92 protein-coding genes, 1 other RNA gene and 1 pseudogene are annotated in these 90656 nt (G+C 69.3%); 47 read left to right on the top strand and 47 right to left on the bottom strand.

Features of this window, described 5'->3' with window-relative positions:
* Positions 1-103 precede the first annotated feature (103 nt).
* Positions 104-1063 (bottom strand): NAD(+) diphosphatase, encoded by a 960-nt coding sequence (gene nudC, locus ASD47_RS09000; RefSeq protein ID WP_056754684.1) that lies wholly within the window; start codon positions 1061-1063, stop codon positions 104-106.
* Positions 1064-1215: 152 nt separating this feature from the next.
* Here nudC and ffs point away from each other — a divergent pair.
* The 8 genes from ffs (at position 1216) to def (ending at position 7450) form a co-directional block, all read left to right on the top strand.
* An RNA gene (gene ffs, locus ASD47_RS26070) (signal recognition particle sRNA small type) lies at positions 1216-1308 on the top strand.
* Positions 1309-1392: 84 nt separating this feature from the next.
* Positions 1393-3243 carry a DNA polymerase III subunit gamma/tau gene (locus tag ASD47_RS08995; protein ID WP_056754713.1) on the top strand — a complete coding sequence of 617 codons (1851 nt, stop codon included), beginning with the start codon at positions 1393-1395 and terminating at the stop codon, positions 3241-3243.
* A 58-nt stretch (positions 3244-3301) separates the two neighbouring features.
* Positions 3302-3631, top strand: coding sequence for a YbaB/EbfC family nucleoid-associated protein (locus ASD47_RS08990; protein WP_056754682.1), 330 nt, complete (start codon positions 3302-3304; stop codon positions 3629-3631).
* Positions 3632-3806: 175 nt separating this feature from the next.
* Complete coding sequence (locus tag ASD47_RS08985; RefSeq protein WP_056754679.1) at positions 3807-4244, top strand: nuclear transport factor 2 family protein; 438 nt, start codon at positions 3807-3809, stop codon at positions 4242-4244.
* A 10-nt stretch (positions 4245-4254) separates the two neighbouring features.
* A complete protein-coding gene (locus ASD47_RS08980; protein ID WP_230983835.1) occupies positions 4255-4704 on the top strand; it encodes a membrane protease subunit in 450 nt (149 codons plus the stop codon).
* On the top strand, positions 4704-5306 hold the full coding sequence (gene recR, locus ASD47_RS08975) for a recombination mediator RecR (protein WP_028037346.1): 603 nt from the start codon (positions 4704-4706) through the stop codon (positions 5304-5306). Before ASD47_RS08980 ends, recR begins: the two co-directional genes overlap by 1 nt.
* A gap of 135 nt (positions 5307-5441) precedes the next feature.
* Positions 5442-6740, top strand: a complete 1299-nt coding sequence (locus ASD47_RS08970) for a DNA recombination protein RmuC (protein WP_056754676.1) — start codon at positions 5442-5444, stop codon at positions 6738-6740.
* A 188-nt stretch (positions 6741-6928) separates the two neighbouring features.
* Positions 6929-7450 carry a peptide deformylase gene (gene def, locus ASD47_RS08965; RefSeq protein ID WP_056754673.1) on the top strand — a complete coding sequence of 174 codons (522 nt, stop codon included), beginning with the start codon at positions 6929-6931 and terminating at the stop codon, positions 7448-7450.
* Positions 7451-7574: 124 nt separating this feature from the next.
* Here the strand turns inward: def and ASD47_RS08960 are convergent, their stop codons facing one another.
* Entirely contained in the window at positions 7575-7934 is a 360-nt protein-coding gene (locus ASD47_RS08960; RefSeq protein ID WP_056754670.1) for a hypothetical protein, read from the bottom strand.
* Between the two features lie 126 nt (positions 7935-8060).
* Between ASD47_RS08960 and fmt the strand changes: the two genes are divergently transcribed.
* The gene (fmt, locus tag ASD47_RS08955; RefSeq protein WP_056754668.1) at positions 8061-8987 is read left to right on the top strand and encodes a methionyl-tRNA formyltransferase; all 927 of its coding nucleotides are present in this window, start codon (positions 8061-8063) and stop codon (positions 8985-8987) included.
* Positions 8987-9733, top strand: coding sequence for a tRNA pseudouridine(38-40) synthase TruA (gene truA / locus ASD47_RS08950; RefSeq protein WP_056754666.1), 747 nt, complete (start codon positions 8987-8989; stop codon positions 9731-9733). The genes fmt and truA overlap by 1 nt, the downstream gene beginning before the upstream one ends.
* A gap of 122 nt (positions 9734-9855) precedes the next feature.
* Here truA and ASD47_RS08945 read toward each other — a convergent pair whose 3' ends face one another.
* From ASD47_RS08945 to dapE, 4 genes are all read right to left on the bottom strand, one after another.
* Positions 9856-10260 (bottom strand): DUF3597 domain-containing protein, encoded by a 405-nt coding sequence (locus tag ASD47_RS08945; protein WP_056754663.1) that lies wholly within the window; start codon positions 10258-10260, stop codon positions 9856-9858.
* A gap of 78 nt (positions 10261-10338) precedes the next feature.
* Complete coding sequence (locus ASD47_RS08940; protein WP_056754659.1) at positions 10339-11259, bottom strand: glutaminase; 921 nt, start codon at positions 11257-11259, stop codon at positions 10339-10341.
* 2 nt (positions 11260-11261) lie between these two features.
* The gene (locus ASD47_RS08935; RefSeq protein ID WP_056754656.1) at positions 11262-11702 is read right to left on the bottom strand and encodes an EamA family transporter; all 441 of its coding nucleotides are present in this window, start codon (positions 11700-11702) and stop codon (positions 11262-11264) included.
* The gene (gene dapE, locus ASD47_RS08930) at positions 11702-12856 is read right to left on the bottom strand and encodes a succinyl-diaminopimelate desuccinylase (RefSeq protein ID WP_056754653.1); all 1155 of its coding nucleotides are present in this window, start codon (positions 12854-12856) and stop codon (positions 11702-11704) included. The genes ASD47_RS08935 and dapE overlap by 1 nt, the downstream gene beginning before the upstream one ends.
* A 52-nt stretch (positions 12857-12908) precedes the next feature.
* Between dapE and ASD47_RS08925 the strand changes: the two genes are divergently transcribed.
* Positions 12909-13364, top strand: a complete 456-nt coding sequence (locus ASD47_RS08925) for a cupin domain-containing protein (protein WP_056754649.1) — start codon at positions 12909-12911, stop codon at positions 13362-13364.
* Positions 13365-13448: 84 nt separating this feature from the next.
* Here ASD47_RS08925 and ASD47_RS08920 read toward each other — a convergent pair whose 3' ends face one another.
* The 10 genes from ASD47_RS08920 to ASD47_RS08875 form a co-directional block, all read right to left on the bottom strand.
* A complete protein-coding gene (locus ASD47_RS08920) occupies positions 13449-14726 on the bottom strand; it encodes a leucine-rich repeat-containing protein kinase family protein (RefSeq protein WP_056754646.1) in 1278 nt (425 codons plus the stop codon).
* Positions 14727-14858: 132 nt separating this feature from the next.
* A complete protein-coding gene (gene dapD / locus ASD47_RS08915; RefSeq protein ID WP_056754643.1) occupies positions 14859-15704 on the bottom strand; it encodes a 2,3,4,5-tetrahydropyridine-2,6-dicarboxylate N-succinyltransferase in 846 nt (281 codons plus the stop codon).
* Positions 15701-16381: a pyrimidine 5'-nucleotidase gene (locus tag ASD47_RS08910; RefSeq protein WP_369800275.1), complete on the bottom strand. Its 681-nt coding sequence runs from the start codon at positions 16379-16381 to the stop codon at positions 15701-15703. Before ASD47_RS08910 ends, dapD begins: the two co-directional genes overlap by 4 nt.
* Positions 16378-17292, bottom strand: a complete 915-nt coding sequence (argB, locus tag ASD47_RS08905; RefSeq protein WP_056754641.1) for an acetylglutamate kinase — start codon at positions 17290-17292, stop codon at positions 16378-16380. The genes ASD47_RS08910 and argB overlap by 4 nt, the downstream gene beginning before the upstream one ends.
* 124 nt (positions 17293-17416) lie before the next feature.
* Entirely contained in the window at positions 17417-17692 is a 276-nt protein-coding gene (locus ASD47_RS08900; RefSeq protein ID WP_056754638.1) for a SemiSWEET family sugar transporter, read from the bottom strand.
* Between the two features lie 2 nt (positions 17693-17694).
* A complete protein-coding gene (locus tag ASD47_RS08895; RefSeq protein WP_056754704.1) occupies positions 17695-18159 on the bottom strand; it encodes a response regulator in 465 nt (154 codons plus the stop codon).
* Positions 18160-18176: 17 nt separating this feature from the next.
* The gene (locus ASD47_RS08890; RefSeq protein ID WP_056754636.1) at positions 18177-19298 is read right to left on the bottom strand and encodes a histidine kinase dimerization/phosphoacceptor domain -containing protein; all 1122 of its coding nucleotides are present in this window, start codon (positions 19296-19298) and stop codon (positions 18177-18179) included.
* Between the two features lie 147 nt (positions 19299-19445).
* A complete protein-coding gene (locus tag ASD47_RS08885) occupies positions 19446-20498 on the bottom strand; it encodes a sulfate ABC transporter substrate-binding protein (RefSeq protein WP_056754633.1) in 1053 nt (350 codons plus the stop codon).
* Positions 20499-20629: 131 nt separating this feature from the next.
* Positions 20630-22099 carry a porin gene (locus ASD47_RS08880; RefSeq protein ID WP_056754631.1) on the bottom strand — a complete coding sequence of 490 codons (1470 nt, stop codon included), beginning with the start codon at positions 22097-22099 and terminating at the stop codon, positions 20630-20632.
* A gap of 250 nt (positions 22100-22349) precedes the next feature.
* Positions 22350-25643: an autotransporter domain-containing protein gene (locus ASD47_RS08875; protein ID WP_056754628.1), complete on the bottom strand. Its 3294-nt coding sequence runs from the start codon at positions 25641-25643 to the stop codon at positions 22350-22352.
* Positions 25644-25818: 175 nt separating this feature from the next.
* Here ASD47_RS08875 and ASD47_RS08870 point away from each other — a divergent pair, with 175 nt between their 5' ends.
* From ASD47_RS08870 to ASD47_RS26060, 7 genes are all read left to right on the top strand, one after another.
* Entirely contained in the window at positions 25819-27249 is a 1431-nt protein-coding gene (locus tag ASD47_RS08870; protein WP_056754622.1) for a cell wall metabolism sensor histidine kinase WalK, read from the top strand.
* A 308-nt stretch (positions 27250-27557) separates the two neighbouring features.
* On the top strand, positions 27558-29000 hold the full coding sequence (gene pstC, locus ASD47_RS08865) for a phosphate ABC transporter permease subunit PstC (RefSeq protein WP_056754619.1): 1443 nt from the start codon (positions 27558-27560) through the stop codon (positions 28998-29000).
* Positions 28993-30294, top strand: a complete 1302-nt coding sequence (gene pstA, locus ASD47_RS08860; protein WP_056754614.1) for a phosphate ABC transporter permease PstA — start codon at positions 28993-28995, stop codon at positions 30292-30294. Before pstC ends, pstA begins: the two co-directional genes overlap by 8 nt.
* A 52-nt stretch (positions 30295-30346) precedes the next feature.
* A complete protein-coding gene (gene pstB / locus ASD47_RS08855; RefSeq protein WP_056754611.1) occupies positions 30347-31195 on the top strand; it encodes a phosphate ABC transporter ATP-binding protein PstB in 849 nt (282 codons plus the stop codon).
* A 16-nt stretch (positions 31196-31211) separates the two neighbouring features.
* Positions 31212-31901, top strand: a complete 690-nt coding sequence (phoU, locus tag ASD47_RS08850) for a phosphate signaling complex protein PhoU (protein ID WP_056754609.1) — start codon at positions 31212-31214, stop codon at positions 31899-31901.
* Between the two features lie 17 nt (positions 31902-31918).
* A complete protein-coding gene (gene phoB / locus ASD47_RS08845) occupies positions 31919-32611 on the top strand; it encodes a phosphate regulon transcriptional regulator PhoB (protein WP_012288542.1) in 693 nt (230 codons plus the stop codon).
* A 71-nt stretch (positions 32612-32682) separates the two neighbouring features.
* On the top strand, positions 32683-33213 hold the full coding sequence (locus tag ASD47_RS26060) for a tetratricopeptide repeat protein (protein ID WP_156402180.1): 531 nt from the start codon (positions 32683-32685) through the stop codon (positions 33211-33213).
* Positions 33214-33398: 185 nt separating this feature from the next.
* Here ASD47_RS26060 and ASD47_RS08840 read toward each other — a convergent pair whose 3' ends face one another.
* Positions 33399-34268, bottom strand: coding sequence for an NAD(P)H-binding protein (locus ASD47_RS08840; RefSeq protein ID WP_056754606.1), 870 nt, complete (start codon positions 34266-34268; stop codon positions 33399-33401).
* A gap of 78 nt (positions 34269-34346) precedes the next feature.
* Here ASD47_RS08840 and ASD47_RS08835 point away from each other — a divergent pair, with 78 nt between their 5' ends.
* Positions 34347-34742: a helix-turn-helix domain-containing protein gene (locus ASD47_RS08835; protein WP_156402179.1), complete on the top strand. Its 396-nt coding sequence runs from the start codon at positions 34347-34349 to the stop codon at positions 34740-34742.
* A gap of 241 nt (positions 34743-34983) precedes the next feature.
* On the opposite strand, the gene ASD47_RS08830 is transcribed toward ASD47_RS08835, so the two are convergent.
* The 5 genes from ASD47_RS08830 to ASD47_RS08810 all read right to left on the bottom strand — a co-directional run bounded on the left by ASD47_RS08830 (position 34984) and on the right by ASD47_RS08810 (position 40156).
* On the bottom strand, positions 34984-36849 hold the full coding sequence (locus tag ASD47_RS08830; protein ID WP_056754603.1) for a hypothetical protein: 1866 nt from the start codon (positions 36847-36849) through the stop codon (positions 34984-34986).
* A gap of 74 nt (positions 36850-36923) precedes the next feature.
* Positions 36924-38396: a hypothetical protein gene (locus ASD47_RS08825; protein ID WP_056754601.1), complete on the bottom strand. Its 1473-nt coding sequence runs from the start codon at positions 38394-38396 to the stop codon at positions 36924-36926.
* 90 nt (positions 38397-38486) lie between these two features.
* Positions 38487-38750 (bottom strand): hypothetical protein, encoded by a 264-nt coding sequence (locus ASD47_RS08820; RefSeq protein ID WP_156402178.1) that lies wholly within the window; start codon positions 38748-38750, stop codon positions 38487-38489.
* Positions 38751-38880: 130 nt separating this feature from the next.
* Positions 38881-39678 carry a nuclear transport factor 2 family protein gene (locus ASD47_RS08815; RefSeq protein WP_056754595.1) on the bottom strand — a complete coding sequence of 266 codons (798 nt, stop codon included), beginning with the start codon at positions 39676-39678 and terminating at the stop codon, positions 38881-38883.
* 109 nt (positions 39679-39787) lie between these two features.
* Positions 39788-40156 carry a hypothetical protein gene (locus ASD47_RS08810; protein WP_056754594.1) on the bottom strand — a complete coding sequence of 123 codons (369 nt, stop codon included), beginning with the start codon at positions 40154-40156 and terminating at the stop codon, positions 39788-39790.
* Positions 40157-40451: 295 nt separating this feature from the next.
* Between ASD47_RS08810 and purD the strand changes: the two genes are divergently transcribed.
* The gene (gene purD, locus ASD47_RS08805) at positions 40452-41735 is read left to right on the top strand and encodes a phosphoribosylamine--glycine ligase (RefSeq protein ID WP_056754591.1); all 1284 of its coding nucleotides are present in this window, start codon (positions 40452-40454) and stop codon (positions 41733-41735) included.
* Positions 41735-41962, top strand: coding sequence for a hypothetical protein (locus ASD47_RS08800; protein WP_056754588.1), 228 nt, complete (start codon positions 41735-41737; stop codon positions 41960-41962). Before purD ends, ASD47_RS08800 begins: the two co-directional genes overlap by 1 nt.
* A gap of 86 nt (positions 41963-42048) precedes the next feature.
* Here ASD47_RS08800 and ASD47_RS08795 read toward each other — a convergent pair whose 3' ends face one another.
* On the bottom strand, positions 42049-42408 hold the full coding sequence (locus ASD47_RS08795) for a VOC family protein (RefSeq protein ID WP_235525831.1): 360 nt from the start codon (positions 42406-42408) through the stop codon (positions 42049-42051).
* Between the two features lie 304 nt (positions 42409-42712).
* Between ASD47_RS08795 and ASD47_RS08790 the strand changes: the two genes are divergently transcribed.
* Positions 42713-43792 carry a phosphotransferase family protein gene (locus ASD47_RS08790; RefSeq protein ID WP_056754701.1) on the top strand — a complete coding sequence of 360 codons (1080 nt, stop codon included), beginning with the start codon at positions 42713-42715 and terminating at the stop codon, positions 43790-43792.
* Between the two features lie 114 nt (positions 43793-43906).
* On the opposite strand, the gene lpxK is transcribed toward ASD47_RS08790, so the two are convergent.
* The 5 genes from lpxK to ASD47_RS08765 form a co-directional block, all read right to left on the bottom strand.
* Positions 43907-44914: a tetraacyldisaccharide 4'-kinase gene (gene lpxK, locus ASD47_RS08785; protein WP_056754585.1), complete on the bottom strand. Its 1008-nt coding sequence runs from the start codon at positions 44912-44914 to the stop codon at positions 43907-43909.
* Positions 44911-46206, bottom strand: coding sequence for a 3-deoxy-D-manno-octulosonic acid transferase (locus ASD47_RS08780; RefSeq protein ID WP_235525830.1), 1296 nt, complete (start codon positions 46204-46206; stop codon positions 44911-44913). Before ASD47_RS08780 ends, lpxK begins: the two co-directional genes overlap by 4 nt.
* Entirely contained in the window at positions 46203-47186 is a 984-nt protein-coding gene (locus ASD47_RS08775; protein ID WP_056754582.1) for a cation diffusion facilitator family transporter, read from the bottom strand. Before ASD47_RS08775 ends, ASD47_RS08780 begins: the two co-directional genes overlap by 4 nt.
* Positions 47187-47307: 121 nt before the next feature.
* Positions 47308-48021, bottom strand: a complete 714-nt coding sequence (locus tag ASD47_RS08770; RefSeq protein WP_056754579.1) for a lysophospholipid acyltransferase family protein — start codon at positions 48019-48021, stop codon at positions 47308-47310.
* A complete protein-coding gene (locus tag ASD47_RS08765) occupies positions 48018-49808 on the bottom strand; it encodes an ABC transporter ATP-binding protein (protein ID WP_056754576.1) in 1791 nt (596 codons plus the stop codon). The genes ASD47_RS08770 and ASD47_RS08765 overlap by 4 nt, the downstream gene beginning before the upstream one ends.
* A 138-nt stretch (positions 49809-49946) precedes the next feature.
* Between ASD47_RS08765 and ASD47_RS08760 the strand changes: the two genes are divergently transcribed.
* Positions 49947-50612, top strand: a complete 666-nt coding sequence (locus tag ASD47_RS08760) for a tyrosine-protein phosphatase (protein ID WP_056754573.1) — start codon at positions 49947-49949, stop codon at positions 50610-50612.
* A gap of 145 nt (positions 50613-50757) precedes the next feature.
* Here the strand turns inward: ASD47_RS08760 and ASD47_RS08755 are convergent, their stop codons facing one another.
* The 6 genes from ASD47_RS08755 to folE all read right to left on the bottom strand — a co-directional run bounded on the left by ASD47_RS08755 (position 50758) and on the right by folE (position 56413).
* Positions 50758-50982: a DUF4170 domain-containing protein gene (locus ASD47_RS08755; RefSeq protein ID WP_056754571.1), complete on the bottom strand. Its 225-nt coding sequence runs from the start codon at positions 50980-50982 to the stop codon at positions 50758-50760.
* A 24-nt stretch (positions 50983-51006) separates the two neighbouring features.
* Positions 51007-51792: a 3'(2'),5'-bisphosphate nucleotidase CysQ gene (locus ASD47_RS08750; RefSeq protein WP_056754568.1), complete on the bottom strand. Its 786-nt coding sequence runs from the start codon at positions 51790-51792 to the stop codon at positions 51007-51009.
* Positions 51789-53120 carry a TldD/PmbA family protein gene (locus tag ASD47_RS08745; protein WP_056754565.1) on the bottom strand — a complete coding sequence of 444 codons (1332 nt, stop codon included), beginning with the start codon at positions 53118-53120 and terminating at the stop codon, positions 51789-51791. The genes ASD47_RS08750 and ASD47_RS08745 overlap by 4 nt, the downstream gene beginning before the upstream one ends.
* Before the next feature lie 60 nt (positions 53121-53180).
* Positions 53181-53582: an MAPEG family protein gene (locus ASD47_RS08740; RefSeq protein WP_056754562.1), complete on the bottom strand. Its 402-nt coding sequence runs from the start codon at positions 53580-53582 to the stop codon at positions 53181-53183.
* Positions 53583-53827: 245 nt separating this feature from the next.
* Complete coding sequence (locus ASD47_RS08735; RefSeq protein WP_056754558.1) at positions 53828-55660, bottom strand: M14 family metallopeptidase; 1833 nt, start codon at positions 55658-55660, stop codon at positions 53828-53830.
* A gap of 111 nt (positions 55661-55771) precedes the next feature.
* The gene (gene folE, locus ASD47_RS08730) at positions 55772-56413 is read right to left on the bottom strand and encodes a GTP cyclohydrolase I FolE (protein WP_056754555.1); all 642 of its coding nucleotides are present in this window, start codon (positions 56411-56413) and stop codon (positions 55772-55774) included.
* Between the two features lie 181 nt (positions 56414-56594).
* On the opposite strand from folE, the gene cysS reads away from it, so the two are divergent.
* From cysS to ASD47_RS08700, 6 genes are all read left to right on the top strand, one after another.
* On the top strand, positions 56595-57983 hold the full coding sequence (gene cysS, locus ASD47_RS08725; RefSeq protein WP_056754552.1) for a cysteine--tRNA ligase: 1389 nt from the start codon (positions 56595-56597) through the stop codon (positions 57981-57983).
* Between the two features lie 196 nt (positions 57984-58179).
* Complete coding sequence (locus ASD47_RS08720; protein WP_056754548.1) at positions 58180-58641, top strand: SRPBCC domain-containing protein; 462 nt, start codon at positions 58180-58182, stop codon at positions 58639-58641.
* Between the two features lie 5 nt (positions 58642-58646).
* Positions 58647-59108 carry an iron-sulfur cluster assembly scaffold protein gene (locus ASD47_RS08715; RefSeq protein ID WP_056754545.1) on the top strand — a complete coding sequence of 154 codons (462 nt, stop codon included), beginning with the start codon at positions 58647-58649 and terminating at the stop codon, positions 59106-59108.
* A gap of 54 nt (positions 59109-59162) precedes the next feature.
* The gene (gene yidD / locus ASD47_RS08710) at positions 59163-59417 is read left to right on the top strand and encodes a membrane protein insertion efficiency factor YidD (RefSeq protein ID WP_056754542.1); all 255 of its coding nucleotides are present in this window, start codon (positions 59163-59165) and stop codon (positions 59415-59417) included.
* Entirely contained in the window at positions 59414-61378 is a 1965-nt protein-coding gene (gene thrS / locus ASD47_RS08705) for a threonine--tRNA ligase (RefSeq protein WP_056754538.1), read from the top strand. Before yidD ends, thrS begins: the two co-directional genes overlap by 4 nt.
* Positions 61379-61389: 11 nt before the next feature.
* Entirely contained in the window at positions 61390-62316 is a 927-nt protein-coding gene (locus ASD47_RS08700; protein ID WP_056754535.1) for a glycosyltransferase family 2 protein, read from the top strand.
* A 37-nt stretch (positions 62317-62353) separates the two neighbouring features.
* Here the strand turns inward: ASD47_RS08700 and ASD47_RS26595 are convergent, their stop codons facing one another.
* From ASD47_RS26595 to ASD47_RS08690, 3 genes are read right to left on the bottom strand one after another with little or no spacing between them, the layout of a single operon-like run.
* Entirely contained in the window at positions 62354-62770 is a 417-nt protein-coding gene (locus ASD47_RS26595) for a hypothetical protein (RefSeq protein WP_156402177.1), read from the bottom strand.
* Between the two features lie 32 nt (positions 62771-62802).
* Positions 62803-63705, bottom strand: a complete 903-nt coding sequence (locus ASD47_RS08695; protein ID WP_056754534.1) for a hydroxymethylglutaryl-CoA lyase — start codon at positions 63703-63705, stop codon at positions 62803-62805.
* Positions 63702-65441: a glycosyltransferase family 39 protein gene (locus ASD47_RS08690; RefSeq protein WP_056754696.1), complete on the bottom strand. Its 1740-nt coding sequence runs from the start codon at positions 65439-65441 to the stop codon at positions 63702-63704. The genes ASD47_RS08695 and ASD47_RS08690 overlap by 4 nt, the downstream gene beginning before the upstream one ends.
* Before the next feature lie 55 nt (positions 65442-65496).
* Here ASD47_RS08690 and ASD47_RS08685 point away from each other — a divergent pair, with 55 nt between their 5' ends.
* From ASD47_RS08685 to ASD47_RS08670, 4 genes are all read left to right on the top strand, one after another.
* A complete protein-coding gene (locus tag ASD47_RS08685; RefSeq protein WP_056754531.1) occupies positions 65497-66246 on the top strand; it encodes a glycosyltransferase family 2 protein in 750 nt (249 codons plus the stop codon).
* Between the two features lie 210 nt (positions 66247-66456).
* Positions 66457-66885 carry a hypothetical protein gene (locus ASD47_RS08680; RefSeq protein WP_056754528.1) on the top strand — a complete coding sequence of 143 codons (429 nt, stop codon included), beginning with the start codon at positions 66457-66459 and terminating at the stop codon, positions 66883-66885.
* A gap of 163 nt (positions 66886-67048) precedes the next feature.
* Positions 67049-68320 carry an acetyl-CoA C-acyltransferase gene (locus ASD47_RS08675; protein ID WP_056754525.1) on the top strand — a complete coding sequence of 424 codons (1272 nt, stop codon included), beginning with the start codon at positions 67049-67051 and terminating at the stop codon, positions 68318-68320.
* A 237-nt stretch (positions 68321-68557) separates the two neighbouring features.
* On the top strand, positions 68558-68878 hold the full coding sequence (locus ASD47_RS08670) for a hypothetical protein (protein ID WP_056754521.1): 321 nt from the start codon (positions 68558-68560) through the stop codon (positions 68876-68878).
* Here ASD47_RS08670 and ASD47_RS08665 read toward each other — a convergent pair.
* Both ASD47_RS08665 and phaR read right to left on the bottom strand, forming a co-directional pair.
* Positions 68875-69204, bottom strand: a complete 330-nt coding sequence (locus ASD47_RS08665) for a hypothetical protein (RefSeq protein WP_056754518.1) — start codon at positions 69202-69204, stop codon at positions 68875-68877. The genes ASD47_RS08670 and ASD47_RS08665 overlap by 4 nt on opposite strands.
* Before the next feature lie 180 nt (positions 69205-69384).
* On the bottom strand, positions 69385-70062 hold the full coding sequence (gene phaR / locus ASD47_RS08660) for a polyhydroxyalkanoate synthesis repressor PhaR (RefSeq protein WP_056754514.1): 678 nt from the start codon (positions 70060-70062) through the stop codon (positions 69385-69387).
* A 220-nt stretch (positions 70063-70282) separates the two neighbouring features.
* Between phaR and ASD47_RS08655 the strand changes: the two genes are divergently transcribed.
* The 3 genes from ASD47_RS08655 (at position 70283) to ASD47_RS08645 (ending at position 73385) form a co-directional block, all read left to right on the top strand.
* Positions 70283-71458 carry an acetyl-CoA C-acetyltransferase gene (locus ASD47_RS08655; RefSeq protein ID WP_056754512.1) on the top strand — a complete coding sequence of 392 codons (1176 nt, stop codon included), beginning with the start codon at positions 70283-70285 and terminating at the stop codon, positions 71456-71458.
* A gap of 128 nt (positions 71459-71586) precedes the next feature.
* The gene (locus ASD47_RS08650) at positions 71587-72312 is read left to right on the top strand and encodes a beta-ketoacyl-ACP reductase (RefSeq protein ID WP_056754509.1); all 726 of its coding nucleotides are present in this window, start codon (positions 71587-71589) and stop codon (positions 72310-72312) included.
* Positions 72313-72662: 350 nt separating this feature from the next.
* Positions 72663-73385: a DUF4908 domain-containing protein gene (locus tag ASD47_RS08645; protein WP_230983839.1), complete on the top strand. Its 723-nt coding sequence runs from the start codon at positions 72663-72665 to the stop codon at positions 73383-73385.
* 10 nt (positions 73386-73395) lie between these two features.
* Here the strand turns inward: ASD47_RS08645 and ASD47_RS08640 are convergent, their stop codons facing one another.
* From ASD47_RS08640 to ASD47_RS08610, 7 genes are all read right to left on the bottom strand, one after another.
* Complete coding sequence (locus tag ASD47_RS08640; protein WP_056754690.1) at positions 73396-74037, bottom strand: dihydrofolate reductase family protein; 642 nt, start codon at positions 74035-74037, stop codon at positions 73396-73398.
* 105 nt (positions 74038-74142) lie between these two features.
* Positions 74143-76203: a TonB-dependent siderophore receptor gene (locus tag ASD47_RS08635; protein ID WP_056754507.1), complete on the bottom strand. Its 2061-nt coding sequence runs from the start codon at positions 76201-76203 to the stop codon at positions 74143-74145.
* A gap of 162 nt (positions 76204-76365) precedes the next feature.
* Positions 76366-76965, bottom strand: a complete 600-nt coding sequence (locus ASD47_RS08630; protein WP_056754504.1) for a cation transporter — start codon at positions 76963-76965, stop codon at positions 76366-76368.
* 27 nt (positions 76966-76992) lie between these two features.
* A complete protein-coding gene (gene tldD / locus ASD47_RS08625) occupies positions 76993-78423 on the bottom strand; it encodes a metalloprotease TldD (RefSeq protein ID WP_056754501.1) in 1431 nt (476 codons plus the stop codon).
* Positions 78424-78545: 122 nt separating this feature from the next.
* A complete protein-coding gene (locus tag ASD47_RS08620; RefSeq protein WP_056754498.1) occupies positions 78546-79349 on the bottom strand; it encodes a GIN domain-containing protein in 804 nt (267 codons plus the stop codon).
* A 10-nt stretch (positions 79350-79359) separates the two neighbouring features.
* Complete coding sequence (locus tag ASD47_RS08615) at positions 79360-79926, bottom strand: DUF1700 domain-containing protein (protein ID WP_056754495.1); 567 nt, start codon at positions 79924-79926, stop codon at positions 79360-79362.
* Positions 79923-80249 carry a PadR family transcriptional regulator gene (locus ASD47_RS08610; protein WP_056754492.1) on the bottom strand — a complete coding sequence of 109 codons (327 nt, stop codon included), beginning with the start codon at positions 80247-80249 and terminating at the stop codon, positions 79923-79925. Before ASD47_RS08610 ends, ASD47_RS08615 begins: the two co-directional genes overlap by 4 nt.
* Positions 80250-80633: 384 nt before the next feature.
* On the opposite strand from ASD47_RS08610, the gene coxB reads away from it, so the two are divergent.
* The 6 genes from coxB to ASD47_RS08585 all read left to right on the top strand — a co-directional run bounded on the left by coxB (position 80634) and on the right by ASD47_RS08585 (position 86232).
* Positions 80634-81593 carry a cytochrome c oxidase subunit II gene (gene coxB, locus ASD47_RS08605; protein ID WP_056754490.1) on the top strand — a complete coding sequence of 320 codons (960 nt, stop codon included), beginning with the start codon at positions 80634-80636 and terminating at the stop codon, positions 81591-81593.
* A 24-nt stretch (positions 81594-81617) separates the two neighbouring features.
* Positions 81618-83279: a cytochrome c oxidase subunit I gene (ctaD, locus tag ASD47_RS08600; protein ID WP_056754487.1), complete on the top strand. Its 1662-nt coding sequence runs from the start codon at positions 81618-81620 to the stop codon at positions 83277-83279.
* A gap of 94 nt (positions 83280-83373) precedes the next feature.
* A complete protein-coding gene (cyoE, locus tag ASD47_RS08595) occupies positions 83374-84408 on the top strand; it encodes a heme o synthase (protein ID WP_056754484.1) in 1035 nt (344 codons plus the stop codon).
* The gene (locus ASD47_RS27130) at positions 84405-84551 is read left to right on the top strand and encodes a hypothetical protein (protein ID WP_163233234.1); all 147 of its coding nucleotides are present in this window, start codon (positions 84405-84407) and stop codon (positions 84549-84551) included. The genes cyoE and ASD47_RS27130 overlap by 4 nt, the downstream gene beginning before the upstream one ends.
* Complete coding sequence (locus ASD47_RS08590) at positions 84532-85221, top strand: cytochrome c oxidase assembly protein (protein ID WP_082564531.1); 690 nt, start codon at positions 84532-84534, stop codon at positions 85219-85221. The genes ASD47_RS27130 and ASD47_RS08590 overlap by 20 nt, the downstream gene beginning before the upstream one ends.
* A gap of 135 nt (positions 85222-85356) precedes the next feature.
* The gene (locus ASD47_RS08585; RefSeq protein WP_056754483.1) at positions 85357-86232 is read left to right on the top strand and encodes a cytochrome c oxidase subunit 3; all 876 of its coding nucleotides are present in this window, start codon (positions 85357-85359) and stop codon (positions 86230-86232) included.
* 72 nt (positions 86233-86304) lie between these two features.
* On the opposite strand, the pseudogene ASD47_RS27505 reads toward ASD47_RS08585, so the two are convergent.
* Positions 86305-86403, bottom strand: a pseudogene (locus ASD47_RS27505) (hypothetical protein); the annotation flags it as partial.
* A gap of 40 nt (positions 86404-86443) precedes the next feature.
* Here ASD47_RS27505 and ASD47_RS08580 point away from each other — a divergent pair.
* Genes ASD47_RS08580 through ASD47_RS08560 form a run of 5 tightly spaced genes read left to right on the top strand, consistent with a single transcriptional unit; the run spans position 86444 to position 90562 of the window.
* Positions 86444-86806: a DUF983 domain-containing protein gene (locus ASD47_RS08580; RefSeq protein WP_056754481.1), complete on the top strand. Its 363-nt coding sequence runs from the start codon at positions 86444-86446 to the stop codon at positions 86804-86806.
* The gene (locus ASD47_RS08575) at positions 86799-87497 is read left to right on the top strand and encodes an SURF1 family protein (protein ID WP_056754473.1); all 699 of its coding nucleotides are present in this window, start codon (positions 86799-86801) and stop codon (positions 87495-87497) included. Before ASD47_RS08580 ends, ASD47_RS08575 begins: the two co-directional genes overlap by 8 nt.
* Positions 87497-88900 (top strand): threonine synthase, encoded by a 1404-nt coding sequence (gene thrC, locus ASD47_RS08570; protein ID WP_056754470.1) that lies wholly within the window; start codon positions 87497-87499, stop codon positions 88898-88900. The genes ASD47_RS08575 and thrC overlap by 1 nt, the downstream gene beginning before the upstream one ends.
* The gene (locus ASD47_RS27250; RefSeq protein ID WP_056754467.1) at positions 88901-89233 is read left to right on the top strand and encodes a hypothetical protein; all 333 of its coding nucleotides are present in this window, start codon (positions 88901-88903) and stop codon (positions 89231-89233) included.
* Positions 89234-89293: 60 nt separating this feature from the next.
* Positions 89294-90562: a pitrilysin family protein gene (locus ASD47_RS08560; RefSeq protein ID WP_056754464.1), complete on the top strand. Its 1269-nt coding sequence runs from the start codon at positions 89294-89296 to the stop codon at positions 90560-90562.
* Positions 90563-90656 lie beyond the last annotated feature (94 nt).

Genomic DNA, 90656 nt, shown 5'->3' with positions numbered 1-90656 from the left:
CGAACGTCTCCATCCGACCGTCTCCCTCTCACAAGGAGACACCCTCAGAATCCCGTTCGGACCAAAAATCCATATGCGATTCCCCTGCCCCACAGGGGAGGATCTAGTCCTCTTCCTCCGCCCAGGCCTTGATCAGCTGGTGGGCGATGGCCAGGGGCGGGGGGGCGAAGAAGCCGTCCAGCTCGCCCTTGATCAGGGCCCGCGCCTCGTCCTTGGTGAACCACTTGACCGCCTCCAGCTCGGTCTGGTCCGGGGCGGCCGTGTCGCTGTCGACGTCGGCCATCAGGCCCATCATCAGCGACGAGGGCCAGGGCCAGGGCTGGCTGGAATGGTAGCGGACGGCCGTGGCGGTCAGGCCGGCCTCTTCCTTCAGCTCGCGGGCGCAGCCTTCCTCGATGGTCTCGCCGGGCTCGATGAAGCCGGCCAGGGCCGAGTACATGCCGGGCGGCCACAGCGCCTGGCGGCCCAGCAGGCAGCGGCCGCCGTGCAGGGCCAGCATGATCGCCACCGGGTCGGTGCGCGGGAAGTGCTCGGCCTGGCAGGACGGGCACAGCCGCTTCCAGCCGCCGTCGCTGACCGCCGTCTCCTGGCCGCAGTTGCTGCACCACTTGTGCTTGCGCCGCCATTCGAACATCGACTTGGCGGTGGCCAGGATGCCGGCGTCGGGCGGCGGCAGGGTGGCGGCGATCCCGCGCAGCTCCTCGAACCGGCCCAGACCCTGCAGCGGCCCCTCGGCCGGGTCGGCCCCGCCCTCCAGGTCGACGGCGAACACCGCGATGTCCTTCCACAGCCCCAGGAACAGTAGGCGCTCGGGCGTGGCGGCCAGGTCCTTGGCCATGTCGGCGCGCAGATAGGCGATCTGGGCGCCCGTCACCTTGCCCTCTCCCTCTTCGCCGTCCGGGCCGACGACGTCCTCGACCAGCGCCTTGCCGTTCCAGATGGCCACGGCCAGCGACTGCGGGTCGGCGGCCTTCTCGGCCAGCCAGGCCTCGTCGCCCCGGCGCTCGCTGGCGCGGTCGAGCGGATTGCCGGCGAAGGTGTTGGTGATGATCGAAAGGGCCATGGGGGATCTCTAGAGCATTTTCGAGCGAAGTGGATTCCGGTTCGCGTGAAGAAAATGCGCCCCGGCGAAGAAAGCATCCGCGACGAAGAGTCGTCACGAGCCGGCGCTTCATGTCTTGCATCCGTCACGATGAGTCGCGATATAGGCCTCGGAGATCGGCGACGGGCGGAGTCCTCGCCAACCTGGTCAGGGCCGAGAGGCAGCAGCCACAACGAGTTTCGCTCCGGGTCGTCTGCCGGTCTCCACCTTTCCCCGAAATCTGTCAGCTTCTGGACCCCGCGCGCGCCGCGAGCCTTTTGCTGCGCCGTTCCGCGCACTACACTCACGCCATGGCCGACCACGACGACCTCACGACCGATTCCGCGCCGCCGTGGGACGAAGAGCCCGCTGAACGCGACGAGAACACCGCCGACATCTTCGGCGGGCCGCCGGCCGCCGCACCCGAGGCGCCGCCGCCGGCCGTGACCACGCCTGTCGCGGCTCCAGCCGCGTCCGCGCCTTCGGATCCGGACGCCGCCTACACGGTCCTGGCCCGCAAGTACCGGCCGCGCACCTTCGAGGACCTGATCGGCCAGGAGGCCATGGTCCGCACCCTGGCCAACGCCTTCTCGACGGGGCGGATCGCGCACGCCTTCATGCTGACCGGCGTGCGCGGGGTGGGTAAGACCACCACCGCCCGCCTGCTGGCCCGGGCCCTGAACTACGAGACCGACACCGTCCACCAGCCGTCGGTCGACCTGACCGTCGACGGCCGCCACTGCAAGGCCATCGTCGAGGGCCGGCACATGGACGTGCTGGAGCTGGACGCCGCCAGCCGCACCAAGGTCGACGAGATGCGCGAGCTGCTGGACGGGGTGCGCTACGCCCCGGTCGAGGCGCGCTACAAGGTCTACATCATCGACGAAGTGCACATGTTGTCGACGGCGGCGTTCAACGCCCTGCTGAAGACGCTGGAAGAGCCGCCGCCGCACGCCAAGTTCATCTTCGCCACCACCGAGATCCGCAAGGTGCCGGTGACGATCCTGTCGCGCACCCAGCGCTTCGACCTGCGCCGGGTCGAGCCGGACGTGCTGGTCAAGCACTTCGGCAAGATCGCCGCCAAGGAAGGGGCCAAGGTCGAGGAGGACGGGCTGGCGCTGATCGCCCGGGCCGCCGAGGGCTCGGTGCGCGACGGCCTGTCGCTGCTGGACCAGGCCATCGTCCAGGGCGAGCGAGGCTCGACCGTCACCGCCGCCGTGGTCCGCGACATGCTGGGCCTGGCCGACCGCGGCCAGACCATCGCCCTGTTCGAGAACGTGATGAGCGGCAAGCCGGGCGAGTCGCTGAAGGGCTTCCGCGCCCTGTGGGGGTTCGGCGCAGATCCGGCCGTGGTCATGCTGGACCTGCTGGACCACTGCCACGCCGCCTCGGTGGCCAAGGCCCTGGGGCCGGACGCCCTGTCCATGCCCAAGGAGCAGGCCGCGCGCCTGACCTCGATCGGCGCCCAGACCTCGGCCGGGACCCTGGCGCGCCTGTGGCAGATGCTGCTGAAGGCCCATGACGAGGTGCGCCGCGCGCCCGACGCCATGGCCGCGGCCGAGATGGCGATCATCCGCCTGTGCTACGCCGCCGACCTGCCCGGCCCGGAAGAGGCGCTGAAGGCCCTGCGCGACGGGCAGCCGGTCGGCGGCGGTCCAGGCGGCGGTGGTGGCGGTTCGATGGGCGGCGGCGGAGGCGGCGGCGCCGTCAACGCCCAGGCCCGGGTGATGGCCGCGCCGGCCGCCCAGGCCGCGCCGACCCTGGCCTCCTTCGAGGACGTCGTGAAGCTGATCGCCGAGAAGCGCGACATCGGCCTGCGCCTGGACGTCGAGCAATATGTTCGCCCGATCAGCTTCCGGCCCGGCGCGATCACCTTCGAACCGGCCCCCGGCGCGCCCGGCAACCTGGCCGGCCGGCTGGTGCGGGCGCTGAAGGAATGGACCGGCCAGCCCTGGCTGGTGGCGGCCGAGGGCGGCGGCGGGGCCGAGAGCCTGTTCGAGCGCCAGAAGCGTGAGGAGCGCGAAGAACTGGCGGCGATCAAGTCCGACCCGTTCGTCGCCTCGGTGCTCAGCGCCTTTCCCGGCGCCGAAATCGTCGAGGTCCGCACGATCCTGACGCCCCAGGCGCCGTCGATCGAGCCGGACGACGTCGAGGATTTATAGATCTCTCCCTTCCCCCTTCCATCAAGGGGAAGGGGAGCTTGAAAACGGAGCAGAACCCATGAAAGACCTCGGCGGCCTGATGAAGCAGGCCCAGGAGATGCAGCAGAAACTGGCCGACGCCCAGGCGCGGCTCGCCGAGCTGACCGTCGACGGCACGGCGGGGGGCGGCATGGTCACCGTCACCCTCAAGGGCTCCGGCGAGCTCGCCAAGGTGGTGCTGGACGAGAGCCTGGTCGAGCCGGGCGAGGGCGAGGTGATCGCCGACCTGATCGTCGCCGCCCACGCCGACGCCAAGAAGAAGCTCGACGCCAAGCAGGCCCAGTTGATGCAGGAAGCCGCCGGTCCGATGGCCGGCATGATGGGCGGTTTGCCGGGCATGAAGTTCTAGGAATGCGCCCGTCGGTTTGACTTCTCCGCTCATCCCGGCGAATGCCGGGACCCAGATCCCTTAGCGGTGTGATGGATTGGAAGGGCTCAGCGGTCATGGCGTCAGGCCCAAAGCCATTCCATCTGGGTCCCGGCATTCGCCGGGATGAGCGGAACTAAGGGGACCAGGAGATCAGATGCTCAACTTCAGCACCGTCGCGATCACTTTGGCCTTGGCCGTTCCAACCGTCGCCCTGGCGGACCCGCTGCCGGCCGACCTGGCCGCCGCCGCCCACGCTTATGACGCGGCCCAGGTGAACGGCGACCGCGCCGCGCTGGAGCGCCTGGTGGCCGACGACTACGTGCTGGTCAACGGCGCGGGCCAGGTCCAGGACAAGGCCAAGCTGATCGCCGACTACGTGGCGCCCGGCTTCAAGCTCGACCCTTTCACCATCGAGGCGCCGGTCGAGAAGGTCCTCGGCGACACCGCCCTGCTGGGCGGCCGGGTCAACATGACCGGCGCGGACGGCGGCCAGCGCTTCGCCCTGGTCGTGCGCTTCGTGGACACCTGGGCCAAGCGCGACGGCCAGTGGCGGGTGGTCTATTCGCAGGTCACCCGAGTAGCCAAGCCTTGAGGGGCCGGGCTTGATCGGGTCCGAAGACATGGGGGAAGACATGCGCGGTGCGGGTTTGCTGGGGATCGGCCTGATCCTCGTCATCATCATCGGCCTGCTGATCGGCTGGCCGCAGTACAGCGTCTTCGCGGCGCGCAAGCACGGCGAGGCCGAACTGGCGCGGGCCACCCAGAACCGGCAGGTGCGGGTGCAGGAGGCCCTGGCCAAGTTCGAGGCGGCCGACTACGACGCCAAGGCCGAAGTCCGTCGCGCCCAAGGCGTGGCCCAGGCCAACAAGATCATTGCCGAGAGCCTGGGCGGCCCCGAGGGCTACCTGCGCTGGCGCTATATCGAGATGCTGCAGGAGACTTCGGAGAAGGGCGGTCACCAGATCATCTACCTGCCGACCGAGGCGGGCCTGCCCCTGCTGGAGGCCGGTCGTCGGCCCCAGCCGCTGGCCGCGCCGCGCAAGGACGACTGATGGCCGCTTCCGCCGGACCCGAGATCGAGCGTCTGATCGCCCTGCTGTCCAAGCTGCCGGGCCTGGGTCCGCGCTCGGGCCGGCGGGCGGCGCTGGCCCTGCTGAAGAAGCGCGACACCCTGCTGGCGCCGCTGGCCGCGGCGATCGTCGACGCCCAGGCCAAGGTGCGCACCTGCTCGGTCTGCGGTTCGCTGGACACCTCCGATCCCTGCGCCGTCTGCTCCGACGCCACCCGCGACAATCGCCTGCTGTGCGTGGTCGAGGAGGTGGGTTCGCTGTGGGCCATGGAGCGCGGCGGCTCGTTCAAGGGCCGCTACCACGTGCTGGGCGGCCTGCTGTCGGCGCTGGACGGCGTGGGTCCCGAAGCGCTGCGGGTCGGCGAACTGCTGGGTCGGGCCAGCAACAGCGAGATCCAGGAGGTCATCCTGGCCCTGCCGGCCACGGTGGACGGCCAGACCACGGCCCATTACCTGGCCGACCGCCTGGCGCCGACCGGCGTCTCGGTGACCATGCTGGCGCGCGGCGTGCCGGTGGGCGGGGACCTCGACTGGCTGGACGACGGGACGATCGCCCAGGCGCTGCGGGCAAGGCGGCCGGCGTGACCCCCCTCCGGCCCTCCGGGCCACCTCCCCCAAAGGGGGAGGATCTAGCGCGACCAGATGCTCCCCCTCTGGGGGAGCTGTCGCGAAGCGACTGAGGGGGTTCTTCCGGAGCCCGACTCCGGCTAAGAACGGAGCATGAACTTTTCCGATCCGTTCCTGATCCTCGCCCTCGTCCTGCTGCTGGTGGCCGCCGCCGCCGCCGCGGTCGCCGTCTGGGCCATGGGCCGCGCCGGCCGGGCCGAGGCCCGGGCCTGGGAGCTGAACGCCAAGCTGGTCCAGGCCGACGAGCGGGCCCGGCTGCTGGAGGACCAGGCCGCCACCCAGGGCGAACTGATCCGCGCCCAGGCCGCCCAGCAGGCGACCATGACCGCCAACACCGTGGCCGAGGCGCTGATCAAGCGCACCGAGGAGAACTTCAAGAGCCGCGAGCTGCTGAGCCAGCAGCGGCTGGAGGCCCAGCTCAAGCCGGTGGCCGAGACCCTGGCCAAGTTCGAGGCCCAGGTCACCGCCGTCGAGAAGGCCCGCGCCGAGGAGACCGGCGGCCTCAAGGCCCAGATCGCCGCCCTGATGGAGGCCTCGACCGCCACCCAGTTCGAGGCCCGCAAGCTGTCGGCCGCCCTGCGGCGCGGGGCCGGCGTCCAGGGCCGCTGGGGCGAGCAGACTCTCCGTAACGTTCTCGAGGCCGCCGGCCTCAACACCCGCTTCGACTTCGAGGAGCAGTTCAGCGTCGACAGCGACGAGGGCCGCCGGCGGCCCGACGTCAAGGTCAAGATGCCGGGCGGCGGGGTCTTCGTGATCGACGCCAAGTGCTCGCTGAACGCCTTCCTCGAGGCCCAGGAGGCCACCGAGGATCACCTGAAGGAAAGCGCCCTGGCCCGCCACGCCGCCAGCGTCCGCGCTCACATGCAAGGCCTGTCGGCGAAAGCCTACTGGGACCAGTTCGCCAGCGAGGGCTCGCCCGACTTCGTGGCCATGTTCGTGCCCGGGGACGGCTTCCTGGCTGCTGCGCTGGACCGCCTGCCCGACCTGATGACCGAGGCCATGGACCGCCGGGTGCTGCTGGTCACCCCCACCACCCTGTTCGCGCTCTGCAAGGCTGTTGCGTATGGCTGGCGGGCCGAGGACCAGGCCAAGAACGCCGCCGCCATCGTCGCCGTGGGCCGCGAGCTCTACAAGCGCATCGCCGTGATGGGGGCCCATGCCGGGTCGGTGGGCAAGGCGCTGGAGGCGGCGGTGGGCCGCTACAACCAGTTCGTCGGCTCGCTGGAAAGCCAGGTCCTGACCCAGGCCCGCCGCTTCGAGGACCTGTCGGTCGACCACGAGGGCAAGGAGATCGGCGAACTGACGCCGGTGGAGAACGCCGTGCGGCCGCTGGTCAAGCTGGCGGAAACGCCGGCCGAAGCGCCGGTTGCCAGGCTGCAGGCCAAGCCTTAGCGCCGCGACCCCCTCCGGCCCTCCGGGCCACCTCCCCCAGAGGGGGAGGATCTAATCGCGCTAGATGCTCCCCCTTTGGGGGAGCTGTCGCGGAGCGACTGAGGGGGCCCTTGCACCCCCAGCGTCCTCCTGCCGCGTCCCTCCGTCGCCTTGACCCCGGACGGCGCTGCGCTTACCTGAGCGATATCATGGCCATCCGTCGCATCCTCACCGTCGATAACCCCGCCGACCTGGCGATCCTCAAGCAGGTCTCCAAGGACGTGCCCCCTGTCACGGACGAGCTGCGCGCCCTGATGGACGACATGCTGGAGACCATGTACGACGCCCCCGGCATCGGCCTGGCCGCCGTGCAGGTCGGCGAGCTGGTCAATGTCATCGTCATGGACCTGGCCCGCGAGGGCGAGGAGCCGGCCCCCCGCTACTTCGTCAATCCGAAGATCACCTGGGAATCCGAAGAGCTGTTCTCGTACGAGGAAGGCTGTCTGTCGGTGCCCGAGGTCTATGACGCCGTCGAGCGTCCGGCCCGCGTCAAGATCAGCTACCTGAACTACCAGGGCGAGGCGGTCGAGGAAGAGGCGCAAGACCTGTTCGCGGTCTGCATCCAGCACGAGATGGACCACTTGAAGGGCGTGCTGTTCATCGACCACCTGTCGCGCCTGAAGCGCGACCGGGCGATCAGCAAGGTCAAGAAGGCCCGTAGGGCGGCTTAAACCTCGGCGAAGCGAAAACCTCGTGCTTCGACAAGCTCAGGATGAGGTTTTTCGACTGCCTGAGTGGTAATGGTCCTCATCCTGAGCTTGTCGAAGGACGAGGACCACACGCGGCGCCCGCGTCCTACCGCGTCGCCTCGTGCACTTCCTTCTTGGCGTCCGAGCCGGCCTTCTTGGCGTCGGCGTTGATGTCGGCCGCGGCTTCCTTGGTTTCCTGGCCGGCCTTGGCGCCGACCTCCTGGGCCTTGTCGACGGCCTGGCCGGCCGCGACCTTGGCGTCGGCGGCGGCTTCCTCGGTGCTTTCCTTCAGGGCCGTGCCCGCCTCCTTGACGTCGGGGTCGTTCTTGATGTCGGTCGCCGCCCGCTTGATCTCGGAACCGGCCGCCTTGGCGCCTTCCTTGATCTGGGTGGCGTGCTCGTCGGAGCAGGCGGCCAGCGACAGGGCGGCCAAGCCGGCGACGGCGAACAGGGTGATGGAGCGCATGGCGTTTCCTCCTGGAAAGGGTCGCCCATAGAACGGCGCTCTACGGTCGAGGTTCCGACTCTGTGGCGCCCCACCTTCCTAAGACCCCACCTTCCTAAGACCGACTGCGCCGTCTAAACGTCCGCCATGCGCCTCGCCTTCCTTGGAACCCCCGAATTCTCCGTCGCCTGCCTGGCCGAGCTGGTCGCCGCCGGCCACGAGATCGCCTGCGTCTATTCCCAGCCGCCCGCCCCGCGCGGCCGGGGACACGACCTCAAGCCCTCTCCGGTCCACGCCTTCGCCGAAAGCCTGGGCCTGTCCGTGCGCACGCCGGCCTCGATGAAGACCGCCGAGGAGATCAAAGCCTTCCGCGCCCTGGACCTCGACGCCGCCGTGGTCGTGGCCTTCGGCCAGATCCTGGTGCGCGAGGTGCTGGAGGCGCCGCGCCTGGGCTGCTTCAATCTGCATGCCAGCCTGCTGCCACGCTGGCGCGGCGCCGCGCCGATCCAGCGGGCGATCATGGCCGGCGACGCGGTGACCGGCGTCCAGGTCATGCGGATGAGCGAGGGCCTGGACGAGGGCCCGGTGCTGATGGGCGAGCAGGTGCGGATCGACGCGCTGGAGACCGCCGGGACCCTGCACGACAAGCTGGCCGCCGTCGGCGCGCGCATGCTGCCCGTCGCCCTGGGGGCCATCGAGCGCGGCGCGGCCCGCGAGACGCCGCAGTCGGAGGACGGCGTCACCTACGCCAGGAAGATCAAGGCCGCCGAGGCCCGCATCGACTGGACCCGTCCCGCCGCCGAGGTCGACCGCCACATCCGCGGTCTGTCGCCGTTCCCCGGCGCGTGGTTCGAGGCGCCCAGCGACAAGGGGCCGGTGCGGGTGAAGGCGCTGCTGTCGCGCGTCGAGGACGGCGAGGGCGCGCCCGGCGTCGCTTTGGACGAGGCCTTGTTGATCGCCTGCGGGGACGGCGCCGTCCGCCTACTCAAGGCCCAGCGCGAGGGCAAGGGCGCCCAGGACGCCGAGGTCTTCGTGCGCGGCTTCCCGCTGGCGGCCGAGACGGTCCTGGCCTGATGCCCCGCTACCGCCTGACGATCGAATACGACGGCCGGCCTTATAACGGCTTCCAGGCCCAGGCCGCGCAGCCGTCTGTGCAGGGGGCGATCGAGGCGGCGGTCAAGGCCTTCACCGGCCAGCAGATCCGCATCGCGGCGGCGGGCCGCACCGACACCGGCGTCCACGCCACCGCCCAGGTGGTGCAGGTCGACCTCGAGCGCGACTGGCCGGCTCAGACGGTGATGAACGCCCTGAACGCCCACCTGATGCGCGAAGCGGTCAGCGTGCTGGACTGCGCCGTCGCGCCGGAGGGCTGGCACGCCCGGTTCTCGGCCAACGAGCGGCGCTACCTCTACCGCATCCTCAACCGCCCCGCCCCGCCGGCCCTCGACCAGGGCAAGGTCTGGCACATGAAGAAGGCCATGGACGCCGACGCCATGCACGCGGCCGCCCAGGCCCTGGTGGGCCTGCACGACTTCACAACCTTCCGCGACATGGCCTGCCAGTCGAAGTCGCCGGTCAAGACGCTGGACGTGGCGCGGGTGTCGCGGGTGGGCGACGAGGTCCACCTGGTGTTCGAGGCCCGTTCGTTCCTGCACCGCCAGGTGCGGTCGATGACCGGCACCCTGGCCGAGGTCGGGGTCGGGCGCTGGACCGCCGCCGAAGTCCGCGCGGCGCTGGAGGCCAGGGACCGCACGGCCTGCGGGCCCGTGGCCCCGGCCGACGGGCTGTACCTGACGGGCGTGGGGTACGAGGGGGAGTGAAGACCCCCTCAGTCGCTCCGCGATAGCTCCCCCAGAGGGGGAGCATCTCGAGAACGCGGCCCCCAGATCCTCCCCCATTGGGGGAGGTGGTCCGGAGGGCCGGAGGGGGTCTTCCGCGCTGACTAGTCCACCAACTCCGCCGGGACCTTGCCGCCGTTCTCCGACAGCTTCCGGATCACTTGCTTGTGCAGCCAGATGTTCATGGCCGCGCTGTCGCCCTTGTCGCCGGTGTAGCCCAGCTCGTCGGCGAGCTCCTTGCGTTCGGCGAGACTGCTCTCCAGGCCGACCAGCTTCATCAGGTCGACGATCGAATGGCGCCAGTCCAGCTTCTGGCCGGCGTTGGCGGCCAGGTCGTCGAGCACGGCGGCGACGTCGACGGGCTGGGGCGGCGGGGCCGGCGCGACCGGGGCGGCGGCGGGCGTCGGGGCCGGGGCGGGGGCCGGCGCGGGCTTGGTCGCCGTCGCGGTCGGGGCCGTTTTGGCCTTGTGGCCGAAGATCTTGCCCATGATGGTGCTGAAGATGCTCATGTCGCCGTGCTCCCGTGAGGACTGAGGAGCGACACCAACGCCCCGGGAGGCCTCTGGGGTCCAAGCGCGGTTAGCTCCCTACAGCACCGAGCAGTTGGTTAGCTGCGTGAACCGCTCCAGCGCCACCGTGCCGACCACCGAGGTGCCGAAGCGGTCCAGCGCCGGGGACCACACCGCGATCGCCGCCTTGCCCGGCACGATGGCGACGATTCCGCCGCCGACCCCGCTCTTGGCCGGCAGGCCGACGCGATAGGCGAAGCTGCCGACGCTGTCATAGATGCCGCACGTCAGCAGCAGGGCGTTCAGGCGCCGGGTCAGGCGCTCGGGGAAGATGGTCTCCTCGACGATCGGCGAGAAGCCGCCGGCCGCCAGGGGCAGCATGGCCCGCGCCAGCTGGCGGCAGCTCATGGTCAGGGCGCATTGGCGGCAATAGGCGGCGACCACGGCCTCGGGGTCGTGGTTGATCGTGCCCTTGCCGCGCATCAGGTTGGCGATGGCGCGGTTCTGCCAGGCGTTGGCCAGCTCGGACGCGGCCACCGTCTCGTCGATCTCGACCTTCTCGCCGGCCAGGAAGCCCGCGAAGCCGCGCACCAGGGCCGGCGGGTCCTTGAACACGTCCATCAGCTGGTCGCAGACGGCCATGGCCCCGGCGTTGATGAACGGGTTGCGCGGCACGCCCTCTTCCGCCTCCAGCTGGGACAGGTGGTTGAACGGCGTGCCCGACGGCTCCTTGCCGACCCGGGTCCAGACCTCGTCGCCGAAGCGGTTCAGGGCCAGGCCCAGGGAGAACACCTTGGTGATGCTCTGGACCGAGAAGCCCTCGTCGGCGTCGCCGATCACCGCTTCCTCGCCCGAGACCAGCCGCACGGCCATGCCGAACTTGCTCGGCGGCACGCTGGCCAGTTGCGGGATGTAGTCGGCGGGCCGGCCCTTGCCGAAGTGCGGCTTCACCAGCACGGCCACCTCGGCCAGGACGTCGGCGATCGAGAGCTCGTCCATGGCTAGACCCGCACCGCGACCAGCACCGCCCCGGCGGCGATCAGGGCCACGCCCAGCCAGTTCAGCGACGACAGCTTCTCGCCCAGGAACACGGCGGCGATGATCGCCACGAACACCACCGACAGCTTGTCGACCGGCGCGACCTTGGCCGCCTCGCCCAGCTTCAGGGCGCGGAAATAGCACAGCCACGAAGCCCCCGTGGCCAGGCCCGACAGCATCAGGAACAGCCACGAGCGCGGCGCGATCGAGCCCGGCGCGCGCCATTCGCCGGCCACGGTGAGGATCAGGCCCGCGAAGCCCAGGATCACCACGGTGCGGATGAACGTCGCCAGGTTGGAGCCGACGCCGTCGATCCCGACCTTGGCCAGGATGGCGGTCAGGGCCGCGAACACCGCCGAGGCCAGCGCCCAGAAGGGCCAGCTCGCCAGGGCCGCGCGGCCCATCAGGCGAAGGCCGCGAAATAGCGGCCGATCAGGGCCTGGTAGATGTTGGCCAGGTCCTCGACCTCCTGGATCGGAACTCGCTCGTCGACCTGGTGCATGGTCGAGCCGACCAGGCCGAACTCGACCACCGGGCACAGGCTGCGGATGAACCGGGCGTCGCTGGTGCCGCCGGTGGTGGACAGCTCCGGCGTGCGGCCGGTGGCGTCGCCGACGGCGCCGACGATCACGTCGGTGAAGGCGCCCGGCTCGGTCAGGAAGGCCTCGCCGCTGATCTTGCACAGCGCCTCGACCCGGCCCGAAAAGCCCTCGGCGGCCTCGCGGCACTCGTGCTCGATCCAGGCCTGCAGGTCCTTGCCCTTATGAGCCGGGTTGAAGCGGATGTTGATCCGGGCCTTGGCGCTGGCGGGGATGACGTTGGTGGCGGTGTTGCCGACGTCGACCGTGGTGACCTCCAGGTTCGACGGCTGGAAACCGGTGTAGCCCTCGTCCAGCATGCGCGACTGCAGGCGCGAGAGGATGTCGACCAGCACCGGGATCGGGTTGGCCGCCCGGTGAGGATAGGCCACGTGGCCCTGCTTGCCGTCCACCGCGATCCAGGCGTTGATGCTGCCGCGCCGGCCGATCTTGACCATGTCGCCCAGCAGGTTGGCGCTGGTCGGCTCGCCGACGATGCAGTGGTCGATGACCTCGCCCTCCGCCGCCAGGGCCTGGACGACGCGGACGGTGCCGTCCTCGGCCACGCCCTCCTCGTCGCCGGTGATCAGGAAGCTGAGCGAGCCGGGCAGATCCTGCGGCAGGCGGGAAACGGCGGCGACGAAGGCGGCGATGGCGCTCTTCATGTCGACAGCGCCGCGGCCGTAGAGCACGCCGTCGCGAATCTCGGCCTCGAAGGGACCGGCCGTCCAGGCCTCGCCGTCGCCGACCGGCACCACGTCGGTATGGCCGGCGAAGCAGAGGTTGGGCCGCGCCGTCCCGCGCCGGGCGTAGAGGTTCTCGATCTCGCCGAATTTCATGCGTCGGCAGGCGAAACCGAGGGTCTCCAGCTGGCGCTGCAGGATGTCCATCGCGCCCTCGTCGGCCGGGGTCACCGACGGACGGCGGATCAGAGCCTGGGCGAGGGCGACGGGGTCGAGGGAGAGGCTGGCGTCGGTCATCGTGCTGGCTTTAGGCTCCCCCGACGCCCGACGCAAACCCGAGAACGCCGCCATGCCCAAGATCGACATCCCCGCCGCGCCCACACGGGTCGGAACCGACTATCCGCCGCCTCACGACGCCAAGTGCCAGGGACGGCGGCGCTGGGCCCTGGGCGACCTCGCGGGGCTGGACCAGTTCGGCGTCAACCTGATGCGCCTGCCGCCCGGCCAATGGAGCAGCCAGCGCCACTGGCACTCGGCCGAGGACGAGTTCGTCTGGGTGGTCGGGGGCGAGGTGGTGCTGGTCGATGACGCCGGCGAGACCGTCTTGCGGGCCGGCGACTGCGCGGGCTTCAAGGCCGGCGTCGCGAACGGGCACCACCTGGAGAACCGCTCCGACCGCGAGGCGGTGTTGCTGGAGATGGGCTCGCGCCGACCGGGCCAGGACACCTGCACCTACAGCGACATCGACATGGTCGCGCGGGCGGGGGAGGATTTCTACCGGCGGAAGGACGGAACGCCGTACTAGAGCGGGGACGCGCCCTCGCGGCGTGTCCCCACGTCCAGGCGCGGCGCTCTTCATCGGGGGACACGCCGCAAGGGCGTGTCCCCGTCAGCCGAGGACGTTGGCGGCGTGCGCCAGGCTCGGCCGGGACGGCGCGTCGGCGCCGAGGCAGTCGGCCAGCAGGCCCTGGACGGCGGCGGGCGGCGCTCCGTCGACCCGCGCCAGCAACTCGGCCAGCAGCCGGCCGAAGGCCAGGACGTCCAGGCGGTCCAGCCGGTCGCCGGGACCGTTCGGCAGGAACGAGGCCCCGCCCAGGTCGCTGAGCACGGCCTGTCCGATTGCGCCGTCCCACAGGATGTTGTGGGCGTAAAGGTCGCCGTGCGACAGGCCCTTGGCATGCAGGTGGGCCGCGCCGGTCGCCACGTCGCGGGCGATGCGCAGGGCGACGTCGAGGTCCAGGCGCAGGGCCGGGTCGTAGACGTCGCGCGAGCAGCTCTCCAGGCTGGGCGGTCCGGCCAGCACCCGCCAGTCCGGCGGCAGCAGGGCCATCAGCAGGCCCTGGGCGCCGTCGGGATGGTCGACCAGCTGGCCCAGGGCGCCGGTCAGGTTCGGATGCTCGCCGGCGGCCAGGCAGGCGGCCATCTCGCGCTCGGGCAGGCCGTCGCTGGTCATCGCCCCCTTGAAAAGCTTCAGGGCGACGGGATGGGTTTGGGCGCCGTCGGTCCACTCGGCCGCCTGGACCAGGCCCGAGGCGCCCTCGCCCAGCGGACGGCCCGGCCGCAGGGCCGACCAGGCGACGGTCCGCCCGGACGGCGGCGCGCCATGGTCGAACGGATTGCCGGCCCAGGCCAGCCACGCCAGGTTCGGGGCCTCCGCCAGCCAGCCGGGCAGGGCCTCGAAGCGGTTGGCCGCCAGGCGCAGCAGTTCCAGCCGCGAATGGCCGGCCAGGCTGTCCGGCAGGGCCTCCAGCCGATTGCCCGACAGCATCAGCTTCTGAAGCAAGGGCCGCTCGCCCAGCGCGGCCGGCAGGGTTTCGATGGCGTTGTCGGTCAGGGTCAGCCAGCGCAGGGCGGGCGGCAGGGATTCGGCCGGGATCTCGCGCAGGCCGCAACCGCGAAAGCCGACCTGGCTCAGCGCCGGGCAGTCGCCCAGGGCTGGCGGCAGCCGCTCGAACCGGTTGCCCGAGCAGAACAGCACCCGCAGCTTGGTCAGCCGGTCCAGGTCGTCGGGCAGGCTGGTCAGGGCGCCGCCGCTGAGGTCCAGCACCTCCAGCGTCTCGGCCAGGGCGAAGATCTCGGACGGGAACGCGGTCAGCCGCTCGCGGAGCCGCAGTTCGCGAGCGCCGGCCAGGTCGCCGTTGCGCAGGGCGGTCAGGGTGGCGGTCATGGCGTTTTCCTCGGCGCGGCGATCCCCCTCCGGCCCTCCGGGCCACCTCCCCCAAAGGGGGAGGAGCTTGTCCGCGCCAGATGCTCCCCCTCTGGGGAGCTGTCGCGGAGCGACTGAGGGGGTACCTCGCGCCTAGTCCCGCAGCAGGTCGTTGATCGAGGTCTTGGATCGCGTCTTGGCGTCGACGGTCTTGACGATCACCGCGCAGGACAGGCTGGGGCCGCCGTTCTTGTCGGGCAGGCTGCCGGGCACCACGACGCTGTAGGGCGGCACCTTGCCGATGTGGATCTGGCCGGTGGCGCGGTCGACGATCTTGGTCGAGGCCGAGATGAACACCCCCATCGACAGGACGCTGCCCTCGCCGACCACCACGCCCTCGACCACTTCCGAGCGGGCGCCGATGAAGCAGTCGTCCTCGATGATGGTCGGGTTGGCCTGCAGGGGCTCCAGCACGCCGCCGATGCCGACGCCGCCCGACAGGTGGACGCGCTTGCCGATCTGGGCGCACGAGCCGACCGTCACCCAGGTGTCGACCATGGTGGAGTCGTCCACATAGGCGCCGATGTTCACGAACGACGGCATCAGGATGACGTTCTTGCCGACATAGGCGCCGCGGCGGACGATCGAGCCGGGCACGGCGCGGAAGCCGGCGGCCTCGAACTGCGGGGCGTCCCAGCCGTCGAACTTGTTGGGGACCTTGTCCCACCACGGACCCACCGCCCCGCCCAGGGTCCCGGCGTGCATGACCTTGTTGGGGTTCAGGCGGAACGACAGCAGCACCGCCTTCTTCAGCCACTGGTGGGTGGTCCACTCGCCGTCGATCTTTTCCGACACCCGCACCTTGCCGGCGTCGATCATCAGCAGGGTCTCCTCGACCGCCGTGCGCACCGGGCCGGTGGTGGCGGTGGAGACGCCGTCGCGGGCCTCCCAGGCAGCTTCGACTTCGGTCTGAAGATCGGCGAGGGTCAGGGCGGTCATCGTGAGGCTTCCTTCAGGCGCGCCGAGGTCAGGAACCTGGCGAGGTCGTGCGTGCGGTGATGGACGAAATCGGCGGTCGAGGCGGCCGCGTGGGCGCCGACCAGGACGGTGGTCATGCCCAGCAGCGCGGCGGGGGCGAGGTTCTTCTCGCTGTCCTCGAAGAAGGCGGTGGCCGGCGGGGCCAGGGCGTGGCGGGCGACCACCTTCTCGAACGTGGCCATGGCCGGCTTGGGCAGGTAGTCGGCCGTCTCGATGGCGAAGACGTCCTCCATCAGGTGCGCCAGGCCCAGGTGGTTCAGCACCCGGTCGGCGTGGCCCAGCGAGCCGTTGGTGAACACCAGCCGGCGTCCCGGCAGGGCCTCGATCGCCGCCCGCAGCGCCGGGTCGGGCGTCAGGCAGTCCATCGAGACGTCGTGCACCTCGTCGAGGAATTCCTTCGGCTCGATACCGTGATGGGCCATCAGCCCGGCCAGGGTGGTGCCGTGCTCGGTGTAGTAGCGCTTCTGGATGGCCCGGGCCTTTTCGCGAGGCAGGCCGGTGGCCCGCTCCATGAAGTCGGTCATCTTGCCCTCGATCAGGGCCATGAACTCGCATTCGGCCGGATAGAGGGTGTTGTCGAGATCGAACAGCCAAGTCTCAACGTGCCGGAGATCTGGGGTCAGGTCGAGCCCGCTCATTTCGAGATCAGCGTGCCCGCGCCGTGCTCGCTGAACAGTTCGACGAGCATGGCGTGGGGGCGGCGACCGTCCAGGATGACCACGGCCTCGACGCCGGACTCCACCGCGTGGATGGCGTTCTCCAGCTTGGGGATCATGCCGCCGCTGGCCACGCCGCTCTCGATCAGGCCGCGGGCCTCGGCGACGGTCATCTGGCGGATCAGCTGGCCCTCGCCGTCCAGCACCCCGGCGATGTCGGTCAGCATCAGCATCCGCTTGGCCTTCAAGGCGCCCGCGAGCGCGCCGGCCACGGTGTCGGCGTTGATGTTGAAGGTCTGGCCTTGTTCGGACACGCCGATCGGGGCGATCACCGGGATGTAGTCGGTCTCCGAGGTCAGCAGGGCCTGGATGATGTGCGGGTCGATCTTGGTCGGCTCGCCCACGAAGCCCAGGTCGACCGCCTGCTCGATGTTGCTGCCCGGATCCTTGCGGGTGCGGGTGACCTTCTCGGCGGTGATCATCCGGGCGTCCTTGCCCGACAGGCCCACGCCGCGCACGTCGGCTTCAGCGCCCGCGAGCGTGATCCAGTTGGCGATTTCCTTGTTGATGGCCCCCGACAGCACCATCTCGGCCACTTCCATCGTCGCCTCGTCGGTGACGCGCAGCCCGTCGACGAAGGTCGACTTGACGCCGGCCTTGTCGAGCATGCGGCTGATCTGCGGACCGCCGCCGTGCACCACGACCGGATGGACGCCCAGCAGCTTGAGCAGCACGGCGTCGGCCGCGAACAGCTTGGCCACCTGCTCCTGGCCCATGGCGTGGCCGCCGTATTTGATCACCACCGTCTCGCGGTCGTAGATCTGGATGTAGGGCAGGGCTTCGGCCAGGGTCTTGGCGGTGGCCCAGCCCGCTTCCTCGGCGACGTCGGTCAAGGCGGCGGTCCTGTAAGGCGAAAGGCGCGCCTCGATAGCGGACGTGGGGACCCCTGTCACGTCTTCAACCTCGATTGTCATCCGCGATCTCCGCGCCGCCGGCCCGGGATGACAGGCAGGGGGCTCAGTCACCCTCGCGGCTGAATCGCCACTTCAGCGCCAGAACCGCGCCGGACATCAGCAGGCAGGCGGTGTTCGAGGCGATCACCGGCCAGGCCTTGATCAGCACGCCATAGGCGATCCAGCAGGAAAAGCCGGTGACGGTGACGACATAGGTGCGCAGCGACACCGAGGAGGCGTCCTTCTCGCGCCAGATCTTGACGATCTGCGGGGCGAAACTGGTGATCGACAGCAGGGCGGCCGCCGTGCCGACAACGGAAGCCACAAGCGGAACGCCCATGCCTAGACGGCTTGGGGCAGGGCCGAGAGGCCCCAACGCTCGGCATAGGCCGGCGACAGCTCCAGCCCGATCGGCGGCGGGCCGGGCGCTTGGCCCTCGCGCAGGCAGACGGTCAGATAGGACAGGGCGGTCTTCACGCCGTGTTCGGAATAGGGCTTGCCGATCACCCCGCAGGCGCCGGCGAAGTCGTCGGGCAGGCGCTTGACATTGGCGGTCATGAACAGGGCCACGCCGCCGCAGTCGTTATGGATGGTGCGGGCGACCTCGACGCCCGTGGGGCCGTCGCGGAGGTGGACGTCGACCAGGGCAAGGTCCGGATGTAGGTCGCAGGCCAGGGCCACGGCCTCGTCCGAGCTCATGGCCAGGCCGACGGAATGGAACCCGACCTCCTCGACCAGGAACTCCAGCTCTGTGGCCAGCAGGACCTCGTCTTCCACGATCAGAACGTCGAGCGGGCGCTCGGTCATCACCACATCAACCTTCTTCAGTGATGAACGCCATTGACCGGCAAGTGCACCACGACGCGCGTCCCGGGGTCGGCGGGTGTGGTCTCGGTCCGCGCCTTAAGCTGCTGGCACAGCAGCTGGACGATGGTCAGACCGAATCCGCCCGACGATGCGGAACTCTCCTGTCCAACGCCGTCATCGGTGATTTCGATCCGGAAATCTCCATTCTGGCGTGCGATGCCGACGAAGATCTCGCCCTGGCGGCCGTTCATGGCCTCGGGCGGGAAGGCGTGGCGCAGGGCGTTGGAGAACAGTTCGCTGATCACCAGGGCCAGGGGGGCGGCCTTGGAGGCGGCGATGTCGACGCGCTCCAGGTCCAGGCGGACCTTGATGTCCTCGCGCCGCGCCGCGCCCATCATGTCGTTGACCAGGTCGCGCACGAAGGCCGAGACGTCGAAGCGCTCGACGTCGTCGCTCTGGAACAGGCGACGATGGACGGTGGCGATGGCGCTGACCCGCTCCAGCATGCCGCGCAGGCTGTTCTTGACCGCCGGGTCGGTGACGCGGCGGTTCTGCAGCAGCAGCAGGGACGAGATGAGCTGGAGGTTGTTCTTGACCCGGTGGTCCACCTCGTGGAGCAGGGCGGTCTTCTGTTGCAGAGCCTGGGTCAGGTCGGCGGTGCGGGCCTCGACGGCGGCCTCCAGCCGGCTGCGGGCGTCGCCCAGCTCGAACTCGACCTGCTTCTTGTCGCTGATGTTCAGCTGCGAGCCGAAGAAGTAGTCGATACCGCCGCTCGCGCCGCGCACGGGCGACAGGCTCAGGGCGTTCCAGAAGGTCGTGCCGTCCTTGCGGTAGTTGAGGATGTCGATCGTGAGGTCCTCGCCGTCGGCGACGGCGCGGCGCAGGCGCGTGACCATCGCCGGGTCGGTGCCGGGCCCCTGCAGGAAGCGGCAGTTGCGGCCGATGACCTCGTCGCGGCTATAGCCGGTCAAGTCCAGGAAGGCGTCGTTGGCGAAGATGATCGGATTGTCGGGCTGATGGGCGTCGGTGACGATCATCGCCATGCGAACGGCGCGGATCGCCGCCGCGAAAGGGTCGCCGACGCCATGCTCGGCGGCCAGGTCTTCCGCCGCGCGTTCCGACCGCAGGATATCCGTCATTCGTGAGAAGCCCGACCTTCTGACCCACCGCGTGAGTTCCCAGAACGCCAGCTGGCAAGTCGGGTTCCAGACGGTCGAGCAAAACCCGGAACGGCGGAAACGCCAAGCGTTTCCGCCGCCAAGGTCGGCAGGGGTGGGCGGCCGGACCTATTTCGGCTTGTAGATCCGGTCGAAGACGCCGCCGTCGGCGAAGTGGGTGGCCTGGGCCTTCTTCCAGCCGCCGAAGGTGTCGTCGATGGTCACCAGCGGGATGGACTTGAACCGCGAGGCGTACTTGGCAGCGGCCGCGGCGTTGCGCGGGCGGTAGTAGTTCTTGCCGATCAGGTCCTGGGCGATGGGGCTGTAGAGGAAGTTCAGATAGCCCTCGGCCGCCAGACGGGTCTTGTGGCGGTCGACGTTCTTGTCGACCAGGGCGACGGGGGGCTCGGCCAGGATCGACAGCGACGGATAGACGATGTCGAACTTGCCCGGCAGTTCCTCCTGCGCCAGGTAGGCCTCGTTCTCCCACGACAGCAGCACGTCGCCCAGGCCGCGCTGGGTGAAGCTGGTCGTCGCGCCGCGCGCCCCGGTGTCCAGCACCGGCACGTGCCGGAACAGCTCGCCGACGAAGGCCTCGGCCTTGGCGGGGCTGCCGCCCGGCTGCTTCAGCGCCCAGGCCCAGGCGGCCAGGTAGTTCCAGCGCGCCCCGCCCGAGGTCTTGGGGTTGGGCGTGATCACGTCGATGCCCGGCTTGATCAGGTCGCCCCAGTCCTTGATCTTCCAGGGATTGCCCTTGCGGACCAGGAACACGATCGTCGAGGTGTAGGGCGTGGAGTTCTGCGGCAGGCGCGACTGCCAGTTGGCCGGCAGCAGCTTGGCCTTGGCGGCGATCTCGTCGATGTCATAGGCCAGGGCCAGGGTGACGACGTCGGCTTGCAGGCCGTCGATCACCGAGCGGGCCTGCTTGCCCGAGCCGCCGTGGCTCTGGTTGATGGTCAGGGTCTGGCCGACCTTGTCCTTCCAGTACTTGGCGTAGGCGGCGTTGATGTCCTTGTAGAGCTCGCGGGTCGGGTCGTAGCTGACGTTCAGCAGGGTCAGCGGCTTGACGCCCTGGGCGTGGGCCGAGCCGGCCAGGGCGGCGGGAACGGCCAGGGCCGCGGCGCCGGCGGCGCCCGAGCCCAGGAGGCCGCGTCGCGTGGGGGTCTTGAGATCTTGGGTCATGGCGATGTCGCTCGCTAGAGAAGGTGGATCTTGAATACTCGCGACCAGCCTGGCCCTGGCTGGCGACGCCGCGCGGGCGTCGGTCCACGTCCCTCCCTCGCGAACGGAGAGGGACGTGGCTTCGCCCGATCTTAGAACGCGTACTGGCTGCGCAGGTTGACGGCCTTGTAGCTCTGGCCGATCTGGAGCCCGGCGGCGTCGCGACGGTCGACGTCGACGTCCAGATAGTCCAGCGAGAACTTGGTCACCGAGTTGGGGAACCAGTTCAGGCCGACGGTGGCGATCTCCTGCACGCCGCCGCGCACCCGGTCGGCCGCCACGGTCGCATATTCGTGGTGGTTCAGGTCCAGCACCGAATAGCGGGCCGCCAGTTCCCAGGCGCCCCACTTGCCGGCCTTGGGGTCGAACGGGTTGTCGATCGCCGGCGCGTCGAAGGCGAAGTTGGCGGCGTTGTACTTGCGCTGCTCGCCGGTCAGCACCCAGCCGCCCTCGAGGTACCAGCCCGAGAACTTCGGATCGGTGACATTGGCGGCGCGGTTGCGGCGGTCCAGCGCGATGTCGAAATACTCGCCCTGGATCAGGAAGTTCTTCTTCTGGGCGGCCAGTTCGAGGCCGTAGTGGCGAGCGCCCGACGAGTCGATGGCCCCGGTGCTGACCAGGCGGGTGCCGTCGGTGCGCAGCTCGGGACGGTCTTCCACGGTGATCGGGTAGGCGCCGGCCACGGCGGTCTGGGCGGGCTGGGCCACCCGGCTGGCGTTGACGCCGACATGGGTCAGCCAGTCATAGCCCTTGAACGGGATGAAGGCGACGCGGCCCACATAGCCCAGCTGCTCGTCGAAGGTGGCGCCGTCGCCGGCCTTGGCGCCGGTCACCGCGCCCGAGATCAGCCAGCGCTCGCCCACGGCCTGGGCCTGCAGCGAGATGCGGCGGTCGGCGCCGGCCAGGCCGCGGGTGGCTTCGGAACCCGAGGGACGCTCGGGGAACAGCGAACCGTTGGTCGAGGCCGCGTCCTCCAGGCCCAGGTTCGGAGCGAACGCCCCGACCTTCACCTTGAAGGGCGCATAGTTGTACTGCAGGTACAGCTCCTGCAGCTGGCCCGCGCCGTCGGTGCCCGCGCCGCCGAAGTCCAGCAGCACGCCGTAGTCGAAGTTCTTGAAGGCCTTGCCGTCGACGCCCAGGCGGGCGCGGCGGAAGTTCGTGCCGCTGTTGAGGTCGCGGCCGGTGGTCGTCGCCGGCAGGCCGCTGTCCTGGTTGTACCAGGTGGCGTCCAGCTGCATCACCGCGTGGATGTTGGCGCTGAAGGCGCCGTCGCCCGAGGCGATGGTCGGCTTGCCGCCGGCGATGCTGACAGTGGTCTGGGCCTGGGCGGTGCGCACGTCCTTGAGGCTGGCGGCGGTCGCGGCCTTCAGGTCGGCGATCTGGCCGGACAGGGCCTCCAGCTGGGCTTCCAGCGCCTCGATGCGGGCCTGCTGCTGCTCGGGGGTCTGGGTCGCCCCCGAGGCGCTTTGGGCGTGGGCCGCGCCGGTCATGGCGATCAGCGAGGCGCCGGCGATCAGCGCCGTGCGCAGGGCGGCCCCGGCGGTCGTGTGAATCTTGGTCATGGTTTTCCCCTCTCGACGCCTTGGCCGGCGTCGCCGTTAGCGAGACAAAAGACGATTATTCCTACGTGTTAAATAGAGATAAGAGCGGAAGGCTTTGAGTTTTCCTTCAGGTCCCTTTTCGGACCCTTGGGTCCGCACGCAGGCAGGCGGTTGGATTCAAAACGAAATAGGCCCGCGCCGAAGCGCGGGCCTATTGATCAGTGTGCGTACAATTGACCGAAAGTCGATGGGACCTGCGGTCGCGGGTCGATCAGAACATCGCCCGCCCGGTGAGCTTGAGGTTGTAGCGCTTCTGCTTCTTGGCCGCCTCGGCGTTGGCTTCCAGCGCCAGGTAGGACATGGGGGTTCCGGCCCGCAGGGCGAAGCCCAGGGTCACCGCGCCGTCCTTGTCGTCGGCCGCGGCCAAGGTGGTGACGGGGGCGCCGCTGTAGGCGAAGCTGTAGACCGTGTCGCCCAGCTTGCCCGCCAGGGTCTGGCGGTAGCCGACCCGCACTTCGGGACGCCACCACAGGTCTCGGCCGTAGTCCGCGCCGAAGACCACGCCGACGTCGCCGGTCAGGCTGTCGGACTTGCGCTTCTGGCGGTTCTGATCGAAGCCGTTTTCGGCGTTCGGGGTGGCTGTGGGGCCGCCGCCCTTCTCGTTTCGCGCGCCCTCGTCCAAGTAGAGATAGTTGAGATAGGCCTCGGGGCGAACGAAGTAGCGGCCGGCGAACTTGGCCTCATAGGCCGTGCCCGCGTAGGCGTTGAAGGTGTAGCCGTTCCACTTGGCGCTGTTCCTGCGCTGGACGTCGGCCGCGCCGTCGCCGTTCAGGTCGCCGGAATTGAACGTCCGGTCGCCGTCGTACCAGCCATAGCCGCCGCCGCCGCCGACGTTCATGCGCCAACCGCCGATCGATCGGCGCCAGTAGGCCCCCAACTGGACGAAGTTGCCGGTGGTCTGCTCGCCCACCTTGGCGGCGATGTCGTGCTCCTCGACGCTGACATAGGCCAGGGTCAGGCCCAGGGCGCCGCCGGCGTCGCCCATGGCCTCGTAGCCGCCGACGAAGCCGAAGGCCTGGGTGTCCGATCCCATGGTGTCGTCGGTGTCGCGCCGCACCAGGGTGTTGATCTCCTGGATCCACAGGCTGTCGGGCCCGTAGCGGTCGCCCGGATCGGGGCGGAAGGCGGTGGCGGTCGAGATCGCGTGGTTGACGTCCTGCAGGGCCGCGAAGAAGCCTTCGCCCTGGTCGGGCGTCATCTGGTCGTACAGACCCAGCAGGCCGTCCTTCGTCGACTGGCTGAGGAAGGCGTTGGCGATGGCCGTGTCCTTGCCCAGGGCCGCGAAGGTGGCGTCATAGGCCGAGGCCTGGGTCGCGTTCATGCCGATCTCGGCGGCCGTGCGGCGACGGACGTCCAGATAGACGTTGTTGGAGTCGGTGCGGCTGGAGGCGACGTACAGGTAGGGCGTGCCGCCCAGCAGGTCCTGGTTGATCGTCCCGGCGGTCAGCGAGCCGGCGGTGATCACCGTATAGCTGGTCGGGGCGCTCAGCAGGCTGGTCAGGCGCAGGCCGATCTGGGCGCCCGAGGCGATGTTGGCCGAGCCCGAGACCACCAGGTGGGTGTTGGCTCCCGCGCCGTTGTTGGCGCTGGGATCGGCGGTGAACACCATCTTGCTGTCGGCGCCCAGGGTCAGGCTGGTGGCGTTGATGGTCTCGGCGTTGGTCAGGCCCAGCGAGCCCTTGCCGACATTGATCGCCAGCTGGCCGTCCGAATCGCGCAGCGCGCCCAGCACCACCGCGCTTCCGCCGATGTTCAGGGTGTCCGCGCCGGCCCCAAACGACAGGTCGCCCACCACGTTCCCCGTCTGGACGTCGAAGGTGTCCGCGCCCGAACCGAAGCGGATCGCGCCGACGATCGTCGGGGTGACGGTGGTCGAGGTCGAGGTCGCCGTGGTGACTGTGTCGGTGCTGGGATAGGTGGTGGTGACGGTGGTCGAGACCGGCGCGGCCTGGGTCAGGGTCACGCCGCCGGTCGAGGCGCTGAGGTCCAGGGCGACCGCCGCGCCGGTGGCCTTGGCCGTCGTGGTGGTCGTGCCGTCCGCCTTGACGGTGGGGGCGGCGACCTGAGCGATGATGGCGCCGCTGTTGGTGATCGTCTTCAGCGTGCCGGACGTGTCGAGCACGGCGATGGCGTCGCCCGTCTCGCCGCTGCGGGTGGCCGTGATGTTGCCGCTGTTGGTGAGGTTGGCCAGGTTCGCGCCGGCGTTGACGACCAGGCCGCGGGCGTCGCCCGTCAGGCCCGAGCCGGCGTAGGACGAGCTGACCGCGCTGATCGCGCCACGGTTCCACAGCGACGGGACCGCCGCGCCGGCCGTCAGGTTGACCCCGGTGGCGTTGGCCTCGCGGGCGCTGGTCGAGACGCTGCTGTCGAAGCGCGCGCCGCCGACCAGGGTCGTGGTCTGGCCGGTCCGGCCGCCGATCTGCACGCCGGTGGCCGCCACCTTGTCATAGACGCCGTTGGCCGAGATGGCGCCCTTGGCCAGCAGGCCATAGGCGTTGTCGGCCGCGCCCACGGCGCCGATGGTGACGGCGCGGGTGTCCGAACCGATCAGCAGGGCGGGGGCGCCCCCAATGGCCGTGATCGATCCCGTGCCGGTCGTCGAGGACGAGATCGTGGTGGTGGTGGTCGTCGTGCCGTTGACGGCGGTGGAGCCCGTCGGTCCGTTCAGCAGCACGCCGCCGGTGACGTCGCCGGCGACCCGCACCGCCGGACCGCCTTGCAGCAGGTCGTCGGCGTCGAGCTTGACGACCGAGGTTTCGGCCGGCCGGGTGGTGTAGCGGTAGCCTGTCGCCGAGACCGCGCCCTGGATGGCGAAGGCGCCGGTCACGTTGTCGTCCAGGGCCACGCCGACCGCGTTCTGGCCCAGCACCGAAACCGATCCGCTCTGGGTGACCTTGCCGGTGACCGGGCCGGCGACATGGACGCCATAGGCGTTGTCGCCGGTGACGGTGATCGAGCCGGCGGTGGTCAGGTTGCCGACCAGGCCGCTCTCCAGCGAGACGCCGGCCGAATTGTTGCCCTCGATGGCGATCGAGCCGGTCGAACCTTGGACGATGTCGCCAGTGAACACGCCGGGGCCCACCAGGCGGACGCCGTAGCGGTTGGCGCCCTTGGCGAACACGCCGTCGACGTCGCCGTCGCCGTCGGTGTCGGTCGGGGTGTAGTCCTCGGTCAGGCCGATGGCGGCGTTGTTGGTCACTGAGCCCGTCGTGCCGCCCTGGATCAGGACGCCGGTGGAGTTGTCGACGCCCACCGTGGTCAGGCCGTTGCCGCCCAGGGTGACCTTGTTGTTGCTGTTCAAGGTGACCAGCGGGCCGGCCGTCGTCAGGGTGATGCCCCCGCCGGTGTCGACCTTCACGTCATCGGCGGCGCCCGCGGACGTCGCCGTCGCAGTGGCGATCGGCGTCGTGCGGGCCGTGTTGATGACCGTCTCAGCATAAGCGCCGAACGCCATGGCGAGGAGAGGAGCGGTTGCGACTGTCGCGACCAGGACCTTGCGCTGCATTCCGAACGACACCTTAGAGATAATCCCAGACCCCAGATTGCGGCACGTTGCGGCGAAATTGCGGTGCTTTCCGACAGCGTCGCGCGACGAGGCGTTTGACGGTCTATCGCAAGCGTTCCCAGGGCGCCATATCTGGTTCGCCGAATCCTCCCCTCGCTGAAATCGAGACTGCCGCATGCCGATGGCCTCGCCGTCTTCGTCTGCCCGTTCCGACGGGGCCATCCGCACGCCCCTGGCGGTCTGGGGCGCCGTCCTGGCCGGGCCCGCCGCCCTGCTGGCGCTGGCGGCGGCGGGCGGAGCCAACGCCACGGCGGCCATCCCCCTGGCCCTGGGCAGCGGCGTCGCCGGCTACGTCCTGACCCGCCGGACGCTGAACCGGCCGGCCGATCCCGCCGCGCCGACGCCCGTCCCGGCCGCCCAGGACCATCCGCCGCCCTTCGGCCTGATTCTCGAGACCTTGCCGGATCCTCTGATGGTGATCGCCGCCGAGGAGGCCGACGACCTGACCGGCCGGCGGTTCGTGTTCGCCAACGCCGCGGCGCGGGACCTGTTCAAGCTGCAGCCGCGCGGCGGGCTGCTGGTCTCGGCCCTGCGCAGCCCCCAGGTGCTGGAGGCGGTGGACGAAAGCCTGTTCGGCGGCGTGCGGCGCTCGGTCGACTATGTGGGCGGCGGGGCCCAGGGGCGCGAATGGGCGGCGCACTGCGCGCCGCTGGGCGTCGACGAGCGCGGGTCGCGCCTGGCGCTGCTGGTGCTCAGCGACGAGACCGACGCCCGCCGCAGCGAGCGGACCCGGGCCGACTTCCTGGCCAACGCCAGCCACGAGCTGCGCACGCCCCTGGCCTCGCTGTCGGGCTTCATCGAGACCCTGCGCGGCCACGCCAAGGACGATGTCGGCGCGCGCGACAAGTTCCTGGGCATCATGCAGGCCCAGGCCGAGCGGATGGCGCGGCTGATCGACGACCTGATGAGCCTGTCGCGGATCGAGCTCAACGAGCACATCGCCCCGCTGGGCCAGGTCGACCTGGCCATGGCCACGATCGACGTCCTGGACGCCCTGGCGCCCCAGGCCAAGGAGAAGGCCGTGGCCTTCGATCCGGTCCTGCCGCCGCGCGGCGCGGCGGTGGTCGAGGGCGACCGCGACCAGATCGTCCAGGTGATCCAGAACCTGGTCGACAACGCCATCAAGTACACGCCGCGCGACGGGGTGGTGCGGGTGGAGATCTTCTCGGGCCTGACCGCCGACATGGCCGCCGCCCCGCGCGACCCGGGGGCGGCGCGGATGTCGCTGCTGACCCCCGACCACGCGGTGGACGAGCGCTACGCCTCGCTGCGGGTCAGCGACCGGGGGCCGGGCCTGGCCCGCGAGCACCTGCCGCGCCTGACCGAGCGCTTCTACCGGGTCGAGGGCCAGAAGAGCGGCGAGCGCTCGGGCACGGGCCTGGGCCTGGCCATCGTCAAGCACATCATGAACCGCCACCGCGGCGGCATGACGGTCGAGAGCGTGCAGGGCGAGGGCGCGGCGTTCGGGGTCTATCTGCCGATGGCGCGGGGTGACGGCCGGGACCAATCGGCGGGCGCCACGTCTCCGTCGCCGCTTTCCACCTAGCCCGTCGTCCCCACCTAACCGTCATCCCGGGTCTCGTGCCCGGGATCCCCGGTTCAGCTGACGGTGAGACGCCATGGCGCGCTGGCGCGCCACACCCTCGCACCTGCGGCGGATGGAGGGGTCCCGGGCACGAGGCCCGGGATGACGGCGGGGGGCGGAAGCCCCGAACCCGCCCTTCCCGCACGCTGTCGCAAAACTGTCGCCAAAACGTCGCATAAGGTCGGCGCCCGCACGGCATAGATCGGCGCGGGCGGTACGGCGCGTTGGGCGTCGCCACCGCATCCTTCGCGCAAGACCCCGCCGCACGCATGCTGACCTGGCTCTCGCTCCTTTTCCTCGCCCTGTTCTCCGGCGCGGCGTTCATGGCCGGCCGAAGCCGCGCGTTGAAGTCGTCCGGCGGCTCCACGGCCAAGCTCCACTCGCTGCCGAACTATTACGGCCTGTACGCCGCCCTCTGGGCCGGCGCCCCCGCGGCGCTGCTGCTGCTGCTGGGCGCGGCCTTCGGCGGTCGGGTCGAGGACGCCATGCTGCAGGCCCAGCGCCCGGCGGTTGTCCAGGCCCTGACCCCTGATCGACAAGACGTGTTCTTCAGCGACGTCAGCGCCGTCGCCGTCGGCCAGGCGCCCAGCGAGGTGGCCTATGAGGGCCCGCTGAAGGCCGCCTTCGACGCCAAGGTGGTCGAGGCCAAGCGGATCGACGGCATCGTCAGCTATTCGGTCCTGGGCCTGGCCGGCCTGCTGGCCCTGGCCGGGTTCCTGCTGGCCACGCCGCGCATCAACACCGAATTCCGCGCCCGCAACCGGGTGGAGGGCTGGATCGCCGGCGTGCTGGTCGCCTGCTCGGTCGCCGCCGTGCTGACGACGCTCGGCATCGTCATGTCGCTGATCTACGAGAGCTGGCGCTTCTTCGAGAGCGTCTCGCCGCTCAGCTTCCTGTTCGGCACCGAATGGGCCCCGCAGATCGCCATGCGCGCCGACCAGGTGGCCTCGTCCGGCGCGTTCGGCGCGGTGCCGCTGTTCGCCGGCACCTTCCTGGTCATGATGATCGCCATGCTGGTGGCCGCCCCGATCGGCCTCTACTCGGCGATCTACCTGTCGGAATACGCCGGCCGCGGCCTGCGCTCGACGATCAAGCCGCTGCTCGAGATCCTGGCCGGGGTGCCGACCGTGGTCTACGGCTTCTTCGCCGCCCTGACCGTCGGCCCGCTGTTCCGCGCCTTCTTCAACGGCATTGGCGAGCAGATGGCCGGCGGCCCGCTGGACGGAATCGCCCAGTACCTGATGCAGGTCCAGAACCAGATGGCCCTGGTGGCCGGGGTGGTGATGGGCATCATGCTGATCCCCTTCGTCTCCTCGCTGTCGGACGACATCATCAACTCGGTGCCCCAGAGCCTGCGCGACGGCAGCTACGCCATGGGCGCGACCAAGTCCGAGACCGTCAAGAAGGTGGTCCTGCCCGCCGCCCTGCCGGGCATCATGGCCGCCATGCTGCTGGCCGTGTCCCGCGCGGTGGGCGAGACCATGATCGTCACCATGGCCGCCGGCCTGCAGGCCAAGCTGACCGCCAACCCGCTGGACACCGTCACCACCGTGACCGTCCAGATCGTCACCCTGCTGACCGGCGACCAGGAGTTCGACAGCCCCAAGACCCTGTCGGCCTTCGGCCTGGGCCTGACCCTGTTCGTGGTCACCCTCTGCCTGAACATCATCGCCCTGCGCATCGTCCAGAAGTACCGGGAACAATATGACTGACGCGGCCATTTCCCCCGGCGCCCCCGCCGCTCGCCCGGCCTCGTCGGCCCGCGACGCCCTGCTCAAGAAGCGCCACCGTTCCGAAAAGCTGTTCCGCGCCCAGGGCATCGCGGCGATCGTCATCGCCATGATCTTCCTGGTCGTGCTGGTCGGCCGCATCGTGGTCCAGGGCTATTCGACCTTCGAGACCCACACCCTGACGGTGCCGGTCTACCTGAACCCCGAGCGCATCGACACCAGCGCCCTGGAAGGGGTCAATTACGACTACATCGTCGCCGAGGCGATGATGAAGAAGCTGGGCGTCCAGGACGACGACCTGGGCACAGTGTCCAGCAAGGTCCAGGACCTGGTCTCGCGCGACTTCGGCAACCAGTTGCTGCAGATGGTCAAGAAGGACCATTCGCTGATCGGCAAGACCGTCGACGTCACCGGCTCGGTCAAGGCCGACGCCGACCTCTACTACAAGGGCGAGATCAAGCGCTCGACCGCCGAGGGCGACCGCAAGCTCGACAACCAGCAGCTGGACTGGCTGGACCGCCTGAAGAAGGACGGCACCGTCAAGACCGGCTTCAACACCAAGTTCTTCACCAATTCAGACTCGACCGAGCCCGAGCAGGCCGGCGTCTGGGGCGCGGTGATCGGCTCGGCCATGATGCTGGTCATCACCGCCCTGATCGCCATCCCGGTGGGGGTGATGGCCGCGGTCTATCTCGAGGAGTTCGCGCCCAAGAACCGCTGGACCGACGTCATCGAGGTCAACATCAACAACCTGGCCGCCGTGCCGTCGATCGTCTACGGCCTGCTGGGCCTGGCGCTGTTCATCAACTGGCTGCACGTGCCGCGCGGCTCGCCGCTGGTCGGCGGCCTGGTCCTGGCCCTGATGGCCCTGCCGACCGTGATCATCGCCACCCGCAGCGCCCTGAAGGCGGTGCCGCCGTCGATCCGCGAAGCCGCCCTGGGCGTCGGCGCCTCCAAGGCCCAGACCGTCTTCCACCACGTGCTGCCGCTGGCCATGCCCGGCGTGATGACCGGCGCCATCCTGTCGCTGGCCCACGCCCTGGGCGAGACCGCGCCGCTCTTGATGATCGGCATGGTCGCCTTCGTGCCCGGCGCGCCGGAAAGCTTCACCAGCTCGGCCACCGTGCTGCCGGTCCAGGTGTTTATCTGGGAGAACGCCTCGGAGCGCGCCTTCCACGAACGCACCGCCGCCGCCATCATCGTGCTGCTGGTCTTCATGATCGTCATGAACGCCGCCGCGGTGATCCTGCGCCGTCGCTTCGAACGCCGGTGGTAGACTGATGCGCCTTCTCAATCCCCTCGCTTCCTGCCTTTCGCTGGGACACGCCATGCCGACCGAAAACCGCGACGACACGATCGCCGCTCACGCGCCCGCCCTGGCGGCCGCCATCCCCGCGGGCCACGGCCACGTGACCACCACCGAGTTCAAGATCCGGGCCCGCGACGTCAACGTCTTCTACGGCGAGAAACAGGCGCTGTTCGACGTCTCCCTGGACGTGCCGGCCAAGTCGGTCACCGCCTTCATCGGCCCGTCGGGCTGCGGCAAGTCGACCTTCCTGCGCTGCATCAACCGGATGAACGACACCATCCCCTCGGCCAAGGTCGCGGGCTCGATCGAGATCGACGGCGCCGACGTCAACGCCAAGAGCGTCGACCCGGTGGTGCTGCGCTCGCGGGTCGGCATGGTGTTCCAGAAGCCCAACCCGTTCCCCAAGACGATCTTCGAGAACGTCGCCTACGGGCCCAAGATCCACGGCCTGGCCACCGGCAAGGCCGAGCTGGAGGCCATCGTCGAGAGCAGCCTGAAGAAGGCCGGCCTGTGGAACGAGGTCTCCGACCGCCTGCACCAGCCCGGCACCGGCCTGTCCGGCGGCCAGCAGCAGCGCCTGGTCATCGCCCGCGCCATCGCCGTCTCGCCGGAAGTGATCCTGATGGACGAGCCCTGCTCGGCCCTCGACCCGATCGCCACCGCCAAGATCGAGGAGCTGATCGACGAGCTGCGCAGCCAGTTCTGCATCGTCATCGTCACCCACTCGATGGCTCAGGCCGCCCGCGTGTCGCAGAAGACCGCCTTCTTCCACCTGGGCAAGCTGGTCGAGAGCGGTCCGACCGAGGAGATGTTCACCAATCCTCGCGACACCCGCACGCAGGACTACATCACCGGCCGCTTCGGCTAACCGGTAGGATCACGCCATGACCGAACATACCGTCAAATCCTACGGCGAAGAGCTGAACCACCTCACGGCCGAGGTCACCCGCATGGGCGGCCTGGCCGAGGCCCAGGTCGCCGACGCCATCGACTGCATCGCCCGCCGCGACGCGCCCCTGGCTCAGCAGGTGGTGGCCCGCGACGAGCGGCTCGACATCCTGCAGGGCGAGATCGAGCGCAAGGCCTTCCGGCTGATCGCCCTGCGCCAGCCGATGGCCGTGGACCTGCGCCACGCCGTGGCCGCCCTGAAGATCTCGATGAGCCTGGAACGCTGCGGCGACATGGCCAAGAACATCGGCAAGCGCGCCCTGATCCTGACCGAGGCCGACCCGATGAGCGCCCTGACCCGCTCGATCGAGCGCATGGGCCGCTTGGTCCAGGGCCGGCTGAAGGACGTGCTGGACGCCTACACCGCCTCGGACCTGCAGCGCGCCATCGGCGTGTGGGGCCGCGACGAGGAGGTCGACGAGCACTACAACGCCATCTTCCGCGAACTGCTGACCTACATGATGGGCGACCCCCGGACGATCAATCCGTGCGCCCACCTGCTGTTCGTGGCCAAGAACCTCGAGCGCATCGGCGACCACGCCACCAACATCGCCGAGATTATCCATTTCGAGCTGACCGGCGAGGAGATCATCTCCCAGCGGCCCAAGCTCGAGCTGTCGAACTAAGTAGAGGGCCAGCGCAAGTGACTCCGTACGTTCTGGTGGTCGAAGACGAAGACGCCCTGGCCACCCTGCTGCACTACAATCTCGACAAGGAAGGCTATGTCGTCGGCGTGGCCGGCGACGGCGAGGAGGCCCTGACCATGGCCTCCGAGCGCGCCCCCGACCTGGTGATCCTCGACTGGATGCTGCCCAAGGTCTCCGGCATCGAGGTCTGCCGCCGCCTGCGCGGCCGCTCCGAGACCCGCAACGTGCCGATCATCATGCTGACGGCGCGCGGCGAGGAGAGCGACCGCATCCGCGGCCTCGACACCGGGGCCGACGACTACGTGGTCAAGCCGTTCTCGATGATCGAGCTGACCGCCCGCGTCCGCGCCGTCCTGCGCCGCATCCGCCCCGGCCTGGCCGACGACCGCATCACGGTCGGCGACATCGTCATCGACCGGGTCGCCCACCGCGTGAAGCGCCAGGGCAAGGAGGTCCACCTGGGCCCCACCGAGTTCCGCCTGCTCGACTACCTGATGCAGCACCCGGGCCGGGTGTTCAGCCGCGAACAGCTGCTGGACGCGGTTTGGGGCTCGGACGTCTATGTCGAGGCCCGCACGGTGGACGTCCACATCGGCCGCCTGCGCAAGGCGCTGAACGGGGATGTGGACGGCGATCCGATCCGCACGGTGCGTTCGGCGGGGTATTCGCTGGATCTGGACGCGGCTTAGGGGGCGGCGGCGAACCTGGTTGCATAAGCGCGGCGCGTGTCGTTCCTTACCCAGAGTTCTTGGGGGTAGATATGGCGCACAGAATTTTCACGCTCTGGGCCGGCTTGGTTGTGGCGGCCGCTTTCCATTGCTCTGCGTTCGCGGGACCGGTCGAAGATGGCCTGGAGGCCGCGAAGCGAAGCGACTACGCGACAGCGCTAAAGCTATGGACTCCTGCGGCGGAGCAGGGCGACGCTACCGCACAGTCCTATCTCGGCCTTCTGTACCTCAGGGGCTGGGGCGTGCGGCAGGATAACGCCGAGGCCGCACGATGGTATCGCAAGGCTGCTGACCAGGGAAATACAGCGGCGCAAAACAATCTTGCGACGCTCTACGGAAACGGAACTGGCGTACCGCAAGACTATGGCCAAGCCTTTGTCTTGCTTCGCAAGGCCGCCGACGCCGGCGCCATGGAAGCCTATGTCAATCTTGCGCGAGCCTACGAGGCCGGGCATGGCGTCGCGAAAGACTGTGGGGCCGCGCTTGTTTGGTATCGCAAAGCCGTGAGTGGAGGTTATCCGGGTGCGCGGGAAGCTTTAGCTGACAGCGCCTGTCGATCCTGACCAGGCGACTGTTCTTCCATCCGCCTCGGATGGGGCCTCGCCGCTGCGGGGCGTCAGGGGAGAGGCTCCTCGTCTTTAGGATCGTCATTCCCGCCAAGGGCGGGAATGACGGTTGAGAAGGGTGGGTCGCGGGCTGAGAGCCCCGACAGCGCTGAATGTCGATCCGTCCTAGGGCGTCAAGGCGCTCACGCCGCCGCCGACCGGGCCCAGGCGCCCGCCGCCCCCCGCGCATAGTCGGCGAAGGCGACGGCCGGGCGGCCGGTGACGCGCGCGACGACGTCGGTGACGAGCGCGGCCGCGCCGGCCTCGATCCCCGCCTGGTCGCGCAGGACCATGGCCAGGTAGTCGTCCGGGACCCCGGCCTGTTTCAGAATGTCGCCGAACGCCGCGCTAGGCAGCGGCGCGTGGGTGATGGTCCGGCCGGCGGCTTGGCCGATCAGGGCGGCGGCGGCGTCGAAGTCCAGGGCCTGCGGCCCGGTGACGGCGTAGGCGGCGCCGGCGTGGTCCGGGGCGGTCAGGGCGACCGCCGCCACGGCGGCGATGTCGCCGGCGTCGACATGGGCCACCGCCCCGTGGCCAGCGGCGGTGACGACCTTGTCGGCCTGCAGGATGCCCGGCAGCAGGAAGCCTTCGGAGAAGTTCTGGTTGAAGCCGGTCGGCCGCAGGATCGTCCAGTCCAGGCCCGACGTCGTCACCTGGCGCTCGAGCAGCCGCCGGCCCGACCCCTCCGGCTCGCCGGCGAAGGTCGCGCCCAGCGACGACAGCAGCACCACCGTCCCGACGCCGGCCCGCCGCGCCTCGTCCAGCAGCGCGCCGGTCGCCGCCGTCGGGTCCTCGACGAAGGCGGGCGGGACCAGATAGACCGCGTCGGCGCCGCTCAGGGCCGGGGCGAAGGTCTCGGGCCGGCCCCAGTCGAAGGGCGTCAGGCCCTCGGCCGCCTGGCGACCGGCGGCCCGCACGGCCGCGCCGCGCGCCCGCAGTTCGGGGACCAGCCTCCGTCCGGTCTTGCCGGTGGCGCCGATGACCAGAACCGTGGGTGTCTTCGGGCTTCGCATGATCAGATCCTCTCCCTATGCTGGACCGGAAGATCAGGTCGGAAGCCAAGCCCATCAACGCACCGCGAGGTATGTGACGTGTCGATCAGCCGCGAACTCGCGACCCCGGCGGCCCCGACCGAGACAGCCTTCCCCGAGGCGGCAGCCACCTGTCCGGTCGAGCGGGCGATCTGGATCATCGGCGGGCGTTGGAAGCTGCTGGTCATCCGCGCGCTGATGCTCGGCGGCCCCCAGCGCTACAACGACATCTTGCGCGCCATCCCCCAGATCAGCGCCAAGGAGCTGACGCGGAACCTGCGCGAGCTGGAGACCGCGGGCCTGGTCGCCCGAGAGGCCGCCGACCCCGCCGACCGCCTCGCCTATGGCCTCACCGACCTCGGCGCCAGCCTGCACCCGGCCTTCAAGCTGCTGGGCGAGTTCGGCCAGGCGCTGGCGCGGCCGCGGGCGGCGGCGTCGACCGGGGAGCGAGACTGAACTTAGGGTTAGCCCCAGGGGCGATCTTCCTCTGAATGGTTCAGTTGTTTCGGTCTGGGGCTGGGGTCATGTTGATTCTTCTCAGCGCCGCCCTGGCCTTGGGCGCGGCGCAGTGACGTCGCCGATCGTCGCTTTGCTGGGACCAAGGCCTGCCTTCGAGCCTGACCTGTTAGCGCTGGAGTGCAACCAATCTTGGCCTATTGGGCTTGTTGCTCCCACTACGTCGATAATCACGACGGGCCTAAACCCCACACCCTCTGTCTACCAGAGACACAACCGTATCCCTGGTGAGGGATAGTACCGTCACCCCTGACGCCGAGGGCTCGGACTTCACAGGCCCGCTCACTGACCACTTCCGGCCGGCGAACAGAGCGCCGTCCAGGGTTACGCGGCTGACGGGCGGAGGCGTGGAGGGCGGAGGCGATGCGGTCACGGTCGCGAAGCCGTAATAGTTGTAGGCTCCGACGTTGTTATTCTCGACCATCACGTCAGCGGTGCAAGCGGTCTGCCGGATGACGTAGGCCCGGACCTGCGAGGCTGATCTGGCGGTAACGGTCGGCTTGGCGGCTCCCTTCAGCAGTTGATGCAAAAGGGCGGTGTCGGGCCGCAGGCCGTAGTTGAAGAAATAGTATGCGGCCGGGGTCATCAAGGCTGAAACGCTTCCCGATCCAGCGGGCTTGCTATAGGCCAACGGCCCCGCGACCTTGAGCGACGCTTCGGGCTTGGCGTCCAGGGCCTTATGGCTGAACACGATGGATGCCTGAAAGGTGTCGGTCTTGGCCTGGTCCTGAAAGACCACCTCGTCCTGCACCAGAAGTTCGGCGCCTTCGATGTACTGGACGCCGGTCGCTTTCCAGAGCACCTGGTTGTTGATGAACTCGCCGGAGAACGACGGGTCGATGATCACCTTGGCTCCGCTCGCCGCCAGCTGGTCGAACACCGCCTGGTCCAGTATGTTGCGATAGAACGGCTGGGTCGGAACGTAGACGACCTTCGGACGCAGCCTGGCCAGATCGGCAGGGTTGGCGTAGGCCACCGAGTATCCGGCTTTTTCCAGCATCATCGCCGCGCCGACGGCGGAATTGACCCACACGTCGCCGGTCGAATATGCCGTGCTGGCGATGTCGTTCAGGATCGGGTCGAGAAGCACGACAGCGTCGGCATGACGCCTGGAGCCGGCCGGAAGCGCTACTGGGTCACGCGATGGCAGGAAGGCCCCTCCCTGGTACTTGAGTAGCTCGGCGACGGCGTCGGTGGGGTTCAGCAGGGCCGCTCGCGCGCTGTGGCCATGTCGGTAGTCGAGCCGGGTGTTGAGCAGGTCCACCACGTTCAACCGAACAGGCGGCGCGGGCCTTGGCGTCGCGATCTCGATGGAGTTGAACGCGAAGGCCATCTGCCGCAGGTTGGTCGGCATGGCGCGGAATGGCGCGACGTTTTGGACTCTCATGTCATGTACCGGCCGGCCGCTGACCTCCAGGCGCGTCCGATAGAAGTCCTGCGATGACCGCTCACCGAGGCTTCGCTCGAAGATGGCGATTTCCTTGCCGTCGTTGATGAAGAGGGCATTGGCCGACAGATAGAAGTTCGGCTTGAGGAAAACCGCTTTCCCGGCCTCCAGGGGCAGCAGGAAGGTCGAAGGGTCGTTGCCGTACCGGAAGAACTTGTTCCAGACCCAGCCGGGCGTCCTGTAGGCCCCCTCGGCATAGGAGATGTTGTCCACGAGGAACGGTTGATCGTCCGGCTTTCCGAAGACGATCTCATAGGTCTGGTATCGGTCGGCCGGAGCAGCCTCCAGCGAGAGCACCTGAACCGGATTGGCCGAGAACGCGTCCTTCACGATCCAGGGCGATGACGGTTGCAGGACCAGATGCGCCTTGCGATCCTGGCCGATGAACCTGGCGGGCAGGTAAAAATAGGCATCCTCGAACAGCGTATCGTTCTGCCGGACGACAGAGATCACCTCCCCCGTCCTGGCGTCCTTGATCAACACCGTCTGGTCCGTCAGGTTCGACAGCTTGTCGGCCCGGTTTATGTAGACGAACGACGGCAGGCCCTTGAGCTTGATGTGGACGTATTGCGTCTGCACCGCTGGCGCGTCGATCTCCAACGGCAATTCCCGCGCTATCGAGTCGGCGACAGCGGGCGAGGCCGTGACCAGTGCGGCGGCGAGGAAAAGTCGCCTCACAGGTCGCACTCGACTTTGGTGATGGTGTCGAAAGGCTGGAGCGTCAGTTCGCGCCCGCGGGGAAGCTTGATGTCGCCCCCCATGGTGCGCTGAACACAGGTGGCCGGAGCCTTGAGCCGAACCGACATCGACGGCGTTGGCTCAAGGTCTTCGAACAGCGTGTGCCGCCCGAACGCGTATCCGCCCCAGGCCACCGAGGAGAGGTAGATCGTCTCCTTGAGGGCGTCGCCGTAGGCCAGGGCGTAGACGTATTCAGGCTTGCCGGGGAAGGTGACGGCGGGGTCTATGGTGCTGGCGAACTTGTCCAGGGTCGCGTTGTCGATCGCCGGGACAAGCCAGATCTCGCCGCCGCTGCTGTCCCTCAGGGCTTCACAGTCGGCGCAATCGGCCTTGACCTCACGCAGGCTGGACCGAAGAGCGGCGATGATGGCTTCGGTCTTCTCGTCGGCCGCACGCTCGTTCACTGCCCACAGCACGCGCTGGCCGCCCTTGAGCAGGGACGGGATCAGATCGGGCCTCTCCGCGTGGTTCATGCGGGGGAACACGAAGTGGGTGTAGCCCCCGGAAGACGCCAGGGTCTCGGTCGTGATCGCGTGGACCACCCCGGTCTCGTAGAGGTGCAGCGAGGCCTTGCGCAACTCCTCGAACCGGCGGGTCGCGATGGCGTCGCCGTTCGGGTTCACAATGGCGATCTTGGCCAGGAGCTTCTGGTCCGGCCGGGCTTGCGTCCCGATATGGTTCTCGAACTCGTCGTAGACCTCGATTGCAGGCTGGATCCGATCCAGCGCGATGGTCCCGTCATACCCGAGCGGCAGGTAGAAGCTGACCAGCGACCGATTGACCACGGCCACGGCCAGTTCCTGCTTGAGCTGCGCCTTGGACTTGTACTGATACGGAGCAGCGCCCTCCGACTGCGCGAACAGCGGATAGACGATCTCGGCCCCGCCCTTCAATCGTTGGCTGAACAGCGATTCAATATAGGCTTCTCCGAGAGCGAAGAACGGCAGGTCCACCGCGACCGTGCCGTAGTTGGCCGGCTCAGGGCTGGGATCGCGCACTGTGAAGGCGGCGTTGATCGACCAGTTCAGTGGCCGCTTTTGGCGGTCAAAGAACGCCTCCAGCTTTCCGACGTAGTCGCGCCGGTAGGAGTCGTAGGTGTATTTCACGAAGGGGGGATAGCTGGCCTGGGGGTAATCCGTCGGGACCGGTAGCCCGGTCTCCTTGACGAAGCCTGCCGTGCTCGCCGGGTTCCAGCTCTCGTGGGCGGTCCAATAGTCGCCGTCGAGAAAGAACCCGTCTGGATTGTACCGGTCGATGATCTCTTGCAGCCCCGGCAACAGCACCTCGTCCGCATAGGCGCTGTTGTGGTCGATCACCGTGGCGCGAACGCCGTTTCCGAAGATGCGGAAATATTCGGGATGGGAGTCCTGGAGCGCGTCGTTCCGCAGCGTACTGACATAGACGATCATGCCCGTGCGGGTGCGCGCGGTCTCCTCCCGCCAGATCTGGAGCAGATCCTGGGTCGGCCCCTGGAGCAGAGGAAAGCCCGGGCTGGCCTTCTATTCAGGGAAAAACTTGCTCGGATACTGAGCGTGGCCGTCATGCCCAACCGCGAACACGACGACCCGCTCCGGCCGCACATGCTCTAGCATCGCCCGGATGCTTTGACGCAGCACCGCCTCGTCGAACTTGAACGGTTTGTGGGTGAAGATGTGGTTGTCGATCAGCAGGACAACGTCCCGCTTGGCGGGCTGGGCGCCAGACGCCAAGGGCGCGGCGAACACCGCAAGGGCGACAAAGGCCGTCTTCGCCAGTCGACCCATGCGCTTCATTCCGATCGTTATTCAACTTTAACGATAAGTTATCGCAAGGACTGGTTGAGGTATATAGCCAAGCTGCCGGAATGATTGTTCGGTCTCGGGCCGAACGCAGCGAGCGAGCTGGTCCCGCCCCCTAAGGCGCTTCCCTGACGAACAGCAAGGCGGCCATCCGCCACCCCGACGCCGTCCGCAGCATCAGCGCGCGGTCCGTCCATTCGCCGCTTTCGGTGCGGAACGACCAGCGGGCCATGCCGACGTCGCCCTGGGCGTCGACCAGGCGGCTGGTGACCTCGAACCGCGCGCCGGGCGAGGTCTTGCGCCGGTCCACGTAGCGCGCGCGCCACTCGGCGACGGACGCGGCGACGAACTCGCCGTCCTCGACGCTCATGACCAGGGCCCGGGGATCGAGGGTCTCGCCGAGCCCGGCCTCGTCCCAGCGACGGTCGGCCTCGAACTTGTCGTCCACCACGCCGGCCACGCCCGCCGCCGAGGCCGGGTCTTCGGCCGGGTCCGGCTGGCGGAGCGTTCCGACGATGCGCCAGCCGCCCGCCAGCCGCGCCAGCAGCACGTAGTCGACCAGCGGCCGGCCGTCGCGGACCGAGCGCAGCCTGGCCAGGGCGGTGGTTTCTCCGGCGTCGATCCGCTCGATCGTCGGGGGTGGTCCGGACGGTTCCGGCGCCTGGGCCAGGCGCGCCTTCCATTGGGCCTGGTAGTTGGCGGTGACCGTACCGCCGTCGATTTCATAGGCGATGGCGCTGGGCTGGAAGGCGCGGCCGAGCTTGACCGGATCCCGCTCGGCGATCGCCTCGCCATAGAGGCGTACGGCGTCGGCGGGCGTGGCGTTCGCCGGCCCCGGCGCGGGGACGGGGGCGTCGTGGGTCGCGGCGGGCGACAGGGCGGCGGCCATCAGCACGGTCCGGATCAATCGCATCGTCGCCTCCTGTGAGGGGGCGAGCTTGCGGCGAGGGACGACGCTTTGGCCATTCGAAAGAAAGCGGGGCATCATTCAACCCTATTGAAGGGTGCGACCGCCGGCGGGCTCACAACCGCCCGCGCCGCCCGCCCTTCAGCTTGTCCAGGGCCCGCCGGGCGTGCTCGGCTTGGGCGGCCAGTGGGGCGGCCAGTGGGGCGGCCAGCGGGGCGGCCATGACCCCCAGGCCCGCCCCGCCCTGGACGGCGGCCAGGCCGGCGGCGAGCACGTCGACCGGCGGCTTGCGGGCGGTCGGGGTCATCTGCGCCACCTTGCGGGCCATGGCGGCCAGGTCGCCGATGGCCTTGGCCTTGTCGCGGACCTTTCGGATCTCGGCCGGGTCGTGACTGCGTTCGAGGATCGCCCAGGCCGCGTCGAGGGCGTCCATCAGCTTCAGTTGCAGGGCGAGGCAGCGGGTGGGGATGTCGGTGTGGGTCATGCCTCAAGGATGCGGCCGTCCCGGAGCGTGGGGATAGGAAACGTGCATTTTCCTGTAGCCCATTGATTTCGTTGCGGTGGAGTTTGAAAAGGGCGGGGATAAACCCAGGCCGGGGACGCGCCCTTGCGGCGTGTCCCCTCTGACAGGCGCGGCGGCGCGTGTCCGGGCGGCCCCCGCGCGGAGTTTGGGGACACGCCGCAAGGGCGGGTCCCCGGCCCTAGTACCCCTGTGGATAACTTCCGCGTCGCACGACCCGCCTTGACCCCGCGCCGCCCCCGCGCGACACCCCGGCCTCATGGAAAAGCTGAACATCCTGCTCGTCGGCTCCGGTGGGCGCGAGCACGCCCTGGCCTGGAAGATCGCCCAGTCGCCGCTGTGCGGCCGCCTTGTCGCCGCGCCGGGCAATCCGGGCGTCGAACAGGTCGCCGAGCTGCGCCCGGTCAAGGTCACCGACGTGGCCGGCCTGGTCGCCCTGGCCCGGGAGGTCGCCGCCGACCTCGTGGTGGTGGGTCCGGAATCGGCGCTGGAGGTCGGCCTGGCCGACGAACTGGCCAAGGCCGGGATCCCCTGTTTCGGCGGCAGCGCCCAGGCCGCGCGGCTGGAGACCAGCAAGGCCTTCACCAAGGACTTCTGCGCCCGCCACGGCCTGCCGACGGCGGGCTATGGCGTGTTCACCGACGCGGCCTCGGCCGGCGCCTTCCTCGACACCCTCACCGCGCCGTTCGTGATCAAGGCCGACGGCCTGGCGGCCGGCAAGGGCGTGGTGATCGCCGCGGATCGCGCCGAAGCCGCCGCCGCCGTGCTGGACATGCTGGGCGGGCGCTTCGGCTCGGCCGGGGCGCGGGTGGTGATCGAGGAGTTCATGCACGGCGAGGAGGCCTCGCTGTTCGCGATCTGCGACGGTCAAACGGCGGTGCTGTTCGGCGCCGCCCAGGACCACAAGCGGGCCTATGACGGCGACGAAGGCCCCAACACCGGCGGCATGGGCACCTATTCGCCGCCGCCGGTCCTGACCCCGGCCCTGGTCGACCAAGCCTGGCGCGAGCTGGTCCTGCCCACCATCGCCGGCATGGCCGCCGAGGGCTGTCCCTATGTCGGCGTGCTCTATGCCGGGCTGATGCTGACCGAGCAGGGGCCCAAGCTGGTCGAGTACAACGCCCGCTTCGGCGACCCCGAGTGCCAGACCCTGATGCTGCGGCTGGAAAGCGACCTGGTCCCGCTGCTGCTGGCCGCGGCCAAGGGTGAGCTGGCGTCCGCTGCGCCGCCGGTCTGGCGCGAGGAGGCGGCGATCTGCGTGGTGCTGGCGGCCGAGGGCTATCCCGACGCGCCCAAGACCGGCGGCCTGATCCAGGGCGCGGACAGCGAGTTCGGCGGCGAGGCGGTGATCTTCCACGCCGGCACGGCCCGCGACGCCGAGGGGCGTCTGACAGCCTCGGGCGGCCGGGTGCTGAACGTCTGCGCCCTGGGCGCGACCCTGCACGAAGCCCGCGACGTCGCCTATGCGGCCCTGGGGACGGTGTCGCTGGAGGGCGGGTTCTACCGCACCGACATCGGCTGGCGGGCGCTGAGCCAGCACTGATGAAGCTGTTGACGCTCATCTGGCCCAAGTCGCGTCAAAACTATAGCCAACGCGCGGCTACGGGACGTGTGATGCACGTGGCGTTGATCGTAATCGGCTCGATGGGCGTGATGATCGAGTTGCTGAACTGGCACGGGCGCTGGGACCACTTAGCGCTGTACGCGGCGATGTGGCTCGCTGCGGCCAGCTTAGGTCGAGGCCTGCGCTTCTGGGTTTCTCGCGAGTAGCGCCGTAGCAGAGCGTTCCGGCGAGAACCACGATTAGGGACAGGCGCATGCGCCTGTCCCCGTCTCGCGCACGGCGCTATCGACGCTCAGGCCCGGTGCGCCACCTCCACCAGGATGTCGCCGGGCGCGGTCAGGTAGAAGGCGAACGCGCCGTGCTGCATCGCCGGCGGGTCGACGGCGAGGCCGCCGGCCGCCATGCGGGCCTGGAGGTCGGATACGGCCGCCGGGCTCTCCAGGTGGAAGCCGATATGGAACGGGACCGGCCAGGCCTGAGGCCCGTGGCGGCGCAGGCGGCTGAGCACCAGCACCAGGCCGGCCTGGTCGCGCAGGATGGCCAGGCCGTCCTGGCCCAGGGTCCGCTCGTGGGTGAAGCCCAGCCAGGTCTCGAAGAAGTCCCGGGTCGCGGCGACGTCGGGCACGGGCAGGTCGATATGGTTCAGGCGCATCGGCGCTCTCCTTCAATTGAGGCGCGGCGCACGGGGGCTCGATCGGTATCGACAACGGGACCACGCACGCCGAGCCGGCGGCGCACGATGCGCCGTCGTCTCGTCGTGGGTCCCAGCCGTGAGGCGAGGGTACAGGTTCTTCGAAGCTCGAAGCGACCGGGCTTACCTTGTCCGGTCCATGGCCCTTTTTCGACGGGGCCCTTGTAGCCGGCTTTCAACGGAACGCTCAAGCCCCGGAGGAGAGGCTTGCGTCGCGGCGCCCAGGCTCTAATGTTCATTCAAACAAGTGTTGGGGAGTATGCGCATGGCCGCGAGCGAACCGTCCGTCCAGGACCTCAATTCCGGAACCAAGCCCGTCGACCCGCGCCACGCCATCGACGAGGCCCGGCTGGCGGCCTGGCTGGAGGCCCATGTCGACGGCTACCAGGGCCCGCTGGAGGTGCGCCAGTTCAAGGGCGGCCAGTCCAACCCGACCTACCAGCTGGTCACGCCGTCGAAGAAGTACGTCCTGCGCCGCAAGCCGCCGGGCAAGCTGCTGCCCAGCGCCCACGCCGTCGATCGCGAGTTCAAGGTGATCTCGGGCCTGAACAGGGCGAACTTCCCCGTCGCCAAGGCCTACGCCCTGTGCCTGGACGAGGACGTGATCGGCACGATCTTCTACGTGATGGACAATGTCGAAGGCCGGATCCTGTGGGACGGGACCCTGCCGGACTACGCCCCGGCCGAGCGCCGGGCGATCTACGAGGCCGAGATCGCCACCCTGGCGGCCCTGCACACGGTCGACTACGCCGCCGTGGGCCTGGCCGATTATGGCAAGCCCGGCAACTACTTCGCCCGCCAGATCGACCGCTGGACCAAACAGTACAAGGCGTCCGAAACCCGGACGATCGAGGCCATGGACCGGCTGATCGCGTTTCTGCCGGCGAGCTGCCCGGCCGACGACGTCACCTCGATCGTCCATGGCGACTACCGCCTGGACAACATGATCCTGCACCCCAGCGAGCCGAAGGTGGTGGCGGTGCTGGACTGGGAGCTGTCGACCCTGGGCAATCCGCTGGCCGACTTCAGCTACTTCCTGATGAACTGGGTGATGCCGTCCGACCAGCGCGGCGGCCTGGCCGAGATCCAGGATCTCACCGCCTATGGCGTGCCCACCATCGACGAGGCCGTGGCGCAGTACTGCCGGCTGACCGGCCGCGACGGCTTGCCGAACCTGGACTGGTACTTCAGCTACAACCTGTTCCGCCTGGCCGGGATCTGCCAGGGCATCGTCGGCCGGGTGCGCGACGGCACGGCCGCCAGCGCCCATGCCGAGCTGATGGAGGCGCGGGTGCCGGTGCTCGCCCGGGGCGCCTGGGAATTCGCGCAGAAGGCGGGAGCTTAGCAACAGATCCTCCCCCTCTGGGGGAGGTGTCGCGGAGCGACGGAGGGGGACCGCTGAGTCGGCGGGTGAAACCCCCTCCGGCCCTTTGGGCCACCTCCCCCAGAGGCGGAGGATCTAAAGCCCCGCCCTCTCCAGCAACGCCCCCAGCGCCCCCTCGTCCTCGAACCGCGCCCTAACCGGCCAGGCCGTCACCCGGTCGCGCCAGGCCGGCGGCAGCCGCACCCAGTCTTTCTCGGTCGTCACCAACCCGGCGCTGTAGGTCGCCGCCCGCTCGGCCAGGAAGGTGAGGGTCGCCTCGTCGTATTCGCCGTGGTCGGGATAGGGCGCGAAGTCGACCAGATGACAGCCGGCCGCCTTCAGGGCCCGCTCCACCTTCCACGGCTTGCCGATGCCCGCGAAGCCGACCTGCCGACCCTTGGGCGGCGGGGTGGCGGGCTCCAGCCGGGCGATCAGCACCGGGGTGTCGCCGAACAGGGCCAGCAGGTCGGGGTCCGCGGCCGGCAGGTCGCCCGGCAGCAGCACGATCACCGCGTCGGTGCGGGCCAGGCTGGCCGCCAGGGGTTCGCGCATCGGCCCGGCCGGGAACACCTTGCCGTCGCCGAACGGCCATTCGTCCTCGCGGGTCTCGCCGTCGACCACCACCAGCGACAGGGTCTTGCGCAGGTCGGGGTTCTGGTGGCCGTCGTCCATGACCACCACCTCGGCCCCGGCCGCGGCGGCGCGACGAGCCCCCAGCACCCGGTCGCGCGACACCCAGATCGGGAAGTCCTGGGCCAGCATCAGCGGCTCGTCGCCGACGTCGCGGGCGGCATGCCGCAGCGGGTCGACCTGGACCGGCCCCTTCAGTCGGCCGCCATAGCCGCGCGACAGGCCGTGGGCGCGGCGGCCGCGCTGGGTCAGGGTCAGCAGCAGCTCTCGGACGATCGGCGTCTTGCCCACCCCGCCGACCGTGAAGTTGCCGACGCAGATCACCGCGCAGTCGGCGCCGCGCGGCTGGGTGCGGGCGATCCGCCGGGCGGTCTGGGCGGCCCAGAGCCACGACAGCGGGGTCAGCAGGGCGCGGGTCAGCGGGCTGGGGGCGCCGTCGCGACGGTACCACCAGCGCGGGGTGGCCAGCTTCATGCCCGCGCCTCCGCGTCGAGCAGGGCGAGGATGCGGTCCAGCCCCGCCCGCGCCTCGGCGTCGCGCCGGGCGACGAACGCCCGGGCGTTCGTCGCCTGCCGCTTCAGGACCTCTGGCCGGGCCAGCAGCTCGGCCAGCCGCGCGCCCAGCACCGAGGCGTCGGCGAAGGTCACGCCGTCGGCGTCGCGCAGGTCGGCATAGGCGGTCAGCCAGTTCTCGACATGCGGGCCGGAGACGATCGGACAGTCCAGCCGCGCCGGCTCCAGCGGATTGTGGCCGCCGATCCCCTCCACCAGGCTGCCGGCCACCAGGGCCAGGTCGGCCAGCCGGTACCACAGGCCCAGCTCGCCCAGGGTGTCGGCGACGATGACCTCGGCGGAGTCGTCGGGTTCGCGACTGCGCAGGCAGGTCGTGGCGCCCGCGGCCAGGGCCATGTCCGCGATGGCGGGGCCGCGTTCAGGATGGCGGGGGACGATCACCAGGCGCGGACGGTCATAGTCGCTGTGGGCGGGCAGGGCGCGCCAGGCCGCCAGCACCCGCTCGTCCTCGCCCGGATGGGTGCTGGCGGCCAGCAGCAGCGGCCGGTCGCTGAGCCGCACGCGCAGGCTGGCCAGGGCCGCCGCGTCGACTGGCAGCGGCGCCGCGCCGAACTTCAGGTCGGCCTCGCCGGCCACGGTCCCGCCCAGGCTGGACAGGCGCTCGGCGGCGCGGCCGTCCTGGGCCAGGATCAGGTCGAAGCCGCTGAACAGCTCGAAGGCCGCGAACGGCCGGGCCCGCCAGCCGGCGTAGCTCTTGTCCGACAGCTTGGCCGAGACCAGGGCCAGCCTCACCCCGCGCGCCTTGGCGGTCAGCAGCAGGTTGGGCCACAGCTCGCTCTCGACGAACACCGCCAGGTCGGGCCGCCAGTGGTCGAGGAACCGCCGCGCGCCGCCCGGGGTGTCGACCGGCAGGAACTGGTGGACCGCCCCGGCCGGCAGGCGCCGAGCCAGCAGGTCCGCCGAGGTGACGGTGCCGGAGCTGACCAGCACCGCGACGTCCGGACGCTCGGCCCGCAGCCGCTCGACCAGGGGCAGGATCGACAGGCTCTCGCCGACGCTGGCCCCGTGCAGCCAGACCAGCCGCCCAGAGGGGCCCATTGGCGGGCGCGGGATCCTGGGCCGGCCCAGCCGCTCGTGCAGCCGGGCGCGGTCCTCCTTGCCGGCCTGGGCCCGGCGGCTCAGCAGCAGGGGCGCGAACGGCTCCAGGACGGTGGTCGCCGCCCTATAGAGCGCCAGGGACAGGGGAAGGCTCACACCGCGTCCGCGCCGGCCAGGTGGCAGGTGGCCACGCCGCCGCTCTCGACCTGGATGGTGACGTGGCCGATCTTGAAGCGGCTGGACATCTGGCCGCAGATCTCGTGCAGGAACTGGTCGTTGTCGGGGTTCTCGGGGCGGACCAGGTGGGCGGTCATGGCCGTTTCCGTGGTGCTCATCGCCCAGATGTGCAGGTCGTGGACCTCGGTCACGCCGGGGCGCTCGGCCAGCCAGGCCCGGACCGCCTTGGGGTCGATGCCGCGCGGGGCGGCGTCCAGGGCCAGGTCCAGGCTGTCGCGCAGCAGGCCCCAGGTGCCCAGCACGATCACCGCCACGATGCCCAGGCTGACGACCGGGTCCAGCCACAGCCAGCCGGTGGCCCACATGGCGGCGGCGGCCACCACCACGCCGGCCGAGATGGCGGCGTCGGCGGCCATGTGCAGGAAGGCGCCGCGGATGTTCAGGTCGTCCTTGGAGCCGCGCATGAACATCAGGGCCGTGGCGGTGTTGATGGCGATGCCGATGGCCGCGACGATCATCACCGGACCGGTCTCAATCGGCTGCGGGTCGGCGAAGCGGCGCACGGCCTCCCAGGCGATGGCCCCGACCGCCACCAGCAGCACCACGGCGTTGGTCAGCGAAGCCAGGATCGTGCCCTTGCGCAGGCCGTAGGTGCGCCGCCCGGCCGGGGCCTTCCTGGCCAGCACCACCGCGCCCCAGGCCATGAACAGGCCCAGCACGTCGGACAGGTTGTGGCCGGCGTCGGCCAGCAGGGCCAGCGAGTGGGTCATCAGGCCGGCGATGGTCTCGGCGACCACGAAGCCGATGTTCAGCGTGGTGCCGACCGCGAAGGCCCGGCCGAAGTCCTTGGGCGCATGGCTGTGGCCGCCGGGGCCGTGGTGGTGATGGCCGTGGTCGTGGCCGTGCGCATGGCCGGGGCCATGATCGTGGTGATCGTGGTCGTGGTGATCGTGCGGCATGGGTCTACATCCCACCAAGGGGGAGGCCTTTCAACCCAGGTCGGGGACACGCCCTTGCGGCGTGTCCCCTTCCGACGCACCGATCCCGGTGGGGACACGCCGCAAGGGCGTGTCCCCGAACTCAAACCCCGTCCGGCTCCGCACCCACCAGCGCCTCCGCCCGCCGGGTCACCGCCGACAGCTGGGCCGCCCAGTCTTCGACCAGCGCGTCCGGATCATCCCCGCGTCCGGCCATCGTCGGCGCGCTCCAGACCATCGCCGCCTTGGCGAACGGCAGGGGGATGACGGTGCGGTCCCACGAGCCCAGGCGGATGCAGGGCTTGGCGGCCAGGCCGACGAAGATCACCGGGGCGCCGGTCACCCGGGCCAGGGAGGGGGTGCCCTTCTCCATGCGCTCGGCCGGGCCGCGCGGGCCGTCGGGGGTGATGGCGATCCCGCCGCCGTCCTTGACCCACTTGATCATGTCGCGGAAGGCCTGCTCGCCATGCTTGTTCTTGGCCGGGTCGGTCTTCTTGGTCGACGAGCCGCGGATCGCCGGGAAGCCCAGCTTCTCGACGGTCTGGGCGATGAACTCGCCGTCGGCCGAGCGCGAGATCAGGGCCCGCATGTCCTGGCGGCCGGGATCCTGCGGCCAGGTCAGCGGCGACATCGGGATGCGCGCGTGCCAGAAGCACAGAATCGCCCCGACCCCGGTCTCGCGGCCCTCGGCCCAGACCGCCTCGGCGTGCTCCTGGCCCTCGCGGGTCAGGCGCAAGGTGCGGAACACCAGCCTGGAATAGCCGGCGAAGATCGACGAGACGATCTGGATCACCAGCGGCCAGCGCAGCGGCCTCATGCGCCGACCTCCGGGGAGGTCGCGGGCAGGTGGTCCAGGTCCTGGGCCTTGGCCAGGCGGGCGTAGAGGCCCTTGTGGCGCACCAGGGCCGCGTGGGTGCCGGTCTCGACCACCCGGCCGCGGTCGATCACATAGATGCGGTCGGCGTCCTTCACGGTCGACAGGCGGTGGGCGATGACGATGGTGGTGCGGCCGGCCATCAGCCGCTCCAGCGCCGCCTGGACCTGGGCCTCGCTCTCGGTGTCCAGCGCGCTGGTCGCCTCGTCCAGCAGCAGGATCGGGGCGTCCTTCAGGAAGGCGCGGGCGATGGCGATGCGCTGGCGCTGGCCGCCCGACAGCCGCGCGCCGGCCTCGCCGACCAGGGTGTCGTAGCCCAGCGGCAGGTCCGAGATGAAGTCGTGGGCCGCCGCCTGGCGGGCCGCGGCCTCGATCTCATTCTCGGCGGCGCCGGGCCGGGCATAGGCGATGTTGGCGCGGATGGTGTCGTCGAACAGGAACGGCTCCTGGGTGACCAGGGCGATGCGGTCGCGCAGGGAGGCCAGGGTCACGCCGCGCACGTCGTGGCCGTCGATGGTCACCGCCCCCGCGGTGACGTCGTAGAAGCGCGGGATCAGGTTCAGCAGCGAACTCTTGCCGCCGCCGGACGGACCGACCAGGGCGACCGTCTCGCCGCGCCGGGCCTGGAGCGAGACCTCGTGCAGGGCCGGGGCGTTGTCGCCATAGGCGAAGCTGACGTTGTCGAAGACGATGGTCGCCTCACCGGGCGGCAGGACCTTGGCGTCGGCGGGATCGACGATGGCCGGCTCGACGTCCAGCTGCTGGAACAGCCGGCGGGCGGCGATGAAGCCCTCGCTGAACACCGTCTGCAGGTTGGCGACCTGGCGCAGCGACTGCAGGGCCATGGCCAGCGCGCCCAGGAAGGCCGTGAACGCCCCGGCGGTCATGCCGCCCGTGCCCGCCCGCCAGCCGGCATAGGCGAAGACGCAGGCGGTCACTAGGGCACCGAAGGTCTCGGTGGCCGGCGCGGCCATGGCCTTGGCGTTGGAGCCCTTGATCAGGTGGCGCTGGCGGCGATCGATCACCTCGGCCACGCGGCCTTCTTCATAGGCCTCGCGGTTCTCCATCTTGACGATCTTGACGCCGTCCAGGCTCTCCATGATCGCGGTCGACAGGTTCGAGGTCTCGCCCATGGCGCCCTTGGCGGCCTTGGTGGTCTTCTTCGAGAACCGCCGGATGAACAGGCTGGCGACGGGAGCGATGACCAGCACGCCGGCCGCCAGCATCCAGTCCAGCCGGAACATCACCACCAGCGCCCCGATCACGGTCAGGAATTCGCGGGTGTAGTTGACCAGGCCGCTGGTCGCCGCCTCGCGGATCAGGGTGGCGTCGTAGAGCATCGACGAGACGTACGAGCCCGAATGGGCGCCGCGCAGGCGGGCCAGGTCCGAGCGCACCAGCTTGCCGAACAGCCGCACCTGCATGTCGCCGACCACGCCGTTGCCGATGCGGTTGATCGAGGTCGTCTGCAGGACTTGGAACAGGCCGCGGGCGATGGCGATCGCGGCGATCAGCAGCGGAATGCGCACCAGGGCGCCGGGCTGGGGATGGGTGATCAGCTGATCGACGGCCGGCTTGAGGACCTCGACCAGGGCGGCGCTCAGCCCGGCGATGATCGCGGCGCTGAGCATCGCCAGCACCAACCGGTTGCGACGCGGCCGAAGATACTCGCTCCAGATCCGCGCGGCGAGGACGCGGTTGGGGGCTTGTGGCGCGGCGGGATCGGTCATGGCGGCAGGGGTCGGACGTCGGGGCGGGGCTGTCAAGCTCAGCCATGGCCTGTCATTGCGGCGGGGGTGCGGCGCTGTGGCTTTTGCATTACAGGGCTGTGGCGCCTAATTAGGCCTCGTTCACGAAGGATCGCCCGCTTGCCCGGCTACGACACCACCACCCGCTGGGGACGCTTTCGCACCTACCTCTCGTACCTGTGGAACGACCACGCCTATCTGCGCCTGGGCTTCAAGAACGACCACTGGATCAGCCCCGAGCTGGTGCGCACCAACCAGCCCTGGCCGCACCAGCTGGCCGCCTGGAAGAAGCAGGGCATCAAGACCGTCATCAACCTGCGCGGCGGGTTCGACGGCAGCTTCTACGCCCTGGAGAAATACGCCTGCGACAAGCTGGGCCTGAAGATGGTCGACTTCGTGATCACCTCGCGCGAGGTCCCGATCAAGGAGCGGGTGCTGGGCGCGCGCGACCTGTTCGAGACCATCGAATACCCGGCCCTGATGCACTGCAAGTCGGGCGCGGACCGGGCGGGGATCATGAGCGTGCTCTACGTCCACTACCGCCTGGGCCTGCCGATCGAGGCGGCGATGGAGCAGCTGTCGTTCAAGTACCTGCACATCAAGCAGGGCAAGACCGGCGTGCTGGACTACACCTTCGAACGCTACCTGGCCGACGCCGCCCCCAAGGGCCTGACCTTCACCCAATGGGTGGAGAGCCCCGACTACGACCCCGTGAAGATCAAGGCCGACTTCCGGGCCGGGATGATCGGCGGGATCGTGACCGAGGGATTGCTGCGGCGGGAGTGATTTTCAGGTCCTCCCCCCGTGGGGGAGGTGTCGGCGAAGCCGACGGTGGGGGGAGTGATGCGGCCTCGACCACCATCTGGATCGACGATCCAAAGACTCCCCCCACTGGCCTTCGGCCGCCTCCCCCACAGGGGGAGGGTCTGGATCAATCCACGCTCGGATCCAGCAGCTTGTGGGCGTGGATGATGAAGTACCGCGCGTGGGCGTTGTCGACCGTGGCCTGGGCCTTGGCCTTCCAGGCCTTGTGGGCGTCGGCGTAGCTGGCGTAGGCGCCGACGAACTCGACCTTCGACAGGTCGCGGAACTCGATATCGGAAACGTTCTTCAGTTCACCGCCGATCACGAGGTGAAGAAGCTGCTTGTCGCTCATGGCGTGGAATTTCCTGCGCGGAAGTTATCGTTGCGGCAGGTCGATATGCCCGACGCGTGACAGGATCAACGGGTGAAGCGCGCGATTGGCGCAAACCACGCTCGGAAGCAGTGGATTTGCCCGGTTGTAGGCGAAGGCGGAGCCCTTGTGGTCGGTCAGGACGGCGCCGGCCTCGGCGCAGATCAGGTCGGCGGCCGCCAGGTCCCATTCGTTCTTGGGCGACAGGGCGACCGCCGCGTCGAAGGCCCCGGCGGCCACCAGGCACAGGCGGTAGGCGATCGAGTTGCGGCTCTCCACCCGCATCGGCGGCCACGGCTCGGCCCAGACCGGATGGGCGAACATCTTGGCGTCGCCCAGCATGGCGGCGTCCTCGAGGTCGTCGGTGTCGCTGGGGCTGACCGCCGTCCCGTTCAGGGTCGCGCCGCCGCCCGCGACGGCCGTGTAGGTCTCGTCCAGGGCCGGGGCGTGGACGACGCCGGCGACCGGACGACCGTTCTCGACCACGGCGATCGACACGGCGAACCAGGGCTTGCCCTTGATGAAGGCCACGGTGCCGTCGATCGGGTCGACGACGAACTGGCGCGGCGTGGCCAGGCGGGCCGGATCGTCGGCCGTCTCCTCCGACAGCCAGCCATAGCCGGGCCGGGCCGCGCCCAGGCGGTCCTTCAGCAGGGCGTCGACGGCCAGGTCGGCGTCGGTGACCGGCGAGCCGCCGTCCTTGGACCAGATCTTCAGGCCCTCTCCGCGGGCCGAGAGCGCCAGGGCCCCGGCCTCGCGCGCCGCCGTCAGGATCAGGTCCAGGTCGGTCATTTTCCGGCGATCGCCAGGGCGTCGACCAGCAGGGACGGGCTGTTGCTGGCCCCGCGGAGCTCCAGGTCCGAGCCGGGGACCAGGCGGGCGTAGATGTCGATCAGGTTGCCGGCCACGGTGATCTCGGTGACCGGGCCGGTCGAGACGCCGTTCTCGAACCAGAAGCCCGAGCAGCCCACCGACCAGTCGCCGGTGTTGCCGTTCAGCGAGGGGCCGAACATCGAGGTGACCAGCAGGCCCGTTCCGGCGTCGGCCATCAGGCCGGCCAGGTCGCGGTCGCCCGGCTGCAGGGTCAGGTTATGGGTCGAGACGCCGGACGGGCCGGCCAGGCCGCGCGAGGCGTGGCCGGTGCTTTCCAGGCCCAGCTGCTTGGCCGAACTGACGTTCATCAGCCAGGTGGTCAGCACGCCGTCGTCGATCAGGGCGCGGGCCTCGCAGGCCACGCCCTCGTCGTCGAACGGGGCCGAGCCCAGGCCGCGCGGGCGGAAGGGATCGTCGAGCAGGGTCACGCCCTTGGCGAAGATCTGCTGGCCCAGCCTGTCCTTCAGGAACGAGGTCCCGCGGGCGATCGACGGGCCCGAGATCGCGCCGATCAGCGGGCTTAGCAGCGACATGGCCAGGCGGTTCTCGAAGATCACCGGGGCGGTGGTGGAGTCCAGCTTGCGCGGGTTCAGCTTGGCGACGGCCAGCTCGCCGGCCTTGGCGCCGATGCTGTGGGGGCTGGGAAGGTCGGCGGCGTGGCGGGTCGAGCGGCCCTCGCCGCCGCGCTCCATGCCCGCGCCCTCGCCGGCGATGGCCGAGGCCGAGACGCCGAAGCCGCTGGCCTGGTGCAGGCCGGAAAAGCCTTCGCTCGTCACGAGCCGCCAGGTCGAGGCGCTCCACGACGACGAGCCGCCGTCGGAATTGGTCACGCCCTCCACGCCGCGGGCCGCGGCCTCGGCCTCGCGGGCCTGGGCCTCCAGGGTCTCGGCCGAGGGTTCGGTCGGGTCGTAGAGGTCCAGGTCGCGGAACGGGCCGCGGGCCAGGCGCTCGGCCGGGGCCAGGGCGGCGTAGGGGTCCTCCGGCGCCAGGCGGGCCATGGCCACGGCCCGGTCGATCAGCTTGGCGCGGCCCTCGGCCGAGATGTCCGAGCCGGACACCGTGGCGCTGCGCTGGCCGACGAACACCCTAAGGCCGACGTCGCGGGACTCCTCGCGCTCGACCTCCTCCAGTTCGCCCAGGCGGACGCTGACGGAGAGGGATTGGCGCTGCGCGAACACGGCTTCGGCGGCGTCGGCGCCCGCGGTTCGCGCGGCGGCGAGCACGTCATGCAACAGGTTTTCGTCCATGCGGTCTTATGGACGAGGGCGCGGGGCGGGGGCAAGCGCTCCGGCTTCGGAAGGGACCGTTCAGCCGATCGCGTAGAACAGCAGGGCCACCGCGCCGAAGATGTAGGCCACCCAGGTGCAGATCATGCCGATGGCGCGCGGGATCGAGGCGCCGCCGCTGTTGGACAGGCCCACGGCGTGGATCAGCCGGCCGGCGAACAGGACCAGACCCACCACGTGGATGGCCAGGGGCGGGGCGCCGACCAGGGCCAGGACGATGATCGCCGCCAGGCCGACGGGGACGTACTCGCTGGCGTTGCCGAAGGCGCGGATGGCCCGGGCCAGCTCCGGAATGCCCTCGTCGCCCAGGGCCACCTTGTGCTTCTGCCGCAGCCGCACGACCAGCAGCGACAGGGTCAGCAGAAGCAGGACGTGCAGCCCGACCCACAGGGCGGCGGCGTGTCCGGAAGCGAGGGTGTCCATCGGTCGTCACTCGCGAAACTCGAAGTCGAACTGGCCGGCATAAGGCCCCGCGTTCGACGGGGCTGGCAAGGCCGATCGTCGGGCAGGCGACTAAACCCCACCCTCCGCTCATCCCGGCGAACGCCGGGACCCAGATGGAATGGCTTTGAGGCTGACGCCAAGGGTGCTGAGCCTATCCAGCCCGCCACACCGCCATCGGATCTGGGTCCCGGCGTTCGCCGGGATGAGCGGGTTTTTCGGGGTTTCTAAAGCTCCCGACCCACCGGATAGAGCCGGTAGCGGTCGTCGTAATAAGGCGTGCGCTGGTAGAACCAGGCCAGGCGGGCGTCGGGATCGGCGGCGAACTTCGGGTCGGCGGCCAGCCTGGCCTCGAACTGCGCCTTCAGCCTGGGATCGGCGGCCAGCATCTTCTCGGCCAGCGGGGCGATGGCGTAGCCCTCGATATATTCGACGCGCTGCAGCACCTCGGGGAACATGCCCCAGGCGAAGAAGCTCTCGTCGCTTTCCGGCTCCAGCAGCAGGGTCGCCAGTTCGCCCAGCGGCTGGTCGGTCGGGACGCGCACCGAGCCGGCGGGGAAGGTCACCGTGCGGGTCTCGTGGGTGACCGGGCCGGCGGCGATCTCGACATGGCCCTCGCTGGCGCGGGCCGCGAGCTTGGGGGCGGTGAAGCGGATCATGTCGACCGACACCGCTCTGGGCGCCGCCAGGGTCTCCATCGCTACGCCGTGGAGGCGCAGGCGCTCGATCACGTCGGGCTTGGCCGAGGAGACCCAGTAGGCCTTGGGCGGGGTCAGTTTCAGCGACGGCTCGGCGGCGTAGAGCGGTAGCGACCACGGCTGGGGATCGGGCTTGCCAAGCCAGCGGATCTCCTTGCGACCCGAGGCCGGGGAGTCGTAGGTCTCGTACCGCACGCCCAGAAAGCTCACCGTGCGCAGGGGCTTGTCGCCCCCGCCGCCGAAGCTGGTCCCGAAATTGGCCTCGACCACGGCCGGCCGCCGGGCGCGGTCGACGTCCTCGGCGGCCCGCAGGGCGGCGCCGTCCCTGGCCAGGACCTTCAGCGTCTCCTCCAGCAGGACATAGGTCCCAAGCACCCGCTGCCGATACGGCTTGAGCGAATGGTTCTCGACCAGCACCGTGGCGATCCGGGCCGTGTCGCCATAGCCGTTGGAATAGCGCAGCGAGGCCGGCGAAGCGCCCAGGCCCTTCTTGGGATCGCGGTCGTCCAGGGCGAAGACCAGTTGGCCGGGGATGTGTCCCGCCGCCTTCAGCCCGGCTTCGGTGGCTGGCAGGAAGGTGTTGTCCAGCCACGCGCTGGTGGCCTTGGACCGCGCGAAGTCGCCCAGATAGCCGGCCCAGCCATAGGTGATGTCGTACTGGTAGTCCTCGCCGTCGGTGACGTGGATGTCCATGTAGAGGTCGGGCCGGACCGTGTTGATCAGGCCGATCATCGCCCGCATCTCGGGCGCGTCGAGCTTGCCGTAGTCGCGGTTCAGGTTGAGGTTCTGGGCCGTGTGCCGCCAGCCCTGGACCGCCGGGCCGCGCTGGTTGGGGCGGCTGTAGGGCGACGCGCGTTCGTGGCCGTCGACGCTGAGGATCGGCACGAAGACCAGGTTCACGCCGTCCAGCAGGGTGTCCTTGCCGTGGAAGGCGATGTCCCGAAGCAGCATCATGCCGGCGTCCTTGCCGTCGATCTCGCCGGGGTGGATGCCGGCCTGGACCAACAGCACCGGCTTCTTGGGATCGAACTTGGCGCCGTCCTTGGAGGCGTAGACCACCAGCAGGTCGCGGCCCTCCGGCGACCGGCCGAAGGTCTCCATGCGGACCAGCGGCGAGGCGGCGTCCAGCTTTTCCAGCCAGGCGCGGGTCTCGGCGTAGTCGGGCGAGGCGGTCAGGCGGGTCCGCTCGGACGGCGTGATCCAGGGATCGGACGGCTTGGCGACCAGCTTTTCGCTGGCCCCATGCCAGGCGAGCGGCGGGGGAAGGATGTCGGTATCCCAGGGAGCCTTGGTGGGGGTCTCAGCCATGGTCACGCTCGCCGTCATCGCGACGGCCAGGGCCGCCAGACACGTCTTCAACATCTCAGGCGCTCTCCGGCTCCCGGTCGGGGACGCGCCCTTGCGGCGTGTCCCCAAGTCGTGGCTGGGCTTCAAGGGACACGCCGCGAGGGCGCGTCCCTGGCCGAGGGCGTACTACCTCCGCGCCGCCAGGTCCATGAAGCGCTGCTGCAGGATCTTGTCGGTCTTGAACACGCCGCGGAACTGGGTGGTGATGGTCGAGACGTCGTGGTGGCGCACGCCGCGCGTCGACATGCACTGGTGCTCGGCGTCGATCAGCACGGCGACGCCGGCGGCGCTGAGGTGGTCCTCGATCGAGTCGGCGATCTGCATGGTCATGGTCTCCTGGGTCTGGAGACGCTTGGCGAAGATCTCGACCAGCCGCGCCAGCTTCGACAGGCCCACGACCTTGCCGGTCGGCATGTAGGCCACCCAGGCCTTGCCCAGGAACGGCGCCATGTGGTGCTCGCAGTGGCTCTGCACGTCGATGCCGCGCAGCATGACCATGTCGTCATAGCCCTGCACGTCCTCGAAGGTGCGCGACAGCTCAACGGCCGGGTCGCCGCCATAGCCGGCGAACCATTCGCCATAGGCGTCGACCACGCGCTGGGGCGTGTCGAGCAGGCCTTCGCGGTCGGGGTTGTCGCCGGCCCAGGCCAGCAGGGTCCGGACGGCGGCCATGGCCTCGTCTCGGGTGGGGCGCTGGGCGGGTTCAAGATCAAGACCGGTATCGCTGCCGAGGCCGATCAGGGTTCGCTCGCGGGTCAGGGCGTCCATGTGCGGGAAGGGTCTTTCCACGGGCTGAGTTGCGCCAGGACGCCTTTCGCCCTGGAATTACGCGTGCCACCCGTCGCGCGCCTTGAGCCATTTCAACCATGGTCGTGCGCGCGTGCTCCCGTTATATGGGGCCAATCCGTATCCCCGCAACACTCCCGCGACGTCAGGCCGCCCCGTTCCCATGACCATCAAGCTGTACGACACCATGGCGCGCGAGAAGCGCGACTTCGCCCCCGCCGATCCGAGCCGGGTGACGATGTATGTCTGCGGGCCGACGGTCTACAACCACGCCCATATCGGCAATTTCCGCCCCGTCGTGGTGTTCGACGTGCTGTTCCGCCTGCTGCGCCACGTCTATGGCGAGGATGCGGTGGTGTATGCCCGCAACGTCACCGACGTGGACGACAAGATCAACGCCAAGGCCACGGCCGAGGGCGTGGCGATCAAGGTGATCACCGAACGCTACCTGGCCGCCTACCACCAGGACGCCGACGCCCTGCTGGCCCTGCGCCCGACCCTGGAGCCCAAGGCCACCGAGCACATGGGCCCGATCGTCGAGATGATCGGCCAGCTGGTCGACAACGGCTCGGCCTACGCCGCCGAGGGCCACGTGCTGTTCGACACCCAGGCCTTCGCCGACTACGGCCAGCTGTCGGGCCGCGACCTGGACGACATGATCGCCGGGGCGCGGGTCGAGGTCGCGCCGTACAAGCGCCATCCGGCCGACTTCGTGCTGTGGAAGCCGTCCAAGGAGAACGAGCCCGAGTGGGACAGCCGCTGGGGCGCGGGCCGTCCGGGCTGGCACATCGAGTGCTCGGCCATGATCGACAAGGCGCTGGGCCGGACCATCGACATCCACGGCGGCGGCATCGACCTGACCTTCCCGCACCACGAGAACGAGCTGGCCCAGAGCCGCTGCGCCCACGACCAGCCGGTCCTGGCCAACTACTGGCTGCACAACGGCTTCCTCGACATGTCGGGGGAGAAGATGTCGAAAAGCCTGGGCAACGTGATCATTCCGCACGAGCTGCTGAAGACCACGCCGGGCGAGGTGATCCGCTGGGCGCTGCTGTCGGGTCACTACCGCCAGCCGCTGGACTGGACGCCGGAGCTGGTCGAGCAGAGCAAGAAGGCGCTGGACCGCTTGTACGGCGCCCTGCGCCGCGCCAAGACCGTCGAAGCCGGCGAGTCCGAGCCGTCGGACGAGGTGCTGGCCGCCCTGTCGGACGATCTCAACACGCCGTTGGCCGTGTCGGGCTTCTTCGAGCTGTCCAGCGCCATCGAGCGGGCGGTGACGGCGGGCGACGAGCCGGCGATCGCGGCCAACAAGGGACGGCTGCTGGCTTCGGCCGGCGTGCTGGGCTTCCTGCAGGCCGACCCGGACGCCTGGTTCGAGGGCGACGCCGACGACGACCTGAAGGCCAAGGTCGAGGACCTGCTCAAGCGCCGGGTCGAGGCTCGCACCGCCAAGGACTGGACCGCCGCCGACGCCATCCGCGCCGAGCTGGACGGCCTGGGCGTGGTGGTCATGGACGGCCCGGCCGGCGCGACCTGGCGGATGAAGGACTAGGCGCTTTGGGACTGGCGCCGAACTAAATTACATCCATAATCCGCTCATCCCGGCGAAGGCCGGGACCCAGATCCTCGAGCGAGGGCGGATGACTGGATGGGCGCGGCGCTCCTGGCGTCCGCCGCACAGCCATTCCATTTGGGTCCCGGCGTTCGCCGGGATAAGCGGGGTTTTGAAAGCTGCTGGACGGACACCCATGCAACGCGCCGTAGAATACCGCACCGGGGTGCTGGCCCCCGCCGAGATCGTCTGGGAAGTGATCTCCGACTTCGCCGCCTGGAAGGACTGGAACCCGGTCCACCCGCGCATGGAGGGCGAGATGCGCATCGGCACGCCGCTGCGCTTCGACCTGGTGGTCGGCGACGCGCCGGCCCAGCCCGCCGAGGCCGTGGTCCAGGACTGGGTGCCCTATGAGCAACTGCATTGGCGCACCAAGCGGCTGAAGGGCTTCGTGACCGCGATCCGTTACCTGGAGATCGAGAAGATGAGCGACATCGGCTCCACCTTCTCGAACGGCGAGCTGTTCATGGGCCCGCTGGTCCGCTTCGTCAGCCGCGACGAACGCCGTCGCCTGAGGGCCGCCTTCACCCGGATGGGCGAGGCGGTGAAGGCGCGGGCCGAGCTCCTCTGGTCGCAGCGCCAGAACACCCCCACATAAGCGGCATGATCGACGACCTCTATTCGGCCCGCATCCTGGGTCTGGTGGCCAACATGCCCCGGGCCGGACGGCTGGCCGCGCCGGACGCCAGCGCCGAGAAGACCGCCAAGCTGTGCGGCAGCCGGATCGTGGTCGACGTGACGGTCCGTGACGGCAAGGTCGCCGACTTCGCCCAGGACGTGGCCGCCTGCGCCCTGGGCCAGGCTTCGGCCGCCATCCTCGGCGCCCAGGTGGTCGGGGCCGAGCTTTCCGAGATCGAGTTGGCCCGCGACGCCTTGCGCGCTATGCTGAAGTCAGGCGGCCCGCCTCCCGAGGGCCGATTTGCGGAGCTCGCCGTGCTGCAGCCGGTCAAGGACTATCCCGCCCGTCACGCCTCGACGCTTTTGGCGTTCGAGGCCACGGTCGAGGCTGTCCGTATGGCCACAGGCGACACCCAAACCCGAACTAGCCGCGCCGGCGCCGCTTGATCGCGACTTTTCGCTAGTCGATAAGGTCCCGACTCCGTTCGCGAAAGCGCCGGCATGACACTCTACGAACGCACCGTCGACCTGGGCCTGCGGGCCTACAAGACGACGCTCTCGCCCTTCATCGGGCGTCAGTGCCGCTATCTGCCGACCTGCTCGGAATACGCGGCCCAGGCGCTCAAGGATCACGGACCCCTGAAGGGGTCCTGGCTCGCGGTGGGACGGATCTGCCGATGCAATCCGTTCGGCGGCTCGGGATATGACCCGCCGCCTCCGCCCCGCGGGCCGCGTAAGTGGAAATGTGAAGAATGATCGACCTGATTTTCCCCGACGGCTCGGCCCGCCAGTACCCTGACGGGGCAAGCGGCCGCGACGTGGCCGCCTCGATCTCCAAGTCGCTGGAGAAGAAGGCCCTGCTGATCAAGCTGGACGGCCAGCTGCTGGACCTGGACCGTCCGCTGACGCCCGACCTGCTGGGCGGCGGCGGCAAGTTCGAGATCATCACCCGCGAGGCTCCCGAGGCGCTCGACACCATCCGCCACGATACGGCCCACGTGCTGGCCGAGGCCGTGCAGGAGCTGTTCCCCGGCACGCAGGTGACGATCGGCCCGAACGTCGAGGACGGCTTCTACTACGACTTCGCGCGCGACGAGCCGTTCAGCCTGGACGACCTGGCCGTGATCGAAAAGCGCATGCGCGAGATCGTCGACCGCGACGAGAAGATCACGCGCGAGGAAGTCGACCGCGACGCCGCCATCGCCGACTTCGAAGCGATGGGCGAGGCCTACAAGGCCCAGATCATCCGCGACCTGCCGGCCAGCGACACGATCACGGTCTATCACCAGGGCAAGTGGAAGGACCTGTGCCGCGGTCCGCACCTGCCGTCGACCAAGCACGTGGGCAAGGCCTTCAAGCTGACCAAGCTGGCCGGCGCCTACTGGCGCGGCGACCAGAACAACGCCCAGCTGCAGCGGATCTACGGCACGGCGTGGGCCAGCGAGGCCGACCTGGAAGCCTATCTGACGCGCATCGAGGAAGCCGAGAAGCGTGACCACCGCAAGCTGGGCAAGTCTCTGGGCCTTTTCCACATGCAGGAAGAAGGCCGGGGCATGGTCTTCTGGCACCCCAAGGGCTGGAAGCTGTGGCAGACGCTGGAGGCCTACATGCGCCGCCAGCTGGATCGCGCCGGCTATATCGAGGTCAAGACGCCTCAGGTCCTGGACAAGGCCTTCTGGGAGAAGTCGGGCCACTGGGACAAGTATCGCGCCAACATGTTCGTCTGCGAGACGGTGGAAGGCGAGATCCTGTCCCTCAAGCCCATGAACTGCCCCGGTCACGTGCAGATCTGGAACGTGGGTCAGCGGTCCTATCGCGAGCTGCCCATGCGCATGGCCGAGTTCGGGTCCTGCCATCGCTACGAACCGTCCGGCGCCCTGCACGGCCTGATGCGGGTGCGGGCCTTCACCCAGGACGACGCCCACATCTTCTGCCGCGAGGACCAGATCGTCGAGGAGACCGAGCGCTTCATCCGCCTGACGCGGATGATCCACGGCGACCTGGGCATGACGACCAAGTACATCGCCCTGGCCACGCGCCCGGAGCTGCGCGCCGGCTCCGACGAGTTCTGGGACAGGGCCGAAGGCATGCTGGCCGAGGCCGCGCGGCTGGCGGGCGTCGAGCCGGTGATCGCCGAGGGCGACGGCGCCTTCTACGCGCCGAAGCTGGACTTCATCGTCCAGGACGCCATTGGCCGCGAGTGGACCTGCGGCACGCTGCAGCTGGACTATGTCCTGCCCGAGCGGCTGGGCGCCGAATATATCGGCGAGGACGGCGCCAAGCACCGGCCCGTGATGCTGCACCGGGCGATCCTGGGCTCGTTCGAGCGCTTCATCGGCATCCTGCTGGAGAACTACGCCGGCGCCCTGCCGCTGTGGCTGGCGCCGGTGCAGGTCGTGGTGGCCACGATCACGTCGGACGCCGACGACTACGCCCAGCGCGTGGCCGATCGGTTGACTTCGCTGGGCATTCGCGCAGAGGTCGATTTCAGGAATGAAAAGATCAACTACAAGATTCGCGAGCACAGTCTCGCGAAAGTGCCGGTGATCGCGGTGGTCGGGCGTAAGGAAGCCGAGAACGGAGAGGTCGCCCTGCGTCGGCTGGGCGGCGAAGGGCAGAAGGTTCTGTCGCTGGAGGACGCCGGGCGCGTCCTGACCGAGGAAGCGACCCCGCCGGACCTGGCCCGTAATCGCGCCGCGTCGCGGCCCGAGGCGTAAGTGCAGGCCTGATGAACAGTATTCTTCCCTCGCATTCGACCTTCGTCACGGGCGCGCGGCCGGTCCGGCCGCGCGTCTCCGTGGTCATGGTGGTCTACCAGACGGGAGAAGCCCTGATCAAAAGCATCGAGCACGTGCTGGCCGAGCCCCTGGTCGACGAGTTCGTGATCATCGACAACGGCTCGCCGCCCGAGGAGGCCGAACGCCTGCGCGCCCTGGGCCGCACCGAGGCCCGGGTCGTCCTGCAGCAGGGGCACGGCAATGTCGGCTTCGCGCGGGGGGCCAACATGGGGGCCGAGATCGCGCGCGGCGAATACATCGTCTTTCTCAATCCCGACGCCAACCTGCAGCAGGACTGTGTCGAAGCCCTGGTCTCGGCCTTCGAGGACCAGCCGGTCCCCACCGTGGTCGGGGCCCGGGTGATGAACACCGACGGCAGCGAGCAGCGCGGCGGGCGTCGGGGCGAGGTCACGCCGGTCACCACCCTGCTCAGCTTCGGCCACCTGACGTCGGTGTTCAAGAGCCTGGCCAAATTCGAGATCCACCGCGAGGCCGAGACGCTGCCCGAGGCGCCCGTGCCGATGCCGACCATCTCCGGCGCCTGCTTCGCCCTGCGCCGCGAGGACTTCGAACTGCTGGGCGGCTTCGACGAAGGCTACTTCCTGCACGTCGAGGACATCGACCTGTGCTGGCGGGCGCGCCAGGCCGGCGGCCAGGTGCTGTTCCAGCCGACCGCCCAGGTGATCCACCTGGGCCACACCAGCCAGGAGCACCCGCTGAAGGTCGAGTTCCACAAGGGCGTGGGCCTGTCGCGCTACTTCATCAAGCGGGCCGATACGATCCAGCGCTACGTGATCGCCGTCCTGCTGGCCCCGGCCATCCTGCTGATGAGCGTCTCGCGGCCGCTGATCTGGAAGGTCACCGGACGGCCGATTTAACCGACTCGATTACAGGTACGGAGACTGCAACTGGCGGTCACTCAGGATGGTAATCCATGTACCCCGTGCGATCGAAAACCGCGACGCCGCCGGATCGACCGCTGAGAGTCATCGTCTTTTCGGCCTGATATTCGATTCGAGGATGGTCCAGGATGACGGCTTCCGCCTCCCGGAGATCTTTGAGATCCTGGTCCGCGCATGGCCCCATCGCTGGAGCAGGCTCGTGAACTTCTGTCACACGGCCATCGGCGTAGTTTGCGACCAGTCCACACGCTGCGGCCACGCGAAAATAGCTGGGCCAAAGCGTGAGCTCTACCTTATCCGTCGCCGCCGCCCGTCCGTTCACACTGACCAGAGTGCCATAGAACACCGGGTCAGGATCCTGGCTCGTCTTTTCGGATCGATCGCAACTCGCCACCGACAGACCGCACAGCAGAAGGCTTGCGCCGATCAAAGCGCACTTCATGGATAGGCTTGGCCTGCCCTTCACGCCGGAAACCCGCCCGCCCGGGCCAGGGACGACGCCGGAGCGCTCTTGCCCAGGCGTTCGCTGATCTGGCGACCGATGGCGACCAGGGCCGACAGGTCGTAGCCGGTCTCGAAGCCGGCCCGTTCCAGCATGTAGACCAGGTCCTCGGTGCCGATGTTGCCGGTGGCGTTCGGGGCGAACGGGCAGCCGCCCAGGCCGCCGACCGAGGCGTCCAGCACGTCGATCCCGGCCTCGACGCTGGCATAGGCGTTGGCCAGGCCGGTGTTGCGGGTGTCGTGGAAGTGCATCCGCAGGCGGACGTCCGGGGCGGCGGCGCGAACCGCCTCGATCCGCCGGCGGACGGTCCACGGATCGGCGACCCCGATGGTGTCGGCGATGGCGATCTCGGCCACGCCCATCGACGCGGCGTCGCGGGCGATGGCCACGACCTGGTCTTGCGAGACCTCGCCGTCGAACGGGCAGCCGAAGGCCACCGAGATCGTGGCGGTGATCGGCGGGCCGCCCTCCACCGCCTGGCGCTCGACGATGGCGGCCAGGGCGTCGACCTGCTGGGCGGCGGTGGCGCCCTGGTTGGCCAAGCCGAAGCCGTCGGTGGCGCAGACAACCACGTTGGCCTCATCACAGCCGGCGGCTGCGCAGCGGTCCCAGCCGCGCATGTTCAGCACCAGGCCGATCCGCGAATGCCGCAGGTCGGGCGCCAGGGCGGCCTGGATCTCCTCGGCCCCGGCCATCTGCGGCACGCGGTTGGGGTTGACGAACGAGACGGTCTCGATGCGGCGGGCGCCCGCCGCCTCCAGCCGGCGGATCAGATCCAGCTTCTCGTCGACCGGCAGGGACAGTTTCTCGTTCTGCAGCCCATCGCGCGGACCGACCTCGACGATCTGGATGAAGCGGCTCATGGGCGGGCCTCCGCTTGGGTTTCGGCCGTTTGTTCGCCGGTCTCGCCGTCCGCCTCGTCGTCGGCCCGCACTGGCGCGCCGCGATAGAGCGTCAAGCGCTCCTTGTCGCCGTCGGAATAGTCGAAGCCGTCGACCACCCCGGCCGGCCGGGCGGCTTGGCCCAGGGCGGCGAGGGCGGCGCGGAAGGCTTTCTCCTGGCGGCCCTCGACCACGGCGGGACGGCCCTGGGCGACGGCCCTGGCCGCGCCGACCGGATCGGTCAGCTCGGTGGTGGTGCCCAGCAGGAAGATCATGCTGGGCTCGGAATAGCCGGTGACCGCTACGGGGCCCGGCGCTCCGCCCCGGGGCGCCAGGTCGGCCCGCTCCAGCGCCTTTTCCAGGCGCGGCGACAGCAGCAGCGGCTCCAGCCGCGGGACCAGCAGCCCGACCAGGGCGGCGTGGGCGGCGATCCCCAGCGCCCCGGCCGTGACCAGGGCGATGGCCGCGGTCCCGCGCATCAGCAGCACGGCGCCGACCACGCCCGAGGCCAGGAACAGCAGGGCGGTCAGGATCGTGGCGGGCCAGTCGCCCGGATCGCCGTATTCGACCTGCAGGTAGATCGCGCCGGCCGCGAAGACCAGGCCGGCCAGGGCCGAGAGAACCGCGCCGACCAAGCGCGAGATCCGGCCGAGCGGCGCGCGCAAGGCCGCGGCCATCAGCATGGCCAGGGCCGGCAGGGCGGGCAGGGTATAGTGGGCCAGCTTGGTCGGCAGCAGCTCGAACACCAGCCAGGTGGGGACCAGCCAGCAGAGGGCGAAGCGCACCCCCGCCGCCCGGCGCCCGGTCCAGCCCAGGGTCACGCCCGACGGCAGCAGCAGGGTGGCCGGGAACACCAGCAGGAATGCGCCCAGGGCGTAGGCGCCGAACGGTGCGCCATGGCTTTCCTGGCCGCCGGCCAGCTTGGGGGCCAGGTCGCTGCCCACGGCGGTCGACCAGAAGGTCCCGTCGGTGGCGACGGTGATCATCATCGCCCAAGGCAGGACAATGGCCGCCGCCAGGGTCAGGCCCCAGCCCCAGCCCAGGTCCTTGAGCCACGGGGCCTTGCGGTCCCAGATCCACAGCGCCGCCACGCTGAGCGCCACGACCATCAGCCCGACCGGCCCCTTGATCAGCACGCCCATGGCCAAGCCGACCCAGAAGGCCAGCTTGGTCCAGCGGTTGAAGCCCGTGCCGGTCGGCTGGCCGGCCAGGTGGGCTGCGTAGATCCGCGCCACGGCGGCCATGGCCAGGGTCGTGAAGCCGCACAGGGCCGCGTCGGTCTTGGCGATGAAGGCCTCGGTCGACAGCAGGATCGTCGCGCCCAGCATGCCGCCGGCCAGCAGGCCGGTCTTGGGGCCCAGCAGGGCCGACGCCCCCCAGGCGCAGGCCGCGGCGGCCAGCATGGCCCCCAGCAGCGAGGGGATGCGATAGGCCCAGACGCCCCGGTCCTCGACGGCCGAGAAGGCGGTGACGCTGGCCGCCTGAAGCCAGTGGATGCCGACCGGCTTCTTGAAGCGCGGCTGGTCCTGGAACTTGATGACCACCAGGTCGTCGGTTTCCAGCATCTGGGCGGTGGCCTGGGCGAAGCGCGATTCGTCGCGGTCCAGCGGCGGCATGGCGAACAGGCCGGGCAGGCCGGCGATCAGGGCCACCAGGGCGGCGAACAGCGGGCCGCGCCAGCCGCGGCTCCAGTCATCCAGGCGAGATTCAAGCGTCATCATGGTGGAATAGCACGATCCTTCTTTTAGGCTATTTTTGCGCTATGAGAGGGCGATGAACGCCTCCGCTTCCGTCTCCGCCGGCCCTGGGCCCGACTATTCCGTCGTCGTGCCCGTTTTCGACGAGGGCGGGGCGGCCCCCGCCCTGGCGCGCGAGATCGCCGCCGCCTTCGCCGGCGAGAACCACGAGATCATCTTCATCGACGACGCCAGTCGCGACGACACCAAGGCCCTGCTGGTGGCCCTGAAGGCCGAGATCCCGCAGCTGCGGGTGCTGAGCCACCGCAAGAACTCGGGCCAGAGCCGCGCCGTGCGCAGCGGCGTGCTGGCCGCCCATGCGCCGATCGTCATCACCCTGGACGGCGACGGCCAGAACGACCCGGCCGACGCGCCGCGCCTGGCCCGGGCCCTGAAGGCGGCTCCGCCCGAACTGGCCCTGGTGGGCGGCGAGCGGGTCAAGCGCCAGGACAGCTCGGCCAAGCGCTTCGCTTCCAAGTTCGGCAACGGGGTGCGCAAGCGCCTGCTGAAGGACACCGCCAACGACACCGGCTGCGGCCTCAAGGCCTTCCGCCGCGAGGCCTTCCTGCGCCTGCCCTATTTCGATCACATCCACCGCTACATCCCCGCCCTGATGCTGCGCGAGGGCTATCAGGTGGAATTCCAGCCAGTGAACCACCGCCATCGCGAGAGCGGGGTGTCGAAATACACCAATTTCGGCCGCCTCAAGGCCTCGGTGTCCGACCTGCTCGGCGTGATGTGGCTGCAGACCCGGGCCCGCAACCCGCAGGGCGTGGACGAGGCGTGAGGGCGTGCGTCCTTCGAGGCGCGCTCAGGAGCGCGCACCTCAGGATGAGGATCTCTCTGCACTGAATTCCTCATCCTGAGGCGCCCGCGCAGCGGGCCTCGAAGGACGCAGGGCCGCGCCGCCCACCTTGCGAACGGCGCCGCCTTCCGGGAATCTGTGAAACCCGTTAAGCCTGAACCTCTTGGTCGGCCGTCGGGGGAGAGCCAGAACATGTTCGCCGCGTTTCCGCTGCTGGCCCTGCCGGTGCTGGTCTACAACCTGATCGTCCTGACCTTCGCCGGCGGTTTCGCCGCCAGCGCCGCGCAGTATCGCCTGGGCGAGCAGCTGTTCACCATCCACATGACCTCGGGGGGCGACTGGGCCGTCAGCCTGGGCGACCTGCTGATCGCCGCCGCGCTGGTGGTCCTGTTCGTCGAGCTGCTGAAATCGACGACCAGCCGCAAGATCGCGATCATCAACCACTCGCTGTCCATGGTGCTGTTCATCGGCTGCCTGGTCGAGTTCCTGCTGTTCCCGGCCTTCGGGACGTCGGTGTTCTTCCTGCTGACGACCATGGTGCTGCTGGACGTGCTGGCCGGCTTCATCGTCACCATCGTCTCGGCCCGTCGCGACATGGACTTCAGCGACGCGCGCCACTAGCCCGGGCGGGGACACGCCCTTGCGGCGTGTCTCCAATTCAAGCGCCGCGTCCGCCGACGGGGACACGCCGCAAGGGCATGTCCCCGAGCGAAAATCGACAAGACCTTGTGGCCAAGCCTCGGCATGCTGACATCTGGGCCAGCGTTTATCGAGGATCACGATCATGGCGTCCAAACCCGACATTTGGCTGGCGGCCGGTCTTCGCACGCCGTTCGCCAAGGCCGACGGGCCGCTGAAGGCCCATGACGCCATCGCCCTGTCCGTGCCCGTGGTGCAAGCCATGCTGGCGCAGGGAGGGCGTCCGGACTTCGCGGTCTGGGGCACGGTGATCCCCAACCTGACCTGGAGCAACATCGCCCGCGAGGTGCTGCTGGACGCCGGGGCCGACCCGACCATCCCAGCCTTCTCGACGATCATGGCCTGCTCGACCAGCATGGTCGGGGTGATCGAGGCCGCCGGCATGATCGACGGGCGCGGCCGCGACCTGGCCCTGGTCGGCGGGGTCGAGAGCATGAGCAAGGTGCAGGTGGGGGCCAGCATCGCCTTTTCCGACTGGCTCAAGGGCTTCCAGGCGGCCAAGACGCCTGGCCAGAAGCTGGCCCATCTGGCCAGGCTGAAGCCGTCGGACCTGAAGTTGTGGATCCCCAAGGTGGCCAACCGCACCACGGGCCTGTCGATGGGCGAGCACACCGAGATCACCGCCAAGGCTTGGAAACTGTCGCGGGCCGACCAGGACCAGATCGCCTTCGAGAGCCACCAGCACGCGGTCGCCGCCTGGGAGGCCGGCTTCTTCGACGACCTGGTGATCCCGGTCGGCGACGTGAAGCGCGACACCATCCCGCGCAAGGATTCCACGCTGGAGAAGCTGGCCAAGCTCTCGCCCGCCTTCGACAAGACCAGCGGCCAGGGCACGTTGACGGCCGGCAATTCCTCGCCCCTGACCGACGGGGCGGCGGCGATCTGGGTGGCGTCCGAGGCCGGCCTGGCCCGGCTGCCGACGGCCACGCCGCGCGTGAAGATCGTCGACTACGAGGTCACCTCGATCGACCTGCGCCATGAGGGCCTGCTGATGGCCCCGGCCTATGGCGTGCCGCGCCTGCTGGCCCGCAACGGGCTCAACTACGCCGACGTCGGTCTGTGGGAGATCCACGAGGCCTTCGCCGCCCAGGTGCTGTCGCATATCGCCGCCTGGGAGGACGAGGCCTTCCGCCGGACCAAGGCGGGCGTCGAGGCCGACCTGGGCCGGTTCCCGCGCGAACGGATGAACCCTACCGGGGGCAGCCTGGCGCTCGGCCACCCGTTCGGCGCGACCGGCGCGCGGATCCTGTCCCAGGCGGTCAAGGAACTGGCCAGCCGGCCCAAGGGCGAGAAGGCGATCGTCAGCATCTGCGCCGACGGCGGCCAGGGGACGATGATGCTGCTGGAAAGCGCTTAGGGTCGGGGACACGCCCTCGCGGCGTGTCCCCATCAGCCGCACCGCGAAACTTGGGGACACGCCGCAAGGGCATGTCCCCGGCGCTGCTAGGTCAACGCCGTGAAGATCAGGGTCACGACGGCGATGTCGAAGAAGCGAGTCACGGCGGTCAGCAGCATGAATGGGTCTCGAGGTCTGGATCCGCCTCGCGCCAAGCAAGACTGGCGCCAAGGCCGCCTCCTGCGTTAGCCTTCGCCCATGGCGTTGTTCTTCGACCAGCTCTGGTACGACGCGCGGCTGGCCGAGCGCGGGCTGTCGCGGACGGTCCTGGCCGCGGTGGCCGGCATGACGGGTGAAGAACTGGCCCTGGCCTACAAGGACCAGCGCGAGCTGACGGCCGCCCAGATCGCCGCCTTCGCCGAGCTTTTGGGCGTTCCGCTGGCCGAGGCCGCGCGGCGGGCCGGAGTCGGCGTCCATGCGGCCCCGCCGGCCGAGGTCCCACCGCTGGAGCGGCGGGTGGCGGTGCTGGAGGCGCGGGTGGCGGCGCTGGAGGCGGAGATCGCCCGCCTGAAGGGCTAGACCTCGGTCTTCTTGATCAGGCCGGCCTTGGGACGGCGGTCGGCCGGGCCGGAATATTCCGTACCGAGGTAGGTCGAACGCGCCGCGTCGAGCACTTCCTGCCCACCGCGCAGGCCGCGCTTCTGGCCGCTCTGGCCCATCAGGTGGGCGGCGAAGGTGGCGAAGGCGCCTCGACGGGGCGGTGGGGGTGGGGCGGCCGGCTGCTCGTCGCGCACGAAGGTCACGTCCTCCTCGCCGTCCGCTTCCGGGCGGTCGGCGTCACGGGGCGCGGGCAGCGCCCGGCGGGCGGCCTGGGCGCGCCGGATGGGATCGATCGGGCCGTTCATGGTGAAGAGTTGTGGCCGACGACGGTTAAGGACGAGTCAGCCGGCATGGTTAAGGGATCGTGGCGAACGCGGTGCGTCCTTCGAGGCTCGGCTGCGCCTCGCACCTCAGGATGAGGGATTCGGAGCAACAAAGGTCCTCATCCTGAGGCGCCGCGAAGCGGCCTCGAAGGACGCACGGCGCTACGGCTTGGTCGCCAGCTTCTCGATCTGCTGCTGCATGGCTTCCAGCTGGCGCTTGAGGTCGGCCAGGGAGTCCTCGCTGGGCGCGGGCGGTGGGGCGGCGGCCGGGGGCGGCGGCTCGACGGGAGCGGCGGGAGCGTCCTCGGGCCGGGCGTAGGCGAACGGCGAGAACATCTTCATGGCTCGGTCGAACAGCGCCATGTTCTGGCGGATCTGCTCTTCATAGACCCCCATGCCCGGCATGCCCTTGGTCCCGCCCACGCCGGGCGTCAGGCCCGCGAACTGGGTGCGCATGCGCTCCTGCTGCTTGGTGAAGCTCTCCAGAGACATCTCCAGATAGCTGGGCAGGAAGGCCTGCATCGAGTTGCCGTAGAAGCCGATCAGCTGGCGCAGGAACTGGATCGGCAGCAGGTTCTGGCCGCCGCCGCGGTTTTCTTCCTCGAAGATGATCTGGGTCAGCACCGAGCGGGTGATGTCGTCGTTGGTCTTGGCGTCGTAGACCACGAAGTCGACCCCCTCCTTCACCATGTCCGACAGGTGCTCGAGGGTGACGTACGAAGACGACGCGGTGTTGTAGAGGCGGCGGTTGGCGTACTTCTTGATGACGACCTTTTGGCCGGCCGCCTTTTCTCCAGCCTTGGCCGAGGGCGTTTCGCCGTTTTCGGTGTTCTCGGACATTTCGTTCCCTAGGACAGCGTTATTCCGCCTTTTCGCATCGCACTATCGCGAATGCAAAGGCATGGCGCCAGTCCCGGCGGCGCTTGGATCCCGCAACAACCCGTGAAAATGTGCGCGTGACGAACCCTGCACCTTTGTGCAAGGTGATGTTGCACTGCAAAATCAAGGGCGCCGCGTCCGCGAGGAACGCCCTGAGACACGTCACGGGAGCTACTTCGCCATGAGCGACATCGTCATCGTTTCCGCCGCCCGCACGCCGGTCGGATCCTTCCTCGGCGCCCTGTCCAGCCTGCCGGCCCACGAACTGGGCAAGGTGGCCATCCAGGCCGCCGTCGAGCGCGCCGGCATCGCGCCGGCCGACGTCGACGAGGTGATCCTGGGCCAGGTGCTGCAGGCCGGCGCCGGCCAGGGCCCGGCCCGCCAGGCCTCGGTCAACGCCGGCGTCCCGGTCCAGAGCCCGGCCTGGAGCCTGAACCAGCTGTGCGGCTCGGGCCTGCGGGCCGTGGCCCTGGGGGCCCAGCAGATCGCCGCCGGCGACGCGAACATCGTGGTGGTGGGCGGCCAGGAGAGCATGAGCCAGGCCCCGCACGCCCAGAGCCTGCGCAACGGCCAGAAGATGGGCGACCTGGGCTTTGTCGACACCATGATCAAGGACGGCCTCTGGGACGCCTTCCACGGCTACCACATGGGCCAGACCGCCGAGAACATCGCCGCCCGCTGGCAGATCACCCGCGAGGCCCAGGACAGGTTCGCCGTCGCCAGCCAGAACAAGGCCGAGGCCGCCCAGAAGGCCGGCAAGTTCGACGCCGAGATCGCGCCGGTCACCATCAAGGGCCGCAAGGGCGACACCATCGTCGACAAGGACGAGTTCATCCGCCACGGCGCCACCTATGACGGCATTTCGGGCCTCAGGCCCGCCTTCACCAAGGACGGCACGGTCACCGCCGCCAACGCTTCGGGCCTGAACGACGGCGCGGCCGCCCTGGTGCTGATGAGCGCCGACGAGGCCAAGAAGCGCGGCCTGACCCCCCTGGTCCGGATCGCCTCGTGGGCCAATGCCGGCGTCGAGCCCGAGATCATGGGCACCGGCCCGATCCCGGCCTCGAAGAAGGCCCTGGAAAAGGCCGGCTGGAAGGTTTCGGACCTGGACCTGATCGAGAGCAACGAGGCCTTCGCCGCCCAGTCGCTCTGCGTGGTCAGCGAGCTGGGCCTGGATCCGGCCAAGGTCAACGTCAACGGCGGCGCCATCGCCATCGGCCACCCGATCGGCGCCTCGGGCGCGCGGATCCTGACCACCCTGGTCCACGAGATGAAGCGCTCCGGCGCCCAGAAGGGCCTGGCCACCCTGTGCATCGGCGGCGGCATGGGCGTGGCCCTGTGCGTCGAGGCGGTCTGACGGAAGCGGCGAAGGCCGTGGCCGGCGGGAAACGCTTGTTGGCCAAATCTTCATGACGATCGACGGCGGGGGCTTGTCCCCCGTCGGCGGTCGCGTGCAACGATAAGAGACCTTAACGGGAGAGAGACATGGCGAGAGTTGCGTTCGTGACCGGCGGCACCCGGGGCATCGGTCGGGCCATCTGCGAGCGGCTCGTCGCCGACGGCATGAAGGTGGCGGCCGGCTATTCCGGCAACGAGGAGGCCGCCGCGGCCTGCGCCAAGGAACTGGGCGTGATGGTGGTCAAGGGCAATGTCGGCTCGTTCGACGACTGCGCCGCCGCCGTCAAGAAGGTCGAGGCCGAGCTGGGCCCGGTCGAGGTGCTGGTCAACAACGCTGGCATCACCCGCGACGGCATGCTGCACAAGATGACCTACGAGCAGTGGTCGGAAGTGATCCGGGTGAACATGGACTCGGCCTTCAACATGACCCGTCCGGTCATCGAGGGCATGCGCGATCGCGGCTGGGGTCGGATCGTCAACATCAGCTCGATCAACGGCCAGAAGGGCCAGATGGGCCAGACCAACTATTCGGCCGCCAAGGCCGGGCTGATCGGCTTCACCAAGGCCCTGGCCCTGGAGAACGCCAAGAAGGGCGTCACGGTCAATGTCATCTGCCCGGGCTATATCGACACCGAGATGGTCGCCGCCGTGCCCGAGAACGTCCTGGCCGGCATCATCGCCGGGATCCCCGTCGGCCGTCTGGGCAAGGGCGAGGAGATCGCCGACATGGTCTCGTTCCTGGCCGGCGAGCGGGCGGGCTTCGTGACCGGGGCCACCCTGACCCTGAACGGCGGCCAGTACATGGCGGCGTAGCGTCGTACGGAAAACCGGCCACCGGTTTTCCGCAAGAACGATGCGAAAAACAAAGACCTAGAGCCGGTCGCGTGATCCTCGCATCGCGCGCCCGGCTCTAGTGACCGCTACCAGAGAGCGGCCCAAAGGCCACAGGTCACCGTAAAAAGACATGGCGACTTGACGAAGACTCTCCGCCGGCTCGAAGATTCCGGTCGGCGGGGTAATCTTTCCAAGCTTTTCATGACGTCTTCGGGAAATTGCGTGGCCGCAACAAGGTCTTCGGCGTCCAAGATTCGCCCTAGTCCCCAGGCATGACCCTGGGGATGAAGAGTCGATCGGCTGTGATGACGGGGCCAGGGCGTTGCGCGATGCTGCTAGCGTTCGCCCTCGCGGCCACGGCCGGCGCGGCCAACGCCCAGTCCAGCCTGCGCGACGCGTTCTTCGGCAACCGTGGCGAGACTCGCAAGGCGCCGGCTCCTCCGATCGCCCGCTATGTCGCCGAGACCGGCGACGCGTTCATCCTGGACCGCGCCGCGCCCCAGCCGCTGCTGAAGTTCGAGAACAGCTCCGAGGTCTGGGTGCTGTCGCCCCAGCCGGCGCCGCGCGGCGACACCATCTACAAGAACGAGCTGGGCGAGCCGGTGCTGCGGGCCAGCAAGCTGGGCGGCATGACCCTGTTCACCCGCGAACGGCCCGGCGGCGACGCCGCGGCGCTGATGGGCAAGGCCAGCTCGATCCAGCCGCCGCCGTTCATCTCGGTCAACGCCCTGTTCCAGCGGCTGGTCCAGGCCAGCGCCCGCGCCAGCCGCGCGGCCCAGCACCGCGTGGCGTTCGAGACCGTCGACGACGCCACCCCCGCCACCTCGGTCCTGGTCGCCGACACCGCCACGGTCACTGCCGAGGCCTTCGAGCGCATGGCCCGCGATGGCGGCCGAGGCCCGTTGGCCCGCGTCACCCGCGTGCTGCTGGCCGAGGGCCACAAGTCGGGCGCCAGCCTGAAAGGCGGCGACCTGACGGTGACCTACGCGCCGGGCAAGGGCCTGTCAGGCCGCCCGTCGTCGAAACGGATCATCAAGATCGTCAACAAGTAGCAGCGCCAGCCTACCGGGCCAGGACGATATGGGTGGCGTGCTCGCTGGCCTGGTGCTCGGTGACGCGGAAGCCCAGCGCTGGAAGGTCGATGCCGGCGAACATCGCCTCGCCCTGGCCCAGCACGACCGGCGACAGGGCGTAGTGCAGTTCGTCGATCAGGCCGGCGCGTAGATACTGGCGCACCGTCTCGACGCCGCCGCCGATTTTGACGTCGAGGTCGCCGGCCGCCGTCCTGGCCTGGTCGAGCGCGGCCTCGATCCCGTCGGTCACGAAGATGAAGGTCGTGCCGCCCTCCATCTCGATCGGGTCGCGCGGATGGTGGGTCAGCACGAAGGTCGGCGCGTGATAGGGGGGATTGGCGCCCCACCAGCCCTTCCAGCTGTCGTCCACCCAGGGACCGCGGACGGGGCCGAACATGTTGCGGCCGAGAATGAAGGCGCCGAACCCGGTCATCGCGCGCTGCGCATACGCCTGATCGACGCCGTCGGAGCCTCCCTCCTTACCGATCATCGTGTGGAAGAAGCGCGTACCGAACATCCACTGGTGCAGCTCGGGCCCGCGCTTGCCGAGGGGATGTTCCAGGCTCTGCTCGGGGCCGGCTCCAAAGCCGTCCAGCGAGATCGAAAAGCCTCCCACGCGCACCTTTGACATCACCATCTCCGTTGTTCCACCGCCCGGCCGGGCAGGCGGTCTTCCCAAGGACGCCCAGGCGCGGCGCGTCCCGACAAGCCCGCCGTGTTTTTTGACCGGCGCCCTCTATCCCAGCCGCTTCCTCACCTGGATGAACAGGTACGGCTCGAACGGCAGCGAGCGGTACTCGATGCGGTCGACGACGTTGTCGGCGCGCGAGCCCTTGTAGATCACCCGTTCGCGCGTGACGTTGCGCGAGGTCCAGTTGGACAGGGTGGTGCGCACCGTCAGGTCGGGGCTGGGCTTCCACTCGACGAAGCCTTCCAGATAGGGCTCGAACCGCTGGGTGCGGACCTCGCCCAGGCGGAAGCGGCTGTACTCGTTGGGGCAGTTGCGGGAAGCGCCCCAGCTCCACTTGCCGCCCGGCATGTCGCGCGTGAAGCTGAGGTTGCAGACGAACGGGGTGGCGTTGGTGATGCGCCGCTTGTGGAAGGTGACCGGGTCGGTGACCTCGCTGTCGAACCAGCTGAGGCGGGCCTTCACCTGGCCGCCGGAGATCCCCAGCCTCTGGGTCGGCAGGGTCAGGGCGATCACGAACTGGTCGGATCGGCCCGAGCCGATGTTGCTGGGCGCGTCGCCGCCGCCGACCAGGGGCTTGTAATCGACGACGTCGGAGATCTCGGCGTGGGTCAGGGTGGTCGAGAGCGAGCCCGCGCCCCAGAAGCGCCGCTCCCAGGCGACCTCGCCGACCCACGAGCGCTGGGGCTCCAGGTTGACGTCGGCGCCGTCCTGGCTGCCGGCCGCCAGGTCGGCCGAGGCGATGAAGTCGCCGAAGTCCAGCTGCCCGACCTCGCGCTCGACCCGCACCCGCAGCTGGTCGACGCTGTTGGGGCTCCAGGTCGCCAGCACCCGGGGCTTGGGGTAGAAGAAGCTGCGCTCCACGTCGACGCCGCCGCCGCTCTGGGTGATGCGGGAGACCTCCATCCGCGCCCCGGCCTCGATCGTCAGTTTCGGATTGGCGCGCCACACGGCCTTGCCGGCCGCCTCGCCGCGCAGTTCCTCGACCTTCACGTGCGGCGGGCCGATGTCGACCGGCGCGCCGTTGACGTCGTAGCGGATGTCGCCGTCCAGGAAATTGTAGGCGCCCTCGACGCTGCCCTCCAGCGACAGGGCCTGGGAGCGGCGGTGCTTGACCTCGCCGCGCAGGATGCTTTCGCCCGTCTTGTCGCGCTCGCGATAGACCTCGGCGTGGCCGGGCAGGGCCAGGGTCGAGCCGTAGGTCTCGTCGCCCAGGTTCTGCAGGAACACCAGCTGCAGGTCGGTGCGCGGGCCCAGCCGGGCGTCGTAACGGGCCCCGAACTCGCCGGTCCATTCCTTGCTGGTTTCGCCGCTGTCCTGGCGGCCGGGGCTGGGCTGATAGCGGGTGTAGACGACGTCGCGATCGAACGAGAAGTACTCGATCTTGCCGTTGACCCGGATCTTGCCGCCCGGCGCGGCGCGCTGGATCGCGCCGCGCGCCGCATAGTTCTGGATCTGGTCATAGCCCTTGACCGCTTCCCGGATCGTCGGGCGGCCGTCGGGGAAGCTGGTCACCCGCGATCCGCCGTCGAAGGTCTGATCGGTGCGGTCGACGGTGGCCTTCAGCGAGCCCTCGATCTCGTTGATCCCGTCGCGGCGCGAGGCCTGGAACTCCAGCAGCGGGCCGAACAGGCCGTCGGGATAGAGGTAGGTCTGGATGTTGGCGACCTTCTCGACCTGCACCGTCGACTTGATCACCACATTGGCCAGGATGGTCTGGCCCTGCATGTCTATGCCCGGGGCGCCGCCGCGGATCAGCTCCACGCGCTCGACGGCCGAGGCCGAGATGCGCTTGAGGATGTCCTCCAGATTGTCGCTCTTGGTGGTGGGGCGCTCGCCGTTGACCAGCACGTTGCCGGCCGTGCCGGCGAAGCCGCGGGCCTCGTCGCCGCGGTCCAGGCGGAAGCCGGGCAGACGGGTGATCATGTCGAAGGCGGTGCTGGGGCGCTGTTCGGCGAAGAAGTCGGGCGGATAGGCCGTCACCCCGCGCTGGGCGTCGGCGGCGGGCGCGGCGACTGCGAGCGGGCCGGCGGGCGTGGCCGGCGGCGCGGCGGCCTGGGCTTCGGGCGCGGCCAGGCCCAAGGCGAAGACGACGGAAGCAAGACTCATGACGCGGACCCCCCCAAAGCCCCCGCTTTGTTGGCCGCGACCCTGTCGGCGCCGAAGCGCCGGAACCAGTTACAAAACCGAAAGGTAGGTTACATTTGTGAAATGTTTCCGCCGATCACCTGGGCGGGAAACATTTTCCCCTTTCGAGCCAATGGCTTGACCCTAGGGCGCCGGCTGGTTTCGCGCCGCCTTGTGCTCGCCGCGGGCGGCCGTCCAAACCGCCTTGGCGGCGTCGATGTTCATGCAGGCGACGCCCAGGCCGACCACCACATCGGGCCAAGGCGATCGGGTGAACAGCGTGGCGGCGCCCGCGGCGATGATCGCGACATTGGCCAGGGCGTCGTTGCGGGCCGACAGGAAGGCGGCCCTGGTCAGGCTGCCTGAATGATGCCGGAACCGGGCCAGGGTGAACGCGCAATAGAGGTTGACGGCCAGGGCGCCGGCGCCGGTCAGGGTCAGGCGCAGCGCCTCGGGAGGGGCCGGATCGGCGTACTTGCGCCACAGGGCCCAGAGGAAGGCCAGGGCGGGCGCGAGCAGTAGGCCCGCCAGCGCCATGCCGACCCGGGCCTTTTGCCTGGCGCTCCAGCCCAGGGCGGCGAAGATCAGGAAATTGACGGCCGCGTCTTCGAGAAAGTCGACGCTGTCGGCCAGCAGCGAGACCGAGCCGATGTGCAGCGCGACGGCGAACTCCACGCCGAAATAGGCCAGGTTCAGCGCCGCCACCAGCCGGATGGCGCGACCAAGGCCGTCTTCCGCCGCCATCGCGAAGTCTCCCGGGGCCGGCCTTGCCTAAACCGCCGTGCCGCCGACCGTCAGGCCGGTGATCTTCAGCGAGGGCTGGCCCACGCCCACCGGCACGCCCTGGCCCGACTTGCCACAGACGCCAATGCCGGGGTCGAAGTCGAAGTCGTTGCCGATCATCGTCACGCGGGTGAGGGCGCTGGGACCGTCGCCGATCAGGGTCGCGCCCTTGACCGGAGCGGTGATCCTGCCGTCCTCGACCAGATAGGCCTCGGTGCACTGGAAGACGAACTTGCCGTTGGTGATGTCGACCTGGCCGCCGCCGAAATTGGCGCAGTAGAGGCCGCGCTTCATCGAGGCGATCATCTCGGCCGGGTCGTCATTGCCCGCCAGCATGCCGGTGTTGGTCATCCGCGGCATGGGCATGTGGGCGTAGGACTGGCGGCGGCCGTTGCCGGTGGCGGCCATGCCCATCAGACGGGCGCTCATCCGGTCGTGCATGTAGCCGACCAGGACGCCATCCTCGATCAGGACCGTCCGTTCCGTCGGCGTGCCCTCGTCGTCGATGGTCAGCGAGCCGCGGCGGCCGGGAATCGCTCCGTCGTCGAACACGGTGACGCCCTTGGCCGCCACCCGCTCGCCGATGCGGCCGGAGAAGGCGCTGATGCCCTTGCGGTTGAAGTCGCCCTCCAGGCCGTGGCCGACCGCCTCGTGCAGCAGCACGCCATTCCAGCCGGGGCCCAGGACCACGTCCATCTCGCCGGCCGGGCAGGCCACGGCGTCGAGATTGACCAGGGCCATGCGCAGGGCCTCGTCCACCTGGGCCCGCCACTTGTCGGGGCTGATCCAGGCGGAAAAGCCGGCGCGGCCGCCGGCCCCGGACGTGCCCGCCTCGCGGCGGCCGTCCTTCTCGACCGTGACCTGGACATTGACCCGCACCAGCGGGCGCACGTCGCGCAGCAGCTGGCCGTCGGCGCGCAGGATCTCGACGACCCGGCGCTCGCCGGCCATCGAGGCCATCACCTGGACGACGCGAGGATCGCGCGAGCGGGCGAAGGCGTCGATCTCCTGCAGCAGGGCGACCTTGTCGGAGAAGGCGGGGGAGGCGACGGGGTCGTCCTCGCCATAGAGCCTTTGGTTGGTGGCGCGCGGGGCCTCGGCGCTGACCCCGGCATAGCCGCGGCGGGCCAGCCGGGCCGAGTCGGCGGCGCGGCCGATGGCGGCTTCCGAGATCTCGGCCGAATGGGCGTAGCCGGCGGTCTCGCCGGCCACCACCCGCAGGCCGAAGCCCTCGCCCGAATCGTAGGAGGCGCTCTTCAGCCGGCCGTCGTCGAAGACGAACGACTCGCTCTCGGAGCGTTCGACGAACAGTTCACCGTCGTCGGCGCCGGCCAGGGCCTCGCCGAGGATGGCGCGGGCGCGCTCGGGGTCGACATTGGCCGAGGCCAGCAGGGACGGGGCGGTGATGGGTGCGGTCATGGGCTTACAGGTAAGCGTTTCGTCCGCCCCCGTCATCACCCCGGCGACGATTCGACGCCGGGGAAGGTGAGGCGAGGCCGAGATGCGGCTTGGGGACAGGCGCATGCGCCTGTCCCCATCAGTCACCAGTCCTGGTGCACTTCGCCCGAGCCGGCGACATTGGAGCTGAGGACGGTCGGCTTGCTGGTCAGGTAGACGTCGCCGCTGCCGGCCACCTCGACCTCGGCCGCGCCGTGCGGGGCCAGGTGGGCCTCGCCGCTGCCCGACAGGGCGACCTTGGCGTCGCCGGTGTCGAGGCTGCGCAGGTCGGCCTCGCCCGAGCCGGAGACCTTCAGGTCGACCTTCCGGGTCTTGCCCTGGGCCTCGACGCGGCCGCTGCCGTTGATCTCCAGCACCAGGTCGGGCTGGTCATAGGCCTTCAGATAGAGGTCGCCGCTGCCGTTCAGGGTGAAGGTCCGCACGCCCGGAGCGACGACCTCGACCGACAGCTGGTCGCTGTCGCGGCTGATATGGACGCCGTGGCCGTGGATCGAGACCACGCCGCCGTCGCCGTCGCTGTCGCGCAGGGTCAGTCGGCCGTTCGCGAGGGTCACCCGGTCGACCAGGCGCTGGGGCCCGACGATCTTGACGCCGCCGCCGGCCCCCGGGGCGGCCTGGGTGAAGATCACCTCGGCCGGCACGTCGACCTGCAGAGCGTCCGAACCGCTCCAGGCGATCTGCCGCGTGGTGGTCTCGCCGTTGTCGACCGACGCGCCGGGCCCGATGTGGATGTGGTCGTTGTCGTCGTTGACTTCGATGTTCCAGTCGGCCGGGAAGCTCCAGCCGTTCTTGACGATGTCGCGTCCGCCGAGCGCGAAGGCCCCGGCGAAGCAGCCGACGCAGAGCACGAAGCTGGCGACGGCGACGATGGTCAGGTTGCGGATCATAACGGTCCCCTCAGACCTGGGTTTCGATGGCCGGCTTCAGCAGCCGGTAGTGGAGACGGCCGTACCAGATCAGGCCGTTGACCAGGCCGACGGTCAGCAGGGTGGTGACGGCGGCCAGGGCGGTGGCGCCGGCCATCAGGCCGATGCCCAGCAGGAAGGCCACGGCGGGGCCGCCGGGCGGTCCGGCGAACGGTCCGACCGTGGTCACCGCGCCGCCGGCCACGAAGATGCCGATCGCGGCCATGAAGAAGGCGAACAGCGTCCCCAGCACGCCCATCAACAGGGGCAGCAGGAAGATGATGTCGATGGCGCCCAGGCCGACGACGGCGAAGATCGCGCTGGCGGCGGCCGAGGGGTTCTTGGTCTCCTCCCAGCGGCGAACGCCCTGCTCGGCGCGCTGTTCGCGGGCCAGGCGCTCGGGCTCGCCCAGCGCGGCGGCCACTTCGCTCTCGCTGCGCCCGGCCTCTTGGGCCTCGTTGAAGTGGGCCTCGTAGTCGGCGACGATGTCGGCGATTTGGGCGGCGGGCAGGCCCGCCAGCCCGCGCTTGAGGCGGGTGAGGAATTCGGCGCGCGTCATGCGGCGGCTCCCAGGATGTTGTCGACGGCGGAAACGAAGGCCGCCCATTCGGCCTTCTGGGCCGTGAAGCTGGCCCGACCGGCCGGCGTCAGGCGGTAGTACTTGCGTGGCGGACCACTCTGGGATTCCACCAGATAGGTCTCGACCTGGCCGTCCGACTGCATGCGGCGCATCAGCGGATAGATCGTCCCTTCCCCCATATCGATGTCCTTGGCGAGCTTGCTGGCGATTTCGTAGGCGTAGCTGTCGGCCTTCGACAGCAGGGCCAGCACGCACAGCGCCAGCACGCCTTTCTTCAGTTGAACTTCAATGGCTTCTGTCACGGCGTTGCGGTCTCCGAGCCTGGCCCGTTGCTGAGCACTCTTGTGACGCAAGGTAGTGTCCAATGCAAGGTAGCTGTCATTACATGTTAGTAATGGTACGTAGCGCGAGCGTGCTGAAATGCCCGTTGTTGAGAGCGGCTCGCAGGTGAGGCGCCTCAGGCCCGCGCAAGGCGTCCGGGCGAACGCCTCTGGCGCTTGGCAACGGGGATTGGAGCGCGTATGCACGCCAGCGACCGGCCAGAGACGCCGGGGCCGGCCTTCGATTCCACGTCGCCTGACGAAGTTGATTGCCTAAGTCCCGTGTCGCTGGTCGTATTGTGCATGTCGGCGCGGCGTGGGGTTGATCGCGACGCCAAATCGCCGCCGAAACGGGCCGTGAGGGATATGAAGGCGCAAATTCAGGGGATGCGGCGGAAGTTGACGGGCGTAGCCGCCGTCGCCGCCACGACGATGGCCCTTTCGGGCGTGTTTGCGGGGGAGGCCCTCGCCAAGGGCGCCGAACTGCTGGGTCAGCCGACCCCCGGCGCCTACGATCTTCAGAAGGCGGCCTCGCCCCTGAAGTACGAGGCGATCGCCTTCCACAACCACATCCTGATGCCGATCATCACGGCCATCACCCTGCTGGTGCTGGGCCTGCTGATCTGGATCGTCATCCGCTACAACGCCAAGGCCAACCCGGTCCCGGCCAAGTTCAGCCACAACACCACGGTCGAGATCATCTGGACGATCGGCCCGGTGCTGATCCTGATGATCATCGCCATCTTCTCGTTCCGGCTGTTGTTCGCCTACAACGACATGCCCAAGCCGTACCTGACGGTGAAGGCGACCGGCTACCAGTGGTACTGGGGCTATGAATATCCCGACCAGAAGATCAGCGAGATCACTTCGGTGCCGCTGAAGAAGGAAGAGGCCGACGCCAAGGGCGTGCCCTACCTGCTGGCCGCCGACAAGCCGATGGTGGTGCCGGTCAACCAGGTGATCCGCGTGCAGGTCACCGGCGCCGACGTGATCCACGCCTTCGCCCTGCCGGCCTTCGGCCTGAAGACCGACGCCATTCCCGGCCGCCTGAACGAAACCTGGTTCAAGGCCGACAAGATCGGCGTCTATTACGGCCAGTGCTCGGAGCTCTGCGGCGTCGACCACTCGAACATGCCCATCGAGATCCACGTCGTCAGCCAGGCCGACTTCGACGCCTGGGTGAAGTCCAAGACCTCGCCCGCGCCGGCCGCCACGGCCGCGGCCGCTCCGGCCCCCGCCGCCGGCGCCGCAGTTCCGGCCGCCGCCACGCCGGCCGCCGCCCCCGCTTCCGCTCCGGCCGCGGCTCCTGCCGCGCCGGCGGCCTAAGATACGATTGCAGGATTAAGTCCGATGGCTCACGCCGCTGACATCGACACCCACGGCCACGACGACGCCGACCACAAGCCGCCGTTCTTCCAGCGCTGGTTCTTCTCGACCAACCACAAGGACATCGGCACGCTCTACATCCTGTTCGCCATCATGGCGGGCCTGGTCGGCGGCGCGCTGTCGGGCCTGATCCGCTGGGAACTGGCCGAGCCGGGCATCCAGATCTTCGGTCCCAACTCGTCGGTCAGCCTGATGGGCCTCGTCGAGCAGTCCAAGCACGGCTACAACGCGGTCGTCACCGCCCACGCCCTGATCATGATCTTCTTCATGGTCATGCCGGCGATGATCGGCGGGTTCGGCAACTGGTTCGTGCCGATCATGATCGGCGCGCCGGACATGGCCTTCCCGCGGATGAACAACATCTCGTTCTGGCTGCTGGTCGCCGCCTGGGTGCTGCTGCTGACCTCGATGTTCGTCGACGGCGGCCCGGGCCGCGGCTTCGGCGGCGGCTGGACGATCTATCCGCCGCTGTCGACCACCGGCCACACCGGTCCGTCGATGGACCTGGCGATCCTGGCCCTCCACCTGGCCGGCGCCAGCTCGATCCTCGGCGCGATCAACTTCATCACCACGATCTTCAACATGCGCGCGCCGGGCATGACCCTGCACCGCATGCCGCTGTTCGCCTGGTCGGTGCTGATCACCGCCTTCCTGCTGCTGCTGTCGCTGCCCGTCCTGGCCGGCGCCATCACCATGCTGCTGACCGACCGCAACTTCGGCACCCACTTCTTCGACCCGGCCGCCGGCGGCGACCCCGTCATGTTCCAGCACCTGTTCTGGTTCTTCGGCCACCCGGAAGTGTACATCCTGATCCTGCCGGGCTTCGGCATCATCAGCCACATCGTCTCGACCTTCTCCAAGAAGCCGATCTTCGGCTACCTGGCGATGGCCTACGCCATGGTCGCCATCGGCTTCGTCGGCTTCATCGTGTGGGCCCACCACATGTACACCGTCGGCATGAGCATCAACCTGCGCGCCTATTTCGTGGCCGCCACGATGGTCATCGCGGTGCCGACCGGCGTGAAGATCTTCTCGTGGATCGCCACGATGTGGGGCGGCTCGATCAGCTTCAAGACGCCCATGCTGTGGGCGATCGGCTTCATCTTCCTGTTCACCGTCGGCGGCGTGACCGGCGTGGTCCTGTCGAACGCCGGCATCGACTACAGCCTGCACGACACCTACTACGTCGTCGCCCACTTCCACTACGTGCTGTCGCTGGGCGCGGTGTTCGCCATCTTCGCCGGCTTCTTCTACTGGTTCGAGAAGATGTGGGGCGTGAAGTACAACGAGTTCCTGGGCTGCACGCAGTTCTGGATCATGTTCGTCGGCGTCAACCTGATCTTCTTCCCGCAGCACTTCCTGGGCCTGCAGGGCATGCCGCGCCGCTACGTGGACTATCCGGTCGCCTTCTCGCACTGGAACTACGTCTCGTCGGTTGGTTACGCGATCACGGCCGTGGGCGTGGTGGTGTTCCTAGTGATCCTGCTGGAAGCCGCCATCCGCCGCCGCAAGGCCGAGGCCAATCCGTGGGGCGAAGGCGCCACCACCCTGGAATGGACCCTGTCCTCGCCGCCGCCGTTCCACCAGTTCAGCGACCCGCCGGTCATCAAGGCCGACAGCCACTGAATCTGGTAGACTAGATACGCAAAACGGGGGGCGCGGGCCGGATGAAAATCCAGTCCGCGCCCTTCGCCCATCAAGACCCGAACCCTTAAGTAAAATGGCCCGTACCCCGGTTCTTTCTGGAGATGCCCTGACCCCCGACGAGGCGACCGCCACGGTCCGCCACGCCCGTTGGCAGGACTATTTCCAGCTGCTGAAGCCGCGGGTGATGTCGCTGGTGGTCTTCACGGCCCTGACGGGTCTGTTGGCCGCCCGCACCCCGATCCATCCGCTGCTGGGCGCGGTGGCGGTGTTCTGCATCGCCGTCGGGGCCGGGGCCTCGGGCGCGCTGAACATGTGGTACGACGCCGACATCGACGCCAAGATGCGCCGCACGCGCGGCCGTCCGGTGCCCGCCGGCCTGGTCAAGGGCGAGGAAGCCGCCACCCTCGGCGTGGTGCTGAGCCTGCTGTCGGTCATGCTGATGGGCATGGCGATCAACTGGCTGGCCGCGGGCCTGCTGGCCTTCACCATCGTGTTCTACGCGGTGGTCTACACCATGTGGCTCAAGCGCTGGACGGCCCAGAACATCGTCATCGGCGGATTGGCCGGGGCGCTGCCGCCGGCCATCGGCTGGGCCGCGGCCACGGGCCATGCGCCGCTGAACGCCTGGCTGATGGTGTTGATCATCTTCCTGTGGACCCCGCCGCACTTCTGGGCCCTGTCGCTGTACATCAGCACCGACTACGCCAAGGCCGGGGTGCCGATGCTGCCCGTGGTCAAGGGCGCCAAGGAAACCCGCCGGCAGATCCTGATCTACAGCCTGGTCCTGATCCCGATCTGCGTCGCGCCGGTGTTCACCGGCCTGGGCGGCTGGCTGTACCTGGCGGTCTCGGGCCTGGGCGGGCTGGTGTTCCTGACCCTGGCCTGGCGGGTGTTCGCCAGCACGGCCGGCGACGCCGCCGACCCGCGCCCGGCCGACCGCGACCTCTACGAAGTGGGCGAGACGGCCGAGAAGCGCGGCAAGCCGGTCGGCGACGCCAGGCACGCCCGCAACCTGTTCGCCTTCTCGATCCTCTACCTGTTCGCCCTGTTCGCCGCCCTGCTGGCCGAGGCGGTGCTGGGCCTGAAAGTTCTGGAGTTGCCGCTATGAGCCCGCGCAAGGACATCGATCCCGCCGCCAAGGCGCGCGGCGGCCGCAACATCGCCCTGGGCCTGGGCCTGGCGGCGTTCGTCATCCTGGTGTTCGTGGTCACCGTCGTGAAGCTGGGAGGCAATGTTGGGCCTCACTTCTAAGGACGACCTGTCGGCCGAGGATCGGGCCAAGATCGAGGCCGACAACAAGGTCGGCGTCGGTCCTCGGCCCAAGGGGCGCGGCCACCTGAAGGTCGCGGCCATTTGCGGCCTGGCCTTCTTCGGCATGGTCGGGGCGGCCTATGCGGCGGTGCCGCTGTACAAGCTGTTCTGCCAGGCCACCGGCTTCGACGGCACGGTGCGCAAGGCCGTGGCCAAGCCGACCAAGGTGCTGGACCGCAAGGTCGAGATCCGCTTCGACGCCAACGTTCGGACCCTGCCCTGGGACTTCCAGCCCATGCAGACCAGCCAGGACATTCGCATCGGCGACACCGGCCTCGCCTTCTTCAAGGTGACCAACAAGGGCGACAAGCCGATGACCGGCCGGGCGCTCTACAATGTCGTGCCCGAGCAGGCCGGGGCCTATTTCCAGAAGCTGGAATGCTTCTGCTTCTCCAACCAGACGATCGAGCCGGGCCAGACGGTCGAGTTCCCGGTCGTCTACTTCGTCGACCCCGGCTTCGTGACCGACGCCGACACCAAGGACAAGTCGACGATCACCCTGTCCTACACCTTCTTCCCGGCGGTTCCTGACGCGGCCGGGGCGAAACAGGCGAACAGCCCGCCGCGCATCGTCGAACCCCTTGGCGGCAAGCCGCCGAGGGCGCTATAGCGTTTCACACAGGGCGCGTCGGCAGGGGGAACCGGGTCGATGCGCTGGATTTACAGGGTGAGAGCGTGAGGGCCGCCGGCAACGGCTTCCCCCTCGGTGATCACGCTCTTGAGGGATTAAAGGGTTAGCACGCACATGGCCCACGGCGCCGTCAAACACGACTATCACATCCTGCCCCCCAGCCCGTGGCCGTTCGTCGGCTCGGCTTCGGCCACGCTGATGGCCATCGGCCTGATCGCCTGGATCAAGGGCGGCGTCTTCGGCATCGAGAAGGGCCAGTGGTGGCTGTTCGCGACCGGCTTCGCCGGCGTGCTCTACACGATGTTCGGCTGGTGGCGCGACGTGGTGAAGGAAGCCAACGCTGGCGACCACACCCCGGTCGTCTCGATCGGCCTGCGCTACGGCATGGTGCTGTTCATCGCCTCGGAAGTGATGTTCTTCGTGGCGTGGTTCTGGATCTTCTTCGAGATGGCCCTGTTCCACCACCACCGCACCCTGTCGGGCATCGAGGAAGTGCGCGCCGCCTGGGCCACCTGGCCGCCGGCCGGCGTCGAGGCCGTCTCGCCCTGGCACCTGCCGCTGGTCAACACCCTGACCCTGCTGCTGTCGGGCACCACCATCACCTGGTCGCACCACGCCCTGCAGCAAGGCGACCGCAAGGGCGCCAAGTGGGGCCTGATCCTGACCATCCTGCTGGGCGCGCTGTTCACGACCATCCAAATCTACGAGTACAGCCACATCAACCACGAGCACCTGTTCTACTCGGAAGCGGCCGCCAATTCGGGCCTCTACGGCTCGACCTTCTTCCTGGCCACCGGCTTCCACGGCTTCCACGTGTTCGTCGGCACCCTGTTCCTGATCGTCTGCCTGATCCGGCTGATGAACGGCGCCTTCACCCCCAAGCAGCACTTCGGCTTCGAGGCCGCCGCCTGGTACTGGCACTTCGTGGACGTGGTCTGGCTGTTCCTGTTCGCCTTCGTCTACGTGATCTTCGGCGCTTCGCCGCACTAGGTCATCCGCTTCGAGAGGGCCCGGAACGCCAGACGGTGTTCCGGGCCTTTTTCGTTTCAAGGATGCTGTGGAACGCAGTGCGCGCCCTCGTCCTTCGACAAGCTCAGGATGAGGACGAATGCGAAGTTCGAGTAAGAAATCCTCATCCTGAGCCTGTCGAAGGACGGGGATTTCGGGCCAAGACCGCCGAAGCTGCTATGAGCATAGTCCGATGACCCACGTGAACCCCTACCTGGCCGGCGCGACCGGCCGCTGCCCGCACTGCGGCGAGGGGATGCTGTTCGACGGGTTCCTGAAGGTCGGCAAGACCTGCGAGGCCTGCGGCTTCGACCTGGGGGCTCACGAGACCGGCGACGGGGCCTCGACCTTCGTCATCCTGATCGCCGGCTTCCTGTGCGCCTTCGGGGCGCTGTTCTCGATGTTCGCCTTCAACTGGCCCGTCTGGCTGCTGCTGGTGGTCTGGCTGCCGGTCACCCTGGTCGCGTGCCTGGGCCTGATGCGGCCGGCCAAGGGGCTGATGGTCGCCGCCCACATCGCCAACAACGCCTCCGAGGCCGGCCGCCACGATGTCTGACGCTTCTGTTCCGAAAGACCGCCGCTTCCCGATCGGCCTGACGATCGCCACCCTGGTCGCCTTCGCCATCCTGTGCGGCCTGGGCGTCTGGCAGCTCAAGCGCCTGGCCTGGAAGGAAGACCTGCTGGCGCGGATCGAGGTGCTGAAGACCGCTCCGGCCCAACCCCTTGCGACGGTTCTGGCGCGCGCCAAGGCTGGAGAGGACGTCGCCTGGACCCGCGTTTCGGTGGGGTGTTCGTCCGACAAGCCCCAAACCCTGCCGCTGGTCTACGGCGTCCGCGACGGCGACATCGTCTGGCGCGCCACGGCGATCTGTCAGCAGACCTCGGACTCGGCGGCGGGCTACGGCGCGATCCTGCTGGACCTGGGCGTGGTCAAGGCCCTGACTGGCCAGTCCACCCCGGCGTCGGTCACCCTCTACGCTCCGGCCCAGGCCATAGGCGTGCTGATGGCCCCCAAGTCGCTGGGCGGCGACCGGGCCGCGACGGTCGCCCGCTTCGCCGCCGACAACCCCGCGCCCTACATTCTGATGGTCGAGTCCGCGACCCCCGCGCCGCCCGGGATCACCCCCGCGCCGCTGCCGGCAGAAATTTCCAATCGGCACCTGGAATACGCCCTGACGTGGTTCGGTCTTGCCGTGACCCTGCTGTTTATCTATGCCGCCATGCTCTGGCGGAAGATGAGATCCTGATGCGCTACGTTTCGACCCGGGGCGAATCCCCCTCGATCGGTTTCCTCGACGCGGTCCTGGCCGGCCTGGCCCCGGACGGCGGCCTCTATGTGCCCGAGCGCTGGCCGACCTTCACGCCCGAGGAGATCGCCGCCTTCGCCGGCCAGTCCTACGCCAAGGTGGCCGCCGCCGTGGTCGGCAAGTTCGTCGGCGACGACGTCCCGGCCGACGACCTGGCCCTGATGTGCGAGGAGGCCTATTCGACCTTCGCCCACGCCGCCGTCGTCCCGCTGAAGCAACTGGCCCCCGGCCGCCACCTGCTGGAGCTGTTCCACGGCCCGACCCTGGCCTTCAAGGACGTGGCGATGCAGCTGCTGGGGCGGCTCTACGACTACGTGCTGTCGCGCCAGTCGCGGACCATGACCATCATCTGCGCCACCTCGGGCGACACCGGCGGCGCGGCCGTCGAGGCCTTCCGCGGCCGCGCGCACGCCCGCATCGTCGCCCTGTTCCCCGAAGGCCGGATCAGCGAGGTCCAGCGCCGCTTCATGACCACGGCGACCGACAAGAACGTCGCCTGCGTCTCGATCCAGGGCTCGTTCGACGACTGCCAGGCCATCGTCAAGCAGGCCTTCCAGGACGACCAGTTCCGCCACGCGGTCGACCTGTCGGGCGTCAACTCGATCAACTGGGCGCGGATCGCCGCCCAGAGCGTCTATTTCTTCACCGCCGCCGTCGCCCTGGGCGCGCCGGCCCGCAAGGTCGCCTTCGTCGTGCCCACGGGCAATTTCGGCGACGCCTACGCCGCCTATGTCGCCACCCGCATGGGCCTGCCGGTGGCCCGGATCGTGGCCGCGACCAACAGCAACGACATCCTGGCCCGGGCCTTCGAGGACGGCCGCTACGCCCGCGGCGCGGTGTCCGCCACCCAGAGCCCGGCCATGGACATCCAGGTGGCCTCCAACTTCGAGCGCCTCTATTTCGAGGCGGTCGGCCGCGACGGCGTCGAGACCGGCCGCGCCTTCCGGGCCTTCGCCGGCACGGGCTTGCTCGACATCCCGCCCAGCGCCCACGCCAAGATGCGTGAGCTGTTCCAGGGCGCGTCGGTCAGCGAGGCCGACACCACCAAGACCATCCTGTCGACCCTGAACGAGACCGGCGAGGTCATCGACCCGCACACCGCCGTCGGCGTCGCCGCCGCAAACGTGCTGCGCCTGGCCGACCCGGCGACCCCGGTCGTGGTGCTGTCCACCGCCCACCCGGCCAAGTTCCCGGAAGCCGTGGCCGCCGCCGCCGGCGTCGTCCCGACCACGCCCCGCGCTACGCCGGACCTGTCGAAGAAGCCCGAGAAGTTCGATCGCCTGCCGGCCGACGCCGAGACCGTGAAGGCCTTCGTGCGGGTGTTCGCGGGCGGACAAGGCTAAGTGTCGAAGGCCGGTCCAGCGCTCGGAGCCACGTTCCGGTTCACGTCGCGCTGGAAGGAAGAACTGGTGGTCGCCGGGCCCGGAGGATCGTTCATCCTCGAACTGCCGATGGGCCGGCTGTCCGCCTATCTTCCGACGCGGGAGGCCTGGAAGGATCAGGCGCCCGAATGGGCCGCCGATCTGTGGCCGGTCCTCAAGGCCGAGCTGGAAGCCTGGTGCGACGCCAGTCGCGCCGACCTGGTGATCGATCCGACCGCGACGGTGACGCCCCTACATGAAGCGTCCCCTGAAGCTCGGGGCTCCGGCCGGGGCGGATCAGACGACGAGCTTTAGCGCTTTGGCCGCGCGCGCCGCACTGGCGTCGCGGGGGCTCCCCCGCTATGCGAAGGGGACATGACAGTTTCCACCACCCTCCACACCCTCGAAAACGGCGTCCGCGTCGTCCATGACCCGATGCCGGGCCTGGAGACCATCGCCCTGTCGGTCGTCGCCGGCCGCGGCGCGGCCTATGAGGATCCGGCCCGGTCGGGCTGGTCGCACCTGCTGGAGCACATGGTGTTCAAGGGCGCGGGCGCGCGCAGCTCGCGCGACATCGTCGAGGTGATCGAGGCCCAAGGCGGCCAGATCAACGCCGCCACCGGCTATGAGCGCACCAGCTTCCAGGTCCGCGCCCTGAAGGGCGGGCTGGACCTGGGCATGGCGGTGCTGTCCGACCTGGTCCTGCGCCCCACCCTCGACGAGGGCGACCTGACCCGCGAGAAGCAGGTGGTGGCCCAGGAGATCGCCGAGGCCGCCGACGCGCCCGACGACTATGTGTTCGACCTGGTCCAGGCCGCCGCCTGGGGCGACCACCCGCTGGCCCGGCCGATCCTGGGCACGGTCGACAGCGTCAACTCGGCCACCGTCGAAGGCCTGTCGCACTGGCGCGGCCAGCTCTACGCCGCCGACCGGCTGATCGTCAGCTGCTCCGGCGCGGTCGCGCTGGACGAGGTGCTGGACCTGGCCCGCCGCGAGTTCGGGTCCATGCCGGCGGCGTCCGGCGCCTTGGCCAGCGATCCCGCCAGCTTCGTCGGCGGGCGCAGGAGCCAGGCCCGCAAGCTGGAGCAGGCCCACCTGGTGTTCATGCTGCCGGCCGTCAGCGCCCGAGAGGATGACTATTTCGCCCTGCGGATCTTCGCCGAGGCCCTGGGCGGCGGGATGTCGTCGCGGCTGTTCCAGGAAGCCCGCGAGAAGCGTGGTCTGGCCTACAACATCGACGCCTATGCCGACACCTATGCCGACGCCGGCGCCCTGGGCGTCTATGCCGGCTGCGCGGCCGGCGACGCGGCCGAGACGGCCAAGGTCTGCGCCGAGCAGATCGTCGGCCTGGCCGCCCGGATCGACGACGCCGAGCTGGCCCGCGCCAAGGCCCAGTTGAAGGCCCACATGTTCATGGCCCGCGAACAGCCCCTGTCGCGCGCCGAGCAGGCGGCCGGTCAGGCCTTGATGTTCAACCGCCTCTACACGCCGGCCGAACTGGCCGAGGCGGTCGATGCGGTGAGTGTTGACGACTTGCAGCGCCTGGGCCGCGCGATCCTGGGTCCCGCCAAGGCCGCCAGCGCCATCCTCGGCGCCAAGCCGGCCCTGAAGGCGGGCGAGGTGTTCGGGACGGCGTTGGGCTAGATGTCGTTTCCAAGAAGGTTGTTCACACGCTGCCAGGGTGTGAGACCTTTGATGCCGGCGTGTGGGCGGGCAAGGTTGTAGGCGTCGGTCCACG

The organism is Caulobacter sp. Root1472 (assembly GCF_001426985.1).
Lineage (GTDB): Bacteria > Pseudomonadota > Alphaproteobacteria > Caulobacterales > Caulobacteraceae > Caulobacter > Caulobacter rhizosphaerae.
This window is presented reverse-complemented; position numbering and strand designations above follow the sequence as displayed.

What these genes read in the sequence shown, in the direction of transcription:
- def (WP_056754673.1), top strand. Translation starts at nt 6,929, where the DNA reads ATGGCCATCCGTCGCATCCTCACCGTCGATAACCCCGCCGACCTGGCG.
- ASD47_RS08585 (WP_056754483.1), top strand. Translation starts at nt 85,357, where the DNA reads ATGGCCCACGGCGCCGTCAAACACGACTATCACATCCTGCCCCCCAGC.
- dapE (WP_056754653.1), bottom strand. Translation starts at nt 12,856, where the DNA reads ATGACCGACGCCAGCCTCTCCCTCGACCCCGTCGCCCTCGCCCAGGCT.
- ASD47_RS08620 (WP_056754498.1), bottom strand. Translation starts at nt 79,349, where the DNA reads ATGATCCGCAACCTGACCATCGTCGCCGTCGCCAGCTTCGTGCTCTGC.
- ASD47_RS08695 (WP_056754534.1), bottom strand. Translation starts at nt 63,705, where the DNA reads ATGAGCCGCTTCATCCAGATCGTCGAGGTCGGTCCGCGCGATGGGCTG.
- ASD47_RS08870 (WP_056754622.1), top strand. Translation starts at nt 25,819, where the DNA reads ATGCCGATGGCCTCGCCGTCTTCGTCTGCCCGTTCCGACGGGGCCATC.
- dapD (WP_056754643.1), bottom strand. Translation starts at nt 15,704, where the DNA reads ATGACCGCCCTGACCCTCGCCGATCTTCAGACCGAAGTCGAAGCTGCC.
- tldD (WP_056754501.1), bottom strand. Translation starts at nt 78,423, where the DNA reads ATGACCGCACCCATCACCGCCCCGTCCCTGCTGGCCTCGGCCAATGTC.
- ASD47_RS08575 (WP_056754473.1), top strand. Translation starts at nt 86,799, where the DNA reads ATGTCTGACGCTTCTGTTCCGAAAGACCGCCGCTTCCCGATCGGCCTG.
- ASD47_RS08700 (WP_056754535.1), top strand. Translation starts at nt 61,390, where the DNA reads ATGAACAGTATTCTTCCCTCGCATTCGACCTTCGTCACGGGCGCGCGG.
- ASD47_RS26060 (WP_156402180.1), top strand. Translation starts at nt 32,683, where the DNA reads ATGGCGCACAGAATTTTCACGCTCTGGGCCGGCTTGGTTGTGGCGGCC.
- ASD47_RS08790 (WP_056754701.1), top strand. Translation starts at nt 42,713, where the DNA reads ATGGCCGCGAGCGAACCGTCCGTCCAGGACCTCAATTCCGGAACCAAG.
- thrC (WP_056754470.1), top strand. Translation starts at nt 87,497, where the DNA reads ATGCGCTACGTTTCGACCCGGGGCGAATCCCCCTCGATCGGTTTCCTC.
- ASD47_RS08895 (WP_056754704.1), bottom strand. Translation starts at nt 18,159, where the DNA reads ATGACCGAGCGCCCGCTCGACGTTCTGATCGTGGAAGACGAGGTCCTG.
- ASD47_RS08840 (WP_056754606.1), bottom strand. Translation starts at nt 34,268, where the DNA reads ATGCGAAGCCCGAAGACACCCACGGTTCTGGTCATCGGCGCCACCGGC.
- phoU (WP_056754609.1), top strand. Translation starts at nt 31,212, where the DNA reads ATGACCGAACATACCGTCAAATCCTACGGCGAAGAGCTGAACCACCTC.
- ASD47_RS08945 (WP_056754663.1), bottom strand. Translation starts at nt 10,260, where the DNA reads ATGAGCATCTTCAGCACCATCATGGGCAAGATCTTCGGCCACAAGGCC.
- nudC (WP_056754684.1), bottom strand. Translation starts at nt 1,063, where the DNA reads ATGGCCCTTTCGATCATCACCAACACCTTCGCCGGCAATCCGCTCGAC.
- ASD47_RS08680 (WP_056754528.1), top strand. Translation starts at nt 66,457, where the DNA reads ATGTTCGCCGCGTTTCCGCTGCTGGCCCTGCCGGTGCTGGTCTACAAC.
- pstB (WP_056754611.1), top strand. Translation starts at nt 30,347, where the DNA reads ATGCCGACCGAAAACCGCGACGACACGATCGCCGCTCACGCGCCCGCC.
- ASD47_RS08995 (WP_056754713.1), top strand. Translation starts at nt 1,393, where the DNA reads ATGGCCGACCACGACGACCTCACGACCGATTCCGCGCCGCCGTGGGAC.
- ASD47_RS08630 (WP_056754504.1), bottom strand. Translation starts at nt 76,965, where the DNA reads ATGGCGGCGGAAGACGGCCTTGGTCGCGCCATCCGGCTGGTGGCGGCG.
- ASD47_RS08685 (WP_056754531.1), top strand. Translation starts at nt 65,497, where the DNA reads ATGAACGCCTCCGCTTCCGTCTCCGCCGGCCCTGGGCCCGACTATTCC.
- ASD47_RS08670 (WP_056754521.1), top strand. Translation starts at nt 68,558, where the DNA reads ATGGCGTTGTTCTTCGACCAGCTCTGGTACGACGCGCGGCTGGCCGAG.
- ASD47_RS08810 (WP_056754594.1), bottom strand. Translation starts at nt 40,156, where the DNA reads ATGACCCACACCGACATCCCCACCCGCTGCCTCGCCCTGCAACTGAAG.
- cyoE (WP_056754484.1), top strand. Translation starts at nt 83,374, where the DNA reads ATGGCCCGTACCCCGGTTCTTTCTGGAGATGCCCTGACCCCCGACGAG.
- ASD47_RS08960 (WP_056754670.1), bottom strand. Translation starts at nt 7,934, where the DNA reads ATGCGCTCCATCACCCTGTTCGCCGTCGCCGGCTTGGCCGCCCTGTCG.
- ASD47_RS08655 (WP_056754512.1), top strand. Translation starts at nt 70,283, where the DNA reads ATGAGCGACATCGTCATCGTTTCCGCCGCCCGCACGCCGGTCGGATCC.
- ASD47_RS27130 (WP_163233234.1), top strand. Translation starts at nt 84,405, where the DNA reads ATGAGCCCGCGCAAGGACATCGATCCCGCCGCCAAGGCGCGCGGCGGC.
- ASD47_RS08750 (WP_056754568.1), bottom strand. Translation starts at nt 51,792, where the DNA reads ATGACCGACCTGGACCTGATCCTGACGGCGGCGCGCGAGGCCGGGGCC.
- lpxK (WP_056754585.1), bottom strand. Translation starts at nt 44,914, where the DNA reads ATGAAGCTGGCCACCCCGCGCTGGTGGTACCGTCGCGACGGCGCCCCC.
- ASD47_RS08825 (WP_056754601.1), bottom strand. Translation starts at nt 38,396, where the DNA reads ATGATCGTCTATGTCAGTACGCTGCGGAACGACGCGCTCCAGGACTCC.
- ASD47_RS08645 (WP_230983839.1), top strand. Translation starts at nt 72,663, where the DNA reads ATGCTGCTAGCGTTCGCCCTCGCGGCCACGGCCGGCGCGGCCAACGCC.
- ASD47_RS08590 (WP_082564531.1), top strand. Translation starts at nt 84,532, where the DNA reads ATGTTGGGCCTCACTTCTAAGGACGACCTGTCGGCCGAGGATCGGGCC.
- truA (WP_056754666.1), top strand. Translation starts at nt 8,987, where the DNA reads ATGCCCCGCTACCGCCTGACGATCGAATACGACGGCCGGCCTTATAAC.
- ASD47_RS08765 (WP_056754576.1), bottom strand. Translation starts at nt 49,808, where the DNA reads ATGACCGATCCCGCCGCGCCACAAGCCCCCAACCGCGTCCTCGCCGCG.
- ASD47_RS08615 (WP_056754495.1), bottom strand. Translation starts at nt 79,926, where the DNA reads ATGACGCGCGCCGAATTCCTCACCCGCCTCAAGCGCGGGCTGGCGGGC.
- ASD47_RS08650 (WP_056754509.1), top strand. Translation starts at nt 71,587, where the DNA reads ATGGCGAGAGTTGCGTTCGTGACCGGCGGCACCCGGGGCATCGGTCGG.
- ASD47_RS08900 (WP_056754638.1), bottom strand. Translation starts at nt 17,692, where the DNA reads ATGGGCGTTCCGCTTGTGGCTTCCGTTGTCGGCACGGCGGCCGCCCTG.
- phaR (WP_056754514.1), bottom strand. Translation starts at nt 70,062, where the DNA reads ATGTCCGAGAACACCGAAAACGGCGAAACGCCCTCGGCCAAGGCTGGA.
- ASD47_RS08735 (WP_056754558.1), bottom strand. Translation starts at nt 55,660, where the DNA reads ATGTTGAAGACGTGTCTGGCGGCCCTGGCCGTCGCGATGACGGCGAGC.
- ASD47_RS08920 (WP_056754646.1), bottom strand. Translation starts at nt 14,726, where the DNA reads ATGACCGCCACCCTGACCGCCCTGCGCAACGGCGACCTGGCCGGCGCT.
- cysS (WP_056754552.1), top strand. Translation starts at nt 56,595, where the DNA reads ATGACCATCAAGCTGTACGACACCATGGCGCGCGAGAAGCGCGACTTC.
- ASD47_RS08925 (WP_056754649.1), top strand. Translation starts at nt 12,909, where the DNA reads ATGCCCAAGATCGACATCCCCGCCGCGCCCACACGGGTCGGAACCGAC.
- ASD47_RS08795 (WP_235525831.1), bottom strand. Translation starts at nt 42,408, where the DNA reads ATGCGCCTGAACCATATCGACCTGCCCGTGCCCGACGTCGCCGCGACC.
- ASD47_RS08940 (WP_056754659.1), bottom strand. Translation starts at nt 11,259, where the DNA reads ATGGACGAGCTCTCGATCGCCGACGTCCTGGCCGAGGTGGCCGTGCTG.
- ASD47_RS08775 (WP_056754582.1), bottom strand. Translation starts at nt 47,186, where the DNA reads ATGCCGCACGATCACCACGACCACGATCACCACGATCATGGCCCCGGC.
- ASD47_RS08885 (WP_056754633.1), bottom strand. Translation starts at nt 20,498, where the DNA reads ATGACCCAAGATCTCAAGACCCCCACGCGACGCGGCCTCCTGGGCTCG.
- ASD47_RS08690 (WP_056754696.1), bottom strand. Translation starts at nt 65,441, where the DNA reads ATGACGCTTGAATCTCGCCTGGATGACTGGAGCCGCGGCTGGCGCGGC.
- ASD47_RS08745 (WP_056754565.1), bottom strand. Translation starts at nt 53,120, where the DNA reads ATGGACGAAAACCTGTTGCATGACGTGCTCGCCGCCGCGCGAACCGCG.
- ASD47_RS08935 (WP_056754656.1), bottom strand. Translation starts at nt 11,702, where the DNA reads ATGGGCCGCGCGGCCCTGGCGAGCTGGCCCTTCTGGGCGCTGGCCTCG.
- ASD47_RS08675 (WP_056754525.1), top strand. Translation starts at nt 67,049, where the DNA reads ATGGCGTCCAAACCCGACATTTGGCTGGCGGCCGGTCTTCGCACGCCG.
- ASD47_RS08910 (WP_369800275.1), bottom strand. Translation starts at nt 16,381, where the DNA reads ATGAGCGGGCTCGACCTGACCCCAGATCTCCGGCACGTTGAGACTTGG.
- recR (WP_028037346.1), top strand. Translation starts at nt 4,704, where the DNA reads ATGGCCGCTTCCGCCGGACCCGAGATCGAGCGTCTGATCGCCCTGCTG.
- fmt (WP_056754668.1), top strand. Translation starts at nt 8,061, where the DNA reads ATGCGCCTCGCCTTCCTTGGAACCCCCGAATTCTCCGTCGCCTGCCTG.
- pstC (WP_056754619.1), top strand. Translation starts at nt 27,558, where the DNA reads ATGCTGACCTGGCTCTCGCTCCTTTTCCTCGCCCTGTTCTCCGGCGCG.
- ASD47_RS08815 (WP_056754595.1), bottom strand. Translation starts at nt 39,678, where the DNA reads ATGCGATTGATCCGGACCGTGCTGATGGCCGCCGCCCTGTCGCCCGCC.
- yidD (WP_056754542.1), top strand. Translation starts at nt 59,163, where the DNA reads ATGACACTCTACGAACGCACCGTCGACCTGGGCCTGCGGGCCTACAAG.
- ASD47_RS08770 (WP_056754579.1), bottom strand. Translation starts at nt 48,021, where the DNA reads ATGAGGCCGCTGCGCTGGCCGCTGGTGATCCAGATCGTCTCGTCGATC.
- ASD47_RS08985 (WP_056754679.1), top strand. Translation starts at nt 3,807, where the DNA reads ATGCTCAACTTCAGCACCGTCGCGATCACTTTGGCCTTGGCCGTTCCA.
- ASD47_RS08560 (WP_056754464.1), top strand. Translation starts at nt 89,294, where the DNA reads ATGACAGTTTCCACCACCCTCCACACCCTCGAAAACGGCGTCCGCGTC.
- ASD47_RS08970 (WP_056754676.1), top strand. Translation starts at nt 5,442, where the DNA reads ATGAACTTTTCCGATCCGTTCCTGATCCTCGCCCTCGTCCTGCTGCTG.
- ASD47_RS08640 (WP_056754690.1), bottom strand. Translation starts at nt 74,037, where the DNA reads ATGTCAAAGGTGCGCGTGGGAGGCTTTTCGATCTCGCTGGACGGCTTT.
- ASD47_RS08740 (WP_056754562.1), bottom strand. Translation starts at nt 53,582, where the DNA reads ATGGACACCCTCGCTTCCGGACACGCCGCCGCCCTGTGGGTCGGGCTG.
- pstA (WP_056754614.1), top strand. Translation starts at nt 28,993, where the DNA reads ATGACTGACGCGGCCATTTCCCCCGGCGCCCCCGCCGCTCGCCCGGCC.
- ASD47_RS08755 (WP_056754571.1), bottom strand. Translation starts at nt 50,982, where the DNA reads ATGAGCGACAAGCAGCTTCTTCACCTCGTGATCGGCGGTGAACTGAAG.
- ASD47_RS08880 (WP_056754631.1), bottom strand. Translation starts at nt 22,099, where the DNA reads ATGACCAAGATTCACACGACCGCCGGGGCCGCCCTGCGCACGGCGCTG.
- purD (WP_056754591.1), top strand. Translation starts at nt 40,452, where the DNA reads ATGGAAAAGCTGAACATCCTGCTCGTCGGCTCCGGTGGGCGCGAGCAC.
- thrS (WP_056754538.1), top strand. Translation starts at nt 59,414, where the DNA reads ATGATCGACCTGATTTTCCCCGACGGCTCGGCCCGCCAGTACCCTGAC.
- folE (WP_056754555.1), bottom strand. Translation starts at nt 56,413, where the DNA reads ATGGACGCCCTGACCCGCGAGCGAACCCTGATCGGCCTCGGCAGCGAT.
- ctaD (WP_056754487.1), top strand. Translation starts at nt 81,618, where the DNA reads ATGGCTCACGCCGCTGACATCGACACCCACGGCCACGACGACGCCGAC.
- ASD47_RS08665 (WP_056754518.1), bottom strand. Translation starts at nt 69,204, where the DNA reads ATGAACGGCCCGATCGATCCCATCCGGCGCGCCCAGGCCGCCCGCCGG.
- ASD47_RS08715 (WP_056754545.1), top strand. Translation starts at nt 58,647, where the DNA reads ATGATCGACGACCTCTATTCGGCCCGCATCCTGGGTCTGGTGGCCAAC.
- ASD47_RS08720 (WP_056754548.1), top strand. Translation starts at nt 58,180, where the DNA reads ATGCAACGCGCCGTAGAATACCGCACCGGGGTGCTGGCCCCCGCCGAG.
- ASD47_RS08990 (WP_056754682.1), top strand. Translation starts at nt 3,302, where the DNA reads ATGAAAGACCTCGGCGGCCTGATGAAGCAGGCCCAGGAGATGCAGCAG.
- ASD47_RS08890 (WP_056754636.1), bottom strand. Translation starts at nt 19,298, where the DNA reads ATGACGGATATCCTGCGGTCGGAACGCGCGGCGGAAGACCTGGCCGCC.
- ASD47_RS08875 (WP_056754628.1), bottom strand. Translation starts at nt 25,643, where the DNA reads ATGCAGCGCAAGGTCCTGGTCGCGACAGTCGCAACCGCTCCTCTCCTC.
- ASD47_RS08580 (WP_056754481.1), top strand. Translation starts at nt 86,444, where the DNA reads ATGACCCACGTGAACCCCTACCTGGCCGGCGCGACCGGCCGCTGCCCG.
- ASD47_RS08635 (WP_056754507.1), bottom strand. Translation starts at nt 76,203, where the DNA reads ATGAGTCTTGCTTCCGTCGTCTTCGCCTTGGGCCTGGCCGCGCCCGAA.
- coxB (WP_056754490.1), top strand. Translation starts at nt 80,634, where the DNA reads ATGAAGGCGCAAATTCAGGGGATGCGGCGGAAGTTGACGGGCGTAGCC.
- ASD47_RS08800 (WP_056754588.1), top strand. Translation starts at nt 41,735, where the DNA reads ATGAAGCTGTTGACGCTCATCTGGCCCAAGTCGCGTCAAAACTATAGC.
- ASD47_RS08820 (WP_156402178.1), bottom strand. Translation starts at nt 38,750, where the DNA reads ATGGGTCGACTGGCGAAGACGGCCTTTGTCGCCCTTGCGGTGTTCGCC.